General features: G+C 46.1%; 96 protein-coding genes, 1 tRNA gene, 1 other RNA gene and 1 riboswitch (2 of these 99 cut by a window edge). Of the genes, 25 read left to right on the top strand and 73 right to left on the bottom strand.

Annotation, left to right across the window (positions count from 1 at the left end; all coding sequences use genetic code 11):
- Positions 1-418, bottom strand: the 5' portion of a protein-coding gene (locus tag PAEAM_RS24995) for a GNAT family N-acetyltransferase (RefSeq protein ID WP_133120484.1). The gene continues 83 nt to the left of window position 1, outside the view; only the first 418 of its 501 coding nucleotides appear in the window; it begins with the start codon at positions 416-418; the stop codon falls past the left edge of the window.
- 220 nt (positions 419-638) lie between these two features.
- On the bottom strand, positions 639-1,112 hold the full coding sequence (locus tag PAEAM_RS24990) for an RbsD/FucU family protein (protein WP_036609525.1): 474 nt from the start codon (positions 1,110-1,112) through the stop codon (positions 639-641).
- Positions 1,113-1,343: 231 nt separating this feature from the next.
- On the opposite strand from PAEAM_RS24990, the gene PAEAM_RS24985 reads away from it, so the two are divergent.
- Complete coding sequence (locus PAEAM_RS24985; RefSeq protein ID WP_235200756.1) at positions 1,344-1,790, top strand: MarR family winged helix-turn-helix transcriptional regulator; 447 nt, start codon at positions 1,344-1,346, stop codon at positions 1,788-1,790.
- Positions 1,791-1,820: 30 nt separating this feature from the next.
- A complete protein-coding gene (locus PAEAM_RS24980) occupies positions 1,821-3,161 on the top strand; it encodes an MFS transporter (RefSeq protein ID WP_100529354.1) in 1,341 nt (446 codons plus the stop codon).
- A gap of 158 nt (positions 3,162-3,319) precedes the next feature.
- Here the strand turns inward: PAEAM_RS24980 and bcbE are convergent, their stop codons facing one another.
- The 4 genes from bcbE to yicI form a co-directional block, all read right to left on the bottom strand.
- Positions 3,320-4,621 carry a bacillibactin exporter BcbE gene (bcbE, locus tag PAEAM_RS24975; protein WP_100529353.1) on the bottom strand — a complete coding sequence of 434 codons (1,302 nt, stop codon included), beginning with the start codon at positions 4,619-4,621 and terminating at the stop codon, positions 3,320-3,322.
- Between the two features lie 82 nt (positions 4,622-4,703).
- A complete protein-coding gene (locus PAEAM_RS24970; RefSeq protein ID WP_100529352.1) occupies positions 4,704-7,655 on the bottom strand; it encodes a glycoside hydrolase family 3 C-terminal domain-containing protein in 2,952 nt (983 codons plus the stop codon).
- A 19-nt stretch (positions 7,656-7,674) separates the two neighbouring features.
- Positions 7,675-8,685, bottom strand: a complete 1,011-nt coding sequence (locus PAEAM_RS24965) for a phosphotransferase family protein (protein WP_100529351.1) — start codon at positions 8,683-8,685, stop codon at positions 7,675-7,677.
- A gap of 75 nt (positions 8,686-8,760) precedes the next feature.
- Positions 8,761-11,079, bottom strand: coding sequence for an alpha-xylosidase (yicI, locus tag PAEAM_RS24960; RefSeq protein ID WP_100529350.1), 2,319 nt, complete (start codon positions 11,077-11,079; stop codon positions 8,761-8,763).
- Between the two features lie 172 nt (positions 11,080-11,251).
- Between yicI and PAEAM_RS24955 the strand changes: the two genes are divergently transcribed.
- On the top strand, positions 11,252-12,172 hold the full coding sequence (locus PAEAM_RS24955) for an AraC family transcriptional regulator (protein ID WP_100529349.1): 921 nt from the start codon (positions 11,252-11,254) through the stop codon (positions 12,170-12,172).
- A gap of 176 nt (positions 12,173-12,348) precedes the next feature.
- Here PAEAM_RS24955 and PAEAM_RS24950 read toward each other — a convergent pair whose 3' ends face one another.
- The 20 genes from PAEAM_RS24950 to PAEAM_RS24855 form a co-directional block, all read right to left on the bottom strand.
- A complete protein-coding gene (locus PAEAM_RS24950) occupies positions 12,349-13,269 on the bottom strand; it encodes a hypothetical protein (RefSeq protein ID WP_100529348.1) in 921 nt (306 codons plus the stop codon).
- Between the two features lie 385 nt (positions 13,270-13,654).
- Entirely contained in the window at positions 13,655-15,514 is a 1,860-nt protein-coding gene (locus tag PAEAM_RS24945) for an adenine deaminase (protein ID WP_100529347.1), read from the bottom strand.
- Between the two features lie 310 nt (positions 15,515-15,824).
- Positions 15,825-18,200: an RNA polymerase recycling motor HelD gene (helD, locus tag PAEAM_RS24940; protein WP_100529346.1), complete on the bottom strand. Its 2,376-nt coding sequence runs from the start codon at positions 18,198-18,200 to the stop codon at positions 15,825-15,827.
- 244 nt (positions 18,201-18,444) lie between these two features.
- Positions 18,445-18,936: a pyridoxamine 5'-phosphate oxidase family protein gene (locus tag PAEAM_RS24935; RefSeq protein ID WP_243391462.1), complete on the bottom strand. Its 492-nt coding sequence runs from the start codon at positions 18,934-18,936 to the stop codon at positions 18,445-18,447.
- 105 nt (positions 18,937-19,041) lie between these two features.
- On the bottom strand, positions 19,042-20,109 hold the full coding sequence (locus PAEAM_RS24930) for an FUSC family protein (protein WP_017689291.1): 1,068 nt from the start codon (positions 20,107-20,109) through the stop codon (positions 19,042-19,044).
- 300 nt (positions 20,110-20,409) lie between these two features.
- Complete coding sequence (locus tag PAEAM_RS24925; RefSeq protein ID WP_100529345.1) at positions 20,410-21,132, bottom strand: HD domain-containing protein; 723 nt, start codon at positions 21,130-21,132, stop codon at positions 20,410-20,412.
- A 1-nt stretch (position 21,133) separates the two neighbouring features.
- Complete coding sequence (locus tag PAEAM_RS24920) at positions 21,134-22,573, bottom strand: NAD-dependent malic enzyme (RefSeq protein ID WP_100529344.1); 1,440 nt, start codon at positions 22,571-22,573, stop codon at positions 21,134-21,136.
- Positions 22,574-22,784: 211 nt separating this feature from the next.
- Positions 22,785-24,857 carry a beta-galactosidase gene (locus PAEAM_RS24915; RefSeq protein ID WP_100529343.1) on the bottom strand — a complete coding sequence of 691 codons (2,073 nt, stop codon included), beginning with the start codon at positions 24,855-24,857 and terminating at the stop codon, positions 22,785-22,787.
- A gap of 91 nt (positions 24,858-24,948) precedes the next feature.
- Positions 24,949-26,034, bottom strand: a complete 1,086-nt coding sequence (locus PAEAM_RS24910; RefSeq protein WP_083656916.1) for a glycoside hydrolase family 53 protein — start codon at positions 26,032-26,034, stop codon at positions 24,949-24,951.
- A gap of 32 nt (positions 26,035-26,066) precedes the next feature.
- Positions 26,067-26,945 carry a carbohydrate ABC transporter permease gene (locus tag PAEAM_RS24905; RefSeq protein WP_091032085.1) on the bottom strand — a complete coding sequence of 293 codons (879 nt, stop codon included), beginning with the start codon at positions 26,943-26,945 and terminating at the stop codon, positions 26,067-26,069.
- Positions 26,946-26,974: 29 nt separating this feature from the next.
- Positions 26,975-27,865: an ABC transporter permease gene (locus PAEAM_RS24900; protein ID WP_076326911.1), complete on the bottom strand. Its 891-nt coding sequence runs from the start codon at positions 27,863-27,865 to the stop codon at positions 26,975-26,977.
- A 190-nt stretch (positions 27,866-28,055) separates the two neighbouring features.
- Complete coding sequence (locus tag PAEAM_RS24895) at positions 28,056-29,747, bottom strand: type 2 periplasmic-binding domain-containing protein (protein WP_100529342.1); 1,692 nt, start codon at positions 29,745-29,747, stop codon at positions 28,056-28,058.
- A gap of 123 nt (positions 29,748-29,870) precedes the next feature.
- Positions 29,871-31,499, bottom strand: a complete 1,629-nt coding sequence (locus PAEAM_RS24890) for a response regulator (protein WP_100529341.1) — start codon at positions 31,497-31,499, stop codon at positions 29,871-29,873.
- Between the two features lie 73 nt (positions 31,500-31,572).
- Entirely contained in the window at positions 31,573-33,327 is a 1,755-nt protein-coding gene (locus PAEAM_RS24885; protein ID WP_100529340.1) for a sensor histidine kinase, read from the bottom strand.
- Between the two features lie 299 nt (positions 33,328-33,626).
- Positions 33,627-34,325, bottom strand: a complete 699-nt coding sequence (locus PAEAM_RS24880) for a hypothetical protein (RefSeq protein WP_076318457.1) — start codon at positions 34,323-34,325, stop codon at positions 33,627-33,629.
- 182 nt (positions 34,326-34,507) lie between these two features.
- Complete coding sequence (locus PAEAM_RS24875) at positions 34,508-36,037, bottom strand: ABC transporter substrate-binding protein (protein WP_100529339.1); 1,530 nt, start codon at positions 36,035-36,037, stop codon at positions 34,508-34,510.
- Between the two features lie 133 nt (positions 36,038-36,170).
- Entirely contained in the window at positions 36,171-37,079 is a 909-nt protein-coding gene (locus tag PAEAM_RS24870) for a carbohydrate ABC transporter permease (RefSeq protein ID WP_017689303.1), read from the bottom strand.
- A gap of 17 nt (positions 37,080-37,096) precedes the next feature.
- Complete coding sequence (locus PAEAM_RS24865) at positions 37,097-38,083, bottom strand: ABC transporter permease (RefSeq protein WP_036609563.1); 987 nt, start codon at positions 38,081-38,083, stop codon at positions 37,097-37,099.
- A 180-nt stretch (positions 38,084-38,263) separates the two neighbouring features.
- A complete protein-coding gene (locus tag PAEAM_RS24860; protein ID WP_165790052.1) occupies positions 38,264-39,877 on the bottom strand; it encodes a response regulator transcription factor in 1,614 nt (537 codons plus the stop codon).
- Positions 39,852-41,651: a sensor histidine kinase gene (locus PAEAM_RS24855; RefSeq protein WP_100529337.1), complete on the bottom strand. Its 1,800-nt coding sequence runs from the start codon at positions 41,649-41,651 to the stop codon at positions 39,852-39,854. The genes PAEAM_RS24860 and PAEAM_RS24855 overlap by 26 nt, the downstream gene beginning before the upstream one ends.
- A gap of 398 nt (positions 41,652-42,049) precedes the next feature.
- On the opposite strand from PAEAM_RS24855, the gene PAEAM_RS24850 reads away from it, so the two are divergent.
- Positions 42,050-43,492, top strand: a complete 1,443-nt coding sequence (locus PAEAM_RS24850; protein ID WP_100529336.1) for a hypothetical protein — start codon at positions 42,050-42,052, stop codon at positions 43,490-43,492.
- 223 nt (positions 43,493-43,715) lie between these two features.
- Here PAEAM_RS24850 and PAEAM_RS24845 read toward each other — a convergent pair whose 3' ends face one another.
- The 5 genes from PAEAM_RS24845 to PAEAM_RS24825 all read right to left on the bottom strand — a co-directional run bounded on the left by PAEAM_RS24845 (position 43,716) and on the right by PAEAM_RS24825 (position 48,666).
- Entirely contained in the window at positions 43,716-44,315 is a 600-nt protein-coding gene (locus tag PAEAM_RS24845; protein WP_100529335.1) for a DUF4269 domain-containing protein, read from the bottom strand.
- Between the two features lie 2 nt (positions 44,316-44,317).
- Positions 44,318-44,524, bottom strand: coding sequence for a YwbE family protein (locus PAEAM_RS24840; protein ID WP_026081155.1), 207 nt, complete (start codon positions 44,522-44,524; stop codon positions 44,318-44,320).
- Between the two features lie 214 nt (positions 44,525-44,738).
- Entirely contained in the window at positions 44,739-45,527 is a 789-nt protein-coding gene (locus PAEAM_RS24835; RefSeq protein WP_100529334.1) for a polysaccharide deacetylase family protein, read from the bottom strand.
- Between the two features lie 66 nt (positions 45,528-45,593).
- Entirely contained in the window at positions 45,594-46,532 is a 939-nt protein-coding gene (locus PAEAM_RS24830; protein ID WP_100529333.1) for an aldo/keto reductase, read from the bottom strand.
- Between the two features lie 109 nt (positions 46,533-46,641).
- A complete protein-coding gene (locus PAEAM_RS24825; protein WP_036609574.1) occupies positions 46,642-48,666 on the bottom strand; it encodes a Na+/H+ antiporter in 2,025 nt (674 codons plus the stop codon).
- A 214-nt stretch (positions 48,667-48,880) separates the two neighbouring features.
- Here PAEAM_RS24825 and PAEAM_RS24820 point away from each other — a divergent pair, with 214 nt between their 5' ends.
- Positions 48,881-49,180 carry a hypothetical protein gene (locus tag PAEAM_RS24820; protein WP_047842412.1) on the top strand — a complete coding sequence of 100 codons (300 nt, stop codon included), beginning with the start codon at positions 48,881-48,883 and terminating at the stop codon, positions 49,178-49,180.
- 98 nt (positions 49,181-49,278) lie between these two features.
- On the opposite strand, the gene PAEAM_RS24815 is transcribed toward PAEAM_RS24820, so the two are convergent.
- Positions 49,279-49,761, bottom strand: coding sequence for a MarR family winged helix-turn-helix transcriptional regulator (locus PAEAM_RS24815; protein ID WP_165790051.1), 483 nt, complete (start codon positions 49,759-49,761; stop codon positions 49,279-49,281).
- Positions 49,762-50,031: 270 nt separating this feature from the next.
- Between PAEAM_RS24815 and PAEAM_RS24810 the strand changes: the two genes are divergently transcribed.
- Positions 50,032-51,147 carry an FAD-dependent monooxygenase gene (locus tag PAEAM_RS24810; protein ID WP_100529331.1) on the top strand — a complete coding sequence of 372 codons (1,116 nt, stop codon included), beginning with the start codon at positions 50,032-50,034 and terminating at the stop codon, positions 51,145-51,147.
- Positions 51,148-51,264: 117 nt separating this feature from the next.
- Here PAEAM_RS24810 and PAEAM_RS24805 read toward each other — a convergent pair whose 3' ends face one another.
- The 9 genes from PAEAM_RS24805 to PAEAM_RS24765 form a co-directional block, all read right to left on the bottom strand.
- Complete coding sequence (locus PAEAM_RS24805) at positions 51,265-51,492, bottom strand: hypothetical protein (protein WP_047842410.1); 228 nt, start codon at positions 51,490-51,492, stop codon at positions 51,265-51,267.
- Between the two features lie 215 nt (positions 51,493-51,707).
- Positions 51,708-54,284: a beta-mannosidase gene (locus tag PAEAM_RS24800; protein ID WP_100529330.1), complete on the bottom strand. Its 2,577-nt coding sequence runs from the start codon at positions 54,282-54,284 to the stop codon at positions 51,708-51,710.
- A gap of 90 nt (positions 54,285-54,374) precedes the next feature.
- Entirely contained in the window at positions 54,375-55,961 is a 1,587-nt protein-coding gene (locus PAEAM_RS24795; protein ID WP_100529329.1) for a helix-turn-helix domain-containing protein, read from the bottom strand.
- The gene (locus PAEAM_RS24790) at positions 55,958-57,739 is read right to left on the bottom strand and encodes a cache domain-containing sensor histidine kinase (protein WP_100529328.1); all 1,782 of its coding nucleotides are present in this window, start codon (positions 57,737-57,739) and stop codon (positions 55,958-55,960) included. The genes PAEAM_RS24795 and PAEAM_RS24790 overlap by 4 nt, the downstream gene beginning before the upstream one ends.
- 30 nt (positions 57,740-57,769) lie before the next feature.
- Positions 57,770-58,624, bottom strand: a complete 855-nt coding sequence (locus PAEAM_RS24785; protein WP_165790059.1) for a carbohydrate ABC transporter permease — start codon at positions 58,622-58,624, stop codon at positions 57,770-57,772.
- Between the two features lie 36 nt (positions 58,625-58,660).
- Positions 58,661-59,542 (bottom strand): carbohydrate ABC transporter permease, encoded by an 882-nt coding sequence (locus tag PAEAM_RS24780; RefSeq protein WP_047842406.1) that lies wholly within the window; start codon positions 59,540-59,542, stop codon positions 58,661-58,663.
- A 101-nt stretch (positions 59,543-59,643) separates the two neighbouring features.
- Complete coding sequence (locus tag PAEAM_RS24775; RefSeq protein ID WP_036609593.1) at positions 59,644-60,957, bottom strand: extracellular solute-binding protein; 1,314 nt, start codon at positions 60,955-60,957, stop codon at positions 59,644-59,646.
- A gap of 257 nt (positions 60,958-61,214) precedes the next feature.
- On the bottom strand, positions 61,215-63,308 hold the full coding sequence (locus PAEAM_RS24770; protein ID WP_100529327.1) for an acyltransferase family protein: 2,094 nt from the start codon (positions 63,306-63,308) through the stop codon (positions 61,215-61,217).
- A 574-nt stretch (positions 63,309-63,882) separates the two neighbouring features.
- On the bottom strand, positions 63,883-64,443 hold the full coding sequence (locus PAEAM_RS24765; RefSeq protein WP_100529326.1) for a flavin reductase family protein: 561 nt from the start codon (positions 64,441-64,443) through the stop codon (positions 63,883-63,885).
- Positions 64,444-64,674: 231 nt separating this feature from the next.
- On the opposite strand from PAEAM_RS24765, the gene catA reads away from it, so the two are divergent.
- The gene (gene catA / locus PAEAM_RS24760) at positions 64,675-65,322 is read left to right on the top strand and encodes a type A chloramphenicol O-acetyltransferase (RefSeq protein ID WP_100529325.1); all 648 of its coding nucleotides are present in this window, start codon (positions 64,675-64,677) and stop codon (positions 65,320-65,322) included.
- A gap of 82 nt (positions 65,323-65,404) precedes the next feature.
- On the opposite strand, the gene PAEAM_RS24755 is transcribed toward catA, so the two are convergent.
- Positions 65,405-68,044 carry an adenosylcobalamin-dependent ribonucleoside-diphosphate reductase gene (locus PAEAM_RS24755; RefSeq protein ID WP_100529324.1) on the bottom strand — a complete coding sequence of 880 codons (2,640 nt, stop codon included), beginning with the start codon at positions 68,042-68,044 and terminating at the stop codon, positions 65,405-65,407.
- Positions 68,045-68,571: 527 nt separating this feature from the next.
- On the opposite strand from PAEAM_RS24755, the gene PAEAM_RS24750 reads away from it, so the two are divergent.
- From PAEAM_RS24750 to PAEAM_RS24740, 3 genes are all read left to right on the top strand, one after another.
- Positions 68,572-70,335 (top strand): DEAD/DEAH box helicase, encoded by a 1,764-nt coding sequence (locus PAEAM_RS24750; protein WP_100529323.1) that lies wholly within the window; start codon positions 68,572-68,574, stop codon positions 70,333-70,335.
- 3 nt (positions 70,336-70,338) lie between these two features.
- Positions 70,339-71,523: a YqhG family protein gene (locus PAEAM_RS24745; protein WP_243391461.1), complete on the top strand. Its 1,185-nt coding sequence runs from the start codon at positions 70,339-70,341 to the stop codon at positions 71,521-71,523.
- Positions 71,524-71,734: 211 nt separating this feature from the next.
- Entirely contained in the window at positions 71,735-72,685 is a 951-nt protein-coding gene (locus PAEAM_RS24740) for a hypothetical protein (RefSeq protein WP_100529322.1), read from the top strand.
- Positions 72,686-72,805: 120 nt separating this feature from the next.
- Here PAEAM_RS24740 and PAEAM_RS24735 read toward each other — a convergent pair whose 3' ends face one another.
- Complete coding sequence (locus tag PAEAM_RS24735) at positions 72,806-73,024, bottom strand: YqzE family protein (protein ID WP_036609606.1); 219 nt, start codon at positions 73,022-73,024, stop codon at positions 72,806-72,808.
- Positions 73,025-73,219: 195 nt separating this feature from the next.
- Here PAEAM_RS24735 and PAEAM_RS24730 point away from each other — a divergent pair, with 195 nt between their 5' ends.
- On the top strand, positions 73,220-73,963 hold the full coding sequence (locus tag PAEAM_RS24730) for an N-acetylmuramoyl-L-alanine amidase family protein (RefSeq protein WP_100529321.1): 744 nt from the start codon (positions 73,220-73,222) through the stop codon (positions 73,961-73,963).
- Here the strand turns inward: PAEAM_RS24730 and PAEAM_RS24725 are convergent.
- Positions 73,938-74,732, bottom strand: coding sequence for a divergent polysaccharide deacetylase family protein (locus tag PAEAM_RS24725; RefSeq protein WP_422395275.1), 795 nt, complete (start codon positions 74,730-74,732; stop codon positions 73,938-73,940). The two genes, PAEAM_RS24730 and PAEAM_RS24725, sit on opposite strands and share 26 nt — an antisense overlap.
- Before the next feature lie 450 nt (positions 74,733-75,182).
- Here PAEAM_RS24725 and xynC point away from each other — a divergent pair, with 450 nt between their 5' ends.
- The gene (gene xynC, locus PAEAM_RS24720) at positions 75,183-76,877 is read left to right on the top strand and encodes a glucuronoarabinoxylan endo-1,4-beta-xylanase XynC (RefSeq protein ID WP_373888049.1); all 1,695 of its coding nucleotides are present in this window, start codon (positions 75,183-75,185) and stop codon (positions 76,875-76,877) included.
- Positions 76,878-77,022: 145 nt separating this feature from the next.
- Here xynC and PAEAM_RS24715 read toward each other — a convergent pair.
- Together PAEAM_RS24715 and pelA are read right to left on the bottom strand one after the other, a co-directional pair.
- Positions 77,023-77,106 (bottom strand) — tRNA-Leu (locus tag PAEAM_RS24715).
- Positions 77,107-77,282: 176 nt separating this feature from the next.
- Positions 77,283-78,245 carry a pectate lyase gene (gene pelA / locus PAEAM_RS24710; RefSeq protein WP_165790050.1) on the bottom strand — a complete coding sequence of 321 codons (963 nt, stop codon included), beginning with the start codon at positions 78,243-78,245 and terminating at the stop codon, positions 77,283-77,285.
- A gap of 418 nt (positions 78,246-78,663) precedes the next feature.
- Positions 78,664-78,795, top strand: a riboswitch (cyclic di-AMP (ydaO/yuaA leader).
- A 5-nt stretch (positions 78,796-78,800) separates the two neighbouring features.
- Between pelA and PAEAM_RS24705 the strand changes: the two genes are divergently transcribed.
- Complete coding sequence (locus tag PAEAM_RS24705; RefSeq protein ID WP_036609611.1) at positions 78,801-79,265, top strand: C40 family peptidase; 465 nt, start codon at positions 78,801-78,803, stop codon at positions 79,263-79,265.
- A gap of 73 nt (positions 79,266-79,338) precedes the next feature.
- On the opposite strand, the gene PAEAM_RS24700 is transcribed toward PAEAM_RS24705, so the two are convergent.
- From PAEAM_RS24700 to PAEAM_RS24685, 4 genes are all read right to left on the bottom strand, one after another.
- A complete protein-coding gene (locus PAEAM_RS24700) occupies positions 79,339-79,668 on the bottom strand; it encodes a carboxymuconolactone decarboxylase family protein (protein WP_017689352.1) in 330 nt (109 codons plus the stop codon).
- A 141-nt stretch (positions 79,669-79,809) separates the two neighbouring features.
- On the bottom strand, positions 79,810-80,028 hold the full coding sequence (locus PAEAM_RS24695; RefSeq protein WP_036609613.1) for a hypothetical protein: 219 nt from the start codon (positions 80,026-80,028) through the stop codon (positions 79,810-79,812).
- Between the two features lie 119 nt (positions 80,029-80,147).
- On the bottom strand, positions 80,148-80,477 hold the full coding sequence (locus PAEAM_RS24690) for a hypothetical protein (RefSeq protein WP_036609615.1): 330 nt from the start codon (positions 80,475-80,477) through the stop codon (positions 80,148-80,150).
- A 97-nt stretch (positions 80,478-80,574) separates the two neighbouring features.
- Entirely contained in the window at positions 80,575-81,156 is a 582-nt protein-coding gene (locus tag PAEAM_RS24685) for a xanthine phosphoribosyltransferase (RefSeq protein ID WP_036609617.1), read from the bottom strand.
- A 204-nt stretch (positions 81,157-81,360) separates the two neighbouring features.
- Between PAEAM_RS24685 and PAEAM_RS24680 the strand changes: the two genes are divergently transcribed.
- The gene (locus PAEAM_RS24680) at positions 81,361-82,416 is read left to right on the top strand and encodes a YkvI family membrane protein (RefSeq protein WP_036609619.1); all 1,056 of its coding nucleotides are present in this window, start codon (positions 81,361-81,363) and stop codon (positions 82,414-82,416) included.
- Between the two features lie 134 nt (positions 82,417-82,550).
- Here PAEAM_RS24680 and PAEAM_RS24675 read toward each other — a convergent pair whose 3' ends face one another.
- The 6 genes from PAEAM_RS24675 to PAEAM_RS24650 all read right to left on the bottom strand — a co-directional run bounded on the left by PAEAM_RS24675 (position 82,551) and on the right by PAEAM_RS24650 (position 89,177).
- Entirely contained in the window at positions 82,551-83,681 is a 1,131-nt protein-coding gene (locus PAEAM_RS24675; RefSeq protein ID WP_100529318.1) for a glycosyltransferase family 4 protein, read from the bottom strand.
- Positions 83,682-83,874: 193 nt separating this feature from the next.
- Positions 83,875-84,423 carry a GNAT family N-acetyltransferase gene (locus tag PAEAM_RS24670; RefSeq protein ID WP_100529317.1) on the bottom strand — a complete coding sequence of 183 codons (549 nt, stop codon included), beginning with the start codon at positions 84,421-84,423 and terminating at the stop codon, positions 83,875-83,877.
- 106 nt (positions 84,424-84,529) lie between these two features.
- Positions 84,530-85,570: a hypothetical protein gene (locus PAEAM_RS24665; RefSeq protein ID WP_100529316.1), complete on the bottom strand. Its 1,041-nt coding sequence runs from the start codon at positions 85,568-85,570 to the stop codon at positions 84,530-84,532.
- A gap of 96 nt (positions 85,571-85,666) precedes the next feature.
- On the bottom strand, positions 85,667-86,470 hold the full coding sequence (locus PAEAM_RS24660; RefSeq protein ID WP_100529315.1) for a Cof-type HAD-IIB family hydrolase: 804 nt from the start codon (positions 86,468-86,470) through the stop codon (positions 85,667-85,669).
- 266 nt (positions 86,471-86,736) lie between these two features.
- Positions 86,737-87,483, bottom strand: coding sequence for a pseudouridine synthase (locus PAEAM_RS24655; protein ID WP_036670158.1), 747 nt, complete (start codon positions 87,481-87,483; stop codon positions 86,737-86,739).
- Complete coding sequence (locus PAEAM_RS24650; protein WP_100529314.1) at positions 87,480-89,177, bottom strand: RsmB/NOP family class I SAM-dependent RNA methyltransferase; 1,698 nt, start codon at positions 89,175-89,177, stop codon at positions 87,480-87,482. The genes PAEAM_RS24655 and PAEAM_RS24650 overlap by 4 nt, the downstream gene beginning before the upstream one ends.
- A 221-nt stretch (positions 89,178-89,398) precedes the next feature.
- On the opposite strand from PAEAM_RS24650, the gene PAEAM_RS24645 reads away from it, so the two are divergent.
- Positions 89,399-89,947: a thioredoxin family protein gene (locus PAEAM_RS24645; protein WP_100529313.1), complete on the top strand. Its 549-nt coding sequence runs from the start codon at positions 89,399-89,401 to the stop codon at positions 89,945-89,947.
- 218 nt (positions 89,948-90,165) lie between these two features.
- Here PAEAM_RS24645 and PAEAM_RS24640 read toward each other — a convergent pair whose 3' ends face one another.
- From PAEAM_RS24640 to PAEAM_RS24630, 3 genes are all read right to left on the bottom strand, one after another.
- Positions 90,166-90,648, bottom strand: coding sequence for a DUF309 domain-containing protein (locus PAEAM_RS24640; protein ID WP_100529312.1), 483 nt, complete (start codon positions 90,646-90,648; stop codon positions 90,166-90,168).
- Entirely contained in the window at positions 90,635-91,450 is an 816-nt protein-coding gene (yjbM, locus tag PAEAM_RS24635; protein ID WP_036609636.1) for a GTP diphosphokinase, read from the bottom strand. Before yjbM ends, PAEAM_RS24640 begins: the two co-directional genes overlap by 14 nt.
- 135 nt (positions 91,451-91,585) lie before the next feature.
- Positions 91,586-92,683, bottom strand: coding sequence for a quinone-dependent dihydroorotate dehydrogenase (locus PAEAM_RS24630; protein ID WP_017689366.1), 1,098 nt, complete (start codon positions 92,681-92,683; stop codon positions 91,586-91,588).
- Between the two features lie 255 nt (positions 92,684-92,938).
- Between PAEAM_RS24630 and PAEAM_RS31965 the strand changes: the two genes are divergently transcribed.
- Positions 92,939-93,076: a hypothetical protein gene (locus PAEAM_RS31965; protein WP_165790049.1), complete on the top strand. Its 138-nt coding sequence runs from the start codon at positions 92,939-92,941 to the stop codon at positions 93,074-93,076.
- Between the two features lie 42 nt (positions 93,077-93,118).
- Here the strand turns inward: PAEAM_RS31965 and PAEAM_RS24625 are convergent, their stop codons facing one another.
- The 3 genes from PAEAM_RS24625 to PAEAM_RS24615 form a co-directional block, all read right to left on the bottom strand.
- Positions 93,119-94,561 carry a L,D-transpeptidase family protein gene (locus tag PAEAM_RS24625; protein ID WP_100529311.1) on the bottom strand — a complete coding sequence of 481 codons (1,443 nt, stop codon included), beginning with the start codon at positions 94,559-94,561 and terminating at the stop codon, positions 93,119-93,121.
- Between the two features lie 218 nt (positions 94,562-94,779).
- Positions 94,780-95,022: a ferredoxin gene (locus tag PAEAM_RS24620; protein WP_017689369.1), complete on the bottom strand. Its 243-nt coding sequence runs from the start codon at positions 95,020-95,022 to the stop codon at positions 94,780-94,782.
- Positions 95,023-95,137: 115 nt separating this feature from the next.
- A complete protein-coding gene (locus tag PAEAM_RS24615) occupies positions 95,138-96,439 on the bottom strand; it encodes a DNA polymerase IV (RefSeq protein ID WP_100529310.1) in 1,302 nt (433 codons plus the stop codon).
- A gap of 533 nt (positions 96,440-96,972) precedes the next feature.
- Between PAEAM_RS24615 and cimA the strand changes: the two genes are divergently transcribed.
- Positions 96,973-98,592 carry a citramalate synthase gene (gene cimA / locus PAEAM_RS24610; RefSeq protein WP_100529309.1) on the top strand — a complete coding sequence of 540 codons (1,620 nt, stop codon included), beginning with the start codon at positions 96,973-96,975 and terminating at the stop codon, positions 98,590-98,592.
- An 82-nt stretch (positions 98,593-98,674) separates the two neighbouring features.
- On the opposite strand, the gene PAEAM_RS24605 is transcribed toward cimA, so the two are convergent.
- Positions 98,675-99,226, bottom strand: a complete 552-nt coding sequence (locus PAEAM_RS24605; RefSeq protein WP_100529308.1) for a TlpA family protein disulfide reductase — start codon at positions 99,224-99,226, stop codon at positions 98,675-98,677.
- Positions 99,227-99,452: 226 nt separating this feature from the next.
- Here PAEAM_RS24605 and PAEAM_RS24600 point away from each other — a divergent pair, with 226 nt between their 5' ends.
- Positions 99,453-99,944 carry a M67 family metallopeptidase gene (locus PAEAM_RS24600; RefSeq protein WP_100529307.1) on the top strand — a complete coding sequence of 164 codons (492 nt, stop codon included), beginning with the start codon at positions 99,453-99,455 and terminating at the stop codon, positions 99,942-99,944.
- Here the strand turns inward: PAEAM_RS24600 and PAEAM_RS24595 are convergent.
- From PAEAM_RS24595 to PAEAM_RS24585, 3 genes are read right to left on the bottom strand one after another with little or no spacing between them, the layout of a single operon-like run.
- On the bottom strand, positions 99,930-100,667 hold the full coding sequence (locus tag PAEAM_RS24595; protein WP_017689374.1) for an exonuclease domain-containing protein: 738 nt from the start codon (positions 100,665-100,667) through the stop codon (positions 99,930-99,932). The two genes, PAEAM_RS24600 and PAEAM_RS24595, sit on opposite strands and share 15 nt — an antisense overlap.
- The gene (locus tag PAEAM_RS24590; RefSeq protein ID WP_165790058.1) at positions 100,664-101,749 is read right to left on the bottom strand and encodes a DUF294 nucleotidyltransferase-like domain-containing protein; all 1,086 of its coding nucleotides are present in this window, start codon (positions 101,747-101,749) and stop codon (positions 100,664-100,666) included. Before PAEAM_RS24590 ends, PAEAM_RS24595 begins: the two co-directional genes overlap by 4 nt.
- Positions 101,750-101,790: 41 nt before the next feature.
- The gene (locus tag PAEAM_RS24585) at positions 101,791-103,191 is read right to left on the bottom strand and encodes an ammonium transporter (RefSeq protein WP_100529305.1); all 1,401 of its coding nucleotides are present in this window, start codon (positions 103,189-103,191) and stop codon (positions 101,791-101,793) included.
- A gap of 351 nt (positions 103,192-103,542) precedes the next feature.
- On the opposite strand from PAEAM_RS24585, the gene PAEAM_RS24580 reads away from it, so the two are divergent.
- Both PAEAM_RS24580 and PAEAM_RS24575 read left to right on the top strand, forming a co-directional pair.
- Complete coding sequence (locus PAEAM_RS24580; RefSeq protein ID WP_017689377.1) at positions 103,543-103,971, top strand: MerR family transcriptional regulator; 429 nt, start codon at positions 103,543-103,545, stop codon at positions 103,969-103,971.
- Between the two features lie 28 nt (positions 103,972-103,999).
- Entirely contained in the window at positions 104,000-104,680 is a 681-nt protein-coding gene (locus tag PAEAM_RS24575; RefSeq protein WP_036609646.1) for a zinc metallopeptidase, read from the top strand.
- 44 nt (positions 104,681-104,724) lie between these two features.
- Here the strand turns inward: PAEAM_RS24575 and gltC are convergent, their stop codons facing one another.
- Together gltC and PAEAM_RS24565 are read right to left on the bottom strand one after the other, a co-directional pair.
- On the bottom strand, positions 104,725-105,636 hold the full coding sequence (gene gltC / locus PAEAM_RS24570) for a glutamate biosynthesis transcriptional regulator GltC (RefSeq protein ID WP_036609648.1): 912 nt from the start codon (positions 105,634-105,636) through the stop codon (positions 104,725-104,727).
- Positions 105,637-105,705: 69 nt separating this feature from the next.
- Positions 105,706-106,332, bottom strand: coding sequence for a rhomboid family intramembrane serine protease (locus PAEAM_RS24565; protein ID WP_036609651.1), 627 nt, complete (start codon positions 106,330-106,332; stop codon positions 105,706-105,708).
- Positions 106,333-106,480: 148 nt separating this feature from the next.
- Between PAEAM_RS24565 and tpx the strand changes: the two genes are divergently transcribed.
- On the top strand, positions 106,481-106,999 hold the full coding sequence (gene tpx / locus PAEAM_RS24560) for a thiol peroxidase (RefSeq protein WP_036609653.1): 519 nt from the start codon (positions 106,481-106,483) through the stop codon (positions 106,997-106,999).
- Between the two features lie 72 nt (positions 107,000-107,071).
- On the opposite strand, the gene PAEAM_RS24555 is transcribed toward tpx, so the two are convergent.
- From PAEAM_RS24555 to cshA, 4 genes are all read right to left on the bottom strand, one after another.
- Positions 107,072-107,464 carry a DUF1499 domain-containing protein gene (locus PAEAM_RS24555; RefSeq protein ID WP_017689382.1) on the bottom strand — a complete coding sequence of 131 codons (393 nt, stop codon included), beginning with the start codon at positions 107,462-107,464 and terminating at the stop codon, positions 107,072-107,074.
- A gap of 182 nt (positions 107,465-107,646) precedes the next feature.
- Positions 107,647-107,838: non-coding RNA, 6S RNA (ssrS, locus tag PAEAM_RS24550), on the bottom strand.
- A 51-nt stretch (positions 107,839-107,889) separates the two neighbouring features.
- A complete protein-coding gene (locus PAEAM_RS24545; protein ID WP_036609655.1) occupies positions 107,890-108,702 on the bottom strand; it encodes a YesL family protein in 813 nt (270 codons plus the stop codon).
- Positions 108,703-108,920: 218 nt separating this feature from the next.
- Positions 108,921-110,522 carry a degradosome RNA helicase CshA gene (gene cshA / locus PAEAM_RS24540; protein WP_036609657.1) on the bottom strand — a complete coding sequence of 534 codons (1,602 nt, stop codon included), beginning with the start codon at positions 110,520-110,522 and terminating at the stop codon, positions 108,921-108,923.
- A gap of 305 nt (positions 110,523-110,827) precedes the next feature.
- On the opposite strand from cshA, the gene PAEAM_RS24535 reads away from it, so the two are divergent.
- The 4 genes from PAEAM_RS24535 (at position 110,828) to PAEAM_RS24520 (ending at position 114,915) form a co-directional block, all read left to right on the top strand.
- A complete protein-coding gene (locus tag PAEAM_RS24535; protein WP_036609659.1) occupies positions 110,828-111,649 on the top strand; it encodes a YitT family protein in 822 nt (273 codons plus the stop codon).
- A 174-nt stretch (positions 111,650-111,823) separates the two neighbouring features.
- A complete protein-coding gene (locus PAEAM_RS24530) occupies positions 111,824-112,012 on the top strand; it encodes a hypothetical protein (protein ID WP_029880762.1) in 189 nt (62 codons plus the stop codon).
- A gap of 163 nt (positions 112,013-112,175) precedes the next feature.
- Positions 112,176-113,357 carry a putative glycoside hydrolase gene (locus PAEAM_RS24525; RefSeq protein ID WP_100529304.1) on the top strand — a complete coding sequence of 394 codons (1,182 nt, stop codon included), beginning with the start codon at positions 112,176-112,178 and terminating at the stop codon, positions 113,355-113,357.
- Between the two features lie 205 nt (positions 113,358-113,562).
- The gene (locus PAEAM_RS24520; RefSeq protein ID WP_047844233.1) at positions 113,563-114,915 is read left to right on the top strand and encodes an MATE family efflux transporter; all 1,353 of its coding nucleotides are present in this window, start codon (positions 113,563-113,565) and stop codon (positions 114,913-114,915) included.
- A gap of 83 nt (positions 114,916-114,998) precedes the next feature.
- On the opposite strand, the gene pfkA is transcribed toward PAEAM_RS24520, so the two are convergent.
- Positions 114,999-115,343: the final stretch of a 6-phosphofructokinase gene (gene pfkA, locus PAEAM_RS24515; RefSeq protein WP_100529303.1), read on the bottom strand. 627 nt of this gene lie beyond the right edge of the window; only the last 345 of its 972 coding nucleotides appear in the window; the start codon falls outside the window, past its right edge — the gene reads right to left on this strand; its stop codon occupies positions 114,999-115,001.

Below are 115,343 nucleotides of genomic sequence, written 5' to 3'. Positions count from 1 at the left end.
TTAACTCAGTTGAGAGTGATATACGAAGAACTCCTCGCTCAGATGCCAATTGCTTGGCTGCTTGCAAGAGCTTCTTGGCAATGCCTTGCTGACGATAATCCGGATGCACATATAGATCATTAAGCACCCAGACAGGCCCCATCGATACCGAACTAAAACTGGGATATAGCTGAACGAATCCAGTACAAATTAAGCCTTTCGAGAGTGACATAACGTTACTTTCATCTGTCCCATGATCACTTTCCGCATCTGTTTCTGCTACCAAAATCACCGATTCATGGCCTTCCATTCGTTCTCTAATATACTGACGTGCTGCCTCAATATCAGCATTTTGGTTGTAGAACATCCTGTACTCATTGAACAAACGTCCCACTTCGTTACTATCAAGAAGACCCGCTTGTCTGATTCGGTGCTGCATTTCACTCAACTCCTCTGGGATGGAGAGCATCGTCTCCTCGTTTGTATTTCTTCAATTGTAAAACAGTCCTTTCCTTTTCCCCATTCATCATCTGCAATCAAAGTTTGTAGTATCTTGAGCAGTGAGATGACGTTCGTTCATGCGCGCTTGTTATATTTACTTCGTATTGGTAAAAATAAAAAGGCGACCAAAGCATCCACTGCTCCGTCGCCGTAATTATTCAGTTCGATTCAGCATTCTGCTGTTCCTGACCAGGATCAGCATCGGGGAAAATGACGCCTTTCTTCAAAATCAGATTGGCATATTGCGCTCGCTCACCAGTTGCAACAATCACATAGGCATTCGAAGCGCGTTTATAAAAATCAAATCGTTCTTCATGATCAAAAGCATCCGTAATGCCTTCGTATTCTTCAATCAACCGGCGGTAGTCTTCCCATATGATCGGGATCACCTGATCCCCTTTCACAACCTGCATGACAGCAGCGGGACGCTCAGCATAGGTATCCAGTGGATATAATTGCAGGATGGCATCCAGCAGTTCAACAACTCCCAGTGCATCACAACGTACTAGTCGCTTGGCATGACTGGCTGCGGGGAAATTACCATCCGCCAGAACCAACTCGTCTCCATGACCCATTTCGGACATAATTTTGAGTAACTCTGGAGGTATTATTGCGGGTATATTCTTTAGCATACACAGCTCTCCTTGTTCATCTCCAACATCAGTTAGAGCAAATTGGTTTTCTCCATTCTTCAAGCACGCTAGACATCGATTCTATAAAAGCGGTTTCATACCTATTCTAACAGTATTTTCGGATCATTGCACAGCGCACACGTAAGTTCGATATGAGAATATTTCATTTTGACAAAAATACTTGTTTGACATATAGTTGTTGTAACAACTAATTAATTGGGACATTTTATTATGGAAGCGAGGTCTAGCAATCACATGGACTATACACTGGAACAATCTGTTGGATTCATGCTGGGTTTCACACACCGTAAAGCAGTAGCTTTACTTGCGACGCGATTCAAACCTTATGATATTACGACAGAGCAATTTTCTGTTCTCTTTAATGTTGACCGCGGCGAAGGTGTTAATCAGAAGGAGCTCGCTGCACGTGTCTTCAAAGACCAACCCACCACTGCGCGGATTATTGATCTGCTTGAGAAAAAAGGCTGGGTAGAACGCCGGACCAGCGAACAGGATCGCAGAGCCTATCTGTTATATCTCACCACGGAAGGCAAAGCGTTAATTGATATCCTCGTTCCGATTGAAAGAGAAATGAATAAAGAACTTGCTGAAGGTATATCCGAAGACCAGATGGAAGCATTTAAACATACTCTTTCCCTCATTAACCGCAACTTGTAAGGAATCACAACTCAGGGGGAATACATCATCATGAAAGAACAATCTACACAAGTTAGACTATGGACCACCGATTTTATTCTGCTGATGCTGTGCAACTTCTTGTTGTTCTTGCAACTGCACATGATTGTCTCTCCGCTTCCGTCCTACGTTCAGGAGCGATTTCACGCCAATGCATTTGAAGTAAGTTTATTCACCTGTCTGTTTGCACTAAGTGCCATAGCAGCCCGTCTCTATTCCGCGAAAGCACTGGAGAAGGGTCTTCGTAACGCCATGATTTATATAGGCCTGTCCGTAGCCCTGCTGGCAACGCTCGGCTATTATTTTGCTGCCGGTATAGCTGTGCTCTTGTTGCTGAGAATGTTGTTTGGTATCGGGTTTGGTATGAGCAGTACCGCTTTTCCAACGATGGCCTCGGACATTGTGCCCGTCAAACGAATGGGTGAAGGTATGGGTTACTTTGGTCTATCGACTAGCCTGGCTATGTCTATGGGGCCAATCATTGGGGTCACTCTGCTCCAGGGTGCAGGTTTTGTAACCCTGATGTTATGTACTGCGGGTGTGCTCGCTGTGATCTATCCACTGAGTTATTCGCTGACACGCAAAAAAGCAGTCAGAACCGATAACAGTACAACCATCATGCCACAAGCCACAACAAGTGCCTCAGGGTCCAACCCAAAACAGAAGATACCTTTCAACCGCAAGCTGATTCTGCCCAGTGTGCTGAATTGCCTGTTATCCATCACCTATGGTGGGCTTGTCGGATTCATCGTTTTGTATGGTAAGGAAGCCAATCTGGCCAATCCTGCGCTGTTCTTTTTGTTCAATGCATTCGCCGTGTTATTGGTTAGACCATTTGCAGGACGGATCTATGACAATAAAGGTCCAAAAGCACTGCTCATTCCAGGGGCAATATTCGTTGCTGTCGGCCTCATTCTGCTCTCGTATGCAACCTCCATGTCCCTCCTGTTCATTGCTGCCTTTATCTACGGAATCGGTTATGGTTCCATGCAGTCGTCTCTGCAGACCTGGATGATTCAAGTTGTATCTCCTACTCAACGGGGTATGGCTAATGGTATGTTTTTGAACTCGCTGGATCTGGGTATTGCGACCGGTGCCCTTCTTCTTGGCGCCATTGCGGCCATAACCAGTTATACCGATATGTATCGATATTCCGTAATGTTTATGATTCTGTTCTTGCTTATATATCTGATTCAGGGAAAACGAAGCGGCAGCTTCTCCATTGAACCTCATGCTCTGCTCGCTCATACTCATATCACTGCAACGGAACCACCTCAAGATCAATCCAAGAATTCAGAATCTGGAGCCGGCAACACCGAAACTAGCCAGTCGAATAAAAGCAAACACGAATGATTGGTTAAGGTCATTCTGCTCATAGAAACGAGAAAAGCGTTTACACCGAGAAAGCAAATTGATCCGCTTTCTTAGGCGTAAACGCGTTTTTTTTGAACAGATCTGGATGTTAAACTTAAGACAGCATGGAAATGAACGCAGCATACAGCACCGTCTATCTAAAATGGACTTTTCTTGCGACCTATGGAAACATACCCTCTACTCGTCTCGATCACATCCATAGATGTTTCATCCTGTTTCTGCTTGCTTCCTGAAGTAGGTTGATCTCCCTTATCCGGCTTAACTGCAAATAAGGTGAGCAATCCGCCCACGGCGCCAGACGCAGCGAGCACACCAAAAAGCAGGAAATGATGAGAACCGATCAACAAAGAAACGACAGGTGGACCGAGAGATACCCCAATGAATCGCATGCTGCTGAACAGAGCCGTGATTGTGCCCCGCTGTTTTTTGTCCACGCCTTCTGTAATCAATGCATCCAGACATGGTAACGTTGCACCTATTCCGGCACTTCCCAATGTGAAAAGACCTACTACAACATAGATATTATCGAATAAACCTATAACGCCAAGGGATACCGTCAGAAGCGCAAGTCCTGCAAAGCCAAGCCATTTCATTCGCGTTTTGTTCTTGCCAATCCACTTCCCTGCCAGGAAAGAAGACAGACATAACGCTGCCAGCGGAATCGCAAGGACAAGTCCTTTAAGTACACCTTTCAGGGCAAATTCGCTCTCCAACGTCTCGGATAGATAATATAACACACCAAAGATGACAAACATGCAAATACCACCGATTGCAAACAACGCATACAACCAGCGTCCCTTTTCTTTTAATACGTCACGAATGGATGCCACAAATTCAGTAAAGGTGGGAGGCTTTTCTTTTTTCCGGGGAGTCTTCACTAGGAAAATAACAAGGACCAGCGAAAGCACACAAAGGATAGGAATAGCCATGAATGGCGCATACCAAAACCAGACTGCCAGCGCTGCACCGAGAATCGGACTTATGACTTTACCAAACGTATTCGAGGTCTCAATGATACCCAGGCTTTTGCTTACTTCATTCTCATCATTAAACATGTCCCCAACCAACGGGATAACAATAGGAAATGCGCCAGCAGCACCTATTCCCTGCAATAACCTGCCACCCAGAATGGTCCAGTAGGCTATGTTTCCGTTCAGCATCCATGCTGCCACACCAGCGACAGCACCTCCGACGGCTGCAATAACGAGGCTGGGAATGATAACTGCTTTTCTGCCAAAACGATCCGACAAGTACCCTGCAAGAGGAATAAGCAGGATGGCAACCACAGCGTAGACTGTAATGAGCATACTGACCTTAAATGCAGATACCTTCAACTCACGTTCAATCTGTGGCAGGATCGGTATTAGCATGGAATTACCCAAGGTCATAATCAAAGGGATGGAAGCAAGTGCGACAAGGTCCCACTTTTTATCGTTCATACCACAACCACCTTTACAGATTCTACACACAACAGCATTATTGTGCTTGTTTCGGAGGTTGATTATTCAGGACATGCTACAACTACAACAATCTAAAGTGCCGTAACGCTGCTCCACCTTTGAAAATAATATATAGCTCATTCACCTTATGTGACGCCTCAAGCGAACACTGGACCGTTGTCCACTTAATATCTTTCCCATTCACACTGCCTCCAGGTCCGGAAACTTCACACACACCGAGCAGTTCGCCCTCCAGTCCTCCGGAACGAATCTCCAGTCTGCTTTCTTCCCCGAAAGTTGCCACTCTAGCTTCAAATCCATGCAGTTCCTGAACAGCATTATGGTTAAATGATATCCAGGACGACTGACCCTTTCGATATAAAGGTTCCTCCGGAGTGATTGCCCGAACTGCCGAACGTCCTTCCAGACATTCATCCAGTAGAACACCTGCACAAGCATCGTAATTCTCCGCAAAGGTAAGCAAGTGCAGCGGACGATCCGGAATCGTCTCACCTTCAATTTCAATATCAGCCGACTGACGTATATCTGCGGAAGAACGCCCTGACAGGATGGCCCAGGTCGCTGTCTCCACGCAGTATCGAGCTCGGGTAACATCCCATAGCGCCAGCTTCTGAACAGGAACTTCGAAACTTATCGTAACACGTGTCCCTGCTTTGACTTGAACACGACGGAAAGCAAGCAGTTGCTTCTGAGCACGTTTCACTCGGGAGGTATATGAAGATCCATAGATCTGAACAACTTCATCACTGTCACGTTCACCCTTATTGTGTACCTCCACCTCAATCTTCAATTGATCTGTGGTGGTGGATTCCGCCGAAGCACTTCGACTTACACGAATCGCTTCGTATTCGAATTCGGAATACGTCAGGCCATGACCAAATGCATATTGAACCGGTCCTTCATGATACATATAGGTCATGCCATTCTGAATGATGTCATAATCCATCATGTCAGGAAGCTGTGATTCATCTTCATACCATGTCATGTTTAATCTGCCTGCCGGGGCATAATGACCTAACAGCACATCTGCAAGCGCGTTCCCCAATTCCTGACCTGCATGTGTCATATAAACGATTGCGCGGGCAATACCTTTCAACTCCTGCAAGGCAAATGGATAACTGCCCATAATGACAACCACTGTATTGGGATTGGCTTCACACACGGCTTTGACAAGCTCGACCTGACTCGGAGGAAGCAGCAAACTTGGGCGGTCAATTTCTTCTTTGCCGTTGATATATGGGCTGTTGCCAACAACAACGACAGATGCCTGACTGCCACGTGCAGCTTCTACGGCTTGTTGTATTCCGCTGGTCACAATATCAATATTGAATGCAGAAGGTATCTGTGTATTGCCTGGTGATTGACTTGCGTGTCCAGAGTCACCAACATCATTCGGATTTGTACCTGTAGCTGTAGTTTGTTCTCCTTGTGGCCGGAGTGGTGATACAGCAGATTGTCCCTGATATTCGCTCAGTCCAACAGGGATACCGTTCCACGTCCGCAAGGTGTTACTTCCATCCGTTAGAGGATCTATGCGAACAACTTCCTTTACAAACCAGCCACCAATCTCCGGTGCGTTTGCCTGATATATGCCTTGCTCGGTTAAGCTAACGTATCGATTATTGTTTACACTTCTCAGCGTATGACTTCCCCAACCCCAATCCTGATGTTCAAATTCGGCGGCTGTGGATGCACTGCCCTCCTTTACAGCGACGAGTGTACCTTCCGCACCCAAGGTTATAACCTGACCGTCTGTTGTCTTCAGCTGAATACGGTCATTCCCATCGACATAGGTCACGTCTGCTTCAGGTAGCCGATTGCGCAATCCATCGAGGACGGATACTCGATAAGGCAATGTGCCACTGTACCAATCGGTATAGACAACATCCGCAAGTGGCCCAATCACACTGATTTTCTGCAACGCTTCTGCCTGCAAGGGAAGTAATCCATCATTTTGGAGCAAAACAATCGATTCGGCAGCGGCACGATAACTAAGTTTGGCATGTTCCGGTGCACATAATACCGACTCGGGAATAGACGCATATGGATTGAGCCCGGACTGATCGAGTTGTCCAAGTCGCATTCGCACACCAAAGATGTTGCGGATCGCTCTGTCCAAATCAGCTATTTTCAACAGATTCTGGTCAAGAGCCTCCTCCAGAGCAGATACAACAAGATCAACTTCATCTGTAAGACAATCCACTCCTGCCTTCAACGCACCTGCTGCTGATTCGGCATGACTGGTATGATAACCATGATAATTCACCGTCTGTGACAGGTCTCCACCATCACATACAATGAAACCTGGCATCGCCCACTCACCCTTAACCACATCATTCACATATGGACTTTCAATGGCAGGTGTACCATTGATGGAATTGTAAGCTGTCATCATGGACAAGGCTCCACCTTCCACAAATGGTGTCTCAAATGCTTTTAGATAATATTCCCGCAGATTGCGCGGATCAATGCTGGATGAACAATTCAGCCGATCTTTCTCATTATTATTGGCAAAAAAGTGTTTCAATGTCGCAACCATTTTCAGATAAAAAGGATCATTCCCCTGCATACCTTTGACGAGAGCCGCCGACATTTCTCCCGTGAGGACCGGATCCTCGCCATATCCCTCTTCCGTTCTGCCCCAGCGTGGGTCACGTTCCAGATCAACCGTTGGTGCCCACAATGTTAACCCGTGAACCTCAGGATTACGGTGATGGTATGCCCTCGCTTCATCGCCAATGACTGAACCAATCTCCCGCATGAGCCTTGTATTCCAGGTACTGGATAGACCGAACGGTTGCGGAAATACCGTTGCCTCCCCTTTCCATGCAACCCCGTGGGCAGCTTCGCCCCCAACGTTGTAGGCTGGGATGCCCAGTCTTGGTACAGCTGCTTCGCGTGTAGGAATTAGTCTGATTTTCTCCTCAGTGGTCAATCGTGCAATCAGGTCATCCAACCTTTCCTCAAGTGAAAGTGATGCGTCCCACATCGGGTATTGATGATACTCCTTCATCCTTCATTCCCCCTGCGAATTAGTTAAGTCCAAGTTGCTTCCATTGCTCCAGTAAATCCAGCGTGCGCTGGTGATACTTCTGACCATCTTCAGGTTGATTGACCTGATGTTCATGAACGTAGGCATTAAAATACGAAGACAGTATTCGATAGGCAAGCCTGCGTGCCTGTCCTTCAGCGGATGAGTCCAATGGACGATCATATCCTTCATGAAAAGCCACCGATTCTGACGACAATATGGCTTCAAACTCCCTGTCGGCAAACATGGAACGATCTCCGTCAATGATGGCCGCAATGTTCAGCTCACCGTTTTCCTGATGAACAAGTACATTTGCTTCCCACAGGTCATTATGAACGAGTACCGGGCGGGTCACTTGATCAAATAAGTCTTTATTTTTGATGAAAATAGCAGCGATATCTTCTCCCACACCTGACATATAATCGGCTCGTGCCGCTTTAAGTGCTGTTTCTTCTGCAAAAGAGTGCAGCACCTCGGACCATTGATCCGAGCCTTTAATCGTCCCATCCCCCTGCGGCCAGCCAAACGATGTACCCTCGATCTGATGCATGATGGCGGTATAGGCGCCAAGCTGATGGTACAATCGCTCTTTGTTTATATCTGAAATTGATGCGTGATCCAGCTGCTTACTCGGGATAAACTCCATAAACATGTACGTTCTTGGGATGATTGATCCGCTGTCATCACAGGCGATAATGTTGGGAGCAGGAATGCCTGCGTTACGGTAATATTCATACACAATCGGTTCAGCCGCCATCATCGTGCGTTCAAAAGAAAAAAGTGGATCAGCCGCAGAACCAGCCTCCATCTCTCCCCGCTCTGGTGCCAAACGTAAAATCACATCCGTATAGGATGTATGTTCAAGGTGAATCCGATACGTTGTATTAAAAAGTCCACCTTGCAGGAGACCAAACTCCTTCACTTTGGTATCGCTTCCAAAATGAATTTCTACCAGTTGATGCAGCATCTCTGCTGATATCGTACAGTGCAAACCCGAATTCATTGTACTCATTTCATTCAATCTCCTATCATCGTAGACAAACAGACGGCACCTTTCGGCACCGTCCTTTTCTTTTACTATATCATTTTACAGTTGGATTGTAAGCGCGCTTGCGCCTGTTGCTGCTGTAACAACAACACCATTTGCACCAGACACTTGGGAACCACCTTCAACGCTGGATACACTCTCAATGCCGCGAAGTACCAAGCTCCATGGTTTGCCCGCACCTTCAGCACGAACATCCAGCACTGATCCATTACGTGTAACGTTAACTGTCAGCTCCTGTTCAGCTGCTTGGTTCACAACAACAGCTTGAGCCGTTTGACCATCAGCCAGTTCGAACAAGTGCAAGGACACATCATTTGCAAAGTCATAATCCGGTTTACTATCCACAGCACCGACAGCGATCAGGCTGTTTGGTTTAACCATCATTGGCAGTGTTTTGAAGTCATGGTTTTCACTGATCCAGCGTCCACCTTGTACTTTCGCTCCAGTCAGATAGTTCGTCCAAGTTCCTTCAGGCAGGTAGTAACGCACATCACCCTCTTTGTTGAAGATCGGAGCCACCAGAATTGAATCGCCAAACATATATTGCGTATCCAGGCTGTATGTTGTTGGGTCCTCTGGGAAATCCAGCAGCATAGCGCGCATCATCGGAATCCCTTTTACCGTTGACTCCACCGCAGAATTGTACAGGTACGGCATCAGGCTGATTTTGAGTTTGGTAAAGTCACGAACAACGTCCACGGATTCCTCATCAAACAACCAAGGCACACGATACGAAGTGCTTCCGTGCAGGCGACTGTGTGAAGATAACAGTCCGAATTGTACCCAACGTTTGTAGACATCAGGGCTCGCTGTGCTTTCAAAACCACTGATATCATGGCTCCAGAATCCGAAACCGGAAAGTCCGAGCGACAAGCCGCCCCGAAGGGATTCAGCCATGGATTCATACGTTGAAGAGCAGTCTCCGCCCCAGTGAACCGGGAATTGTTGACCACCTGCTGTTGCAGAGCGTGCAAACAAGGCAGCTTCGTTTTTGCCAATCTTCTCTTCGAGCAATTCAAATACAGCTTTGTTATAGAGCTGTGTATAATAGTTGTGCATTTTAACCGGATCAGAACCATCGAAGTACACAACATCTGTCGGAATTCTTTCACCAAAGTCAGTCTTGAAGGAATCTACACCTTGATCCAGCAGGACTTCCAGCTTACTCTTATACCAGTTCACAGCATCCGGATTCGTGAAGTCAACCAGAGCCATACCTGCTTGCCACATATCCCATTGCCATACGCTGCCATCGGCTGTTTTCACCAGATAACCGTTCTCCATACCTTCATCGAACAAGTAGGATTTTTCTGCAATATATGGATTGATCCAAGCACAGATTTTAAGGCCCTTCTCTTTTAGACGTGCAAGCATGCCTTCCGGATCCGGGAACATCGCTTCATCCCATACGAAATCAGACCATTGGTATTCCTTCATCCAGAAGCAGTCAAAATGGAATACAGAAAGTGGAAGATCACGTTCAGCCATACCATCTACGAAATGATTAACCGTTGCTTCATCATAATCCGTTGTGAATGACGTTGTCAGCCACAGACCAAAAGTCCATGCCGGTGGAAGCGCTGGTTTACCTGTTAATTTCGTATAATTATCAAGTACATCCTTAGGATTGTCACCGCCGATAATGAAGTACTCCAACGTCTCGCCTTCTACGCTGAACTGAACTTTAGATACATTCTCGGATGCAATCTCATACGATACGCGTTCCGGATGGTTTACAAATACGCCATATCCTTTATTGGACAAATAAAACGGAATGTTTTTATAGGACTGCTCACTGCTTGTACCGCCGTCCTCATTCCAGGTATCGACGATTTGGCCATTCTTAACAAACGGTGTGAAGCGCTCACCAAGTCCGTAAACGTATTCACCAATACCGAGATCAAGCTGCTCGCGGAAGTACGCTTCCTTGCTTGGACCTGTAATATAACCAGCCGCTCTTTGACCGCTACCAGTAATCCGTTTTCCTCCATATAGGAAGCTAATATCCCAACCGTTTGTTTTGTCGATTTGAACTTCCAGGTTGCCACTTTTCAAAACAGCACCTTGTTCATTTTTTGAGATCTCAACGTTGGCTTCTTGTGTGTTAAGCTCAAATACAGGCCCTTTTTTCACGCCGCCTTTATGATGATTCAAGGTTACACGAATAACGTTTGGCATAGGTGAGCTGTATGTTGCTTTAAGCAATGTACCATTCAACGTGTCACCTTTGGAACGAATATATTTAGTTGCCGCATATACGGTCACAGAATTATCTTTTTGCACAATATCACGAATGTCAGTCGGGTTTTGAATCTGGTACCCTTCACGAGTCATCCAGAATCCATCAGTAAATTTCATGTTTTGTTTCCCCCTTTGGTTATATTATAATAATATTGATATTAATAACGAATTTCTTCTCTTATTTTGACCAAATATATCACGATTTTGATAATAAACATCCGATTCTTGAACATCACCACCAATCTATGGAAACGATTACATTAATAATGATACAAAAGGAGAATCTGATATGGAACGTGAACGATTACGGGAAGACCGGATTCACGGCAATGCCATGTATCCCGTCAGTGTGTACCCGGATATTCAACAACTGAACGGGGATAGCATTCTGGATTGCCATTGGCATGATGAGATGGAGTTCACCATGGTGACCCAGGGCTGCGCCGTCTTTCAAATTGATATGAACACCATTGAGGTTCAAGCTGGAGAAGCCATTTTCATCAATCGAGGTGAGATTCATGCGGGGTATCTGAAGGGCGATGTGCCCTGCGTATTCTCTTCCATTGTATTTAATCCCGAACTGCTTGGCAGCCGTGCCTTCGATACGGTCCAAGAGAAATTCATCGGTCCACTGGTACGCAAAACGGTGATTCCCCCCAGTCATATCAAGGCAGATGAGAACTGGGGACAAGAAATTCTGGATCTCCTGAAACGCATATTTGCAGACCATGCTACCCGAACCGAAACGTGTGAAATGTCAACAAAAGCGTACCTGTACCTCATATTTGCCCGAATGTTCGAACATATGAGACCTGCTCCGCTCAAAGGCACTGTGGCTACAGGGAGTCATGACAAGGTAGAGCGCCTGAAATCCGTGCTCAGTTATATTCACAAACGGTATCCTGAACCATTAAAGCTGAAAGAACTGGCCGATGAGGCCAATATGAGTGAAGGACACTTCTGTCGTTTCTTCAAACAAATGGTGCAGAAAACACCTGTTGATTACATTAACTATTACCGTGTTCAGCAGGCCTGCGTTCAGCTTGAGAATACGGATCACAAAATTGTTGATATCGCCATGGATGTGGGTTTCGAGCATCTAAGCTACTTCATCACTACATTTAAAAAGCATAAAGCCACTACACCTTCACAGTATCGCAAAATGTTCTATGAGAACGTAGGAGTGGAGTCTGCCCTGGTACAGGTGTAAAAGGGTGTAAAAGAAGAAGGTGCTCACAGCTATTCAGCTGCAAGCACCTTCTTTATCTACTTTATCAACTTTCCTGGGAACGAGTGAGGTAACGATCTGATCTGAGCCACACTGGCTCAGTTAGAACTCATCTCATTCGCTGCTATCAGCCTTACGCTTTGAAGCTTAACAGTTTCTCACTTTTTCAGTGTCTTCCATGAAGTGTACTCATGTACGGAGAAACCGTTAAAGGACGCATGTACTGAAGCCATTTTTTCGACCAATTTTAATTGTGCTTCCATATAAGCAGATCCCTCTTCATAAAAAGTAATGAAGTCACCTTCCTTACTTTGCTTTGTTTCCACGGCGATTGAGATCGTCTTGCCAAGCAGAGCTGCTTCCGCAAGTTCATCCTTCGCTACACTATAGATTGCAGCAGCTGTATCGCGGTAAGCCATAATGGTGATGGAATCAAACTTGCGAATCATCCAACTGCTTACGGCCATCGTGGAACCCGGAATCTTGTAGTTATCAAGCCAGAAAGGCAGATCAGCCGCTACTGGCATCTTCATCCGTGAAGCTCGCTCAACAATGTACTCCACATTGCCTTGCCACTGGGTAATTACACTGGCTTGATTGATTTTCCATTGCGGGTGCACATGTGGTTCAATATCCAGATGAATACCAGCAAATTTCTCATTGGACAACGCCTGCGCCTGATATGCCTCGATCCAGTCCAGGAAAGATGCAATCTGTTCCCGACTTTCCGTCAATCCCCACGCTGATCTTCCATCCATGACGTCAACCGCAATGTTCTTGGCTCTCGCCTGGCGGATAAAGCTTTTATACTCAGGAATCTTTATATCCCGGTTCATCTGCAGATAGATCGTATTGATCTTGTTCGCTGTAGCGTAATTTAACACCTCTTGAGGATTACTTCGGATCTGGGTGGTATCCCACACCCAAGTCGCTCTCACCGGCACATCAAGCTCTCCATGAATCGTTGCATAACTGTCGACCGAACCATCCGCAATGGCTTTGGAAGAACAGGCTGTACTCGCACACAGGATCAAACAACTCAGTAATAAGATAAAACGGTAACCCCTTTTGCTTTTCATATTTGTACACTCCCTCTGAAGTTATCAGCTCTGACGTGCAAATCCGGATGAAATTGTGTCGTTTCATATTCATTTAATGGATACTTATTAGGTACGACGAATTTGGTTTGCTTTTATATGCAATATCATCTTTAAGACTTACGACGAAAGAATCATATAACTATATTTCGGGAATTCGTAGTTCTGTATGTATAGTTCAAAAGTCACAATTATTTATTATTTTCAAATTCAATCCTTATTCCAGCATGACTTCAGTCATTATTGCCATATGTACACCAAGCTCCAGAAGACCTAGAAAGCGTTTTCTCTCAAAACACACCAAAAAACCGCCCTAAGGCGGCTTTATATGGAACCCTATTTAATGATGTCTAGTCGACATTTCCGTTCATTCATTTCCCGATGGAGCTACCGGTGTATTGTCAACCACTTCATCGAAAAGAGACACCAGTTCAATACCTTCTGCCGAGATCCGCACAAGACCCTTGTCAGACAAACGTAATTCTGGAATCACAACCAGCGCGAGCAACGAAAGCGTCATGAACGCATTATTCAACGTACATCCTGCGGACTGTAAAGCTTCGCTGACTGCTGCCGATTGGGCTGCAACGACTTCAAAAGATTCAGTTGACATCAAACCTGCAATCCGCAGCGGGAATTCGGTTACCCCTGCTGCCGTTACCACGGCCACCCCGCCCTGCATACGAATGACGCGATTACCGGCTTCAGCCATTAGCGCATCATCATTACCGATAATCAACAGGTTGTGGCTGTCATGAGCAACCGTCATCGCAATCGCTGCAGGTGATGTGAAGCCGATGCCTCCTACAAGCGCTACCGCCCGATTCCCGGTTTGTTTGTGACGCTCCAATACCGCAATTTTACATACTTCCCCTGAAGTTGAAACCACAACCTTGCCGTTCTCTACGGTAACAGGCAGGTGTTTCTCCTTTGTATCCACATGGTTCTCTGTCACATGAATGATTTTGGCGCCAATCGTCCCCTCTGTAATCGGTGCAGCCAACTCCAGATCTTCTGGCTGAATATTAGCTTCTAACTTCACCGTGTTCAGCGCTTCCTCCGGGTACGTGAAGCTGTCCCAGACCGCCGTCATTTTCCCATTCTCCGCTACAACTTGCCCGGCAGCAATCGTCATGCCTACACGTACATCCGCCAACCGGCCGTCCAGCAGAATAATATCGGCTATATTGCCCGGAATAATCGCACCAATGTCGCGCGCAACACCAAAGCGCTCAGCCGTGTTAATGGTTGCCATCTGGAAAGCCGTAACCGGCTTCACCCCTTGAGAGATTGCTAGACGAACAACAAAATCCATATGTCCTTCTTTGAGCAGCGATTCAGAACTTCGGTCATCTGTCACCAGCATCATCCGGCGTGTATCCAGTCCAAGCTCAGTGCAGGCTTTGATCGTCTCAGCCACATCATGCCATGCCGAACCTTGGCGCATCTTCGCGTACATTCCGAGTCGCAGACGTTCAACCACATCTTCCTTGGTCACACATTCATGATCCCCTGTAACACCACTCGCTGCGTAGGCTGGCAGACGCCAGTCATCTGCTGCCCAGGTGAAATGACCGTCTGCCACTTTACCTGCTCGGAGCGTCGCCTGTATCTCACCGATCATCGTCTCATCCCCATAGACCACTCCAGGGAAGTTCATCACTTCACCAAGACCAATCATGTCCGGACCCCAGGAAAGAGCCTCAGCTACCTCTTCAGGTCCGATATAAGCACCTGTTGTCTCCAATCCTGGATGTGTGGAAGGGACACAGGAAGCCACCTGCATATAAGCAGCCATCGGTGTGGTCCGTGCTTCATCCAGCATCAGTCTCAGACCTTTCAGACCAAGCACGTTGGAGATCTCATGTGGGTCAAAGAAACCTCCGGTCGTGCCTGAAGGCAATACCGCTCTCGCAAACTCGGTTACTTTCATCTGTGTACTTTCGATATGGCAGTGTCCATCCAGCAGACCAGGAGCGATATACTTACCGTTTGCTTCAATAATCCGCGTATGTTCTCCGATAGTGTGGCTTACATCTTTACCGACATAAGCGATTCGAGCTCCCTGTACAGCTATGGACATCTCAGGCAAAATCTCACCCGATATCACGTTTACCAGCGTACCTCCCCGAATGACCAAAGTCGCTGGCAAATCTCCCCGTGCTGTAGCGACCAGATCCGGTACACAATCGGCCATAAGTGGCCGTTCAAAAGATGGTTTGTTCATTTTGTTGCCTCCTTTAATAAACGATCCAAAAAAAATATATTGTTACGATTATATGAGTCCGGACCTCATGTGTAAAGAAAAATCACATCCATTGTGCTTAAATACAAATTATGCAGACGTATTTATCCACGGGACCCAATCCTTACGAATTCACGTTAGTTATTTTTATCAATACGATCACCTATATGGCTGTAACCTCATCACGTATAATTCCCTCGCTAAGCTAGCTTCTTCCCGATATATGTATCATATACAGAAAAACTCCCGTTCCATTGAACGGAAGCCTTCTTCATGCATATGAAGTGTTATGTCAGTCCACTTGGGCAGTAGACACCTTGCCAAGATCATACTTTTCTTCCGACTGGGCGGTAATGAACGGACTCGGTGTGCCCACGCAGTAAACGTGCAGCAGATGCATCGCTCGTGTGCAAGCCGTATAGAACAACTTACGTTCATGCTCCTGAGCATACTGCTCCGCAGAGCCGTCATAGATCAGGACAGCATCGAATTCCACACCTTTGGCAAGATACGCCGGGATCACATGAACACCCTGTTCAAAAGCCAGCGTCGTTTTCTTGATTAACTTCGGTGCTGTGGGGAGCGCCTTACTCAATGCAGCATGTACGTCTCTGCTCTCTTCGGCGGTTTTGCAGATAACTGCAACCGATTCGTACCCTTCCTTAATCAAGTGCTTGAGGTCTGTTGTGATGACATTCATATGACGCTCTGAATCAGAAGAAACGATCACTTTAGGTTTCTCACCGCTGCGGTTAAATGGAATAATCTCTTCCCCACCAGGCACCATGCCACGTGTAAACTCCACGATCTCCCGGGTAGATCGATAACTTCTGGTCAGCTCAATGACTTCCGTGTTGTCTGGTCCGTACAGGTTAGTCAAGGGTCCTGTTCCACTAAGTACTGAAGAGTGGGCATAGATTGCCTGATTAAAGTCACCAAGTGCTGTTATTTTCGCCCGTGGGAACAATCTCTTCATAAATGCCAACTGAAACGCAGAATAATCCTGGGCTTCATCAATAATGACATGACGAATATTCGAGTTAATATGGAATCCAAGCATAAGCTCACGCAAGTACAAGTATGGCGTAATATCTTCATATGCCAACTCCTGAAGCTTCAATCTGCGTAAAGTCATCTTACAGATTTCATCCCATTGAGCAGGCAGCGCTTCATCACCCAGTAATCGTTCCATCTGAGCCTGATCGTTGAATAGATGTGCATATAATTGTCTTATATCAACGAATCGTAAGGACTTAATCCATTTTCGCAACGGTTTGAGTCGGTCACTGACCACCATACGTGCCAGAATCCCTCTTTCCTGCTCGAAGTCATTAAACGTATGGGTCTTTCCTTTTTGCTTGCGCTTCAACCGTTGATACGCACGTTGCAGATCCTCCGGCTCCATCAGATCAAGCTGCTGATCAACCCAAGGCGCATCCAGTTCACCTTTACCAAAGGCAGACAGTTCTTTCAGCATCCAGTCCCGTAACATCTCCAGTCGACTCACCAGCTTAACGGATGACTCGAAGCTGTAGAATTTCTCAGCCATAGCCTCTGACGTAACAATCGCTCGGCCCTGGAAGCGAACCGGCTTGAATTTCATGCCACCTGACAACATACTTTCCTTATAACGTGTAATCACCTTGAGGAACGTTTCGGACGACTTGAAGCGAATGCTGGACATGCGAACATCGTAATCGGGATCTTCCGTCCCCGTAAGTACATATTCAAGCTGAATAAACGGATCTTCCAGTTGATATTCACGACCCAAACGGCGCTCCAGATACTCCTGGAAGGTCGTTTGCAACATGTTTTCCTCCCCAAGCTCAGGCAGTACCGTGGAGACATAACTGTTGAACATTGGATTTGGTGAAAAAAGAACCATCTGATCCGCTTGCAGATGCTCGCGGTATTTATAAAGAAGATATGCCACACGCTGGAGCGCCGCGGATGTTTTGCCACTGCCGGCTGCGCCTTGCACAATGAGCATACGTGTCCGGTCATTACGGATAATCCGGTTTTGCTCCTTCTGAATGGTCGCTACAATACTCTTCATCTGTGCATCCGAAGTTCGACTGAGCACGGCCTGCAACAACTCATCACCAATCGTGACCCCTGTGTCAAACATAAACCGGATACGACCATCCCGAATGACAAACTGTCGCTTCATCTCTATATCACCGCTGATCTCCCCACTGGGTGTATGATACGTGATTGGACCCGGTGCTCCGTCATAATACAGATTGGAGATTGGCGCACGCCAGTCGTAGACCAGAAAAGATTCTTCCTTCTCATCCAGTAACGATGCAATGCCGAGATAAATGCGTTCTGCATTTGGATATCCATCTTCCTTAAAATCAATGCGCCCAAAATACGGTGAATGATGCAGTCGTTTCATTTTATCCAACGCAGCTGCTGTATTTAGATGGCTGCGCTCCCGATCGGACAATACCTGTGACTGCTGCCGCATGCTGGTTGAAGTCTCCCCAACATCATCCGCTTCGCTAAAGTTCATCGTGACTTCGTCCCAGAAGTCTTTTCTCATGCCAACCACTTCGTCACGGAAGGAACCAACTTCATCTTCCAGCGTTGTGATCTTGCGTTCAATCTGATCGGTCACGGTGTTGACCCGTTGTTGTTCCTCATTCCATTGCTGATCTGTACTCATATGTTAATAGCCCCTCTTTCCCCGGATTGTGTCCTCAAAATCCCATTTGACAAGCCCGAAAAGGCAATGGTATAATTATTAGAAAGTAAACATTTTAATTATATGTTAATTAGTTCTAATTTTCTGAAAACCATTTTTTATTGTACCAGTGACAACGTCCCGATGCAAGCGGAGGCGTTTTTTGTTGTTTTCTTCTTCATTATTACCCAATCACCGGGTCCTCAACTGACCTAGCTACTCCTGCCTACTTTCGTAATTCTTCAATTGTCTCTTTCCAGCGTGTAATTGCTCCAAGTTCATCCTTCAATTGAAAGGTTATTCCTGAAGTGATCTCCGCATATGGCGCGTGATCCACACGTACCTGAAGGACTTGTGCTTCAAAACGATCTCTCGGATGAACAGCCCCCCTAATCTCAGGTAACCGTTCTACTTCTATACGGATATGCAACAATCGATGTCCTTGAACCGCAATCAAGGTAGCCTTGCCTGTTTTGCTCATGTTCATACTGGTCTGTGTACCTTGCCATAGAGCCAGTCTAAGCTGATGCGGATTTATCGCAATCACTTCCCCCATACTAATCATCGCCTGATGCGGCCACTGATCCTCAGATACAGTTAGCAGTTGCATGGCTTCATGCTGTTTATGCTCCAGATTCGTCCCACTCAACCATTCCATTAGTTCAGCGTCCAATTCCTCTATAATCATGTCTCTATCCCTCAGTTCGTTAATATTCATTCATGCCCTTCAGCCCTATGTATGACAAAACAACCCGGACACGATTGTCCGGGCTATGTTGTAACTACATTGTATATGATCGCCAAGCAGGTGTGCAATTCGTTATCAAGGCCACTTAAGCCAATTCAAAATTTTGTCCTGTGATTCTTTGTCTTCACTGGCGCTATGCACATGTTCGGCTAGTCGATTCAGACGTTCCAACTGATATCCGTAATCATAAATGGCAGCTGCCACGATGGACAATCGTAACATCCCTTCCTTGTCGATATCAAACTGGGTGATCGCCTGCTCCATGAAACGGTCATTATCCAATACAAACTGTGCGGCCTCTTCCCCATTAGGTTTCAGCTTATCCTCGAACTTGAGCAGTGCATGCTCATGGAATTTGATAACCAGTTCAAGATGTGAGTCAAAAAACTGATCCATGGCCGTTGTCCGCGGTGCCTGGAAATAGTGGCGTTCCACCGAATCCAGCACCTCATACCCTTTTTGCAAACTCAGCAGCATTTGTTTGTAGACCACCATCTGACGAGTTTCGCTGAATTTCGAACGTTTCATCTTTTTCTGTTCCTCTTCGAACAAGTTATACTTGTCGGACAAAGACTTAATGGAACCGCCCAGGTTACTTTTCTCCTCCCGGAATACAACTTCCTTGATCTCGTCCGAGATCGAAGTTCGCAGAAGCAACGACATACCACTGAATACACTATGGATCTGCTTCACGAACTGAACCTTCGGTTTCGGAGGAAATACCGTAATGTTGATGAGAAACGCCGATACAATACCAACCAGTGTCAACAGAAAACGATTGAGTGCAAAATGCCAGTCACCCGATGCTTCCATAATGGATACAACCGTGACCAGTGTAAGGCCAACCGTCTCACCCATATTTAATTTAAGACAGATCATGATGACAAGTACAATAATTAATCCAACGGCGATTGGCTCATTGGACAACACCATGCCCCCCACCAGGGCGACAATAGCTCCCAGCGTGGTCGTTTGCAATTGATCCAGGAAGTATTTCCAGGAACGATAGATGGAAGGCTGCATGGCGAATATAGCCGCGATTGCGGCAGGCACGGGAGATTGCGGGTTCAAGAACAGGCTGCTTAGGTACAAGGCAAGCGTGACCGCGATCCCCGTCTTAAGTACACGCGCACCAAACGACATGGTGATGACCCCTCCTCTTTACCGAACCTGAAGTTTTACATTTGATAATCATGTTCATTATTACCCCATATTTCTTTTTTTGCCTGAATTCATTCAGGAGAACGATTTATTGTACCATGTAAGGTCTTCCGTTGCCATGTCATAAGTCAGAGGTATTGTGAAATTGATTCCTTTATGTATGTTAATACACATTATTAACCCAAAAAGAAGCAAATCTTCAAAATGGATTTTCGCCACTTCAAAGATTCGCCTCTGTTACTTATGATACCTCTGTGGAATGCTCATGCTTATTATGCCTGCCTAACGGTCCGTGCCCTCCCATTCTCTTTTGAACTGGTCCACAAACTGCACCATATAATCATGACGCTGTTCCGCCAACTCCTTGCCATAGGAGGTATTCATCAGATCCTTGAGCTTGAACAACTTCTCGTAAAAGTGATTTATCGTTGTGCTGCGCCCATTGCGATATTCCTCACGGGTCATCTGCTCCCGTGGGGGAAGGGATGGATCGTACATCTCGCGCCCTCTGGCACCTGAAAAGGCAAAGGTTCGCGCGATCCCAATCGCACCCAATGCATCCAGTCGATCCGCATCCTGTACAACCTGTGCTTCGAGCGAGCTGACTGCAGGACGCTGTCCTCCCGCATATGAGATGGTGCTAATAATACCCACAACCTTAATACGTATATCCGGGTCAAGAGGCTGGGTATCCAGCCAGTCATTCAGTTTGGCCATCCCGACTTCCAAGCTCTCATTCAGCTTCTCATCCGGTACATCATGTAATAATGCAGCCAGTTCGCAGACAAATGGATCTGCACCCATACGGTGAGCGAGTTCAACCGCAAGTGCGGTTACCCGTTCAATGTGCGGCCAGTCATGACCATCACTATGCTTGGATGAGTCCCCTTGAACAAAGGATCGGGCGGCGCGCAGAACAGCCTCTCCTGCCGTTATTCCATCTATATTATGCATGTGCCCTAATTCTTGCAGATTCCCACCAGGTTGAAGAGGGTTCTCTGACATCTTACGATTCCCCGCCTTCACGGGCCTGTTCACGAGGAATACGTCGAGCTACACCCGTCTTAATAGCTGCTTCAATTACGCGACTGCGCATCGATTTGACTACTTTATCATTGAACACACTCGGAATAATGTAATAACGTGTACGCTCTTCGTCCGTAATGGCCGAAGCAATCGCTTGCGCGGCTGCCAGCTTCATTTCTTCATTAATTTCGGTGGCTCGGCAATCCAAAACTGCCCTGAAGATGCCCGGGAAACATAACACATTGTTAATCTGATTCGGATAATCGGATCGTCCTGTTGCCATTACAGCCACAATGTCTTCCACCACGGCAGGCATAATCTCAGGCACCGGGTTTGCCATTGCAAACACGATTGGATCTTCTGCCATGGTCTGTACATCTTCGCGAGTTAACAGATTCCCGCGGGATAGGCCAATGAACACATCGGCTCCACGAATGACATCACGCAGCGAACCAGTCTCCAGTTCGGGATTAGTACGAGCTGCATAATCACTCCAGACTTCATTCTCATAGGTTTGTGTCCGTACAATTGCACCCTCACGATCGACACCTATAAGCCGGCTGGCCCCCGCGGACAATAATATATTGCTGCACGCTACACCTGCTGCACCGATGCCACAGACCACAATCTTAACATCTTCAATGGACTTGCCCACCAGTTTGAGCGCATTGATCAGACCAGCATATAACACAACCGCTGTGCCATGCTGGTCATCATGAAATACAGGAATGTCCAATTCCTCATTCAGACGACGTTCAATTTCGAAACAACGCGGTGACGAGATATCCTCCAGATTAATGCCGCCAAAACCAGGTGATATCGCTCTCACAGTACGTATGATTTCCTCGGTATCCTGTGTGTCCAGGCAGATTGGGAAAGCATCCACACCAGCAAACTGTTTGAATAACATCGCTTTACCTTCCATGACAGGCATCGCTGCACGGGGACCAATGTTGCCCAGTCCAAGTACCGCACTGCCATCAGATACGACGGCTACTGTATTCCGTTTAATTGTCAATGAGAAGGCTTTGCCGGGTTCTTCTGAAATGGCTGAACAGACACGAGCCACATCCGGAGTGTACACACGTGACAGATCTTCCCGGTTTTGAATCGGGGTCTTTGGTGTTACTTCGATCTTACCGCCCAGATGAAGCAGGAACGTCCGATCCGATACATTAATAATGGACACACCTTTGAGCTGGCGCACCCCTTCTATAATTTTACTGTTATCTTGTGCATCTGTAACTGCGACCGTCAAGTCGCGCACGCTTACATCCTGATTGGTGGAAATCACGTCGATGGCAATGATGTCTCCCCCTGCTTCCGAGATGGCCGAAGCCACTTCGCCAAACTTGATATCCTTAGTTGTCATTTCCAGTCGAATAATAATGCTGTTACCATCCAGATTCCTTTGATTCATTTCCATTCCTCCCAGACTGAAAGTCTTGAGTTACATGTTACGTGTTTGTCTTCGCTGCGCGGACACGTTTATCCTTTATCTTGTCCAGAAAAAGTCGTTCAACAGCCAAATGCATAAAATAAAAAAGATGCCCTGAACACCAATGCAGGCGTTCAGGGCACTCTTTTTCTAATTACTAACTTCATTTATTTAGTAACATATAGAATCTACATTATTTCCGGGCAGCCGGTCTGCGCAGAACACAAATGTCATATGGCTTCAAGCTGAGACTTGCTTTCACAGCATCACCACTGAGCAGATCGGTATAGGACTGTCCATCTAGTTCAACCAGCTTCTCATCTGGCGTGTAGTTCTGTACAAACACATAATCTGCTGTACCATCTGTACGCGTATGTGCCGTTGTTCCGGCAGGCAGCTCAGTTTCAAGTCCACGCTCAATGTTCAGGTCAGCGATTAGCTTCGCATAGAAATCATCATAGAATGGTGCTTTCAGACGTGTCGCTACGTAATATGCTTTTCCTGAACCCAACTGGTTAACCGTCAATGCAGGGCGTCCAGCATAGAAGTCAGAACGGTACGTAGCCAGGGACTTCGCGCCTTCCAGATGAATCAGATCACACAGTTCAATTGCATCATACGCTGTATTGAGCTGAAGCTCATTGCCCTTCTCCGGAATGATTCCGTTCAGATCACGATCATGCAATCCGTCAATTTCCTCGGACCAGATGCCAAGTGTCTTACGCAGCGGGCCTGGGAATCCACCCAGGAAACACAGATCGTTTTCGTTAACAATACCAGACCAGTAAGTTGCTACAAACGTACCACCTTGTTCTACAAACTTTTCAATACGTTCCCCGACACCTTCACGTACCAGATAGAGCATTGGCGCAATCAGCAGCTTGTACTTGGACAGATCTGCATCCATATCAATAACGTCTACAGCGACTCCCTTTTTCCAAAACGCTTCGTAATGCTCTTCCACGGTCTGCTCATACTTCACACCGATATTACGCGGACCCTGGGAATCATTAACGGCCCAGCGGTTTTCCCAATCAAATATAATTGCAACTTCTGCCGGAACCGCTGTTCCTACAATCGCTTCCATACCTTCAAGAGCCGTTCCAACGTCGGTAACATCTTGGAACACTCGAGTGTGTTCCGTTCCTACGTGGTCTACTACCGCACCATGAAGTTTCTCACTGGACCCCCGGCTTTTTCTCCATTGGAAGTACTGAACACTATCGGAGCCATGTGCCACAGCCTGGAGAGAAGAGAGCAGATGCATGCCAGGTTTTTTCAGCTTGCTGACATCTTGCCAATTCGTCGAACTTGGAGTACTCTCCATCAGCAAGAACGGCTGACCGCCTTTGATGGAACGAACGATATCATGCATCATTGCGATCCGGGATGCCTGTTTCGCGTCGTCATCTGCATCATGCCAAGTCGGATAACTGTCCCAAGAGAGGAAATCCAGAATATCGGCGAACTTCCAATAGTTCAGACCGCCATAGAATTCCATCAAGTTAGTTGTGACTGGCAGATCAGGATTCTGAGCTTTCAATGGTTTTGTTTCATGCACGATAAAATCAGCTGTCTGATCCGTAACGAAACGACGCCAATCCAGATTCATTGCGTGTACCTGTGTCTCACCGTGTGGAGCCGGAGATTCCACTTGACTCCAGTCTGTAACCGTATGGCTCCAGAATGTGGTCCACCACGAATGATTCAGTTCATCGAGTGTTTTATACTTCTTCTGAACCCAACCACGGAATGCTTCCTGACAATAATCACAATGACAGTCTCCGCCGAACTCGTTCGAGATATGCCAGCCGATTACAGCCGGATGATCCGAATAACGTTCTGCCAGTTTTGTGTTGATCGCAGTAACCTTCTCACGGTATACCGGGGAAGTATAACAATGGTTGTGACGGAAACCATGCAGATTGCGGACACGCTTCTCGGATACACGGAGCACTTCCGGGTACTTCGCGGACATCCAAGCAGGTCTGGCACCACTTGGTGTAGCGAGGAATGCATAGATACCGTTTGCTACAAAACGATCCAACACCTGATCCAGCCATTCAAACGTGTATACGCCCTCTTCCGGCTCAAGGGATACCCACGAGAAGATACCAATGGACATCACGTTACACTTGGCAAGCTTCATCAAGCGAATATCTTCTTCCAGAACTTCAGGATAGCGGAGCCATTGCTCCGGGTTATAGTCTGCGCCATGCAACATGTGCGGGGCTTTGGAACTTACAGGTGGAAATTTGTATGTCATAAGGACAACTCCCTTGCTTTAATTACTGTTTTTTTAGTTTATATACGATAACGATAACAACGACTTCACAGACGATACGTATTACGCTAGATTACACGTATGTCACAACATCTGATTCTTCAACAGTAGCAAGTGCTGTAAACGATTCCAACTTGCGACCTTTAAAATCAAACATGGTGAGGTTGCCCCAGTTATTCGGATGTCCGACGGACCATTCTTCTTTACTTGGTATCCAGGCAGGTTCCCAATAATAGAATCCGTGCCCCAAACCACCAGGAACTTCGCGAATAATCTGCAATAGATCCTTCAGATATTTGGTCTGTCCCTCTACACTTGCAGGGTATCCTGGTAACAACATATCTTCCTGATTCAAAATCCATTCAATGCCTTCCGGCTGCTCCAGCGTCCAGGGATAAGCGGTTTCAACTACATTGATAGGTTTGCCATAACGCTCAGCCAGATCATGAAGATTGTCACGTAACGCATCGAGTGTTCCATGCCACCAAGGGTAATACGAGAGACCAATGATATCAAACTCCACACCCAGTGCTTCAAAGCGATCGTAAAACTTGCGGCTCTCGGCGTTATCTCCACCACGATCAATATGTATCATAATCTGAATATCCGCGTCAACGGATTTGACCGCAGCAATCCCATACTTCACAAGGCCTGCAAAACGCTCCCACTGTTCATCCGTATCATGCTCTTCTCCACCCACACGTCCCTCATTCCATAACATGCCTGGTGTAATCTCGTTGCCCACCTGCACCATGTCCGGAAGCGCATCGTGTTCCTTCAACGTTCTCAGAACGTCAGCCGTATACATGCATACCGCACGTTGAAGCTCTTCATAGGACAGATTCTCCCATGCTTTCGGCTTCCATTGATTGGCTGGATCAGCCCAGCGATCAGAATAATGGAAATCAAGCAAAAATTTCAATCCCTGTTCCTTGATCCGTTTGGCTATCTCCACCGTCCGCTCCAGATTGCAGAATCCACCAACAGGATCATTCCAGATTCGAAGTCGTATCGCGTTAGCGTCATTAATCTTCAGGATGGATAGCAAGTCTTGTTCCTTGCCATCCACATCACTATAACTCCCGCCATGCTGTTCGATTTCATCCATAAAGGACACATCCATTCCCAGAATGAATGTCTTTTCCGTCAAGTTGCTCACTGTATCAACCTCCATTAATTTGGGGTACAGGCTCAGCCTTTAACTGAGCCCAACGTCATACCTTTAACAAAGAAACGTTGCAGGAAAGGATACACAATCAAGATTGGTGCACTTCCGATGAAGATCTGAGCCGCCCTTACCGTAGTTTGAGAGAGAGCTTCCATTTCTTTTGGATTCATGCTCATGCTACTCATATCACGTCCGATAATGACCGTTTGCATAAATGTAGCAAGTGGGTAATCCTTGGCGTTATTCATGTAGAGCAATCCATCAAACCAGGAATTCCAGTGAAACACCATACTGAACAATGCAATTGTTGCAATGGACGGCATCGAAATGGGAAGGAAGATACTGAACAATGTTCTGAAATGATTAGCTCCATCCATCAGCGCCGCTTCCTCCAGCTCTTTTGGAATACCGCGGAAGAAGTTCAGCATCAGAATGACAAGGAATGTGTTAACTGCTCCTGGGAGTACCAGTACCCAGAAGGAATCCATCAACCCGATCTTCTGGATAACCATGTAGAATGGCACCAGTCCCCCGTTGAAAATCATACTGAATACAAAAATCCAGGAGTAGATCGTTCTGCCTTTGAATTCACTATTCTCTTTGGACAACGGATACGCTGCCAGGAACGTAATCAGCAAGGTAATAGCTGTACCAATCACTGTACGTAGAAGTGAAATCCAGAGTGAGTTCAAGAAAATTGGATTGTTCATCGTTTTTTTGTAAGCCTCAAGTGAAAAACCTACGGGCCAGAGATTGACCAGATTGGCATCGGCAGCTGCCTTTGTACTAAAGGATACAGCCAGTACATGAACCATCGGTATGATACACATAATGGCGATCAAAATCAGAAAGCAGGTGTTGACTATATTAAACACGCGATAAGGCAATGATTTATGATACATCGTGGTCCCTTCTTTCTCTGTTCATTCGTTTAGAATATGCGATATCCAGCGTATTTTTTGGCTAAGCTGTACGATACAAGAATCAAGATCATACTAATGACCGATTTAAATAATCCGATCGCGGTTGCAAAGCCCATCTCACCATTCTGCATTGCGGAACGATATACGAATGTATCAATGATGTCACCCGTTTGATATACGAGCGGGTTATACAAGTTGAATATCTGGTCAAATCCGGCATTCAGTACGTTACCAAGCGCCAGTGTTCCTACAACCATCAGCATCGGCACAAGCGAAGGGATTGTAATGTGCAGTGTCTGTTTCCAGCGTCCTGCTCCGTCAATTTCAGCTGCTTCGTACAATGCTGGATTAATTCCGGCAAGGGCAGCCAGAAAGACAATCATGTTATAGCCAAATTCTTTCCACACATCTGTCAGAATGACCGTAGATCGGAACCAACTGTTGTCTCCCAGGAAGAAATATGGCCCGAGTCCAAAGGTTCCCAGAACCCGGTTAACCAAGCCGCCTGTTGACAACAGATCTATCAAAATCCCGCCCAGAATGACCCAGGACAAGAAGTGAGGTAAATATACGAGTGTTTGAATCGTTCGCTGTATAGCCATCTTGCGAACCTCATTCAAAAGAATGGCAAAAACAAATGGAACAAATAAATTGAAAATCAGTTTAAGTACAGCAATAATCAATGTGTTCCAGATGACCTGTAAGCTGTCTTCACGTTCAAACAAATATCTAAAGTTGTCCAGTCCAACCCATTCAGAACCGCTAATCCCAAGCCATGGCTTGTAGTTCTGGAATGCCATAACGATCCCGCCCATAGGCACATAACTGAAGATGATCAGAAAGATAATGGCTGGCAACAGCATAACGTGGAATGGCCAAGTGCGTTTCAAAGTTCTCATGATTGCTCCCCCTGTATTTCTTCCTACTCAAGTACTCCCTGAGTGGCTTATAATGCGATTATATCAACCTTTTACGGGGTCCAAACAGCACATAAAAGCAATATAAATGGCACAAATTCAACCACTTTGCCTCAGCTTGAATAAACAAAAAAAAGCGCACAGACGAGTACCGTCTGTGCGCAGTTAAAAACTATTTTTTCACACCGTCATACCATTCGTTGACCTCTTGAGTGATCTGGTCACCGCCACCGGATTTCCACGTTTGTACAAAAGTATCAAACGCATCCGCTGGATTTTTGCCATAGATAATTTCGTTAAATGCTTGATTCTCGATTTTGTTCAGATAGTCCAGCTTCGATTTCATCGTCTGCGTTGTTGGACCTGTGAACATGTTTTTGAAGGAAATTTCTTCTTGGCTCAGCAATACTTTTGCAGCAGCGGGGGTTTCCTTACCATAGTTCACGGCAACATCTTTTTCGAGCTTGGTTTCAGGCTCTTTGCCATCTACCAGATTCATCAGAGCTTTCATCTGAGCGTCCGGAATACGAGCGCCATCACGCACGAGCAAATAACGCACAACGTTTACATACCCGCCATCAATTTCTTCAATCGGCATTTGTTTACCATTTCCATCCAATTGATAGTCATAGCCTGCAAATAGACCGTTATCATACTCACTTCCTGGTTGCGGATCTGCGTAATTATCATAAAGGTAGTTTTGGTAAGTAAAGAATGCTTCCGGATTTTTCATATCTTTCTTGATCAATGTTACACCATTTACAAAATGTGTACCATGACGCATCGCTTTGCCTTCAGGGCCAGTTGGAATTTCAATCGGTTTCCAAACCGCACCTGGGACATTTTTTACCGTATCCTTCAGCGGCCATCCACTCATCCAGTACGGACCCGGGATAATGCCGGCTGTGCCTGCAACTGCTGGCTCTGCCGTTTTGTTTTCATCCCACAACGCTGCTTCCTGCGGGATATAACCTTTTGTGAGCCATTCGCTCAATTTGGTCAAACCTGGCTTCATACCTGGATTGATAGAACCATACTCCAGCTTGCCATCCGCAGCCAGATTCCATTGTTGAGGTAAGGTGCCATATGCACCAAAGATCCAGGATACATCTCCCATCCATGTATTCATGGATGTTTTGAAACCAACGCTGAGCGGAGTGACTTTATCTGGAGCCAAGCCGTCCGGGTTATTGTTTTTGAATGCTTCCATCACTGCTTCCAGTTCGTCGATGGTTTTTGGTGCCTTCATGTTCAGCTTGTCCAACCAGTCCTGACGAATCCAGAGAAGGTAGTCATTGTTGTAGGCATAGTCCAGAACAGGGACACCCATTCTTTTGCCATCACGACTGTACGGGTTCCATACATTAGGGTCCTGCTCCATTGCTTTTTTCCATGTGTCGGAAGCGTATTTGTCGAACAGTGGTCCCACTTCCTGATACATACCGGAGTCAATTAAATCTTGAGCAACTAAATTATCCGGCTGCCCTATTGTCACAATATCCGGCATTTCTTGGCCGGAGGACATAGCGAGACGAAGCTTGGTCGCAAATGCACTGTTCGTATCTGTCACGGACCACAAGGATTTGATTTCAATTCCGAATTGATCTTTGGCCCACTTGGTTGCCACGTTATTTTCCATGGATTCGCCATTTTTAAATTTCAGCTCTGGATCGATTCCCCATGCTGTAGTAATAGTAACTGCCGGATCATATTTCTCTTTGTATTCGTTTTGGGTTCCAGATGTACTTGGTGTTGCACTATCTCCGCCCCCACTGCCTCCTGAACATCCTGCAAGAACGACAGTTAGACTCAGCGTTGTAGCGAGAAGCGTCAAGAATCTCTTTTTCGTTGATTGCGCTCTCATGTTGTTCCCCCTTAAATCGTTTTGGTTACCCTTTCATTATAGGCTGACCAGGCCTTTGAGCCTATGATACGAAATCAAGATTTCTGCACCTTTGCCAACCTATATTCTGGAATGTTGTTGAAATTATGCCTGATCTCGAAATTCATTTGGTGTCATACCATAATGTTTTTTGAACATTTTGCTGAAATATTGCGGATTTTGATAGCCAAGTTCACTCGTAATCTCGTATATTTTTTTATTACTATTCTTAAGCAGATACAGAGCACGCTCCATGCGCATACGAATCATATAGTCCCCAAGACCTTCCCCTGTCTCTGCCTTGTAAATTTTCGATAGATATACAGGGTGTAAATATACCTTGTCCGCAATCATCTTCACCGACAGATCCTGTCCTGTATCTCTTGTTACCAGCTCCTGAACCTGCTTGATTACATGCCTGCGGCTCTGCACACCTTCCTGATCGGACAACTCTTCCTGAAGCTTCGCCAGCATCTCGGTAGCCCAACGCCGCAGCTTCTCGGGGGATTGAATCAACTGATGAGCAAGGAGCAGATCGAATCCCGCATGATCAATCTCATGCACCAGATGCCCCTGTTTATGGGCGATATACATAAATGCATTAGTTACCGACAGATACATCTCATACACATGTTCTCTGGACAATCGTACCTGTTCTGCCGCGTCAAAGACCGTGCTCAGCTTACGCGCTGCCGCTTCCCATTGCTTGGTCTCAAGCAATTGCGGAAGTACAGGCGGTTTGTACAGCTCTTCGAGCGCCTGCGTTGCATCATTCTCCGGTCTTTTGCTGAGTGCCTGATCCATGTCCATATATATAATCTTGTGTTCTTCTGGTCCTGAAAGGACAAGCGAACCCAGACTTTTTCGATAAGCTGCTGTCAACTCATTAAAGGGAAATGACGGTGTAACTACCATGGACAGATCTCCCTGTAAATATCGAATGACGTGCTCACGGAAAGTTTCAGCTGAGATTCTCAACGTCTCCAAGTCCATCTGCGGAGCTTCGATCTGATCTTGATTCTGCAAGAACATAACCAGACACTCATGGGGTCCGCGACCAAACCACACGTTAAATTGCTCTCCAAGTACTTCCTCTGCAATATTACCTACCGCAAAATCCATCAGATCCAGAGACTGCTGGTCCATCGATGAGAAGCGTCCTGTAAGGCGAATCAGCATCATCACAGCCGATTGTTCCGGATCGATATGAATCTCATATTGTTGCAGTTGTTCCCGAAGTGCCCGCGCCGTGATCTCACGCCCCAGCAGCAGATCATGCATGAGATTTTCCCGTAAAATTTTATAGTCAGACTTCCGACTGTATAAAAGCCGGTGATATTTATCGAATTCATCCCACTCATCGCGAAGAGACGTAATGGCTGCCGACACCGATCCCATAAACTCATCATCGTTTACGGGTTTCAGGATATAATCCGCTGCCTGCAATTGAATGGCTTTTTTAGCATAATCAAAATCGCTGTGACCGGTCAGTAAAATACAGCGAATATGAGACCAGCGCTTGCTTACCTCTGCAATGAGATCCAGTCCTGACATGCCAGGCATGCGAATATCCGTCACCACGATATCTACTGCATTTTCCTCCATAATCTCCAACGCTTCCTTACCAGATGCGGCACGCAGCACGGTCGTTACTCCAAGCTCTCCCCAGGGGATCGTAAGTTCCAGACTTTCTGTTACGTATGTCTCATCATCTACCAGTAATATATCAATCAAGTGATTCACTCCCTATTTCGTTCATTCTGCAAATGGATTCCATCGTTCATCTTGCGCTACACATTCCAAGTGCTTATCCTTCATTCTCCAGAAGAAACTCCTGTTCGGCAGGCCATGACAGTGTAACGCGTAATCCACCAAGTTCCGATTCCGTTACATCCAGCCCTGCCTGCTCCCCATATCGAAGCTGGAGTCTCTGATTCACATTCCACAGGCCACAGCCCATCTCCTGATCCATCGTTCCCCTGAGCTTATTCAGAAGCGCCTCACGTGCCTCCTGCGTCATGCCTTGCCCATCATCTTCAACGACAAGAACCATGACACCGCCCTGTTTTTCCCCGGATACTCTTATTTCTCCAGCCTCCGCGTCCGCTTCGATACCGTGAATTACCGCATTCTCCACTAGTGGTTGCACGATGAGTGGCGGTACCTCTTGTCTTAACATCTCATCAGACAGATCAATCTTGTAATGAATGCGGTCCATACGCATCCGTTGGATCTCCAGATAACAGCTGACAAATTCAATCTCTTCTGTCAACGGTACCACGTCCCGCTCCTGTCTTGTCGTATACCGATAATAGCGCGATAGATTATGTGACATCGCTACAACAGCGTCCATACGCTTGAGTTTCGCCATACTTGTAATGAAGGAGAAACAATTATAGAAAAAGTGCGGGTTAATCTGCGATTGCAGCTGCTTCAACCGAGCTTCACGTACATGAATCTGTTCCAGGTAAACGTGTTCAAATAACTGCTGGATCTGCTCCACCATCAAGTTGAAACGTTCGGACAGGAAACTGAATTCATTGCGGCCCTTTGGCTTAATCCTCACGGAATAATCCTCCTGCTTCAACCGCTGGAACCCGCGAATGAGTTGTTTCACTGGTACCTGCACCTGAACATAGAACAAATACGCCACACCAAAACTCATTAACAACAAACAAATCATGGAAGAATAGAACAGCATATTGGATTGATGAATGGGCTTCAGAATATCTGATAGCGGCATATAGTCCACCAAATACCAGCCTGTTGTACTGGATTTCACCGTGTTGACCATGTAAGGCTCGTTCCCGATTACTACTGTACGATTATCAACGTCCTGAAGTTTATGGATGGACAGTTCTTCCATCAACTGATTCGTTAATGAACGATCTGAAGTCCGGTTATAGATAACACCCGATTCTTCACGGAAATAGAAGGGGTCATGCCTGCCATCGTCTTTGAATTTGTCGAGCATATCCCGGATGTTGTCACTATCAAACTCCAGTTTAATAATCGTTTCTGCATTATTAGCCGGGTCTTTAATACCGTATGGAGATACCGTAATCCAGCTAAACATGAACCGATCATCTTCCCCATCCTGAATTTTGCGTACATCCCAGCCGGAAATAATATTTTCCCTTAGCGCTTCTTTATCGTAAGAACGTGCGTCCCTTTCGGAAACCACCCTGCCCAGCGAAGGAGAATACAGATATAATTTCGTGGCCCAATTGGATGAGCTTTCCTGAATACTCAGCTTATTCTGAATACGTTTGACCAGGGTGATCGCATCCAGATCAAAGTAGTTACTGTCCGCATAGATTCGCCGGAAGCTGCCAATATCAGGATCATGTATGAGCAGATTCGGCCATGAGGATAACAGTTCGATGTGTGTGTTCACTTGATTTTGGAAAAATTCAAGCTGGTTACTATTCGATCGATTCAACTCATCTCTGAGAACAGCTGTTGTTTTGTGATTGGAGTACCAGTACAAAAGCACTACAGGAATCAGCATAATCAGAATAAGAATGACCATTTTGGAAAACAGGTTTGTCCGATATGACATCTTTTCATCTCACCTTGTCTTAATTTGTCGTGACATTAATTGTAATGATGTAAGCGCTAAAGACAAACAATTTTTTTGAGACAAACCGATTCATTATCTAGCGTAAGCGTTACCAATTCAAGGGGAAAGGAGATAAAACCAATATTTCTGCACTAAATGCAACTTCCACGCACAAAAAGAGCCAGCGATTAGCCAGCTCTCTATCTAATTTCAGTATATATCTTTAATCGTTCTATTCAACTCAAACTTTATTCCACTTCTGTTTATGTAATTATTCTTTTTTTCTATGAAAATATCAACTATGGAATATCATAATCAAATACCGTATTCGCTCCATCCACGCCTACATCCAGCACAATATCCATAAGTTTCCCATTGACGAACAGAGGGGATTCCGCTTTCCCGTAAAACTCCAACTTACCTGTAAACGTTCCATGGCGTTCAATCTCAACATGTACGGGCCTTAATTGGACAGACTGCAAGGCTTCCAATAGGGGATCGTCCTTTAACTTATAACTACGTGCGAGATCAGGCAATAACACGGCGGATACGGAATCTCTGCCGTAATTTTTGAGTGTCAGATCACAGGTTGCTCGGGTCTCACCCGTTTTCAGCACGTTAAAGGTACAAGAACTTGCATTCTGTACATAGGATACCGCATTAATGCCTGAAGCTCCCCACTTGGCTACATACATGAATTTATCCGTCATGTACGAATAACTGAGAACGATAGCGATAACTACGATCCATAACCCTTTTGCAAGAGCGGGGAATGATTTCCCGATTTCTTTGCGAGTAAGGTAAAATCCACACGCGAATATCCCCAATCCGAGGAAAAGTGTGATATGAACTCCACTCAAGTAAGATGTAGTATACGGTGATATACCTATTGCTGACAGCATGGTATCTCCAACAGAAAAACCAAGATGATGGTTACATGTAAAGATAATAGCAAATAGCAATAACGCCCCTGAGAACACAAGTCTGGTTCTCGACACACGAACACCCCCTAATCAACCACCTTATTATATCATATTTTTCCTATTTATGATTAACAATCCAAATCAAAAAAACAACAATAAAAAGAACGTCTTCGGTTGTTCACCGAAAACGTCCTCCATTTTCACCGCTGACAAGAGCTTGTAATAACACAGGTCTCTCTGTCATGGCTGACGATCATTTATTGCTTAGCCAAGAATGCATCGAGTTGTTCCTGTTTGGCTGCAATAATTTTATCAATTCCCGCTGCTTTCAATTTCTCCAGATATTTCGGAATCATCTCATTTGGATCAACTGCGCCGGATGTCATACCCGGCTTGAACTGTTTGTTCACGTTGTTGACCGCAGCAATTTCATTTTTGACAGATCGGCTGTTGAACGTAAAGCCCAGTGCTGGCGACTTCACACCTTTGGCGTTAAACTCTTTGAACTTCTCCCATTTCTGTGGATCTTCATTATCCCAGAGGAAGTTCAGGAATTGGTTACCCAGTTGCCATTGTGCACCTGGATTGTAGGTACGACTGTTGGCATCTACGCCATCAGGGAGAGCAATGATATTATCCTGTCCGTCTTTTTTCACATAATGTGTACCTTCAATTCCGAAGTTTAACAAGTTGTTAATTTCCTTGTCGGAATGCAGCAGGTTAATGACCTGCATCGCTTTCTCCGGTTGCTCGGAAGAACGGGAGATTGCAAGCATCGCTCCAGACGCATCACCCGTCGTGATTGTCGGCTGTGTCATCTCAATCTGAGTCAGTGGGAAACCCACATACCCTTCTTCTTCTTTATCCTTGCCTGGCTTCATGCCATCCGTCCAGAGAAACGCTTTTCCAGCCTTCGCCTGGTCTTTCGGGAACACATTGGACGTAGCAGCATCACTGTTGATATATCCCGCTTGATACCACTTGCGAGCGAGTTCAGCCGCTTCTTTGAATTCTGGGGTCTCCACTTCATTCAGCACCGTTGTTCCGCCTGCTGTTTTGGAGATAACTCCAGGTACGGAAGCATCACCGAGATAATCCCAATCCAGATTCTCTAACAGCCCGTTACCATTGGTATTGGACATATAGAATGGTGTGATGGCTGGCTCGTTTTCCTTGATTGTTTTGAGAAGTGGCTCCAGATCAGCCCATGTCTTTACAGCTGTCAGGTCCAGTTTATACTTGTCAGCCAGATCTTTACGTACCAACACACCACGTGTGGCAGCGAGTTCCTTATTCGTAGGAACGCCGTAATTCACGCCGTCCACCTGGGAACCTTCCAGAAAGGCAGGGTCCAGGTTTTTCTTAATATCCTGACCATGTGCATCAAGCAGATCATTCAAGGGCAAGAATGCGCCTTTAGCTACATTCACCGTGTAGTTCTGCCAAGCTGCTGTGAAGATAATGTCTGATTTTTCACCTGAGGAAATCATGAGATTCAGCTTGTTATCCCACTGTCCCCAGTCAATTGCATTGATCTTAAGCGTAGCCCCGATCTTTGGTTCCATCTTTTTGTTAATCTCGGCTTCCACCAGAGCGACATCCTTCTGTGGTGTCCCTGGGTAGAACAGTGTCACTTCATAGGGTTTGCCCCCACCTTCACTTGCTCCTCCGCCTTCTGCGCCAGGTGTTGTTGTTCCACCCTTGTCTGATGAGCAAGCTGCCAGCACCAGGCTCAGCGCCATAACCGTTGCCATCATGCGTGACCATACCTTTAATGATCTAACCAATTGAACCCCTCCTGTCATGTGTTGAACCATACAACCGAATTCCCCAATTCACAATTAAACCGATAACTACTTCTGTATATGCCCTTTCAGTCCATCTTCATTTACCTTGCCCACTCCGCTAACCGGTTCAGAGTTATCCCTTCACAGCGCCAACCGTAAGACCTTTGATGAAATAACGCTGGAAGAACGGATATGCCAGTACAATTGGACCAATACCGACCACAGCCATCGCCATTTGCAGAGTTTTGTTAGGCAGATTCAGCAATCCACCCTGCGACGAAATCTGTGAAGAGACGTTGGAGTTGGTTGTTAAATATTGAATATCGAGCAACGTCCGGTACATAAGGTACTGAAGGCTGATCGTCCGGTTATCTGATATAAAAATCATACTAAGGTACCAGTCATTCCAGTAATTCAATGTACTGAACAACGCGACGGTTGCCATTACGGGAAGAGAGAGCGGAAGCACGATACGTGCAAACGTTCTCAATTCTCCCGCACCATCAATCCGAGCCGATTCCAGAATAGACACCGGAATGGAGTTCGCGAAGAATGTACGCATGACCAGTACAAAGAATGGGGATAGCAGTAGCGGCATAATGAGTGCCAGTAGGGAGTTTTTCAGATCCAGTACGTTGACATAGACCAGGTACCAAGGTACCAGCCCCCCATTGAACAACATTGTGAAGAAGATGAAAAAGGCGAACCAGCCCCGGTAAGGCAGATCTCTCCGTGAGAGCGGATACGCATACAATGCGGTCAGCGCAACACTTGTAATGGTACCTACAACGGTAACGATAAAGGATATACCATACGAGTGAATGATCTGATCCATATCTCTGAACAGAAACTCATAAGCCGTCAGGCTGAATTTCTCTGGAATAAGCTTATATCCATTGGCAATTACTGTTGTCTCGTCCGAAAATGAGATGGCGAAGACAAGCAGGATCGGCACGATACAGGCAATGGCATAGAATAGAAACATCGCATGAATAACGGATGCGGAACGCTTCGATACGGCTAGTGGATCACGTGATTTCACAGCTGACTTGCCTCCTCTCAAAATAATGCATTATCTTTATCTATTCGCCTTACGATGGTATTGGATACAAGAACCAGCACAAATCCAACGATTGCTTGGTATAGACCAGCTGCTGATGACATCCCGATATCTCCACCGATAAGGAACGTACGATATACGTAGGTATCCAGTACATTCGTTACAGGGAACAGCGCTCCCGATTCCAATGGAACCTGATAGAACAGACTGAAGTCTGCATAGAATATACGGCCAATTTGCAATAACGTCATAATGACGATTAATGGGACGAGAAACGGAATGGTGATGAAGCGTATCTGATGCCATTTGGTTGCGCCATCGAGCACAGCTGCTTCATAATATTCTTCATCGATACCCACGACAGCTGCCAGATAAATGACGGCATAATATCCAATATTTTTCCATGTGTTCACCAGTGGCAAAATATACGGCCAATACTTCGGCTCTGAATACCAGTCGATCGGCTGACCGCCGAACATCTGCAGAACCGTTGAGTTCATGAAGCCTGAATCCTTGCCCAGGAAAGCCAGTACCAGATAACTGACCACAATCATGGACAGGAAATACGGTAATAACATAAGTGATTGATATAACTTGGACATTGCCTTGTTCTTCACTTCATTGAGCAGAATAGCAAGCCCGACACCTACTAAGAGATTCAGTGCAATGAACACCGTGTTATACGCGAGTGTATTTCGGGTAATTTCCCATGCATCACTGGTTGAGAACAAATATTTAAAATTGTCCCATCCACTCCATGGGCTACCCCAAATACCATCAGCATAGTTTACATTTTTGAATGCGATCAGAACGCCGAACATCGGCATATAGTTGTTCACCAGTAGAAACAGGACACCTGGCAAGAACATGAGATACAGCACCTTGAATTTGCCAAGATTGTGCCACACAGACTTGCGCTTTCGGACTGTTTCTCCCGATATTTCCGATATCCGTACTCCCTTACCCGCCTGGGGTTGTGTCTTCATAACTTGTTCTCCCTCACTCCTCTTGAATTCTTCCTCAGGATGAAGCTCCGTTGCGGCTCCTGTGGTTCAAGTATACGGCGGGGCGAGTAAGACCTCTATCTGCTGTGGTGACCTGTTGACTTATCAAATTATGACTTTAGTACCAAAAAAAACAAAAGACGCAGCATGCTGCGCCCTGAACTATACGGTACGTGACTGTTTTCGAAACTCCTGTGGCGTTATACCCGTGCACTTTTTGAACATTTTGGTGAAATGCGAGTAATTGTAGTACCCCACCTTGCCAGCGATATCCGTCACTTTGACGGTGGACTGGGACAACAATGTCTTCGCTTTGGCTACTCTGCCCTGCAGAATAAACTCAGATAGGGACATCCCCTTCTCTTTCCGAAACAGACGTGATAGATAAGCGGGATTGAATCCGGCAAAAGCTGCAAGCTCCTCTCGCATAAGTTCTTCACCAATATGAGTTTCAATATAAACGCACAACTGATCCACAATGGTCATGGGGCTATGATCGTCCGGGTACAACACCGGGATAACACGATCAATCAGATCAGCCGTCCACTGTTTCAACTGCGGCAACGACCTTGTCACCATACTCTCTTCCGGCTCCCGTTCACCCGGATAAAGACTGCGTATTGACACGTTTTTCTGATGAAGCAGCGGATAGACCACATGCAGCATGGCATGATAGTAGAGATGCAGCATTTCAGGAGACAAACCCTCCTGTGCAGCAAGCAACTCAAAAATCTCATCCACACGTTCTCGCAAATCCCCTACTTTACCTGTCTCAAAAAGAATGGATAATTCCGAAAACCATGGAATAGGCAAAAAGCGATCTTCCTGATCTCTTCCCCGCTCATCATAGACAAATACTTCTTCAAGCTCCTTAATATTGCGCCGCTCCATATCCATCAGTTCATTTAACATGCCTTGCAGCTCAGTTACAGCAACCGGGGCACCAACATAACAGGACAAACGACAGTAGAAATACGTACCACATTCCTGAATATACCCCTGACAACGTTGTGCCACTTCGCTCGCACTCGGAATGATGCCATCTTGCTCATAAGCAAGCACAATATTTAACCCACTTTGATCCTGAAACACCTCACCGGGCTTGTCGCCAAGCAGCATCTCTTTGGCTGCATTACGAAGGGCATATTCCAATACCTCTTCGTCACGCAAATCAAAATCACGCACCCATTCCTCTACCGAGATTACAATGGGTAACACACGAGCCTGCGGATCAATCTCGGCACCATACAGTTCTGCGAGCTCTTGCAAACGTTGTTCGGTTAACGTGATACGCTGAGAGATGGCATCTTTCCAGAAGCGTTCCGTCAGTAGCGGTTTATGGGTTTTCCAGCGTTTGTATACGGTCTCATAAACTTCGTTGGTACGGGTACGCTGCTCTCCATCCTTGATCTTCTCCACCGCTTGGGTTATTACCTTAATCAATTGATCCGCTGGAGCCGGCTTCAACACATAATCAAAGCTGTTTAGCTTAATGGCTGTCTGAGCATAATCGAATAAAGCATGCCCTGTCAGGAAAATGGTCATTATACCTGGATCATGTTTTAACACCCAACTTTGCAGGTCAAGCCCTGTTTCACCAGGCATCTCGATATCACAGATCATGATATCAATAGCATTAGCCTTTAAAATCTTTCTTGCCTCTTCGGCATCACCAGCACTGTATACCTGGTCAATGCCTGCTGCTTGCCAATCGACTCCTTCCACCATTGCTTGTAATGCATACACTTCATCATCCACGATCAACAGGTTCCGCATAGGCTCCCCCTTCTTCCTCTTCGGTCTGAGCGGGTAAATCAATGATGACTTTGGCGCCATGATCCACCTCATTGCCAAACTGCAAACTGGCTTGATCACCATACTTCACTAAAAGCCGATGAGCCACGTTCCATATACCGATATGCTGTCCACTCGGATCTTCAGCGTATTGTCCATGTTGCAGACGCCCCAACAATTCCTCTTCAAATCCAACACCATTGTCCACAATCATCAGTTGAAGCACCGTCCCATCGACCTGACCGGATGACTTCTCACCGAGGCGCGCCACGATCCGAATGACAAATGCTTGTGTCCGGCGCTGAAATCCATGAATAATGGCATTCTCCACAAAAGGCTGAATGGTTAATGGCGGAATCACATAATGTCCCAGATTCGGCTCAACATCCAGTTCAAAATCGAATCTGCTTGGAAACCTCAGCTTTTGAATTTCTAAGTAATGACGAATGTGCTCGAGCTCTTCATCCAGACGAATAACACGTTTGCCTGCACGCAGACTGAATCGAAAATAATCGGCCAGATGACCAGCCATCTGCTGCACCAACTCATGTTTTTGCAAGGAAGCCAGACTATGAATAATATTGAGTGAATTCAGGTAAAAGTGAGGATTGATCTGCATCTGCAGTTGTTTGAACTCTGCCTCCCGCGTCCGCAACTGTTCCTCATACACATCAATCTTCAGATGCCTGATCTCACTGGTCATTTGATTGAAACTTCGTGTCATAAATTCAAGCTCCGACGAAGATGGCGGGTCCAGCTTCACATCGAGATCTCCACGGCTGACCCTTCTCATGCCTCGGATTAACGCATTCATCGGGCGGAATAACAGATGCCGCAAAAAGATCAGTGCAGTAACCAGAATTACTGCCGCACCAATGGGAAGCAGACGAATGATCTGCTGGAAAAACGGGAGGTTACGCATCATGTCTTCCTCAGGCAGCAGCACGATATAATTCATCTGGGACATGGCCGAGGCAGTACCCAACATCAAATATTGACGTGCTTCTCCCTTGTTCACAACTTCAGAGATCACCTGATACGGATTCTTCAGGCCGGGAAGATGCGCTGCAGCCAGCTGAATCTGTGCAGTATTCAATGTGGAATCCGAGAGTGCCCCACCGTCTGTTCCAACAATGACTGCACCTCCCCGATCTCCGGATTCAGTGAATTGTTGTGTATGATTCAGTGCATTCATATCAACAAGTGCACCTGCATAGAACTGCTGGTTGATTCGCACCGTTTTCACCAGCGCATTCCACGTCCCGCCACGCACGATGCTCCATTCCGGCTTCTGGATATCCCCTTCCAATTGCTGCATCTGGACTGGCATACTCTCCTGCACAACCGACTTTTTGACATCATAATTGCCTGAAGTCGCGAGCAGCAGATCATCATTCACAGCATCATATAGAAAAAAAGAATCGATTAGATTATAAAAACCGATATCTGTCATGAATTTGTTCATAATCCGTTGCTTTGCAATGATATAATCACCGCTGCCGTATTTCAGAAAAAACAGAGAGATAATATCCGGGTCCCGCTCGCCCAGACTATATAAATACCGATTCGTCTCCTGTAACACACGTTCATTCTGCTCCACACTCTTGGCGAGATGATTCATATTGGTGAGGGATACTTTGTCACGTACAACTTTCATGGCGTAGACGTTGTTGTAATAAAGCAGCATGAATAATGGCAGCATGATCAATGTAAGACCCACTATAAACTTAAAACGAAGTGAACGGATCAAATTCATGGATTATGGATTCCCGCCCTTTTAGAGGTAGTTCAAAAAGTCCGCTGTACTGAAAACCAGACTTTTTGAACGCACACTTTATTTCAACATAGTTTTTCTATTTTCTTCCTTATGATGGCATGTTTATTGTAATCACCCCTGCTTGCCATTGTCTATGGGGTCCCGTGACCTTCACATATCAATTCTGGTGACTTCCATCCGCTCCAATTTCAAGAGTAACAAGCTTCATGTAGTAATAAATTCTCCAGTTGTAAAAAAAATCCTTCATTATTACTCAGAAGCTTCTCCCTAAAAATAAATGCTGCGGCAAGCCCCGGACTCCACGAACGCCCGATCTTGACATGCATACGATATATCACTCCTCGGGTTAGTCACCAGGATGTAGGGAGGCCTGTTCGATGAATATTCAACTCACTGCGTTACACTATGTCTATCTGGCATTTATCGTCTTGATTATTGCGGTAATGATCCGGCGCAGGGACACCACGATCATCTGTGTTGCGGGTATTATGACCATTGGACTTCTGGCAACCGAAACCTTAAGCGGGTCAGTTGCAGGGATCTTCAGCAGTTTTATCTATGCAACAAAAGAATTGTTAAGTACAATCTTCATCATCTCGATTATTGTCGCGATGAGCCGTGTTCTGATCAGAACAGGCATTAATGAGGTCATGGTAACACCCGTCACAAGGTTTATCCGTTCTCCTCAGGTCGCTTATTGGGGTATCGGATTGATCATGATGGTAGTATCACTATTTTTCTGGCCATCCCCGGCCGTAGCACTCGTTGGTGCAGTACTGCTTCCTGTAGCCGTGCGTGTAGGCCTTCCTCCGATTGGAGCTGCTATTGCCATGAACCTGTTTGGACATGGGATAGCACTTTCGGGAGATTACATTATTCAGGGGGCTCCCAAACTTACGGCCGATGCAGCGGGTCTACCAGTCACTTCCGTCATGACGGCCAGCATTCCTTTGGTCATTGTCATGGGCACCGTATCTACACTTACAGCCTTCTGGATGCTGCGCAAAGAGATGAAATCAGGTTCACCTGTTCATTCCCCAAACGTTACATCAGGTACCCTGAGCTCGGAACCTTCTTCCTCATCAGAAGCTGTGTCCACCTCCTTACCCACTGATCAGCCTGTTCAACGTCAAGTCATGTCACCCCGTTTGCAAAAGGCGTTCGCTCTGCTTATCCCTCTGTTATTCGCAGTTGATGTGATTCTGATGTTTGTGTTGAAATTGCAAGGTGGCGACGCAACAGCTCTGATTGGCGGAACCGCTGTGGTTATACTGATCGCTGTCACCCTTGCCGCACATCGACATGCGGGACCAGAGGAAACGACCAACTATTTAATAGAAGGATTTCAGTTTGGTTTCAAGGTGTTTGGACCGGTTATTCCTATAGCCGCATTTTTTTATCTGGGAGATGCTGCGATTACGGAGTTGTTCATCAACCCTCTTCCTGAAGGTTCACACGGGATTGTGAATGATCTCGGAGTCGCACTTGCTGGGCTGGTGCCATTAAATGATACGGTGGGCGCCATTACAATGACGGTGACCGGAGCAGTGACCGGAATGGATGGTTCGGGGTTCTCGGGGATATCCCTAGTTGGCTCGATTGCGTCCATGTTTGCAGGTTCGGCAGATTCCGCACCTGTACTGACAGCATTAGGTCAGGTTGCAGCTATATGGGTAGGTGGTGGAACCTTGATTCCATGGGCATTGATTCCTGCTGCTGCAATCTGCGGAGTCAATCCTTTTGAACTGGCAAGACGCAACCTGAAGCCTGTACTGCTGGGACTCACGGTAACAACAATTGTAGCCATCTTTCTGATCTGACCAAAGGCTATTTACACTGACACTACGATGACAGAAGCACCTTCCAATCGCTGTTATTCCCAGATTTTTTTGATCCCCTTTCTCAAGGTGAAATCCGGTAATAGCGTATGCTTCCGATGCAGCTTTCTTTCAGAAAGCTTTTAGGCGACCGCTTCGCTTTTTCAGGTTTTTTCTGTCCTCTCCGTTATCGTGTAAATGATTAGTTCATCTCAAATAGACATTTTTAAAAAGACGTGCGTAAACGCGCCCAGTTCCAGAGATCTTCACGTTTCATCTCTGCCAGATGCAGTATGTCCACATATGGATCTCCCTGTAGTCCAAGTACAGAAGCAAAAGCAGGCTCCGTCTTCCACCCTGCCTGTTTCAGTCTGCGGATCTCACGGTGTCCCGCGTCTCCCCACAGTTGCAACAATCTCCACTCTACGATCATATGTAGGTATGCATTCTGCCTGTAAACTGGAACGGATTGGGCAAAAATCTCCACAGGCCAATGTCCCACTTGCAAATTACAAGTCATATAAGGACGTTGGTCTGGAAGATCCCCACCACGTACACATTGAAATTCAGCAACGGCTCCGATTCGATTGTATACCTCGGCTTCAAACACATCCAGATCCTCTGCATAACACAGCAGATCCAGATCACTGCCCGGAATATCAATATCAATTGGCACCGTTCCTGCTGGATATGGGTGATAGTCAGCTAATATATCGAGCAATCCACTGCTCTGTAACACATGATAGGCGTCCTGCTGACGTGTATTACCCGAAGCCAGATGTGCCATTACTTCTGCCGTATTACTCATCTCCCCGTCTTGGGCCACAGTTAGTTCGAGCCTCCTGTAATGACCTGTTTCACACGTCCCACTTGACCACTCGTCAGTCGTACTTTGATTCCGTGTGGATGCGTAGGTGACTTGGTTAACAGATCCTTCACAATGCCACGTGTCAGCTTACCTGTAGCTTGATCCTGCTTCAGCACAATGTCCACTTCCAGACCTGGCTTAATATTTACACGTTGTTGTCCATTCATTATGTTCACTCTCCTCTATGTCGTAATTCATATCTTGTATACTATATAACCCTTAAACTCAAAGCTCCATCTATTGTAGACGTTTTGGTTTCAAAACAAAAGGGACACGGCAATAACCTCCTAAGGCTGGTTCCATGGTTAATATGAAGACCAAGATAAAGAAACCGCAGGTCTCTTCATCTGAGACCTACGGTTTCTAATTGGATTACCATGTTCAGGGCTTTACGTTCTTCACCGAAGAAGAAGGTGAAGTCCCATCCTTCGCGGCTTCGCGTGCCTTTACAGCAAGTAGCTCAGACACCGTAACGAATTGGTACCCCTGCTGCTGTAACTTCGGCAGGATCGTTTTGAGTGCTGCTACCGTATGCGACTTGCCTTCCACCTTATCGTGAAAAAGTACAATATCCCCATTACGTGCGTTCTTCAACACTTTGTTAACGATAGCCGATACACCTGGAGAAGCCCAGTCCCGTGTATCCTGATGCCAAGACCAGAGTACAATGGTATACCCTTTTTGTTTGGCAGCCTGGATGACCATGTCATTGTAATAGCCGCCCGGTGGCCTGAACAACAGGGGACGCTCCGCGCCAGCTTTAATGATGGAACTTTCCGCTTCGTTCATATCCTTCATGTACTTGTCCGCACGTGTTGATCGAACTGCATACGTGTGCGCATACGTATGGTTGGCGATTTCATGCCCTTCGAGCTGTTCCTGCTTAATCAGTTTAGGAAATTTATCTGCCCATTTGCCAAGTACAAAAAAAGTTCCTTTAGCATGATACTGCTGTAACAAAGCCAGGATCTGCGGAGTCTGAATCGGATCTGGTCCATCATCAAAGGTAAGGGCGATGAGTTTATCCTGCGTGGGAACCTCCCACACGATTTCTCCTCGTTCCTCATAATACTGACGGTTCTTCTGTACAGGCTTTGCATAGGCAGAACTGCTACCTAGCAAAATAATTAGCGTGAACATTCCGATGACTCGGGCTGCCTTCAGGTTCATGTGGTGTCCTCACTTTGTCTTCATACGTAAACTCCCTGTTAGCATTTCCCGATTCACCCGAACTCATTAACGAAAGATCTGATCCACGACTGCAATTTCCTCAGCAGTTAATTCCACATTTAATGTTTGCAGATTGTTAATGACCTGCTCTGGTCGCTTGGCACCCGGAATCAATGCATCAATAGAAGGCTGAGTCAGGTACCAGGCCAGAACCAGATGAGCGACCTCAACATCCTTGGATTGTGCTATGCTGCGCAGTTGTTCAACTTTATCGAGATTTTCAATGAAAGCTTCACCTGTAAACAGCGGGTTCTTTGCCCGTCCATCCTGAAAGGTTGTATCACGATTATATTTCCCGCCCAGCAGTCCCGCTGCCAGAGGGAAGTAAGGAACAAAAGAAATGTTATGCTCAGCCGTATACGGCAACAGCTCTTTCTCCGCATCTCTTTTGAACAGATTATATTCAGATTGCAGTACGTCTACATGCCCGTCCTTGTTGGCTTCACGCAACTGATCAATGGAGAAATTAGATACGCCAATGGCACGAATTTTGCCAGCGTCTTTTAATTGTTTTAACGTATCTACCGCTTCATCCTTAGGCGTATGTTCATCCGGAAAGTGGATGTAGAACAGATCAATGTAATCGGTTTGCAGACGTTTCAACGCCTCATCCACGGCTGTTTTCAGAAAAGCAGGTGAGTTATCTATGACAATCTTGCCATCCACAAATTTATGAGCTGCCTTGGTTGCAATGATGGTATTCTGCCGCTGACCAGTTTCCTTCAGTACTTCACCAATCAGTCGTTCGGAATGCTCCGGTCCATAGATGTACGCCGTATCCACAAAGTTAATACCTTGTTTCAAAGCTGTACGAACCACTTCCTTACCCGTCTCATCATTCAGCATGTCCGGATAGATATTATGTCCGCCTACTGCATTCGCACCCAGTCCAATGGGATTCACGATCAGATCCGTCTTGCCCAACCGAATTTGTTGTTCTGCCATGTCTCATCTCTCCTTCACTGATCGAATAAGTACAATTTAGTTGTAACGTCTTTCTTGTCCCATATTATATCAAACCATTTAGCATATTTAAAATATCGGATTTATCGGATTAGGTGTTTTTCAGCGCAGTTGCTTCCACGTCGTTAATAAACCGGCGCAGCTTGGCAGCCACATCACGGGTGATTTCGCCGTTTTCATACAGTTGTTGCACTGTATTACGCTGTTCCTGAATCGCCACCATCTGCAACTCCAATTTCTCCTGATTAAATGGATCTTCCGTTTTACCTTGGTTCCAGGTGCGCAATTTGGCAATTACACGCTCATACTTGGCAATGACCGACAGTGCGACTACTCGATTCCCATCGTTCATATGGGCACGAATAGCCTTAATTGCCGCTTCAGAGGTGCGCAGCTTCACCTGACGGAACAGTTCTGCATTTTCAAGCATAAATGGTTGATTCGGCTTCTGGGACCGGTTGGTGAAGAGATGTCCTAACACACGACCGATTTCGCTGATCGAGGTCATGAACTGAGTGTTTGCGCGATTCGCCAGCATCATTTCCTTGCGATCCAGCCAGCTGTCACATTTGAAGGCCGCATCAGAAGCAATTGCATTTTCGTCTAACATTACTTCAACTTCTTTACGCTCCGCCCGGGTGGCAATCAGGTTAATAGCCGTTTCTTGTTTCTGAATATCTTTGCGTTTATCGGCGGTAAGCTGACCTGCGGCCTGTCTGATGTACTTGGACAAGTCGGAGACAACCGCGAGTGCCGCAGCTTTGTTCTCATCGTTCATTTCGGATTTGACAGCTCGTATTGCCGCATTCAGCATAATGTCATGTGCTTTTCGTTCTGACTTCTGCGGTGTTTCTTCTGTAGATTTCCCATCGTCCTTGGCCAGAACTGGAAGAAACACGCTCGCTGCAATCAGGGAGAAGAGGATAACTCCTGCCGCGAGGAAAATAATCAGATCCCGTTCAGGGAAAGGTGATCCATCCTGAAGCACATAAGGAATGGAGAACGCACCCGCCAATGTTACAGCCCCCCGCACTCCAGAGAGGGAAATGATCGTAATATCCTTGAATCTGGGCCTGCCAATAGAGGATTTGGTACGCAACAATTCATTCCCTTGCCAGAACAGATAGATCCAGAGAAAACGCAGAACCAGCAGTAGCACCGAGATCAAGCCCACATATCCCAACACCTGCAGATTATTAAACGAAACATTTTCAAAGATGGTACTCAACACATCCGGTACCTGTACACCCAAAATAACAAACACCAGACCATTAAGTATAAATAAAATGACTGACCATGTGCTCGCAGATACCACCTGCATTTTCAACTGAACCGATTCAGCGCGGTCACGCTCAATGGCGTGGATAATACCGCCTGCCACTACCGCAAGAATACCTGATACCCCAATTTCTTCACTCACCAGATAGATGATAAATGGCGTCAGGATTTGCAGCAACATGTGAATGGTCACATCTTCCATGCCCAATCTACGGATCCATACCCCTAGCCTGATTAACAGAAAAGATAACAATGCCCCGACAAGAAGTCCGCCAATCGCAATCAGAATAAAACTGAAGGTTGCATTCGCCAGGGAAAATACACCTGTAACTGTGGCTGCAATTGCGAATTTGAAGGCAACGAGTCCAGATGCATCATTCATTAATGCTTCACCCTCAAGAAGCCTATGTATGCCTTTAGGCAAATGTACCCGGCCCGCCATGGCGCCAACGGCCACAGCATCTGTCGGGGACAGTATGGCTGCAAGAGCAAAAGCAGCAGGTAACGGAATCGAAGGAATCAGCCAGTGAATGGCATATCCCGCCACGACCACCGTCACGAATACAAGCCCTAGTGCAAGCAGAAGTATCGGTGCACGCAGATTCCATAATTCATTCCTTGGCGTTCGCTTACCATCGTTGTATAACAAAGGAGCGATGAACAGTACAAAGAACAATTCCGGATTCAACGGCAGGTGAACACCTGCGGGAAGCAAAGCTATAGCTACACCAAGCACGATTTGAATGAGCGGAATGGGAATAAAGGGTACAAACCGGTTTAAAATATTGGATAAACCAATCAGGACCAGTAATACAAGTACGGCAATAAATATTTCCATGATGACAATCCCTTTCCGCTATAGAAGTGGTGAAACCTTTGTTGTATAGGTTTATTTTAACATAATCCAACCTTTATTATAAAAATGTTGTCATATTCATATACCCAATCAACTCGCCTCAGACCAGTCTGAATGAAAGATTTCTGATGGATTCTGTATATAAGATGTTACAATATGCTCAGGACAATACCCGTTTGGAAAGGAACTTGCATCTATGGCATTTGGAATTAAACGACAGGAGCTTGCTGCGTGGAAGGAACAAGTGGCTCGTGGTGAGATTGCGTACCTCACTCACTTCTGGATTGACAACCGATTTCCCGGTATCACCAGTGTCACCAAAGTTGGCTGTGCAGATCTGGAACGTCTCGAACGTTGGTGCAACGATCATGGGCTGGACCCGCGATACATTCATCGGCGGCAGCCCTTTCCCCACTTTGACCTGATGGGCAGCAAGCAAAAAGAAATTTTGATCCAAGAAGGCATGACAGATCATGTGGTTCGCTTTCATTTGTAAACCAACTCAAAAACGCCAGTCTTCAAGGTTCATCCCCCCGCAATTAGGGACGAACTCATGAGGACTGACGTCTTCAAGGAATCAAGTCATATTATGGACTACCGGTGGATCTGCTCAAACGACTTCATGTTCTCCAGCAGTTTCAGTTCAATTTTCTTCAGCATGCCAAACATCTGCTGTTGCTCCTCTTCGGAAAGTGCTTGCAACAATTCCCACGTCATTCGGCCGCGATTCGCATTAAGTGTCTTGGCAAGCTTCGCGCCTTCATCCGTTAAGGACAGCCACACAATTCTCCGGTCTTCTTCACTGCGCACCCGCTGGATCAACCCTTCCGTCTCCAGTTGATTCAGTACAATGGTGGTTGCGCCGGAAGACAAACTGAGTTGTCTAGCCACATCAACCGCCATGCAGCGTTTTTCACGTAAAATCATGCCCAATATATGACTTTTTGTCGGATTCAGTTTACAGTTGGTTTCGGTCTTCTGCTGCTGATCCAATACTTTATTTTTATATCTGAAGAAGGCCTCCAACAATTGATCCACATTTGCCAATTGAGAGTTTCGCTCCGTATCCGGGCTCATAAACGTTCCTCCGCCTTTCATCATAACCTACCTTATATTGTAACATATTTACACTATGATGTTTGTGAAAAATGCGCTTGTATCCGACACCCTATCGTTGACTGCAAGACTCTTGTTTTATTTTGGGTTTCGCCTATTGCATTATGGCAACGGGTTTGTTTATAATAACCTATATCTTTAAAGTTACTTTTAGTTACTTAATGATTTTAATAAATCTGTTGTTATAAAGTAAATAAAGCGTCACCATTATAATGCAAGGGACTTATGCACATGAATCAGAATACACAATCACAACTCAAAACGGACGTTTGCATCGTCGGCGCGGGACCTGGCGGTGCTTTGCTTTCTTATTTACTGAATCAAAAAGGAATCTCCACGATGCTCATTGAGCGGCAGCCCCACCTGCACAAGTCGTTTCGCGGGGAGTTGCTTAATGTGGATGGCGAAGCCATTTTGAATAAACACGCCCTCTATTCCCTCATTCAGGAACGAGGAGCGCTGCTCTTGGAACAGATTCAGTATTGGGAAAATGGGCAGATTATTCATACGGTATCACCGGGCAATGGAGAATCTCATGTTGGTATTCATGTACCCCAAGATCATCTCCTGGAAGCCATCGTGTCGAATGCTCAGCAGCACAGTTCATATGAACAAGTACTATTCAATACGATTATGACCGGTTTGTTACGAGACAAGAACGGCCAGGTCGTGGGTATTAACATTCGGCAGAAGGGTGTTCCTGCCTCCATTGAAGCATCTGTAATTGTGGGTGCTGATGGCAGATACTCTGCTGTACGCAAACATTCCGGTATGACCCCGGAGATTCGTAAGCATGGGTATGATCTGCTCTGGGCACGCATTCCGGCACCCGTAGGTTGGGAACCCGCTGTTCGAATGGCCAGCATGGATGGTCAACAGCTCGCACTGTTCTCACAGTTCGGCGGTTATGTTCAGATTGGATGGAACATTCCCGCAGGAGCTTACTCCAAGCTGCGAGAGCAGCCGATTGCTCCTTTTGTAGATAAACTTGTATCTGCTTTTCCTTGCCTGTCTGATTCTGTAGCTGCCAACATTCAGAGCTGGAGTGATTTTGTTCTGTTATCTGTCGAAAGCAGCTATTGCCCGTCGTGGGCACAGGACAATGTTGTACTCATCGGTGATGCCGCTCATACCATGACACCAACCGGTGCGTTTGGACTTAATGCCGCGCTCGAAGATGCGGATGTGCTCTCCGAATTACTTGTCCAAATGGCTGCAGATCAATTCAGTTCCACTGCACAACTTCAGGAACTTCAGACGATTCGCGGGGCAAAGGTACAGCAACAACTTGCTCGGCAAATGGAGATGGAATCCTCTTTCCAACAGCGTTATGAATCCTTTCTCTAAACCCAGTAAATACGAGTAAAATGTCTATATGCCCAAACAGCCGATCACTTCCTCATAGAGAAGAATCGGCTCTTTGGTTTGTTGGTTTATCTTTTTTATGTAATTCCGTATCCTTCTTCATTTTCGTTTGCGTGGAGCAAACGTGTCTTCTCTGGGTGCTTCTTGTACAGTATCCACGTCCTTCGGATAGGATGAGATGTTATCTTTTTCATATACTGCTTTCTCCAGATTGCTTAAGCGGCGCAATACTTGTTTGCTTTTACGTACGATATATACAATACCAATAATCAGCAGGATCAACATCAGAATGAATATAACCATCTCCGGATAAAAGACAAATGACATGAATCCACCTCCTTTGAAAACGATTTCTCTATATCATTCTAACCTTAATGATTCAAGATGTGAACCCGATTGGAAGTTTCGCTTGTGGAATAAGGACTAAACCACCTGACACAACGACAGGAACTCACCCTGCTGCAAAAGTAAAAAAGGTGGCATCCCTGATCAGGATTACCACCTTGAACCTCGAATAAGATTCGAAGTCTGTGATTATTATTTTATCCTTCTCTGCCGTTCATGGCACTAACTCGAAGTTCTGTCAGTGGCAGGGACGTTTGCTCTGGGTGCAGTAGTCTCACTGTTCGGCTCTCACCGGGGAGCAGATCGAAATAATTGTCACTGAATCGGACACGCCCAAGGGGAAGCTCCAGCTTCACCAATCGTGCAATCGCACCACTGGCCGTAACCGTAACAGACTGCTCCTCCTCGTTCACATGTACGCTCAATTGCGACTCTGGCAACTTCACATCCTTAGGATCACGCAAGAAGTATCGATTACTCGGTGCCGCAAATCCTTCGGATACCAACTCAACCATTACTTCCTCCGCGCGTCTACCCTGTAACACCTGTACTTCAGTTAATTCAGCAATACACCGTGAGGATTGGGATGTTACCTCAACAGCATGTGAGCTGGAGTAGATCTTCTCTCCATTCAATGCATAGACATTGAGTCGAAGCTCCCCTTTCAAGACGTCACGTGTATCGTTCACAACCCACATCGCAAGCGGCTCCCCCGGCTCATGCTCCAGTGACAACAGGACAGGATGAAAGAATATTTTCCCATAATAAAAGGATGCCTTCGGCAGCAGTTCATAATCAATCATGGACCAGCTTGTTCCTGGCCAACTATCATTCAATTGCCATACAAGCGCTCCGCTGTTGCGGTGATTGATGCGCCGAAAATGTTCAATTCCATATCGTAGCCCTTCTGCTTGAGTAAGCATGGAGTAGTTCATATACTCTTCTATATCTTGCGGAATCCCTGTGTAACCCTCCATTAGCAGAATACCTTTCTGGTGGTTGGTATCTTTGTTACGATAGGCCATCTCCGGACTGCCCCAGTAAAACTGACCTGCGGGCATATTTTTCTCTAGTGTGTAACGATTGGCCGAGGCATGCATACCAAATTCACTGCTGAACAACGCATGATCCTTTTTATAATTTTTGAACGTTACACCTTCAATACTGTAGTCCAGCAGCGGTGGCTCTCCATGCTTCCTTGGATAGACCGAACCATGCCATACCTGCCAGTTGTGGCGATCCCCCACATCCGGGTCATTCGCATCCTGACCGTTGCTGTCTCCGAACGGCGAAGAAGGCCAGTACGGACGAGACAGATCCAATCGCTCTAGCACTTCAGGGATTAGCTCATGATAGATCTGTTCACCGTAGAACGGGCTGGTAATATCTCCACTTGCAGACTTCATATCATAGAGCCAATCTATTTCATTATTCCCACACCAGAGGGCAAGCGAGGCACGGTTACGCAGACGTAAGACATTGTTTTCTACCTCTTGCCGTACATTATCCATGAAATCACGATTGAAATCCGGGAACAGTGCATTCGCGAATGCAAAATCCTGCCACACCAACACCCCTTGCCGATCACACTCATCGTAGAAGACATCCTTCTCATATATACCACCAGCCCAGACACGCAGCATGTTCATATGCCCTTCCACCGACAGCTCGACAAGCTCACGATACCGAGAGTTGGGGATGGCGCCAATCAGATGATCAGCCGGGATCCAGTTGGCACCCTTGGCATATACTTTGACTCCGTTCAGGATAAAAGTAAATGCATCTTCACCCCGTTCATTGTGAAGAGCCAGCTCAATCGTTCGTAACCCATAAGGCTCGCTATAACGATCCACCTCAACGCCATCGGCGAATAATGTAACCTCCAGCGTATACAGATACGGCTCACCCAGATCATGAGTCCACCATAACTGAGGTGACGTAACGTTTAATGTGGTATCTGCTATACCACCCTCTACGGGTAGTTCAGTGACACCTGCCACCTCGTGTCCACTGCGATCCAACAGACGAACATTACAGGTCGCAACCACAGCCTGCTCACATTTCTGTCTGTTACGGTAAGACAAGACCGACTTCACATCCGCTGTGACATGTAAGACGGCCAACTCTGAACTGACTGATTCCGTACGAGCATACATATTGTCCAGCTTGGCGATTGTTCGTTTTTCCAGCCTTACCGTACCCCAGATCCCCACCGTAACCATGCGTGGACCCCAGTCCCAGCCAAAGTTCATCGCTGCTTTGCGCAACCATGGCCGTTCCTTCGTATATGAGGACCAGTCAAAGGTTTCTTTGTCCTGGTGATGCAGGTGAAGCGGATCAAACTTGACAGCAATCGCATTCCAACCGCTGCGTACCAGAGACGTTACATCAAATGCATGTGACATAAGCATATTGGCCGTTTTCCCGACTTCATGGCCGTTGACATATACCGTTGCAAACGTATCCAATCCTTCGAACACCAATTCAAAGTGCTCCTCCGTCTCTGCATCTCTTACCAGATTGAAGGTTGTGCGGTACCACCATTCCTTTTGTTCAATCCAGCGACTTTTGGCATCATTATGTCCGTAATAGGGCGGATCAATGATACTGCGCTCAACCAATGCAGCATGTACATCGCCAGGCACTTCAGCCCCGATCCAGAAACGGTCATCCAGTGCAGCAGCTGCCACATCCATTGCCCGCTTCTCTCCAACTTCAAAATGCTGTATCATCCATTGTCCCGATAAATCCTGACTTGAACTATAGGTCTTCATCAGTATGCCCTCACTCTCCAATAACCCTGAGTAATACCATATCGAAAACGTTTGCAGAAAGGTAAAACATGTTTCCTAATCTGCTCATTTCTAACTTCCCGAAGGCTTGAACAACAACGCCTCTTCGCGATACTCACTCGGGGTCTTGCCCGTATGTTTTTTGAACAGTCTGCTAAAATATTTCACGTCCTCGTAGCCGCTGATTGCAGCGACTTCACTGACCTTCGCTGGAGACACCGCCAGCATATCCATCGCTCTTCGTATACGCATATCGGTGACAAAATCTCCGAAGGTCACACCCATTTCTTTTTTAAACAGTTCACTGAGGTGACCCGGATGCAAATGAACATGTCCAGCTACCTGCTGCAGATTAATATCCTGCGCCAATGAAGATTCAATATAACCAATAGCCTTCTGCACATGGGCAGCCTGTCCCTGACCCATTCGGCTATGATAGACATGCATCAGACCATACAGATGATGAAACAGCATATCCCCGAGCTCCGCAGCCTCGCCATCCGGTTCCGGCAACCAAGGCTCCAGCCTTGCGGGTTCTTCACGCCCTGTGGCTCGCATTGTGCGAGTCAGCCAGCGATGACCTGCAATGACGGCCGAGTGCAGACAAGCATTGAACGAATCTGGTGTGACCTCCGGTTCTGTAATCAGATTAGCCACAAGTTCCCGCGTCCAAGTCGTTAACGTGACTGAATCATTATCCAGCAATATTGTACCAAGTCTGGTCTCCTCTTTGTGCGTAAGTACAGTTTTACCACCTCGGCGATCCTGAACGTGCTCATAATGCCATACTTTATCATCCATCAAACCCCGATATCGGAAGGCAGCTGAAGCAGTTCTGTAGCTTTCGTGCAGATCTGCATATCCACGCATAGGCAGACCTATCGCTGCGCGCACGGTGCACTTCAGTAATTGCTCCATCCGACGTAGTGCACTCTCCAGCCTGTACGTATATTCATGTTCCACAGGCGGCCATGCAACTACACAAATAATTTGCTGTTTCTCTACATGAGCAATGGCACCAGGTAACATATCCTCCAGGGTATTCTGCACCGCAAATCGTAATAGCGCATCCGAGGATCGATCCCAACCCTCTGCTCGAAGAATAATGACTTGTCTGAGAATCTGTTCATCATCAAGGCCAACAACCCCTGCCTCTTTTCCAGCATCAGATCGCAAGAATGAAGGAAAATGGCCCGAAGCGGTGTCACCATCAATGATCCACCCGGCAAATAACCGCTCCCGATTCTCCCGCATAAGCTGTCCCTCTCTGGACTTCTCTGCCCAACGTTCCGTGATTCGCTGTTTGGCCTGTAATACGGTTTTGATGATCTCTTCCGGCTTGCTTGTTTTGAGCAGATAATCTGTAACGCCTTGGCGAATCGCCTGTTGGGCATAAGAAAAGTCATCGTATCCAGACAAAATAATGACCTCCAGCTCAGGTAGTAATCGCAGGCCCTCTTCTGCCAGTTCCAGCCCTGATCTGCCTGTCATCCGAATATCCGTCATCAGGATATTCGGACGTTCCTCAGCCATGCGTGTTAACGCCTCCTCTGCCGAGGCAGCAGGTTGAAGAAGTTCAATTCCGAGTTCATGCCAAGCGATAACGCTGGCAAGCCCTGTACGGATAATCACTTCATCATCAACAATTAATAGTCTCATGGTAAACCCTCCAAGATTGGAATGGAAAACGAAATCCGGGTACCTCCCCCAACCCTGCTGTCTACTTCAAGCTGTGCATCCGCTCCATAATGGAGCAGCAGTCTCTCATTCACATTGCAGAGCCCATAACCGCCTTGGTTCAGCTGTTTTTCCGGCTGTTTTCCCTTCCATTCCCTAATGCTTATCCTTAATTGCTCCAGTCTGTCCGGCTCCATGCCTACACCATCATCCAGCACCAGCACATTTATCTGTTCATTATCCGGGTCCTTGCGAATCATTATGGTGATGGTACCCACGCCTGCTTTGGGCTGAATGCCATGAATCATGGCGTTCTCAACAAGCGGTTGCAGCAATAGCTTCAGCATCATTCGCTTCTCAAGTGCTGGATCTACGATATAATGCAACACAAATTGATCAGGGAAACGAATCGACTGCACACGCACATAATGGCGAATATGAGCAATTTCCTGTTCCACAGGGCAGTAATCCTGACCATTATTCAAGCTGATACGTAGAAAATCACTCAGGCCCTCAACCATATCCGCAATTCTCTTCTCTTCAGACATTAAGGCAATCCAGTGAATGGAAGAGAGCGTGTTATAGAGAAAGTGCGGGTTAATCTGCGCCTGAAGCACTCGAAGATCTGCCTCTTTTTTGCGAGCTTCACCTCGAATAACCTCTTCCTTCAATAACTGAATATGTGCACCGAGCAGATTGTAACTCTCCCCAAGCCTGCCAATCTCGTCATCACTTTCAGACCGGAACAGCGGAAGAGGACGCTCCGGATCAATTCGGGACAGATGTCTGGTAAGCACACGAAGCGGCCTCGTCACACGCCGCACCGTAAACCAGACCAAGGCAGCACTTATCGCAGCAGACATGGCAACGGCGCAACCGGTCAGAATAAGAATGTACCGATTCTCGGACTTGTACTGGTCGTAAGGGACTGTTCCAACCAACGTCCACCCCGTCAATTCTTCCGGATAATAGAGCAATGTCCGTTTATCTTCACCACTGCCATATGTGGTTGTTCCGCTACCGCCATCCTGAATTAACGTTGTGACACCTTGTTCAGCCTGCTCCAGTTTAAGTCCAAGCCGGGATTTGTCCATCGAAGACAGAATCTCTCCAGAACTGCCGATGAGCTCCAGTCTGCCTTGCCCTCTGCCTAATCCCAGAGCGGCCCATCCTTTGGATATGGCCTTCTCATCCAGACTAATGGCTAACCAGCCGATCGGTCGATAATCATGGATACTGCGAATCGGCCGAACCAATGTGATCACATTTTGAATACCCGCGTAATTCTGCACCGGGTATACCCCCGTCCATTGTTTGACTGCTTCACCGCTTGGAACAGAGGGATACGAAAGGTTGGATTCATTGGATTCATACCAGGTAGCGGTTGACAATGTGGCATCGAATCGGCTTGGATATATGGCGATGTTCGCAATATATTTCTTGGAAGCCGCCAGATTGGTCATCCTTCCCAGGATATCCACCCGGTCCAGCTCATGATCTTCATTGTGGCTAAGATACTGCTGGATGTCCCGTTCTCCAATCAGGAAAATGGAGAGATTCTCGGCATCCTGCAACATATAACGAAGATTTGCTTCCACCTGTTTCAGCGTATCCATGCCGGACAGTTTTGTTTTTTGCTCTGTAATGCGGGAAGAGATCAGAAAGGCGAACAGACCCAACGCCAGCAATGGCACAATCATTGAAGCCGTCACGACGACCGATAGCTTCCTTTGTAACGAAGATGTGAGCCAGCGTGCCAAACGTTTCTCCTCCTCTGGATGCGCTTTCGCTTATCCTTTGACAGCTCCGGCTGTCATGCCTTTCATAACTTGTTCCTGGAATACGAGATACAAGATAATGGTTGGAATAACCGATAGGGTCATGGCAGCAAGCGTTAATCCGTAATCCGTCTGATATCCATCCGCAAAGTTCGCAATGGCCAGCGGTAACGTTTTCAATCCGGTTTTGTTGATGAATACAAGCGCAAAAGAAAAGTCATTCCACGCATGCAAGAAACTCAGGATCGTAACCGTAGACAACGCAGGTACGGACATGGGTAACATGATCCGGGTAAACAGCCCCCAAAGTCCTGTTCCATCAATAAAAGCTGCCTCTTCAATATCACGTGGAACACTTGTCAGATAAGCCGTAAGCACAAAAATGGCCGTAGGCAATGCAAAAGCCGTATAAGGTAATATTAAGGCCCAGTACGTATTTAGCAAGGACATCTGTTTCATTAAAATAAATAAGGGGACAAGCGTACTATGGATCGGAATGAGCATACCAACAACAAAGAAGGTCATGATCAACCCTTTCCAGCGAAACTGGAAACGAGCCAGGATGAATGAAGCCAGCGCTGCAATAAACAGCGTCAGAATAAGTGAACCCACCGATACGATTAGTGAATTGCCAAAAGCAGTCCCTAGCCTGGAGCTTTCCCATGCATTGCTGAAATTGGCAACATTCCAGTTTTCCGGCAGACCAAAGGGCCTGCTATAGAAATCTTCATTTGTTTTGAATGCACTAATCACGAGCCAGTAGAACGGATACAATGTTAAAATACCATAGACCGTTAGCAGCGTCCAAACAATTCCGCTACGTAAGCGACGAATCGGATGGCCCGAGCTGCTTCGAGGTGATGGCATGGATACAGGTGTCACGCGCATGATAGCTCCTCCTCTCTATTGATTCTCTTTTCGTTTGCGACTAGTTAGCCACTGGCTTGTTCCGATCAGCAGCAGGGAGATCAGTACGATGGTTGTGGAGATCGCACTACCAAAACCATATCGGTATGTTGTAAAGGTTGAATTGTACATATACGTTGCAAGCAGTTCCGTCGCATGTGCCGGACCACCCTTGGTCATGATGTAGACCAGATCAAATGATTTCAGACTACCCGAAATACATAGAATGATCGCTACCTGAACCGTACCCCAGATTATGGGCAAAGAGACCGACACCAGTTTCCGGATTCCTGAAGCACCGTCTATTTTGGCAGCATCATGAATCTCGCCTGGAATATTCTGTAGTGCCGAGATAAAGATAATCAGATACAACCCGACAAAGCTCCAGAGCAGCGGCGGTACCAATGAGAAAATGGCAATCTTGTCATCGGAAAGCCATTGTAGCTTCCAACTTTCCAGCCCCAGAGCGTCCAGCAGAAAGTTCAATATCCCGATCTGCGGATGATAGATATACTGCCAGATCATACCGATAACGACAGTGGATAACACCATCGGCAGAAATACGGCTGAGCGCAGAAACCGCTGTAATGGATTGCTTTTGTGTAATATGACCGCCAACATCAACGCTAACGGAATTTGTCCAAACACCGATGCCAACACAAAAATAACGTTATTTTTCAGTGCCCGCCAAAACACAGGATCATGCCAGATCTCTACGTAATTATCCACACCAATATATTTGGATGCGCCGATGCCGGACCAGTTGAAGAAACCGTAGTATGCCGACCACACGACCGGTACAAATACAAACAATGCATAAATGATGACTGCCGGGGCCAGCCCCAGCATAATAAAACGCCGACTTCGCAGTGCGTTCATCTGTTCACTTCCCTTCCATAAATGCCTTTACCAACTTGCAACTGACTATCTCATCCATACTTAAAACCCCTCCCCTGCCGGGAAGGGGTTTTAACGAATGGTTACTGACTAACTGCATTGGCTTGAGCCGCCTGAATTTTAGCCGCAATGTCTTCGGCCTTGCCGCCCATAAGCAACTCTTGCAATGCATTATTAATAACCTCAACCGTTGCCGATCCCAGCTTGGAATCGTATACTGGCGTGATCTTCACTTCCTGCATCAGATCATATAATTCAACGAACAATGGATGTGCTTTGGTTTTGTCCAGATCAATCTTGTAACTCACCAATGTGCTGCTATCCAATGTGGCCTTCTGACCATCAGGTCCTGCCAGCGCGTAGAACAGCTCCATCGCTGCCTCTTTTTGCGCACCGCTCAGCTTTTTACTTACACCCAACCCGGTTCCTACTACACCGGATGTTGTTCTTGGTTCACCCTGACCTCCGTCCACTGGAGGAAGAATCGTGATATGTGTGTTGTTCAACACCTCTTCAGGTGCATTGTTCACCAGATTTGCCAAGGCCCATCCGCCGTTCATGACCATCGCTGCCTTACCTTGGAAATAAAGCTGCATCATCTGTGTCTCATCGATACTGTTGAATCCATCTTGGAATGCTTTGGTGTTGCCAAGCTCCTGCATCTTGTTCAAGGCTTCAATAAATTGTGGATCGGTAAAGCTAGCACCCTCTTGTGCTGCCGCTTTCAGGAACCAGTCTGTGCCGGTAATCCGATCAGCCAGTGTACTGAATATCGTTGATTGAGCTACCCAGTTGGCCTTGTTGCCAAGTGCCATGGGAATGACTTTATTTTGATTAAAAGTAGCAATCGCTTGTTCCAGTTCCGCCCATGTCTCAGGTACTTTTACGTTGTACTGTTTGAAAAGAGCTTCATTGTAATAAATGAAGGAACTTGGCGCCAGATTCATCGGCACGGAGTAGATATTCCCGTCCACAGTGTATCCATCCAGTGCATTCGGGATAAAGTTGTCTTTCCACTCCGGCTTTGCGTCCAGCTCTGCATTAATGGGCTGTAACAGATCCCCTTTTACAAATTCCTTCGTCATGGCATCCGGCCACATCACGAACAGGTCTGGCATCTCGTTGGCAGCGGCCACTGTACGAAGCCGGGTTTTGAGACCATCTGTTGGCAAGCCTTCATCTACAACTTCAATATCTGGATGCGCCGCGCGAAAATCTTCAATAATTTTGCGCATCGCAACCGCTTTTGCATCCTGTCCGGTCCAGTTGTGCCAGAGTGTGACGGTTACTTTGTCATTCCCACTGCCTCCTTCTGAAGTGTCCCCGCCAGCACAGCCAGCCAGAATAATGGAGAACAATGTTATTGCCAGGAAACCCGAAAGCCATTTTTTCAACATCTCTATAATCCCCCTCGGCGATTTGAATACACTTATTGTAAATGTTAACGCTATCATACCGTAAGGTGACGATCCACGGATGCAGGGGTGAAAAATATCGGTTCCCCTGTTTGGAATTTACTTTGCTGGCTTATTGTTTATAACAACAAGAAAGAGCCCTCACAATGAGAGCTCTTTCTTGTTGTAGCCGTCGGTAGCTTCACCCCAGGCTATATATAATGAATAAGTGCTAAATCGTATTAAATATGGATTGCGTATTATTGGATACTGTTCTTCACCAGTTCTGCAAAAGCTTCGGAACCTTGCGTAGTGAGATGTACGCCATCTTTTTCAAAATATTCGTCATGTCCCTCACTTGCACTGTTCCAGTCAATCAACGAGACATTGCTGTATTTGGATGCTGCCTCATTCAACGCCCTGTTCACCGTTCGTTCCCACGGACGAGGTACGCGCACAGTAACCAGATATACCTGATCCTCATCTTTCAGATAATCAAGCACAGCATTCAAGTTTTTGGAGTTAAAGGAACCATTCGTCCCGAGCTCCAGCACCACTTTGCTGCCCATTTGGTTGTTTTGCTTCAGACCTTCCAATACATCGCCTGCCTGCCACATCTGACGACCGACATGTCCGTCCACATACACTCCTGATATACTTTGCTCCAGATACGGTTTTGCATCCAAAATCACCGAATCTCCAATGACGGTATAATGAACCTTGCCATCCTGGGCAGGAGGAGCCGTTTCTTCATTGTCCTGAGATGAATCAGGTGCATCATCCGTATGATCCGTATTATCGGATTGATTCGCTCCGGCGTCATCCGGTGTATCATTCTCGTTCGTCACGGAGTCATCAGCCGGCTTATCTTCAGACTGACCGTCCTTGCCAGCATTCACTGAATTGTCTTGGTCGTCAGGTTTTGAGTCTGGAGCAGGCTCTCCTGTTGGCTTCTCATTTTTCCCCGGATCATCTTTCGTTCCTGCTTCCGGTTTATGGGTATGAGCATCGTTCTTTTGGCCAGAGCCTGACGTTCCTGTAATAGCTGGCAACACATCCTGTCCCTGTTCCTCCGCTACGGAATTCTCTCCATTTAATGTGTTGGACATCGATACCGAATGGGAGTCGGAGTTCGCTGCATGTGAGACCATCATCTGAGATACCGTATAGGACAACAGCAGAATCGTCATCAACAGACCTGCCCGCTTCCACCATACGTTACGTATACCGATTGATGACCGCCCTCTTCCCCATAATCGGGACCAAGAATCACGGAATCCATTGTACCGAATCGGATTTTCAATATATTTAAGGGACAATGAGGCCAGTACAACCGTTGCAGCAACCTGTAAAATGATGCGTACAGGATGTGCTCCTCCCGTATTCACCGCGGGATTGGTTAAAATAATGACAGGATAATGCCACAGATATAATCCGTAGGATCGCTCTCCGATCCAACGTAATGGCTTGGCGCCAATGATACGTGCCAGTAGAGACGATGGGTGAGCCAACACCGCTACCAGCAACGTTGTTGCGATAGCCTGAAGCACCATGCCCCCTTGATACAGAAACGGATCGTATTCACTGCTGTTCAGCATCATGTAGATTAACAAAGCGAGCGCAGCAAGTCCCGACACATCGAGCACAAGCCGGTTCATGCCAGACAGAGAGTTCGATAGCTTGCGACTAGGCCATACCACGGCAAGCGCAGCACCAGCAAGCAGTGCAAATGCCCGCGTGTCTGTTCCATAATATACACGGCTCGGGTCCAGATCCGGATTATACATGATGGCCATTGCGCCAGCAGATAATTCAGCTGCGACAACAATGAAGACGACCAGCCATCCCTTTCTTTTGAACACTACGATTGCTGCGATCAGTAGAAGAGGCCATATGAGATAAAATTGCTCTTCCACAGCCAGCGACCAGAAATGTCCAAACGGTGATGGAGGGCCAAAACTTTCGAAATAGGAAACGTTGTGAAAGATATACCACCAATTGCTTATGTATAATACACCCGAAACGATATCACCACGAAGCGCAGCAAGCCGGGATGGGTCTGTACAGGCCAACCAGATCATCACCACAGCTGTCATGGTCAGCATGCCTGGAAGCAAACGCCTTACCCGTCTTACCCAGAAATCACCGAGTGAAATGCGTCCATGTTCCTGCCACTGTGACACGAGAATATCTGTAATTAAATATCCCGAGAGAACAAAGAATATACCTACACCGAGCAGTCCGCCCGGAATAAAATCCAAATTCAGATGATACGCGATTACTGCAAGTACAGCGATGGCTCGCAAGCCGTCAAGTCCGTTCATATGTCTCTTACGATTTAACGATTGTGACATGCATGCCCCTCCTTGTTACTGTGAGTCAACAACATCGGTGTTGGGGGCATAAAGGAACTCCTGATCGTTCTGGTTGTCATTAACATACGTATTGCACCTTCCATCTTTCATTTACAACATAAGAAAAGCTTCTGTTCGAAGCACTATCTGATGATGCGACATTCTGTGTGAATTCTATCATCTTAAAGAAGACGAGTTGCCTGTCCATTAAGTTTAATTATTAAAATATTCTTTATATTCATTCGTAAGTTCACGTTTAGCATTATACGCCCGAAATAAGCCTCATACTTTACAGGGATAGTTACAAACGATTAAACCGATGTAACCTTTCCTGCCAGCTCATATAGCTGTAAAATCATACTCTAATTTTGTCGTTAAATATAGTACTTTTCATCGAGTGGCTAAAATTACCTGTCCCGCTTGCGCAAACCAGCATACCCACGCACACATCGATTGAAACAATTGAATTCATAACAAAAGGCTGCCGACTTGCTCAGCAGCCAATATCCATTATAAACCTATGTCAGACCGGATTGAAAGTTTTGCTCATAATTGCTTCTTCTTGCCTAGGACCCTAGAGGTGGAACGGGTGAATCTTTTCTTCTGTCCTCGCATCCATGATCCGGTATGTTGAACGCCCTGTGTACATTGGGATTTGCAACTTCTCCAGATCAACCATTCCATTCTCCAGAAAGTACTTCTGATCCTGATATCGCTGCAACACTTCGCCTGCAATCCATTCATGGTCACCATATGTCGTAATCTCCATAACCTTGCATTCATAAGCAAAATAAGCATCTGTCAAAATGGGTACACTTACCTTGATTCCTTCCTCATACGGAATGCCGAATCTTGTGAATTTATCCGTATCTCTTCCACTGAACGTTCCTGCAGCTTGAATCCACTCCGATCGATGACCTGGCAGGAAATGAACACCGAATACGCCACTCTTCTCAATGAGTTCATAGGAGTATGTTTCCTTACGAAGGGAGATGCCGTATACGCCTGGTGATGATCCGATGTATGTATGCCATCCGGACGCCATCACATTCTGGACTCCCTCATGACGTGAAGTCACCACCGCTACCATTCCAGGATAAGAATAAAATATAGGTTCTTCTATCGGCTGACGCATCTAATCCCCTCTCTTCTTCGTTATAAAGACAACTTTAATTATAAAGGAAAGAAACAGGTTGAAAAAGCGTTTTGCAGACGATTTCGCTATAAACGACATATTCACTATCATGGTATACTGAAATGGTCAATTTCTAAAAATACGATACTGGGAATGTGATAGGATATGGTCAAATCAGTCAAATATACCTCCTAAATAAATCCATTATTCAAATTTAGGAGGTTATAACTTATGTTTAATTTAATCGTGTTAGATCAGTGGGATCGAAAGCCATACTTTGACCACTACTTGAATCAGGTCAGATGTACCTACAGCATAACTGCTAATCTGGATATCACTCTATTGATCAACGAACTGAAGCTTAAAGGATTGAAGTTCTATCCCGCTCTTATTCACATGATCTCTACGGTTGTCAATGCACACAGGGAATTTCGAACTTGTTTTGACGCCGAGGGCAGATTGGGCTACTGGGACGAAATGTCTCCGAGTTATACAATTTTTCATGAGGACAACAAAAGTTTCTCAACGATCTGGACAGCATTCCATGAAGATTTCGAGACGTTCCACATTCGTTATCTGGAAGATATGAAGAATTACAAAGATCACAAACAATTTGTTGCCAAACCCAATGAACCGCCAAATACTTTTCCCGTTTCCAGTATTCCTTGGGTGAACTTTACCGGATTTAATCTGAATATTTACAATGAGGGAACCTACTTGTTGCCTATTTTCACGATGGGGAAATATGTTCAACAGAACGATAAAGTATATCTTCCCTTATCCGTTCAGTTACATCACGCCGTGTGCGACGGCTACCATGCTGGTGTTGTATTTAATGAATTGCAATCACTTGCAGATCGATGCCAAGATTGGTGTTAGTTATCTAAATGACAAAAAGGCATTCCTGACTTCGTAATGGAGTCAGGAGTGCCTTTCTTTTTCTCTTTTTTTCAAAAGATATTTAATTGCATTTACTGTACCCACAGTTGCTGCATGTTTTGCAACCTTCCACATTCATCAGGGATGCCGAGCCGCATGAAGGACATAAATCTCTCGATTCGATAAAGGTTTTCTGATCCTCTACTTTTGGATACGTGCTCTCCACTTGATTCTGTTTTTGTAATGCTCCAGGTTCGTTCTCCTGCACATCGCTCTGTACATGACTTTCCAATGCTTTGGCGACTGCATCAGCAATCGATTCAACCCTATTGGCTCCGAAGCCAATCGCTCCCGAACCACCGATTCCCTTGAGATGTTTGATCAACAGTTCAACCTTTTGCCCATGATCTCCGTATCGAAGGAACAGAGAGCATACTCGACCGAGTGCCTCAGCCATGGCAAACACATCCGATCCCGCTTTGCCCACGTTCAGGAAGATCTCACCCGGGGTTCCCTCCAGATCATTGATCGTAATGTAAGCCATACCAAATGGCGTATTGATTTTGTATGTCGCACCGCGCAGTACTTGAGGACGGCTTCTGTATTGTTTATCCAGTACTGTAGAAGAGGACGGGGCTTGATCAGAAGAATGCGTTCTAACACCAACCTGGCTATTGGAAGTTCCATCACTTGCCTGTACTTCAGCATTATTCGGGTTTTCTATAGCAGATACGACTGTCTTCTCTTCAGCTTCCGCCGTGTTCTGATCTTCACCTTGGGTCTCTTCCTTCTTCGACGTGGACAACACCTGCACATCCCTGCTGCCGTCGCGGTATATCGTTACTCCCTTGCAACCAAGGTCGAAGGCCAGTTCGTACAGCTCAGCCGTATCCTCCACTGTAAAATCAGCCGGACAGTTGGCCGTCTTCGAGATCGAACTATCCACCCATTGCTGAATCGTTGCCTGCACCCGTATGTGATTCTCAGCCGACAAATCCATCGCCGTCACATAATAGTCTGGTAAAGCTTCACCAGGATGTTCATCCAGCCAATCTTGTGCGATCGGTACGAACTGTTCATCATAACCTAGACGGCTTTGACGGAAATACTTGAAGGCGAAATACGGCTCAATACCTGTTGATGTGCCCACCATCGTACCTGTACTTCCCGTTGGCGCTTGTGTGATCAGTGTGACATTTCGAATGCCCTGTTTACGGATGGCCTCTCCCACTTCAGGGTACGTCGCAACCATGTTTTTCATGAATCCACTCTGTAAATACGGTTCAGCTTCAAAAGCTGGGAAAGCTCCCTTCTCTGCTGCAATCTCTGCCGATGCCAGATAGGCCTCCTTCGCCATGAATCCATACAGTCTATCCAGAAAAACAAGAGATTCAGGACTGCCGTATCGAATACGCAGCTTAATCATCAGCTCTGCCAGTCCCATGGTGCCAAGCCCAACCCGGCGTTCACGCTGCTGATTCAGTCTATTTTCCTCAAAATGATATGGTGTTGCATCGATGACATTGTCCAAAAATCTAGTCGAGATACGAGTGGTTTCCGCCAGTTCATCCCATGCCACATCATGATTTGTTTCATCGTAGAATTTGGACAGATTAATGGCAGACAGATTACATACACCCCAGGCAGGCAGACCCTGTTCTGCGCAAGGATTAGTACAGATAATCGGATTGAAGTACCAGCTGTTGGACATCTGGTTGTAGTACTCCATGAATACCACACCGGGCTCTGCCGATTTCCAGGCTGATTCAATAATGGTATGCCAGATTTCGCGCGCCTTCAGTGTACGATAGTGCACCACCGAATGACCTGCGGCTTTCCATTGCTGCATATCCCCGTTCCACTCGATGTCGTAGTCCGGATCGTTCGTATCGGGGAAAACCAAGTCCCAATCTCCGTCCTGCTTGACAGCCTCCATAAATGCGTTGCTCACACATACAGACAGATTGGCATTGGTCACCTGCCCCATCGTTTGTTTCACGGTAATAAAATCAAGCACATCTGGATGCCAGTCATTCATCATCAGCATGAGCGCACCCCGGCGGCTTCCGCCCTGTTCAATCAGTCCAGTCGTATAACTGAACAATCCGCCCCACGATACGGAACCGCTGGATGATCCGTTGACACCTTTCACCACCGCTCGGCGAGGACGCAAAGAGGACAAATTAATGCCAACACCTCCCCCACGTGCCATAATCTCCGTCATCTCGGTCAAAGTCTTCATGATGCCACCCCGACTGTCTTGCGGAGACGGAATGACATAACAATTGAAGAGTGTCAACTCATCGCTTGCCCCCGCACCCGCAGCAATTCGGCCTCCGGGTACTAACTTCCAATCTTCCAACACAGAGCGGAACTTGGACTCCCACGTTGCCCGCTGATCGGCTGTGGATTCGACAGAAGCCATCGCTTTGGCAAGACGGTCCCACATCTCTTCCGGTGTTTTTTCTATGTTGAGTGTCAATTTCTCCACACTTGTCTCAATCATCTCTCCCCTTCGAGTCCTTACCTGTACAAGCTGACCCTTACGTTCTATGATTTCGCCCACTTCCTTGGTTGGGAACTTCGGATCATCCTTCGTTAATACCAATACCACATCTCCAACCTTGGCATGATTCGAATCAGCGTCCTTCCAGGCGTATCGGTCCAGAAATATTTTTTCGCTAAGTCCTTCTAATTGGTACGATCGTTGGTTCGATTTCATCGCTACGTTCAACCTCCCCGGAATAAATCTCCATTTTCACTATAAAAGTAAATTATGATGAAACACCACATATAGTGATATAAAACCAGTATATTACACCATATATTGATTTTCCACATGACTTTTATCACAGACCTTATTTTGTAGACTCCCCTGTTCGGACAAACTTCTTCACACACCCTCATACGCATGAATACGACATCAGTGAATTTTTTGGCACAGAAAAAACATGTGCCTTTACTAAATTTCTGGGTTCAATATAAGTTAAACTAATCATTTGCACGTCAACGGAGAGGACAGAAAAAACCTGAAAAAGCGAAGCGTTCGCCTTTATCCCCGGATTTCCCCCTCCAGAAAAGGGAATCAAAGAAATCTGGGGATAACAGCGATTGGAAGGTTGTTCTGTCATCGTAGTGTTCGTGCAAATAAAATGTAGTTCAACTTATATAGTTATGAACTGACTCTCATTCGTCCATACTATTACCTACGAATAAAACGTCATCACGTATGGCAGGGGAGGAAACACCATGAACCGGAAAAACCCGCACCACATGAATCAACCTGTAGCCGAGCTGCCCGTTCCGTTGGAATTTGATCGGACCTGGATTAATCAATTGGAATCACGACTGGATAAAGGGGGGCCTTGGGGGGATTACCGACTCTTTCAACTCGGCATTCAAGCCGAAGAGACCAACCTTATTCCCAATTTTGACGAGATCCAATGTCTCAAGCATCTACAAGGCCTTACCCCACTCCCTCACCAGATGGACACTGCACGCAGAGTATTATTTGAAATGTCAGGCCGGGCCATTCTCGCCGATGAGGTGGGTCTGGGCAAAACCATTGAAGCCGGTCTCATTCTGAAAGAATATATGGTTCGGGGTCTCGTATCCAAGGTACTCATTCTCGTGCCAGCCTCTCTTGTGTTGCAATGGGTACGGGAGTTGAATTCAAAATTTGGCATCCCTGCTATTGCCCAGAAAAAGGCCTATTCCTGGCAGAATGAAGTGGTTGTTGCTTCCATGGATACAGCCAAACGTGACCCGCATAAAGATATGCTGCTGAATACTGATTACGACATGATTATTATTGACGAGGCTCATAAGCTCAAAAACAAGAAAACAACCAACTATCAATTCATGCTGAAATTGCGCAAAAAGTATTGTCTGCTGCTTACAGCTACACCTGTTCAGAACGATATGAGTGAATTGTTCAATCTGATCAACCTGCTGAAGCCCGGTCAACTGGGTCGTCAGGGTGACTTTGCGGCCAACTTTGTTGTAGACAAACGGGTTCCGAAAAATCAGGAACAGCTTAAGAACGAGTTATCCAAAGTCATGATTCGTAACCGCCGCGGCGAAGGCCCCGTTCAATTTACCAAACGGAATGTCTCCAACGTGAATCTGCAACTATCGCCTGAAGAACAAGCGCTTTATGATGGCGTGACTTCCTTTGTTAAAGACCAGTACCAGGAAGCTGGCGGCAACCTAAGTAGCATGCTCTCCCTTGTTACATTGCAGCGTGAAGTGTGCAGCAGTCGAGATGCTGTATTCGTGACGCTTGTTAATCTGTCGAAGAAACTTCCGCTGGACTCTCCCCTTCGGGACAAGATTTGGGAACTCGTTGCCCATATTAAAGCGATCAAGGAGAATACCAAAGCGGAGAAAACGATGGAACTGGTTCGGAACATGAATGAAAAAGTAATTATCTTCACCGAATACCGGGCCACACAGGAGTATCTGCTAAACTATTTCCGCAACAATGGGCTTACGGCTGTACCCTATCGGGGTGGCATGAATCGAGGCAAAAAAGACTGGATGATGGATCTCTTCCGCGGGCGTGTGCAGGCCATGATTGCAACCGAAGCGGGTGGTGAAGGCATTAATCTGCAATTTTGCCATCATATGATCAACTTTGATCTGCCTTGGAACCCTATGCGGGTTGAGCAGCGGATCGGTCGGGTACACCGGCTGGGACAGCAAAATGACGTGAACATCTTCAATTTATCCACGACGGGAACCATTGAGGAACATATTCTGAATCTGCTGCATGAGAAGATCAATATGTTTGAGATGGTGATCGGCGGGCTGGATGTCATTCTGGAACGGCTGGAGAAGAAGGAGTCTATTGAGAAAAGTTTGTACAAAATCATGCTGGAATCACAAACTGATGAAGATATTCGCCGTAAAATGGATTCACTTGGACAATCGCTGAGCTCCATTCAACGTGAGGTTGACGATGAAGGCCCTGCCGTATCCGGGTTGTTAGATCTTCGCAAAGGAGGTAGCTAACTCATGACCATGTCTCCCCATGAAGTGCAGGCTTATGTTCTCACCTATCTGGAAGCACTGGATTGTCAGATTATGGAGCGTTCCCCTGCCCATGTTACAGTCAAACTCTCGCCTGAGGCGGACAAAGCGTTGACCAATCGCCCCTATTATTGGGGGTTCGTGGAACGAACCGGAGCACCCGCTGAGACGATGTCCTTTACATTTATATTTGATCCTGACAGTTATCAGCAGGCCATTGAAGCAGCAGAAGCCAAAGCTGCGCAAGCATCACCTCCTGCTGTTCCTAACCCTGATGGCGTAACCAACGGCAGTCCTCAAGGCGAGCCACCAAAAGAAACTATTCTAGGCCGTTACTTCGGTATTACGCCATCACTGCCACAGCTGGGGCCAGGACGAATATTGCGTGAAGAAGTGGTGTATGGCAGTCGCAGACTGCAGCAGATTTTCGGGGCTGCCCGTGAAGGCGGTGCCTTCGTGAACCTGTTCGAACAGGCTGCCAAACGGCAATTGCGGGCTACAGCGCCAGCCGTATATGAGCCTTGGCTTGGTGTCTGTTTCAAGGTGGAATTCGCCTGTGATTTGAAACGGGAGGAATTACATTTTCTCGGCATCTCCCTTCGCTCGGGTGAAATTATAGAAAAATTCGGCACGAAGCTGAACCGACGTGACCTCAGTCCGAGGCTTGCGGAGAACATGCATGTACAGACAGCTAAAGTTTCGTTATTTGATGCCGGAGCTGCTCTGGAATCTCATTTGACGAACCGCTTGCTGGAACTCGATTATAGCTGGGCAGAGAAAGCCCAAGAGCGGCTTGATCTGGAGCTGGACGTGTTGGACACCTACTATGAGGCGGTACTCCGAGAAGATATGCCTGAGGTAGAATTACCAGGTAACATAACCTCAGACACGGAGAATGTCCCTTCTAACCGCACGCCACCTGTACCACTGATAAAAGTTGTGGATATAACTAACGCTAAACCCATTGGAGCAGATGTAGAACTGGCGGCAGAGGCAGCAGTACCGATCGACTCCGAGACAGATGCCGAAGAAGAGAAAGCAAAACAGGCGGTAATCGATCGCGAAGCTATGAAACTGCAGTATGAGACACGCCGGACCGAGATGATCTGGCAATATGAACCCAAAGTGAAAGTGACTGCCATTAGCAGCGGCATGTTTCACTTAAGATAGACGAAGACACTACTTTTCCTGCAAATGCTGGCAAAAGTAGTGTTTATTCATGATCAGCCGCCCGACAGGTTGCGGCAACCTTTGCATAGCCTGTCCCCTAGAATGAAACTAGGACCCGCTCAGGTAACGGATAAATGAAAAAGTAGGTGTAAATTTGAAACGATTCTTTCATACGTGTTGGAACAACGCTCGGAAAACAACCTGTATAACCTTGGGCTTGCTCAGTTGTCTTGCCCTATTCTCTTTTTGGTCGATAGCCAATGCAGAGGAACAAAAAACCTCTTCGCTATCCCCCGCATCATCAACAGAGTATAGTCCCAAACATCATGCCATTCAGAATGAAAAGCTAGCTCCCGCTGCTGTGCAACGGTTTGCAGAGCAACAAGCTGTTACACTTGGTACAGCTAACGGCGAAGTGCATTGGAAGAACGCCGACCTGGATTTCTACCCTCTGGGGCCGGGTTTACATAGCTGGCTCGTACAAGCTGAGTTTGAAGGCAAACCGATCGGATATATGATTATTACGGCCACAGAGCAGGGTCAGTTGATGCTTAGTGAATATGGTCATGGAGAACAGTCACCATACAACAATGAACTTCTTGGACAAACCTTAGATCGACAACATGTGAACCTTGAGGCATTACTTGCTGGAGGAGGAGAGCTTCATCTTGGTTATGCTCTTCCCCTGCTGGCTTATTGGAAAGTGGAGCAACCTAATCATCCTGCACTTTATATTGATGCTACGAACGGAGATGTACTGCCGTCAGAGTTCCTGAACCTGCTGGAGGCTGATTCCAAACAGAACTCTGCCAGCATAACTGATTTATCCACAACGCCATCTTTATCAGTCGATCCACTTCATCTGCGACCCGTCTTCAATCCGGCTGACAATCTGTTGTGGATTACCTCCAAACCTGTTGCTGCCGACCGGGCACAAGATGTGATACAACACGGGGAGAATCAAGAGATTGTTTTCTCAGCGGGTGATCGTAACGTTGTATACGGCGGTCCTCTACCTGTTAGCGGTTATCAGCTGTGGCATACAGATCAGGTAGCAGAGTCTATTCTATATGTAGCGCTAGGTGGAAAATCATCCATTCAACGCTTTGTCCCTTTAAGCACATTGCAGCAAGATGGCTTTTTTTACATCGTATATCCTTAATCATCAGCAAATTCTCAAGATACATTCAGATAACCTGTAAAACAACAAATAAGACGCCTTCCCATTTTATTAAGGGATTGCGTCTTTTGGTTTACCATTAGTGAAATAGGTAAGGGATAGTCACCCTTTTCCCGAAGAACTTCGTTTATGAGACTGTGTATCGAATTCTTTTTCCTTTTTCCCCACCCACAGGGATACAGCAAAAGGGATCATACCAAACCACTTCATCGCCCACGGCTCTTTCCTTTTGGTGCGACCTTTCCGCTCATCCTTCGGCGTATCGATATAATGTACTACACGTTGCGTAATGTATTTTACCAACTCATCACTTTTGGCCATAACCTCTGCCTCCTTCGCTCCTGCACTTTCACGGAGCTTACGATAGTTCTATTGTGTGCAGGATGTGCAATGGTTAAACATTTTTTTATTGAAAGGAGTATGAAAACCCTCAAAATGCACAGTCTAATGCCAAAGGTATCCATACAGTCTGTAATCTGCATCCGGTACCTATTTCATGAAGGAGTGTGTATTCCCATGTATAAGCTGCTGACCGCTTCGGTGGCCTTGCTCATTAGCTTCCATTGTCTTCCCATGCTGCCCCATGTCGCTTATGGAAAAGCAGCCCCGTCCCAGAACAGTCCATCCATGTTGCCAGTGACCGATGGAGATGCTTATCGCTCAAGTCATCATGCCTTTGCAGCACCCGTTATCCTGCTCGACGTAGGCCATGGGGGTATTGACGGTGGTACGTCAGCCCAAGGTGTGCTGGAAAAAGATATCAACCTGGCGATTAGCCAAAAGGTCTATCTCCTGCTTCGCAGCAAAGGTTATGCCGTTATCATCAATCGGCTTGGTGATTATGCACTTAGTGATGAGAACCGCTGGCTGAACAGCCGCTCCCGTCATACCAGAGATCTTGCCCAACGTAAAAGCCTTAGCGAAGAAGTAAGTACAGATATCGTGGTCAGCATTCATGCGAACTGGAGTCCCCGATCGAATGCACACGGCCCGGTGGTATTGCACCAGAAAGAAGGCAGGAGTTATTTGCTGGCCCAATCCATTCAGGACGCCATGAACGAGTTATACGAAACGGAGCACGGGGTCGTATGGGGCAAGCCCTTTTATATATTGAATTACGTGAAGCAACCTGCCGTCATCGTCGAAACCGGATTTTTGAGCAATGCGGCAGATCGAACCAGAATGAGTGACCCCACTGAGCAAAAACGAATCGCCCAGTCCATTGCCAATGGCATTATTTATTATCTGTCGGTAGTGTAGGAGCAGAATGCCATTGCCACACATCTCGAACCAGATCACCGATTCCTACAAATTGAACCTGATTTTGCAGACGGGAGACAGATTCACGAATTACTGCGGATGTGTTCATCCCCGAATGACCGACATGACCAATGACAACACAGATATCCTTGTCGATCGCACGCTGAGCAGCCAGATCCAGTTGCTTGCGAATGTGTTGCTTGGAATTTTGATCATCCAGGAAAATGTCATTACCTACAGGTGGCATATTTTTGGATACGGCCAGTTCCCCCACCACAGAGCGAAAGTTCGTACGGCTGTCTACAAAGAAGAGGCCCCGCTCCTTGCATACATCGAGCACAATGGACATGATGCGTTTGTCCGAAGTAATTTTGGAACCCATATGATTGTTCATGCCAATGGCGTGGGGCACATCATCAATCGCTTTCTCCACGCGTGAGCGGACTTCTTCATCTGTTAGATTGGATGTGATTGCACCCGGGCCCAGCCATTCAGGTCGTCCTTTCTTGGGTTCCATGGGCATATGCACAATCACATCCATCCCCTTTTCATGTGCAGCTATCGCATCTTTCTTCGTTGTTGGCAAAAAAGGCATGACCGCTACCGTTAGTTTAACTGGCATCGCCAGGATCTCTGCCGTACCCTTCATGTCATTACCAACATCATCGATGATAATCGCTAACCGTTTGTGATTCGATGTGGACTCTGAAGCTGCCGCTGTAGGCCCTCCTGCCGATATGCCTGCGTAAAACACAATCAATAATGCCATGATTCCTGCAATGAATCGATAATTCTTTCTCTGTACCTTCATCATGATTCCCTCCCCGTAACTTCTGTGATCTCATTGTTTGATAATGAAGGGAGGAATATGTAAGCCAAAGCCTTCCTTAATGATCATATCCCCGCCATTGAAGACCTCTATCTCAAGCGAATCCCCCATCATTCCAGTTTTCCCTTTTGCATTCAGACAAGAACTGTCATTGGATAGTTAGAAAATAGAGATTAATTAGAAAAAATACTGTAATTTGTCAGGTTTTCAGTTTAGGAATTTTTTAGTAGAATCAACAAATGAAAGAGGTTCTATGCTTCATTTCTATCCTATGATTTATGGAAGGAGGTTTTGAAAGGGTTTACATAAAATAAATGCCAGACAATCCGCTATTCTTGTTTGTTATTCCTGGTTGCGGTTTCTCTATGTAACTTACTATTATCGAGGAGGATGAAAGTAGTGAAATTCAAACTAAAAAAGACGATTAATGTTCTTTTGGCCTGTTTAACAGCCCTGCCTTTGATGTTAACCCCGACAAATGTGTCAGCAGCCAGCGATGCCAACATTAATTTGTCCTCGGAAAAACAGCTAATCAAGGGCTTTGGGGGCATTAACCTTCCTGCCTGGATTGGTGATCTGACTCCCGCTCAACGTGAAACTGCTTTTGGTAATGATCAGAATCAGTTAGGTTTCTCAATTCTCAGAATCTACGTTGATCCAGATTCCAATAACTGGTATCGTGAAGTTGCCACAGCCAAACGGGCTATCGAAAAGGGTGCTATTGTATTTGCATCCCCATGGAATCCTCCAAGCAGCATGGTTGAAACATTTAACCGCAATGGGGACACAAATGCCAAACGTCTGAAATACGACAAATATACCGCATATGCGCAACATCTGAACGACTTTGTAACCTACATGAAAAATAACGGCGTAGATCTATATGCCATTTCTGTGCAAAACGAACCGGATTATGCTCATGACTGGACTTGGTGGACTCCACAAGAGATCCTTCGATTCATGAAAGAAAATGCCGGGTCAATTCAAGGTACCAAAGTCATGGCGCCTGAATCCTTCCAGTACTTAAAGAACATATCCGACCCAATCCTGAATGATCCGCAGGCACTTGCCAACATGGACATTCTGGGAGCACATACGTATGGAACCCAGATTTCGAATTTTGCCTACCCTCTCTTTAAGCAAAAAGGAGCCGGTAAAGAACTGTGGATGACTGAGGTGTATGTTCCAAACAGTGACAACAACTCAGCAGACCGCTGGCCTGAAGCATTAGACGTTTCCTATCACATGCACAATGCCATGGTAGAAGGTGATTTCCAAGCCTACGTGTGGTGGTACATCCGCAGACAGTATGGTCCGATGAAAGAGGACGGTACCATAAGCAAACGCGGGTATAATATGGCTCATTTCTCTAAATTCGTGCGTCCAGGCTTCCTAAGAGTCGATGCAACGAAAAATCCGGATACAAACACATTTGTCTCAGCCTATAAAGGTGATAACAAAGTAGTCGTCGTGGCAATTAACCGTGGAACTTCAGCCACAAGCCAAAAATTCGTTCTGCAGAATGGTAATGCCTCTACTGTGTCCTCATGGATTACGGACAGCAGTCGAAACCTGGCAAGCGGAACCTCGCTTAACGTATCCAATGGAGCCTTCACGGCACAGCTCCCGCCTCAGAGCGTAACAACGTTTGTTGCCAACGTTACTGGCGGAAATAGCGGCGGGAATACAGGCAGTGGCACTACGTATGAAGCCGAGACCGGAACGTCACTTACGGAAGCTGCCATTGAAACAATCTACCCCGGTTACACTGGCTCCGGGTATGTTAACTTCAATGCGATGACTGGTTCGGCCATTCAATGGAACGGCATTAATAACACAACAACAGGTACCAAAAACGTAAAGTTTCGTTATGCGCTGGAAAGCGGCACTCGGAACCTCGACATTTTTGTGAACGGAACCAAAGTCATTAGCAACGAGCCCTTTCCGGCTACGGGAAGCTGGTCCACTTGGGTTGAAAAAACAATACAGGTCCCCATGAACACGGGGACCAATACATTGAAAGTGGTTACCACCGGATCGGAAGGACCGAATATTGACAGCGTTAATGTTACCGCAGCACAATAAACGTTCCGTATGGCTGATGGAAGACATTTGCTGTACGTGCAGCTAAGCACTAACCTCTTGAATACTCATCACTAAAGTTAGTGTTATATCAAAAAATGCAAAAAAAGACTCCTTAAGCGTTAGCTTAAGGAGTCTTTTTATTAGATGCGGTCGAGAGGACTCGAACCTCCACGGGGGTTAGCCCACACGGACCTGAACCGTGCGCGTCTGCCAATTCCGCCACGACCGCATATTGTATCTCCGTCATCAATATCGGCGACAAGAAATAATATATCATGCGTAATCTATCATGTCAACACTGAAAATAATAACAATAAAGCCCGAATCAGACGTCCATGTCGATTCGGGCTTTACCTTTAACTGCTGCTAATAGTTTGGTTCATTAAAACGGAAGCATACTACAAATTACAGCTTGGAAGGCCAGTTGCCATACCATGCATAACCGCCTCTTCTTTCTTTATCAATATCACTTAATTTGTATTTAACTACCCCGTCACGACCAATAAAGATTGGTTTATCCGTTCCGATCTCATAGAAGCGTGCCCAAATTGGTGCAGCTTTGGAATCAGCGATAATTTTACTATCTCCATTAGCTCTTTCATACTTGTAACCCGTAATTTTCACTTTGTTAAACCAAGCCTCCGCTCCTTTAATGGATGCGGTAATTTTAGCGTTAGCAGGTCTGGTTTTCAGAAATTTAACAATCGTTACACTCTCTCCAGCTGTCAGTGATGGCACTTCGTAGATTCTTGCGCTCGCTGGTTTAAGAGAGCTGGAATCATGTTGTTGTCCCCATGCTGTCAGCTTACCACCTGAAACGACCTGTGTATTCAGAATCGCCTCCACACCTTTGGCAACTGAATTTTTACTGCGGTTAGCAAGTGTGCTGTCGATAAATGAGAAATCACCTTTGCGTGCTGCTACTTCATCCAGCATGATCATTACATTAATCATGGCATCATCATTGTAAGTGATGTGCTTGTGGTATCCGGAGCTTTGGTAAACTTGTGGCCACCCGCCGTTTGAATACTGCATGTTGATCAAAAAGTTAATTCCTTTGATTGCAGCTGTGGAGTAACGCGGATCATTTGTCTTTTTAAATTCCTTCGCCAATCTTCTAATTTCTGAGTATGTAGCCTTGTTGTCTATCGTGGACTTTGCCCACTCTCCACTTGTCTGTTTATAATCTTTTCTCCAACCTCCATCCGGTAGCTGGTTCTTCAAAATATCAGAAATACTCGCTGTAGTACCCGATGCATCCGCAGCAGATACCGTCCCTACAGGGAGAATTGCCATTCCAACTGCTGAGAACACCATCATACATGCCAGGACAAAAGTAATTATTTTCTTCGCTTTCAAATGTAACACTCTCCTATGTTCGTTTTTATAAATCTTCCACTTCTACTTTACCTATGATATAGGCTTCGAACCCCCTTTATTTGTATTTATCGCATAATAAAATCAATTTTAATCCAATATGTGGATTGGATAATCAGATAATATGCAAAAAATCGATTTTTGTCAATATATGCAACTTAATGAATATAATCTCTCTAATTCTACATAACGGAATAGTTCTTTTAACTCATGACAAACCTATCTATTTATCCAAATACGTCTTAAACGAATCAATAATGACGTTTTTGTCATGAATGATACCCAAACTTGATCCCTTCTTTCATATAAAAACCTTAATTCCGCTAACATTGAGGTATTACGAAGGGTTTTAAATGGGTTTGACAATTACGCATTTATGCAATATAGTTTCAAATAGTTACAAAAACTTAATTATTCATTGCCGAGTTTCATGTTTGAAAACGGGGGAACCAATTTGGGTGAATTATTCTTATACATAGGAAATATAGGGAACCTTCTACCGAACCCTTAGCTAACTCCGTAGGCATCGAAGGGAGAACATTGATTTTGAAAAAACTGATTATCTCCATTTTTGGAGCAGCTGTATTATTTACATCCGGGGCAACAAGCACAGAGGCAAGCAGTATCAACTCCGTAGTGAACAACATGACAGGTATTCCTTACAAATGGGGTGGCACAACTGTAGCCGGCTTCGACTGTTCTGGTTTTATGAGATATCTTTTCAACAAATACAGCATTGAATTACCACGTACTTCGCAGCAGCAAGCCAAAGCAGGTACTCCCGTATCCAAGAGCAATGTTCGGACAGGTGATCTGGTGTTCTTTAATACAACAGGCAAAGGCATTTCACATACAGGTGTATATATCGGCGGCGGACAATTCGCTCATGCCTCCAGCAGTAAAGGTGTAAGCATCACGAAGTTATCGAATCCATACTTCAATGATCGTTATGTAACAGCACGTCGGGTAACTGGACAGTTTATGTATGATAAAATGTTAGGTAAAATGTGATTCACATACAAAAAGGCATCGGTTATTAACCGGATGCCTTTTTTGCACTTAAAAATGTATGTTGCATTGCTTACTAATGCAGAGCCTTCTGCACTCGCATCGCACCCTGAGACAGGGCATGTCCTCCACCAACAGCTCCAGCCACGGCTACGGTCTCCATAATCTCCTGATCTGTTGCGCCCTTAGCACGGGCTTCTTCTACATGGTAGAAGGTACATACCTCATTGTTGGCGAATAATCCAATGCCAAGCGCAATTAGCTGTTTTGTCTTCGCATCAATCACACCAGGTTGGAAACATTCTCCGGTAAACTCATGATACGACTTCACCACACCTGGCAGCACATCGCTTAATGCTCCAATCTGATCCTTGTAGGCATGAACTTTATCATTCATCAATGTCATGGCTTGTAGCACACCCTCTCGGCTATAGTTACAGATCTTCCTCACTGTACCTATCTTCTCTCCCGAGTGAGCCAATTATGCCAAGAAATCATGGTAATTCCAAACATTTAAAGCTCATGGCCCTGCCATAATTATCAGCTGTTACTCACTAAGTGGACTCTGGCGCGGCTCGCTGAACAGCTGATAGCTGTAACCTCGGTCCAGCTTAACGACACGTCGATTCTGACGACGGATAAGTACCTGCTCGCCATCCCAGGCAACCACAATGCCCTTCACGTCGTTCGATTCCAGCTCGTCCCGTACGACTCTAACTTTCTCACCTGACAGACGCAGGGCGTCCAATTCTGTATCACTAATCATCTTCATGGCTCCTATATTTCAAATTTATTTACAAAAAGAGACCTAAATGAAAAGTCATTTAGGTCTCACGTGACTGTATTGGACTGTCATGTCATTCGAAATTATGTCCCGACTGAAAGTTACCGCTGCGCGTGCTCTTTGCTGTCGTTCTTCTCGAACCAAAAATCAAGCACTTTGGCGGACATCACACGTTCTTCAAGGTACTCCACTTGATGCGGTGTAAATTGTTCTTTCCAAGAGAAGGACAACTCTTCGCACAAGCCTACAATCGTCAGTAATTCTGACCAGGCAACATAGCGTTTGTACCAGAAAAATTGAGGATGTTCAATCATATAGGGATAAAGGTCATCGAATTCCGTATGTTTACAATCCAGGGCACGTTCAAAATGAACTTTCGATTCCGCCAGCTTATCATTAAAAAATTGTTCTGTTGCCGGTTGGTTCCCCATGGTGTTGCCTCCTCTCCCTAACATAACCCCATTATAAATGAAATCGGCGGTCATGCAAAGGCATAGTTCAAAAAATAGGCCCTATTCCTTTAAAATGTCACATTTCGTTATCGTCAAATTGTACCGTACCATCATTCAGGGAACGAATGCGTACCAAGGCTTCCACCGGAATACCCTGTTCACGAATCGTGCGTGCCCCCGCCTGAAAACTTTTCTCGACCACAACGCCGAATCCGACGAGTTCCGCACCGGAACGCTCGATAATTTTGATGACGCCACGAGCGGCATCTCCATTGGCAATAATATCATCAATGAACAAAATGCGGTCATTCTCATGAATGAACTCGCGGGATACCATAATGTCAGTTACAATTCCTTTGGTAAAGGACGGTACACGTTCACAGTAAGCATCAGGATCAGCCAGAAGTGTTTTTTTGCGACGGGCGAATACAAGTGGCACCCCCAGTTCATAGGCTGCGGCAAACGCAACCGGAATCCCTGAGGATTCTACCGTGATTACCCGAGTTACTCCACTTTCACGAAAACGGGCAGCGAACTCACGTCCCATCTCCATCGTTAATGCAGGATCAATTTGGTGGTTCAACAGACCATCCAGCTTTAATACTTGATCCGAGATAACCACACCTTCTTGTAAAATTCGTTGTTTCAATAATTCCATGATTTGACCTCCCAAGCCTATCCTATGAGGTAAAAGTATCATATATCTATCTATAAGTTCAAGCGAAATTGCCTTGACGCTGTCCTTGGGACGCATTTCAAGCCAAAGCTCATTATCGATTGTCATGACTTTCGTGGGTCAAGCATACCTTGTACCATGGTACCCGCATGTCCAAACTATACAGGGGCCTGAGAGGGGAAACACATGAAACAGGCATTTCGGGTGCTGCAGATCGCATTTACATACATTGGAACGGTTGTTGGAGCCGGCTTCGCTACAGGGCAGGAAATTTTGCAGTTTTTTACCCAGTATGGCAAATGGGCCACCATCACCATAGGCTTATCCACCATGCTCTTTGTCTGGTTAGGTACCAAAATGATGCTGATCGCTCACGATACCGGGTCCCGCTCTTATGAGGATCTGAACAAACATTTATTCGGCCATAAGGCGGGCAAATGGATCACCTGGGTGACCCTTCTCATTCTCATTGGCGTGAACAGTGTCATGCTTGCCGGAGCAGGCTCCGTTTTTGTCGAACATCTGGGTTTGCATTATCAGACAGGTCTGATCGTCACACTTGTAGGGACATATCTGCTTCTCGGTCGGGGCATTCAAGCCATCCTACAAATGAATAGCATCGTTGTGCCCATGATGCTCCTGTTATCTCTGCTCATGATCACAAGTACCATCCATCATCCAGGTGCTTCCCGATTCATCACACTGACGACAGACTCAAACCCTATTCAAGTGTGGCTGTCTCCACTGTTGTATACTTCATTCAATCTGGTGTTGGCTCAAGCTGTTCTTGTGCCTGTAGGTAACCAGATTCGTAGCCGGAATGTGCTGAAGTGGGGTGGAGTATTGGGTGGAATTGGCGTTGGTTTCATGCTGATGGCAGCTCATTTTGCCATGTCAGCTCAGATGCCCGGCATCATCCAATTCGAAATCCCGATGGGCAGCATTGCCTTTCAACTTGGATGGGCAGTGCAATCTGTATATGTATCCCTTATTTTCATGGAAATATTCACTACCTTTGTAGCCGATATCTATGGAATGACCTTGCAACTGAGACAACATATACGTGTCCATCCCCGTTTCATTACATTAACCATTATGCTATTGTGTTACTCACTCAGCCAGTTTGGATTCAGTTCCCTGCTGTCCATCCTTTACCCCATCTTTGGAACAATGGCATTAATCTGGGCTGCCAAATTGGTACTGAACCGCTGGGGCACCTTTCGTAAACGCAACAATATATAAATCTCACGGTCCATGTATTTCATGAATATGAGCATCCGTTTGCCTTCTAACCACAATTCACCGCGGGACTCTTTCCTTAAACATGACAAAAGGCCGCTGTTTATCACAGCGGCTCGCACTTTTTGCTCTACGTTTTAGGCTTGGCTAGGAAACTGTAGATACATCTTTTTCAGCTCATTGACTGATCTGCCGAGCGAGTAATGTGTCTTGGCTTTTTCACACGCTGAACGGGCAAGTTCATAACGATAAGCCGGGTCCAGCATCACCTTTTCAAGCGCTTCAGCCAATGCAGAAGGATCTTCTGCCGGTACAAGCAACCCATTGCTACCGTTCTCGATCTGTTCCGGTATACCACCTACATCCGTACCCACAAGGGCAAGACAACTCAGCGCCGCTTCAGCGAAGACGGAACCAAATGCTTCTGCCCGTGAAGGAAGTACAAAAATATCAAAGAATGGCATGAATTCCTCAGGGTGCAGCGTGTAACCATAGAAAATGGTCTCATTATAGATCCCCAATCGTTGCGCCAATTCTTCCAGATCAGGACGAATCGGTCCATCTCCAATAATATGTAACACATAATCATGACCTCGACCCTTCAGTTCCGCACAAGCTTTGAAAAGAATATCCAACCCTTTTGCCGGAACAAGCCGACATACCGTGACCAGCTGTGGTATCGCATTATCATGAGGGATCGGCTTAAAGCGCTTCTCATCAAATCCATTGGGAATCACACCGATGACATCAGGTTCCTTCACGTAGGGAGCCAGATAACGGCGGAACGAATCCGACACCGTCAAAAGGCGCTCTGCCTGGTGTTCCAGCTCACCATATATCGCAAGCAGGAATCGATGCTCCGGTCCATCCGTTTCAATGCGTCCATTAAGGATTAATTCTCGTTCATAACTGGAGTGTATCGTCTGAATGAGAGGTGTATCCGGGAAAACCGTTCTCATCGCAAGTCCTGCAATTGGGTGGTGGGCATGGATCAGATCATAGGGCTTCTGAATACGCAGTTTGGTCCACCAAAGATAATCACGATAAGTTTGAATATATTTTTGGACAACAGGACTATCCTGATATTCCGTCCAGTCAAACGTTTCGAACTGAACTTCCTCTCTGCCCTTGTTGCGAATTCGCTTTGGCAACGAGAACAGATCCATTTCCCACCTCGGGGTTGTAAATCTCTCTTGCATATACGGAATCATAGAGGATACACCTCCGGGCTGCTCCGGAGGAAAGAAAAGCGCCTGCAGCAATTTCACCGTTAGTTTCCCCCTTTCTAACTTACGTACTAATCTACTATCCATTATGACATAGGGAAGCCGGAACATCTATATTACGATAACTCGTATATACAACATATTCATGAAACGTTCCCCTCAGAAGCAAAAGCTCTAATTCAGCAGCCCATCGCTTGCGGTTGTCGTCAACATATTCATAGGATAGTCAGAATTCTCAGCTCAGTGGCTCCACGGGCTTCTCATATGTACTGTAACCATCGGTCTCTCCCAAAAAAGTATACCCGTTCCGCGCGTAAAAGGCGTTCAACGTAGCATTGCTCGCTCCGCAATCTAACCGAAGATTATGTTTGCCTTCAAAATGTATCCCGCTGCTGGACCATTGCAAAATGGAACGTCCTAAACCGCTCTGAGCATATTTTCTTCGAATCGCTAACCGATGCAGATAAATTGCGCCATCCTCGGCATGAGCTTTTGAACCCCAAAGATGAATATCCCAAGGACTTGGCTGAACCAAAAGGATGACCATCCCCGCTACGTCCGCCCCTTTTTTGAATACAAACACATCCCCACGGCGAATCGCCCCTGCCGTATCATGTGAATCTTCACCTTTAAGCAAAGCGTTCCATTGGGAAGAACCTTGGCTCTGTAACCATTCGGCTGTCTCCACCAGCAGCGACATCACATCCTCCGTATCTTCCAGCTTCGCCTGAACCGCTTGAAAACCATCGTTAATATATTCGCTACTGATCCTGAATGAGTGCATCATTGTTCTCCTCCGCTTCCTGATCTCTTTTAAACTAATGGTACTATACCGGGAAATGGATTTTTCGTCAAAACGAGAACAAAAAAAGGTAAAAGGCGGTTGCCCTTTACCCATCTATTCTGGCTTCATCAATAATCTGATTTCGATACAACATCGTCAGGTGCAAGGTGTCAAACTCCATTTCCTTGTCCAACTCCTGCATCAACACTTCGACCAGGCTCTTTCGCTGAATGCTGGTACCAGGAACCTCGTATTCAATGTATCCCGTCAGATCGGAATGAGAAGTGTCTATAGTTGCTGTTCCCACAGGCAATCCACCTCGCTCCTGAAGAAACAACTCATATACCCGGAACTCCCGATCCTTACGCTTCAGCATGACATAACATGTTTCTTCAGCAGCTTCCAACTCATCCAGATCCGATTCATCGGTATCCTCAAATTCCTCGGAGAAATCGCGATGTACCCACTCTAACGTTTCGAGTTCGTTGCCCTGATGCCACATGCGGATTGTAATCGTATCGATGATATCTTCATCCAGCTCTCTGACCAGTAACTCTGCCGCAGCTTCCAATTGATTCTCTTCCGGCTCGTCATACCAGTGTATTTCACCTTGTACATCAGCGCCATATTGTTTTAAGGAAGCTTCTGCTAGTTCCTGCCCTTCGACATCATTGAAAATATACGTCGATATGCTGCGTCCTGCGCTTACCATTTCCATCTCCAGAACCTGATCCCGATCTTCATATGTAAACGATTCGGCTTGTGAAACAGGGATTACCTTACTTCCACTGCTGTCTATATCGTCATAGCTGCCTTCGTCATGATTCATCTCTTCAGACGGCCACACTGTCTCTGACTCAGGCTTATGCAAAACCGAATGTAATGAGCCACAACTAACCAGCACTTCATAATACGCAGCTTCCAGCGCATCTGCAAGAGATCGGACATAGGCATGCACTTTTTCCACAATAAATTCCTCTGTATCATCTGGCAGAGACTCCTGCTCGATCTGAAGACTACCAGATAAACGATCTCCTTCTCTGTACACAAGGAAAAGTGAGCCTGCATATTGACCATTGACCATCACGTCCTGTACTTCTCCACCTGATGTCCGCAGGTCTGCAACCAATTCCACATCATATTTCATCACGTGTCCTCCTCCATTCCTAACGTTATTCTCTTAGGATGCCCCGAGGACGGTAGATTATGAGGAAAGTGTGCATTTTAAGTATAGGATGTAGGGTTAGACGGATAACACATATTTTTGGATTGCGTGTGCCACACCCTGCTCGTTATTGGAGCGTGTAACCTCGTCCGCAGCAGCTTTCACCTCGTCCGGTGAGTTATCCATGGCAATGCCTTTTCCCGCAAAAGTCAGCATCGTAATATCATTGAAGTAGTTACCAATCGCCATAATCTCCGAAGGCATGATTCCTTTCGATTCGGCAAGCCTTTTCAGTGCAGCGCCTTTGGACGCTTCGGGATGCATCAGATCAATAAAAAAGTCACCACTCCGTGTCATATAATAAGGCAGATTCCAAGTAGACCATTCCTGAAGTACTGCATCCATCTGTTCAATCGGACCAAATGCAGTGAACTTCGCCAGCGGTTCTGTCATGTCAACCCACTTGGGTAACTTCAGTGGCTCGGCCATAAAGTTGTAATACATCTCACGCACCTGCAACCCCAAACCTTCCGGTTGATCCACATACAGACCAAATGCCGTATTGATGTCAAAATGTACTCCATTGGTTCGACAGTAGGATATGATCGGCTCCAGTCCTTGTCCATCTAATGCAAAATGATGAACTACCTCACGGGTATCGACTTGCGCGGTAACGGCGCCGTTATGCGTAATCACATATCCATCCAGTCCCATCTGCTCCATAAAAGGAATTGTGTTGGCAGGACCTCTACCTGAACACAGGACAATCTCTGCTCCCTGACGGGAAGCTTGGATCAAGGTCTCCTGAGTCCATTCGGTAAGTTCATGATGATCATTCAGTAGTGTTCCATCTACATCAAGTGCAATTAATTTATAAGTCATCTGGCTTCATCCTCATCTGTTAGTAGTCGCACCCACCCAAACCCTCCCTTCCGAGGGAGGGCCCCAGAGGGCTCTGCCCTCTGGACTCCCGTCTTGCTCACCGGTGTTAGGTCGGGTCTTGCTATGTCACGGTTGTCGTAGGAACGCTTGTTGCCGGGCACACCGCTGGTCAGCGGCGGTCCCGCCCAAGCTTAACCGGGACCATTACGGGCAGGGCTTCGCTCTCTGCCCGGCTCCCTGCTCCGCTTCGCGAAGGTCGGGAGCTTTTACTTCCGCAGAAGGCTCAACTCATCTGCGGTTAGTTCACGATAGCTTCCGATAGCAAGATCGGAAGCTAGTTCCAGCTCACCCATGGCTACGCGTTTCAGATAGACCACACGCTTGCCTACCGCCTGAAACATACGTTTCACTTGGTGAAACTTCCCTTCGTGAATAATAAGCGAGATCGACGAGATCGTACCTTCTTCCGTCTCTTCCTGACCAAGTATAGTCAGTTCGGCCGGCAGCGTCTCGTATCCGTCATCCAATTGAATGCCCGCCTTGAAACGTTGCACATCCGCTTCATCCACGTTTCCCAGCACACGGGCTTCATAGGTTTTGGGCACATGCTTGCGTGGAGATAACAGATCATGGGCAAGTGGACCGTCATTCGTAAGAATGAGCAGTCCCTCCGTATCCTTATCCAGTCGTCCCACAGGAAAAGGATTGAACACCCGATCCTCTTTGCGCAGCAGATCCAGTACCGTCTTATCTCTGTTGTCCTCGGTAGCAGACACGACACCCGGAGGTTTATGCAGCATCAGATAGATCATCTCCCGATACACAATCCGCTCTCCATCGGCTTCAATGACGTTGACCTCGGGGTTCACCTGTACCCCGCTGTCTTTCACCGCTTTGCCGTCCACGTGGATTCTGCCTTGTTTCACCATCTTTTTAAGTTCACTTCGTGTTCCCACACCCATATGGCTTAATATTTTGTCCAGACGCAACGTTTGTTTTCCTTTTCCACTCATACCGATGTCCACCTCCAACCTGCCGGATATTCATTCTTCAGTACACCATCCAGCCATTTTCCCCAGCCAGCGGCATAACCATCTACACATACAAGAACATACCCTTTGGCAAACGTATCCGCCTTGAGCACCACTCGTTCTTCTTCAATATTTAACGTTTCACCCTTGAGGTATCTCACGGCTTCGCCATCAGCGGATGACAGATTTACGCTTCGCCGTGCTTCAGATGTATTCAAAGCACACGCAAGCGGGTGGGACGGAACAAATCGTCCATTCTTAATCGTGCCCATAAACCAGCCTGGACGAATGACTTTCAGTCCCTCCAACCGAGCTGCACCAACTGATGATTGATACACCCGATCTCCGTAACATACCGTCTCTCCAGTTAACTCAATCTCCAATTGTTCTTTCATAAACTGACTGTATATCGCAACCGGATCAATACTTGCCGGATCAGCTCCGCGTCCCTGACCCCGTTCCGATTTACGTCCACCGTGATCTTTACCTTTTTTACTCTGTCTACCCGAATTCTTGCCGCCACCAGCCTGTCTGTCATGGGACTCTCGGGATTCGATTCGCAATAAACGTTCCTTTTTACGATCAGCCTTGGTCATAGCAATTGAAGAAGCAGCAATAGAGTGATCCTTGTTCCCCTCTGCTTCAATCCTGGACACATCCACGACCTGTCCATACTCCATTGCTCCTTCTTTAACTACTCCAGGTTGATCTGTTTCTATTTCTTGCCCTGCACGATGCTGCAACACAGCGACATAATGCCCCTCTCCTTCCAAAAGGTGAGGCCACAATCTTGCGGTGCCACGCGTTTGATCCAGTACAGCTTCCGTCTCCTCTGCCTTCTCTGGCATCATCTTACGTACCCATTCCGGACGTCCTGGAGCAAATCCTTTTTCTTCAGGAATGTCCCTGACAACGAAATCATGGTTTACATTCAGAAACTCCGCAATCATTGCTTCGTTTTCCTCCGGCGCAAAGGTACATGTCGAGTACACGATAGTTCCGCCCGGGGCCAACAACCGTGCCGCAGTCTCCAAGATATCTCGCTGCATGAGCACACATTTTTCCACCGAATGATGTTCCCATGATTTCACCATGTCCTCATCCTTGCGGAACATGCCTTCACCTGAGCAAGGCGCATCTATTAATACTTTGTCAAAATAATGAGGAAATGCATTTGCGATCCGCTCTGGCGACTCATTCAAAACAACCGCGTTACGCACCCCGTACAGTTCCACGTTCTTGGCCAGCGCTTTGGTGCGTTCAGCATGGATATCGTTCGTCACAAGTACACCCTTGCCTTGCAGCTTTGCAGCAATCTGTGTTGTTTTTCCTCCCGGAGCAGCACACAGATCAAGCACGCGATCTCCAGGCTCCACCTGCAATAATTCAACTGGAGCCATTGCACTTGGTTCCTGTATATAATACAGGCCTGCATGATAATAAGGGTGCAGCCCCGGTTTAACACCATGAGGTACATAGAATCCTGTCTCACACCACGGAATAGGTCTTAGATCAAACGGAGCAATCTCATCGAATTGTTCCATCGATATTTTTAGCGTATTCACTCTCAGTCCCGCATGAGGAGACTGTTCATAAGATTTCATGAATTGTTCAAACTCATCACCCAGCAAACTTTTCATTCGCTCAGCAAATATCAAAGGTAACTTTACACCCATATTCCCACTCATCCTGTCTTGGTAAGATTGCAATATCGTTTTATTTTATCATATCCAAGCTTTGCTTTCCTATCATATCGTATCTATTCCACTACAGCGTGTAATGTAGTATAATGGCAAGTAGATTGATTCCTGAGCAAAAATTCGGGTGTTTATGCATATTATCCCAACCTTTATTTTTGCCCAAACTATATTTCGATATGATCGATGGGGGATGTCCAATGAAATCCAAGAAGAAAAAGAAAAGTGCTGCGATCCTTATTTTCCTGGGTATTTTAATCATTATGATTGCAGCACTGGTTGTCGTAGACCAGCAATCCAAGAAACAGATGGATTCAGTGGAAAATGCTTATGGCATCGCTGCTTCCAAGCTTAATCCAGCTACACGGGAGCTACTTAGTGATCCCAACTATCAACAAATTATTGTACCCACTGATCTCAAAGCCAAAATCGATAACAAAGACAGCTTTTTTGTTTATTTCTTTGCTTCCGACTGCTCGCACTGCCGTGCCACAACACCTCAGTTGATGCCACTGGTTGACAGTGAAGGTATTGAGCTTCCACAGTTCAATCTGCGTGAATTCGAAGCAGGATGGACCGATTACAATATCGAGTTCACACCTACACTCGTCTATTATGAGGCTGGTGTCGAGAAAGACCGTATGGTTGGCGGACTGCAAGAGAATGGCAGTGACCAGGGCTACACACTGGAAGATTACAAACAATTTTTCCAAAAATATAAAGGCAGCGCTACTCCTTCGGCAAGCTAACTGATAGATCCGTTTCCACAAGTATCTACAATCAGGCACTTGTATCACCAGACACTGTTCTGTTGAAGGACAGGCTGCGCCACCTGCAATCATCTGAATATGAGGCAACATTCAAAAACACCCCGATCGTTCCCTTTACAGGAATCGTCGGGGTGTTTCATATACATGGAACTTCATATCCATGGGATGCTCATTTGAATGTTAACGCTAATTACGGTTCAACTTTTACTCTGATCCATCGCCTTCATCTTCTCTTCGTATATTCGCCCTCTGGTAGGACTCCGGCGCTGCGGAATATTAGGTTTTAGCTCAAGCGATCTTCTAGACATCTCTTGTTCTAAGACCTCATCAACAATTCGTATGGACAAATCCCTATAAGTCACAGACTGAGCGTCAGGCTCAGATAGTTGCTTCACGATTTCCTGTACATCCCGTACCAAAGCCCCTAGGTCAATGCCCAGAATCGTAGCAGGATAAGGTTCCAGAAGATCAAGTGAACTCTGTAACATCATCGTTCCTCCGCGGAGATTGCCATTCCTGAAGTGGTATAAACCAACTGCAATTTGTAACAATCCCTTATAGAGAGAATCCCGGTTCCGTTCAAGCCACAATTCTTCCAGCACCTCATGGCACTCGAAATAATCCTGATCCCGATTGAAGTAGATTAAGTAGTCAACGTACAGTGGCTCATAGATGCTCATCCGGGTTTTCGCCCTTTCTGGCGTTGTTCAGAAGTTTCTTCACGTCATCCAGCAAGTCTTTGAGCCCTTCCATATCATGCCGTTCCCAGTAATCGTTAAATCGCTTCTGTGCTTCAATTGCTTCACTGACAAGGTGGTAGAAGTATAATTGATGAATGATATTCAATGTTCTTGACACGATATTGGAATCATCCTCAAATGCCTTCTGCGCCTCCAAAATTTGTAGACGAATTGCAGACATCTCGTTGTCCAGTATAAACGCGGCCTCAGCCGTTTTTTTCAGCCTGGTTCTCATCTCATCAGGTAACCCTTCCCGAAACTTGTAACTCAGCGAATGTTCAATGGTAGCCCAGAAGTTCATGGCAAGCGTCCGGATCTGTATCTCGGCCAAAACTTTCTTTTGTCCCAGAGCCGTCTGAACGGGATACTCAATAATCATATGGAAGCTTCGGTAGCCGCTCTCTTTGAAATTCGTAATGTAATCTTTCTCAATGAGTACCGTGAGATCCTTACGGCCTCGAATATACTCGGCAACCCGACGGATATCATCCACGAACTGGCACATAATGCGGATACCTGCAATATCCTCAATGCCTGTTTCCACGTCATCAAGCGACACATTCAGTCGTCTGGATTTCTCCAGAATACTGGATATTTTTTTGACACGACCGGTAACGAATTCAATCGGGGCATACTCTTCCCGTTTCTTCAGTTCCGCTCGCATTGTCTTAAACTTGACTTTCAATTCCTCTACCGCTTGTTCATAAGGAAGTAAAAATGTACCCCAGTCTCTACCGTCCATGCTTATGCCTCCTGTCTCTATAGCGTCCCCTGTTCTATTCCATTATACATGATGTTTGGTGGGGGGGAGAGTCCCGAACCATTTTACGCTCTTCCCATGCTTCTATATTTTCATTCCGGGGATTCACATTCCTTCTTAACGATGCTCCGCACCAACCGCTTCAGAGATATGACGATAACCGTCCTTGCGCAGCAACTCACGCAGTCCAGCATGAATGCGCCGATTCACCTCAGGTCCTTCATAGATCAATGCTGTATATATTTCGACCAAGCTTGCTCCGGCTTTAATTTTCTCGTATGCATCCTCACTTGTGAAAATGCCACCTGAACCGATAATCGGAAGTTTGCCTTCGGTCTGGCGATAGATCTGGCGAATAATCTCCGTTGAACGGTCACGTAGAGGTTTACCGCTCAGACCGCCTGTTTCCTTCGCATGTTGGTGGGAAAGTCCTGTACGACTGATGGTTGTGTTCGTTGCAATAATACCAGCAACACCGCTGTCTGCAATTGTGCGAACCATATATTCAAGTTCCTGATCATTCACATCCGGTGCAATTTTCACCAGAACGGATTTGGTCGCTCCGCCCGCTCGTGCATGCTGCACGTTCATCTCGTTCATAACCGCAGCGAGCAGTTCCTTCAATTCATTCCCATGTTGCAGATTACGCAAATCCGGTGTATTTGGTGAACTGATATTAACCACGAACAGATCAGCATAATCGTATAGTGCCTGAATGCACTTCGAATAGTCCAGGTGAGCTTCCTCATTAGACGTTGCCTTATTCTTGCCGATGTTAACAGCCACTGGAATACGCCGATCCTGTAGACGTGCCAATTCACCTGCCATGGCTTCCGCACCAAGATTGTTGAAGCCCATTCGGTTCACCAACGCCTCATCTGGAGGCAAACGGAACAGCCGTGGTTGATCGTTACCTGGTTGTGCAAGTGGTGTCACGGTTCCCACTTCCATGAATCCAAATCCGATGGAAGAAAAGCCCGTTACGGCCTGCCCGTTTTTGTCCAGACCCGCAGCCAGACCAACAGGTGTAGGGAAATGACACCCAAACATGTCAACAGCCAGATCAGACGTTTCACGAACGCCGTACATCACACGCAGTCCGGAAGGAACCGGACGGATGCTACCGACGCCACTAAGGCCGCCAATAATCAGATGATGGGCCTGTTCAGGGTCCATTTTGAACAACAAAGGTTTAGCAAGACTTCTGTATAACAAATCACTCACTCCGTTCTGGTCCGGTACGCCAAAAAGCCGTTGTCCGTCTTTTCATATGTAAAAAAACACTCTACTCACAAGTTTATCTGTTTCTTATTAAAAAGGAAAGTAGTTTGCGCATAGACAGCACAAATCGAATAATACAAAATGCTCACAAGAAATCCACCCGCCCACTGGAAATGACGAGTTGAATTCTTTACAATGAGAGCATGGTTACTCTACACCAGTTCTATTCCAAATAAGGAGGAATAACTCATGGCTCCCAAACGTAAACCACCTGCATTACAGCAAAAGAAAGAAGAAGTGAATCGCAAAGCCATTGCATGGACAGCAGCCAGTGTAGGCGGCTTGATCATCATCATTGGTGCTCTTATCATTATTGCCAACCTGTAGATGATTCAGGCTGAATCCATCTGATTCTACATATCAAACAGATCAATTCAGCCAGTGATACGTTTTGTTCGGATTATTTTGCTTTGGAACAAGCGTATGCTGATAACGCTGCTTTGCTTCTGGAACAAGCGTCAGATCTGGCAGTACATCTTCTCCAATGCGTACCGGAGTGCCTTGCGGAGCAAGAGCGAATAACTCTTCTACATCTCCTGTAAGCATTCTCACACATCCAAGGGACTCATCCAGTCCGATACTGTCTGGCTCGTTGGTCCCGTGGATGGCATAATTCGTATTCGAGAGTTGCATACCTCTGCTTCCGAACTCACCGTTCGAGCGTCCATTCGGATTGACCACTTTATCTGTAATGACAAATGATCCCTCCGGTGTTCGATCACCGCCAAGTCCCACATCATACATACGAATAATGGTATCCCCACTGATTAATGCAAGTTTATGTCTATCCTTATCAATGACAATCTCCAGCGGTTCCTGCAAAAAAGGCTGACCTCCCAGCGTATCTGCAAAAGCGGCATTTCTGCCTTGAGACAAATTCGAAGATGTTGAACCATTCTCTTTACCACTCGAATCGTTCTTTCCTTCCTGTACCTTTCCTTGATGCAAAGCTAGCAGCTTCGGAAACATCTCGGTCATCCCTGACGCAGTCTCTCCCAGGATATTGTTCGGAAATGGCTGAGCCATTTGCGTTACACTCTTGGGCCAAGCGTCATTTTTTTTGCGATAGGCAACGATTGCACTTGATAATGATGCAGCTGCTTCCTGCTTGGCGGTCCACGCCAAGGCCATCTTTTTGATTTTCGGTGTAATTTCAGGAGGTTCACAGTTACATTGCTTGGCATCATAACTCTGTGCAGTTAATTTCCCGTTTGTATTGGTTTGTACTATGTATTTCACAGGCATATTTCGCTTCCATAAAGACCAGTCATCTGAGGTTTGCATACCCAGTACAGCAGAGGTCTCTACTTTTGGGCCAGACCCGGACCAGGCAGCTGCGAGCGCAGCCTCGCCATGATTACCTCCACCAAATGCCGCAGCAGTGAACACATTGCTTGGCGCAATGGATGCAGTTCCAACCTGTTTATCCGCTTCTACAGGCGCTTCGATGTCATCTGTGGATTCCAGTGCTGCTGACAGTGCGTCGGCCGCTTCCCGACTGAAACCCGGAGCGTCCGCAGGTGGCAGACCTGCCAGCACAAGCAGCATGAGCAACGTAAGCCACATTTTGCGTCTACGTTGTTTTCTCTCCTTTTGCTCAGACATCTCCACCAGTTTCTCCTGATAGTCTACCCAGATGTCCGCAGGAGCTTTACTGCGTTCAAATGCCTCATAAACCTCGCCCGCTTGCTGAAAACAATAATTGGCTTTGGCCTCCTGTCCTTCGCCCAAATACTCCTTTCCAAGCAAGTACCAAGCCATTTTGTTGTCGGGATGTTTCTTGACATATGTTCTTAGATGAGTATTTTGCATCCGATCCTCCACTATTTCGCCTTTTTCCGTATATCATTATATATCGGCATAACCAAGCGTTGAATCCATAGGACTTGAGTACCCGGCGAAAAAAAGGGGGTTCGACAATGTTCGTCCTTGATCCATAGTCAGATAAACACAGTTAAATGAATGCAAAAAAAGCACCTTCCCTTGTCGTTAAGACAAAAGAAAGTGCTCTATGTTCATGTGAGAAATACTTAGCCTTCTTTATTGAAAGGCTCGTCCGCTACTTTGATTGAATCTGTAGGGCAGCCATCGCATGCATCCTGCATATCGTCAAACAAGTCGTCCGGAATAGCTTTGACACCATGGTTAGCATCGCCGTCAAAGATAACTTCAGCCAAACCTTCATCATCATAATCGTAGATGTCTGGAGCCGTTGCTCCACAAGCGCCACATGCGATGCATGTGTCTTTCTCAACCCAAGTATATTTACTCATTACATTCTCTCCTCCTAAAATTCAAAACGTACAGTGTTTTTATCTAGAAACATATTAATACAAAGTAAGGATAATTACAAACATTTTGCAACCACAAGTCTCTATTATCCCTTATTTAATCAAGACTTTGCAAGTTATCTTTTTGCAGGGAAGTACCGCGCACTTTATGATTACGAAGCAGCACGGAAGGATCGTCTCCAAGCATGCCCGCGGTCACAACAGCATTCTCACCAAATTTATCACGTAACTGATCCATAATCCGAATCAGATTGTCCTTCTTGGGCTTCTGCTCATATTCGAACAAGTCCATCTGCACAGCGGATTCTTCTCTTGGAATCAGGTTCTGAAGTGTCACACCCAGCATGCGTACAGGCTTGCCACTACCCCAATGCTTCTCAAATAGTTTACAGGCCTCACGGTAAATGACCGTTGCATCCTCCGTAGGAACTTCCATTAGACGTGATCGGGTAATTGTCTTCATATCCGGGGTCCGGATTGTAATCTGAATCCCCTGACTGAACATTTCGTGCTTGCGCAACCTTCTGGCTACCTGGTCACTTATATTGAGGAACACCCGATGAATCTCATTCATATCCGATACATCCGCCGGTAAAGTGGTTGTATGCCCAATGGATTTATTGGCCTCCCGTTCCGCGTGAACTGCGGAATGGTTAATGCCATTCGCGGAATTTTTGAGCCATGCTCCATTAACTCCAAATAGTTCGGTCAACATGTTCTCATCCGACTTGGCCAATTGACCAATCGTTTCAATGCCCAGTTTTTTCAACTTTTCGGCCGTTTTTTTGCCAATGCCAAACATCTCGTTGCATGGTCTGTGCCAAAGAATCCGGGGTACATCCCTCATGCGTAAAATGGAGATACCGTTCGGTTTTTTCAGATCCGAAGCCATTTTCGCCAGTAATTTGTTGGGCGCAATGCCTATGGAACATGGCAGCCCCAATTCATCCTTGATTCTCCGCTGAATGCTCTCCGCAATCTCCATTGGATTCCCGAATTGCCTTGAACCTGTAATATCAAGATAACATTCATCAATGGATGTCGCCTCAAGTTGAGGCGTATAGCTATACGCAATCTGCATGAAGGCTCTTGAATATTGACGATATAAATGAAAATCAGGACGTATCACAATGAGATCAGGGCACTTTTTCATGGCTTGGTGCACAACCATACCTGTTGAGATGCCTCGATTACGAGCGGCATATGAGCAGGTTACAATTACACCCTTTCGCAGTTCACTGCTACCCGCAACGGCCGTTGCTTTTCCTCTATATAAATCTGGTTCCTCGGCTTCATGTACAGAGCAGTAGAAAGCATTCATATCGACATGCAGAATCACCCGTCCGGCTGCAGGGTAATATTGATCCACATTTGCTGGAGGATTGCCGTCTGAAGACATCATGAACCCCCGCCCTTTCTTGCACACTAATTAATGAAAACTAAATTACTTTCTTCTATAGTATATCAAACCCGTTATGTTAATTCAGTCACGAGCATTTATTTTCTGCGAGATCTGATCAGAGACCGAATAATTAACCAGCCTACACTCACAAAAAATATCAAAGTGATCAGAGCAATAATCGTATTTTCCCATACAAAACTCAAAATTAACCCTCCTTTTCTTCCATATATTACAATTAAAACTCAATAATAGATTATAACATACATCCGGATTATGATTAACATCCTTCTTTTTTCTCTAAAATACGTTAATTGTTACATGATACTGCGATTTCTATGTAGCATTTGGCTATAATGGTGCTATAATAATTAATTATACAAATTGACGACTTTAGGACAAATCAGCGCATTGAGTTTAACACAGTGTAGCGTTGCCGAATCGAAGGATTCGTCCACTAACGTACTTAACAGATTTTCCCAACTTACAATCCAAACTTTTAAAAGAGCGCTTTATCTCAAAGGAGGATCTTCATGTCAAAGGCCATTTCCATCTTCGATACGACTTTACGTGACGGCACACAAGGGGAGGGTGTCAGCTTATCGGCAGACGACAAACTCAAAATTGCCAAGAAGCTTGATGACCTGGGTGTCCATTATATTGAAGGCGGAATTCCCGGCAGCAATACCAAGGACATTGAGTTTTTCAAAAGAGTCAAGGAATTAAACCTGAACGCAAAGGTTGTTGCTTTTGGCAGTACCCGCCGTAAAGGCAGTGTTGCTAGTGAAGACGCCAACCTGAAGCGCATGATCGAATCTGGTGCTCAGGCTGCAACCCTGGTCGGTAAATCATGGGACTTCCATGTGCACACCGCTTTGCAGACTACATTGGAAGAAAACTTGTCCATGATCTATGATTCCATCGCCTATCTGAAACAGAATGGAATGGAAGTGATCTTTGATGCAGAACACTTCTTTGACGGATTCAAACATAACCCGGAGTATGCTCAAGCGGTCTTGACCAAGGCCCACGAAGCTGGAGCGGACTGGCTCGTTATGTGTGATACCAATGGCGGGACGATGCCAAACGAGGTGCACGAGATCGTATCCACATTGCATAGAAGCCTGCCTCATGCACATCTCGGCATCCATACACATAATGATTGTGAACTGGCTGTGGCCAACACACTCAGCGCTGTACAAGCCGGAGCCCGTCAGGTGCAAGGAACGATGAACGGTTATGGAGAGCGTTGCGGTAACGCCAATCTCGCATCCATTATCCCGAACCTGCAACTGAAACTTGGTTATGAATGTGTTACTGAAGATTCCATGAGACAACTTACAAACGTGGCTCGTTATGTTAGCGAGATTGCCAATGTGAATATGCCGATTAATCAGCCTTATGTCGGCAATGCTGCTTTTGCTCACAAAGGTGGGATTCACGTCTCTGCCATCCTGCGGGATTCACGTACCTATGAACACATCGTGCCTGAACTGGTTGGTAACAAACAACGTGTGCTGGTCTCTGAACTTGCCGGACAAAGTAACATTGTATCCAAAGCCCAGGAACTGGGGCTTGAGTTCGATCCAAGCAGTGCCAATTCACGTCAGATTATTGAGAAAATCAAAGACCTGGAGCATCAGGGTTACCAGTTCGAAGGTGCAGATGCTTCTCTTGAATTGTTAATTCGTGAAGCGAACGGTGATATGAAAGAATTGTTCACGTTTGAATCATTCAAAATGCTTGTAGAGAAAACGGCGGGCAAATCCGTTGTTTCTGAAGCTTTTGTCAAGGTGAATATCGCTGGAACAAGCGCTTATACCGCTGCTGAGGGCAATGGTCCGGTTAACGCACTCGATAACGCCCTTCGGAAAGCGCTGGTGCAATATTTCCCTTCACTTGCCAACATGCATCTGTCGGACTACAAAGTGCGTGTTCTGGATGAGAAGGATGCTACAGCTGCCAAAGTTCGTGTATTGATCGAATCCAAAAATACGGAAAACACATGGAACACTGTTGGTGTATCCGAGAACGTAATTGAAGCAAGTTGGGAAGCGCTCGTTCACAGTTTCCGCTATGCTTTGCTTCAAGAAAAATTACAGGATGAGCCGGGCACACTCCCTATTCCTGCTCATGGGATAAGCAACCACTAATAACGCTTATTTCCCGGAAAATATAAAGAAGCCTCTGTACCCATGATTCATGGATGCAAAGGCTTCTTTGTTTACATGAAAATTAATTCGCAATTAACTTTTTAATCTTACGTTCCAACTCTTTCTCAGGTAATATGCCCAGAACAATCTCCTGTATAACTCCTCTGGAGTCAATCAGAACATTCGTTGGAAAAGCCACCCCATTGTATTGAGCATACACAGTCCCCTTCTCATCCAAAGGAATGGGGAATGTCAGTTGGTACTCATCCACAAAAGCTTTGGCATCCTTGAGTTTATCGTATGACGTTACATTAACCCCATACATGTCAAGCTTATCCTTGTATTTCGCAGCCATTCTGTTCAGCTCTGGAGCTTCCTGCTTACACGGCTCACACCAGGATGCCCAGAAACTGACAAACGTGGCCTTATCTTTGGCACCGCCCACACTGTACGTCTTTCCATCCATTGCTGTCAGAGAAAAAGCAGGTGCCAGAAGACCCGCACGTGGTCCCGTCTCTGTAGGCATCGGTTCTTCCTGCTTAAAGACGGCTGCAATGCCGTCACCCGCATTCTGGGCCAGTGCAATACCAACCAGCAAGACAACACCAAGGAGTATGTATATATTTCGTTTCATAACCCGCCACCCTTTTATATAATTAGCATATTGAAACTGAAACCGTAATTTCTGCACATGCTAAGTGTTTATCACGCTCTATCATAGTTCACCAGAACATGATTCCCAAATGTTCTCTTTATTATTGTACCCTTTTCCTTTAAAATTTTACAATCCGCATCACAGAAAATAAAATGAAAAAGGACTCCTGCCGTAGCAGGAGCCAAAGAGAGAGGGGTGAATACAAATGGCAGCACTTCACGGGCAGCAAAACGCCTTCTACATCCCTTCTTCCGTAGAACAAGAGATGTCAAAGCACATGTTCCTTTCGCTGCCACAAGAAGCCTGCGGGGTTATGCTGGGTGAAACCGCAGCGGGCGGTATACGAATCAGTCGGTTTCAGCCCATTCGTAACGTAGCACCTGACCCGCTGCACCATTTTACTCTGGACGATGCCGAATGGATTCGGTGCGTATTCTCCGAGCCCAAGCTCATTGGTATCTTCCATTCTCATCCCAAGACCAGGCCTGTTCCTTCCTTAGAGGACTTGCAAGCTCTTCCGGCCTTCGCCGGTTTGCTTCAGATGTACCTCATCGGCTCACCCGACCTTACAAGCGGGTCGCGATCTCATATGCATCTGAACGGTTATCTGATTGAATCTTTGAAGGAATCGCAGGATCCGGCACAACACGTTGTGCCTTCATACAATCTGCTTCCCGTTCCGTTATGCGTGACTTAGCTGGGTATACAGATCACCCAAAGTCTCCACATTTTTACGAGTCATGTCCTCCAAGTAGCAGGACCATAACTGTGCAGTCATTTTTGAATCTTCCAGTGCATGGTGACGTCCATAGATCGGAATCCCTCTAGATTCCAGCAATTCATCCAGACCATACCCCGGCCTGCTTGGTTCAAGCCAGCGGGCCAACATCATCGTATCGATTAAACGATGCGTCAGCCTTACCTTTGAAGTCCGCCACAGAGCTGCATTCAGAAAGGCTCGGTCATGCGCACTTGCGTGTGCAATCAGAACATTTCCACCTACAAAAGACATGAAATCATGCAACCCTTCCAGCAAAGTTGGTGCGTCCAACGTCATCTCCTGTGTAATACCTGTAAGTTCAGTAATATGTTCCGGAACTGCGGTCTTGGACTGCACCACCGTATAAAACTGTTCTCCTTCCAGTACCACACCTCCATGTATACGGACCGCACCAAATGAGATAATCTCATCCCCGTGCTGGGGCGAAAATCCCGTCGTTTCCAGATCAAATACAACTGCGTCCAGCTCATTTAGAGGTGTATGCAGAACCTCAGGTCTGCGCTGTTCTCTCATCATAGAGCGGATAAACGCCATGTGTTGCGCCGTAGGGGCTCCCATAATGGAAGCGATGGCGGAAGGAACCCCTCCCTGACGCAGCGAATTCCAGAATCCTGTATTGCCCCTTGCCGGCTCTCTCATGGACGTCTCCTTTCTGCAAAACGCAACTGTCTTTGCAAAGCACGATGCACTCGTCGTACCAACCCGAGCGTATCCCTGAGCTCATAATGAATTTGCTTTTGTTTCATCTGTTTCTCATCCAGGAACCCACTGCTATGTTGCAAATCCCCTTGGATGACAACCGGTGTACTTCTGCGAAATTTCAAAGCGGTTAAGAAGGCCCGCTGGCATGCATCCAGTAATGTAAATGGAACAGCTTCAAGTGAAGTCAGTCTCTCCATTCTTTTTAGCGTCGATGACTCCTTGATCCCATGTTGCAAAGCCAAATAACGAGCACTGTTCACCAGCGGAATGTACAAGCCATACTTGACATCAAATCCGCCTGCATGTTCACCAAATCGTTCTGTGACCACACGTCCAAGTACATTTAATGTAGCTTTATGTTTAACCGTATTGCGAAGAACTGCATCCGAAAGTTCAGGAATCAGTCTGAACTGTTCATAAAAACTCGTGATCCATTCCTCCGCCAGACTTTGCTCACCTGCAACAAAACGCATGTCTGAAGCAATAATCAGATTACGAACGGGCTCCCAATTCAGATCCGAGCTCCAATCTGCTAATTGTTGTTTCCATGACGCCAGCGTTTTTCTCCAGAGTGGCTCAGAGCACATGACTTTACCTTCGCACTTGGCGTAACCAAGCTCTTCTAACACATCCGTCATTCGCTGTCCGAGCTGAGCAAAATATTCCTCTTTACCTTCATGCGGAGTATCGCTAATGATCATGCCATTATCCTGATCACTCCATAACGTTGCTTCTTCCCTGCCGGAACTGCCAAATACGATAAAGGCATAGGGGACGGGAGGTTGGCCGAAGCCTTCCTCAACCATCCCCTGAATGCATAACTCTACTGCTTTCCGTGCAATCCGGTCATGCAGTTCATTTACCGTTTGGTACCACTCGATCGGCGACAAGGAAGCGGACAACAATTCCGAGAGCTCGTTCTGTAAAATTACACGTGCCTGGCGCAGTTCTTGAGAAGACACCGCACCATCGATTCCCTGATAAGACCAGGAATAGTTTGTATACGAGATGGGTTCCATCATGTCCAGCCTCCTTGAAGCATGATTCAGCATCATTCACCTCAGGAGCTGAACGTACCACCATTGGATTTAGAATCTACATTTTTCATTTGTTCAGGGTATCCGTAAGTACCGTGCTCACTGATATCCAGACCCATTGTTTCTTCTTCTTCAGTAACACGGATGCCCATGATCGCTTTCATACCGCCCAGAATAATGAAGGACATTACCAGTACGAAGGCAAAAGCACCTACCAGACCGAGAAGCTGTACGCCCAATTGGTGGAATCCACCGCCATAGAATAGACCCGCTTGACCTACACCCGCATGCTCAGCAAGTTCTGGTGTAGCGAACAAACCTGTGGAGATTGCTCCCCACATACCAGCAACACCGTGTACGGAGAAAGCGTAGATTGGATCGTCAATTCCTTTACGATCGAAGTACTGTGCTGTGAAGAATGTGATAACACCAGCCAAAGCACCGATAACCAAAGCTGCCCAAGGTTCAACGAATGCACATGCTCCTGTAATCGCAACGAGTGCCGCAAGCACACCGTTTAACATGCTAGGAATATCAGACTTCCCAAGTACTGCCCATGAGATCAACAGCGCAGCAACACCACCGGCTGCAGCAGCTACGTTAGTAGTTAATGCAACATAACCGAAGAATCCATCTCCCATGGCAGACAATGTACTACCTGGGTTGAATCCGAACCAACCGATCCAGAGGATAATAACCCCGAGTACGGAATACACTTGGTTGTGACCTGGAATGATGTTAGGTTTGCCGTCTTTGTTATATTTACCAATACGTGGTTTCAACAAGATCGTCGCTACCAATGCTGCAGTCGCACCAGTCAAGTGAACAACCGTCGATCCTGCAAAGTCTTGCATACCCAGCTCAGCCAACCAGCCGCCGCCCCATACCCAGTGAGCAACAACCGGATACATGATAATGGTATAAAGTGTACCGAATACAATATATACGCTCATTTTTGCACGTTCAGCCATACCACCGCAGGCAATGGCCAGAGATACCGCCGCAAAAGCGAGGTGGAAAACGAATTTAATAGTCAGTGGAACATCGGAGAAAGCCAGTGATTCGAAGGAAGCAGCCATCTTGTCACCGCTCAGGAAAAATCCTGTTGTTCCAAAGAAGCTGTTACCATTACCGAAACCAAGACCGAAACCCAAAGCCCAGAAGGCAATAACTGAAATTCCCAATGTCAGGATGGTCTTACCCGCAATGTGTCCTGCATTCTTCATTCGTGTTGAACCCGCTTCAAGTAAAGCAAATCCCCCTTGCATCAAGAACACGAGTACAACAGCCAGAAACGTAAAGGCTGAGTTCAAACCACTTTGAAGTTCAATGTTAGTCGGACCCTCCGCAGCCGCAAATGCGCTAACCGGAAAAGCGAACAAAGTAAGCATTACTAACATGGAAACCAACCATTTCTTTCTCATATACCCCACTCCCTCTTATGTTAAGTTTCTTCACATAACGTGAAACTCTTAATGTCATTATAAGCAGAAGAGAGGAAAGTTGACAAGAGTATTTTTATCAAAACTGAAAATTATTTCTGGGAATAAAGTCATACGTCTTTTTCTTGCACTTAAGTACATAATCACATTCTATGAGTACATAGATATAGAAATGCAGCATGCTGATTGTCAAAGCATAACGTTTGACTGTACGGTTAAAGATCATGTATCATACTTATTAGTAAGAAAATTGGGCGTAGTCTAGAAATTCACAAGTGGAAACTACAATTCCCTACATTTGAACTTGCAAGCGAGGTGAATATCATTGGGGATATGAAACTTTTTCGGATTGGCGAACTTGCCAAGACCGCTGGTGTTAGTGAACGGACGATTGATTATTACACAAAGCTTGGACTAATCGCTCCCGAAGAACGTACACAAAAAAATTATCGTCTCTATAGTAATGAAACTTTAACGAGGCTTGAACGTATTGTACAGATGAAACAAGAGAAGTATAGTCTCGACGAGATTAAACAATCTCTTGAGAAGTGGCGTCTGGTTAGTACAGAAGAACAAGTTGCCAGCAAATTGACAACATTGGAACTTCACGTACAACAACTTGAGCGAGAGGTTAACGAACTCAAACCGCTACTTGGAGAGATGAAACCTGTACAAGCACGTAAAATGATGGCAGGACTCCTCACCAAAAGTGCCGGTACAATGGAGGCACTAAAAATCTTGCTTGAGAACACCATGATGTAGCTTATTCATAGAAAGCGGAGGAATGAATATGAGTTTTAATAACGGTATGTTCGTTTTGATCATTATCGCCTTTTTGCTCTCTTTATGGGCGCAATTTCGCGTTAAAGGTACGTTTAGACGTTGGTCGGAGGTACCGAACCAGAACGGAATGACTGGTTACGATGCCGCTCGCCAGATGCTTGATGCTAACGGCCTGCATGATGTTCCAATTGAACCTGTACGCGGTACACTCTCTGATCACTATGATCCGATCAATCGGGTTGTACGTTTATCAGAACCAGTATATTATGAAAACTCAATCTCAGCTGTTTCGGTAGCGTGTCACGAAGTTGGCCACGCCATTCAGCATAAAGAAAGTTATCCGATGCTGGCACTGCGTCACCGGATCTTCCCAATTGTGAACTTTGCATCCGGATTAGCTCCATTCCTGTTAATTGCAGGATTCATCTTCAATGCCATGAACCTTGTAGGTATCGGTATCATCTTCTTCTCCGTAACTGTAGCATTCCAACTCATCACTTTACCGGTTGAGTTCAATGCAAGTAATCGCGCTAGAGAGATTATGGTATCCGAAGGGTACATCCGTAATGAAGAAGAAAAAGGTGTTGCAAAAGTTCTGAATGCCGCAGCCTTGACTTACGTTGCTGCAGCGTTGATTTCACTGCTTGAGTTGATTCGTTACATCGGAATCTTCAACAGCCGCGATTAATTGGATACTTAATACAACAAAAACAACAAAACAATACCCCACCGTTAATCGGATGGGGTATTGTTTTGTTGTAAACCGAAATAATCAAGCAAGAATGAACGAAAGGACTGAGCAACCAGCGGCAGTTTATCATGCGCACGATGAATTAACCCGATAGTTCGCGTTACTTTTGGATGGGAGATAGCCACATGTGCCGGTTGCAACGGATTCGTCTGGAATAACGCCATCTCAGGTAGCAGACTGACCCCCATGCCCGCAGCGACCAATCCGCGGATGGTGTCGGTCTCTTCCCCTTCAAAAGCGATCTTGGGTGTAAAACCAGCTTCCAGACAAGCATGCCATACAATAGGACGAAGAGAATAACCTTTGCTGAATAATACAAATTTATCATCCTTGAGCTGTTCAAGCGCAATTGTCTCTTCACCAGCTAACGGGTGATTAGGAGGAAGGATCGCATGTAATTCTTCCGTGAGTACAATATCGCCATCTACTTGATCATGCTTTTCTGGAAAAGGAGAAATGAATGCCAAGTCTACCTCTCCGGATAACACATCACGAATCAGCGTAGGGAACATCCCCTGCTTGAATCTGAATTTCACGTTGGGGTAGCGCTGACGGAAAGCAGCCACCACGGAAGGAATGAGATGAATCCCCAGGCTATGCGGAAACCCAATTCGAATCTCTCCATGCTCCGGGTCCAGAAACTCATGAACTTCACCAACTGCCTTGTCCAAATCTTTTAATATACCTTCAATTCGTTTGCAAAAAAGCTGCCCCACTGCAGTCAACTGCAGGTTTCGTCCCTTTTGCATAAAAAGGTCCACGCCCAGTTCTTCTTCCAGCTGATGAATCTGACGACTCACCGCCGACTGTGCCACATGCAACTCTTCAGCAGCCTGTGTTACATGTTCCTTCTGTGCCACTTTCAAAAAGTAATGCAACTGTCTTAATTCCACTCGCCTGATCGCTCCAATCTGTTATACCCTACTTATCCTTGACTGTATTCCATCTTGAGAACGTTCTGACTACCGCTTTAAGCTGCGGGGTTTCCACAATCTGATCAACAGTCCGTAAATAAAGAATCCACCCAACAATCCACCAAGGTGAGCCATCCAGTTGATGCCTGACATGGCGAAGGAGAATATGATCCCGAACAAAAGCAATGTGTACATCGTTTTGCGCGAAGCCTCGTCCATCATCGTTCGCTGGAACAGCGCTACATACAGGAATGCACCATAGACGGCATAGATCGCTCCTGAAGCACCTACCGAGATGGTAATACTCCCAACCGAGTTGTACCACGCAACAGCAAGAATATTACCCAATACACCGCCACCCAGGTACAATACACCATACCTTACCGACCCGAGCAACCGCTCCATCGGTGGAGCAAATACGATTAACGCAAAGCTGTTAAACAATAAATGACTGAAGCCCGCATGCAGGAACATCGATGTAATGTAACGCCACCATTCATGTGCGAACAGTTCATGATTCGTAAGTGCCCCGAATTTCAGCAGCACCATATTGTTCGTTGATCCACCGTTCACCGTTAACACAATAAACATGACTACATTGGCAATTAAAAAAAGCGACGTCAAAGGGAAATACTTCAAATAACCTTTCCAGTTCTCATAGCGAATAAATATCATAAATTTCTTCTTTCACTCCACCCTGTTCAGATCGGACTTACATCTCTGATCCATCGTAATGGTACATGTCCGAATTGGACAATGCCTTTCATAAAAGATTATAATGGATTTTGGCACGGATCACCAATTTATAAGGAGGAACATTATTATGACACAAGAACGTACAGGCGCAGCCACATTTAAAGGCAACCCTATTACATTGATCGGACCCGAACTGAAAGTCGGCGATCAAGCACCTGATTTTACACTGAGCAAGAACCTGGTTGAGGACGCTTCCCTGAAAGACTTCGCAGGCAAAATCAAATTAATCAGCGTTGTTCCTTCCCTGGATACTGGCGTATGCGATGCGCAAACTCGTCGTTTCAACGTGGAAGCTGGAGAACTCGGAGACAATGTTGTTGTCTTGACAGTAAGCGTTGACCTTCCGTTTGCTCAGGCTCGTTGGTGTGGAGCAGCTGGTGTTGACCGCGTAGTTACATTGTCAGACTACAAAACACGTTCTTTCGGTGAAGACTACGGCGTTCTGATCAAAGAATTCCAACTCGACATGCGCTCCATTTTTGTTTTGGATGCCGAAGACCGGATTACATATGTGGAGTATTTGCCTGAAATGACAGACTCCCCTAACTTCGAACAAGCGATTGCTGCTGTAAAAGCTTTGCTGTAGAAGTTATCATACGTTCAGAACAAAAGCGAGGAAGGTTAACCTTCACTCGCTTTTTGTTATTTATCATCTATTTCAATCATTTGCTTTATACTTGCTTAGCTTTTTATCCAGTACAGAGAATAAGTTCATAATCGTGCGATAATTGGAACCCAAGTCTCCAAGTGAACCACGTGAAGCTGAATACATATCCACCGCACTGCGAACAGGACTTACTGAGATAATGGAAACTGTAATATCCATCGTCCGTCCAAAGGTAGTCCGCTTCTCCAGAATAACTTCTCCAACAGAAGGCACTTCATGCAGCACTTTATAACCCGGAATCTTTTTGAGTGTCGAAGAGACCTCTTCCCAGGCTCTGTCTTTGGATAAGTTATAATACCGTGTTTTTAATTTGGGATCCTTGGCTCGATCGCTGGTCCCCTCCATGCTGCGGATGATACCGACGAGCGTTCTCTTTAAGGTCAAGACCCTTCCTCCTTTGATTGTAACCGTTCCATTTATGTATCTTAGTGTAACATTGTTCAAGTAGTAACAAAAGGGCAAGCATCATATTTATCATAAAACCAATCAAAAACATTCATCACAACTTAAAAACACCCTGAAATTCCTTTTGTAGAGGAAAAGTCAGGGTGCTGTACATGAAGATTTAGGAACCCGCCTATGCCGTCCGGCTACATTGTCTTATGAACCTGCTTGGCAGGTGGGTGACCGCAAAAATGCTTTTTGAAGTCCCCATGTCGTATAGACAGGGCTTTTCAGCAACATTCTGTGTTGATCTCCCGAAGACATCATCATTGGTTCAAAACAACGAATAACCGAAACGTACATCGCAGGATGTACAATTATTATATCCCTAACTGTGTAAAAAGTAAATGGCGATTCATCATGTTTTATTTTTGCAATGTAATGTTTTTGTCGTCTGATGGCTCAGGTGTTTCACCATTCTCTGCTGATTGTTCAGCCAGCGCAGCAGCTTCCTCTTCTTCCTTCTTGAGTTGCATCTTCTCCATCTGCTCCTGCATCTTGTTGAAGGTTGCGTAGAAGTTAAAGAAAGCAAACCAGGCAATGATGCTGATAATGAAGAAAACAAACAAGACCGGATAACGGAAACCGATGTAGAACAGCAATCCACTTCCCAGCAATGTGGAAAATACACGGAATGGTCTGATCAACGTAAGCAATACCGCGTTTTTGATAATGAGTCCGATGGACATATGATAATGTACAACCATCGAGAAAAAGTTAAAGAGTGATACAAATAACAAGAGAAGCAGTACTAACATGATGATTCCCACGAGCTGCATATTGCGGAACTGCGTCATGTACACTGTATAATCCAGATACATAATTGCGAACAGCAGTGTGTAAAAAATACCCCCAATTAAACTTTGCTTGTAGTTTTCCTTGTAACCTACAAAGAAAGTACGGAAGATCGGTACATCCGTATCGCCCATATTCCATTTACGAACAACCGTAAACAGCGCCGAAGTCGCCGGGAACAGTGTAAGCGGTGCCACAATAGCTATAGCCCAGTTCATTTGCAATGATTCGTTTGCGAGGTTCTGCTGCATCACGAGCAGTTTCATAATCAAGAAAAACAAGAACGGAGACGAACAAATAGCCCACAACAGATTGGTTGCGGCCAGTCTCGTAATCCACTCTGTAAGCCGGTAGATCCCACCCATAGCTCCTTTAAATTCCAAACATTTCTCCTCCTCTGCAGCCTTGCGAATTACCTGAAGTCTAATATTAATATACCTTATTATAGATAGGAAAAGCCAGTACTTCCCGAAAAGAGATCGTCATTATCCTTAGCTAGCGCTTCTGGCCGCTTATGATAGTAAAATAAAATGATGCAGTCACTTTGAAAATAAAAAAATGGAGCAGTTGCCCGCTCCATTTTTCAGATCATACGTTTATATTACTCGAAAGAAGAATCTTTCGCTGGACGACGTCCTTCGTTACTGCTTGGACGCGGTTTGCGGTCACGGTTGTAACCACCTTCTCTGCTTCCACCGCCAGTGCCAGTGCTGCTGCCGCTGTTACGATCACGGTTGTAACCGCCACGTCCGCCGCCACTGCTGTTGCGATCGCGGTTGTAACCACCACCACTGCCGCCGCTACCACTTGTGCGGTTACCGCTGTAACCCGATGGTTTACGTCCGCCAGAGCGAACATCAGGTTTACGACGTTTTGCACGGATTGGATCTTCAGGAGTCAGATCAACTTGAGCATCTTTCTTGTCACCTGTCAGGAGCTTCAGTGCAGCCGACAACAGTTGAACAGAATCATATTGCTCAAGCATTTGAATCGCAATACCTTTGTATTCGTTCAGTTCGCCTGATTGTACGATTTCCAGCAAGCGCTCTGCCGTCAAACGTTGTTTACCTTCAACCGCTTCTGCCATTGTTGGCAGTGGTTTACGTGGAATACGGTGACGTGTTACACGCTCGATGAAGTGCAAGTGATCAATCTCACGCGGTGTAACGAAGGACCAAGCAGCACCCTCTTTACCCGCACGACCTGTACGACCGATACGGTGAACATAGCTCTCCGGATCTTGCGGAAGGTCAAAGTTAACAACGTGAGTTACACCAGATACGTCGAGACCACGTGCAGCCACGTCTGTTGCAACGAGTACGTCAATGCTGCCGTCACGGAACTTACGCATTACCGCATCACGTTGATTCTGGGACAAGTCACCATGAAGACCGTCTGCAGAATATCCACGTTTTTGCAAAGCTTCAGCCAATTCGTCAACACGACGTTTTGTACGTCCGAATACGATCGCCAGTTCAGGAGATTCCATATCCAACAAACGGCTCAATGCTTCGAATTTTTGACGCTCAGGTACTTCGATATAGGATTGGTCAATCAATGGTGCACTAACATGTTTCGGAATCACAGAAATGTGTTCAGGATTGTTCAAGAATTGTTGTGCCAATTTTTGAATGTTAGGAGGCATTGTTGCTGAGAACAGCATAGTTTGGCGCTCGTCTGGAACTTGTTTCAGGATGGATTGGATATCCTCCATGAAACCCATGTCGAGCATTTCATCTGCTTCATCCAGTACAACAGTTTGTACATCATCTAGTTTGATTGTTTTGCGGTTGATGTGGTCAAGGAGACGTCCAGGTGTACCAATGATGATCTGTGGTTTTCTTTTCAGTGCACGGATTTGACGCACGATATCTTGTCCGCCGTAGATTGGCAGGGAGCGAAGACCTTTGAAGCGAGTGAGTTTTTCGATCTCTTCAGCAACTTGAATTGCAAGTTCACGTGTAGGTGCCATAATAAGGGCGCGGATTTTCTCGTCACTTTTTGAGATTTTGCTGATCAACGGAATACCGAATGCAGCTGTTTTACCCGTACCTGTTTGAGCTTGACCAATCAAATCTCTGCCTTCGAGTGCCAAAGGAATCGCTTTGGATTGGATCGGTGTTGCTTCTTCAAACCCGAGCTCAGTGATGGCTTGCAGCACCAGTGGTTCAAGATTGAAATCTGTAAAGTTTAAATTTGTCAAAATTATTCATGCTCCTTTTATATGGTGGACATGGTGGACAATCCACTTTGTTGTCTGTATTCTTAAGTAGCGTTAATATTTATAGGGTATCCCAACGGGACGAATTATTTTCACTAACGAATATAATTCCATGAATGGGTCCCCAACATAAGACTAAAACTACATACATGTGTTTGAAACATTTCAAAATTTTATTGCTCCATTTAGGAAAAGTTTCCTACTCAAGAATATCCACAAATTATTATATCACAAAACAATTCAAGATTACCAGCAATCTGGTTTTAAATATAAATGAGGTGATTAAATTGCCCAAAATAATTTGGCACTCTTTAGTGATCATTTTGGGTGCTGCAGCTATTGCCTGCGGCTTCAACTGGTTTTTGGTCCCCCATCAGCTTTTAAGCGGCGGGGTGTCCGGTATTTCAATGCTTCTGGGTTATTTTACAACGTTGAATCTTAGTATAATGTATTTTGTTCTTAACATTCCCCTGCTCATTGCAGGTTGGTTTATTCTTGGACGACGCTTCATTACATTAAGTATTCTTTCGGTAGCAGCCACTTCCTGGTTCATTGCGCTTCTGCCTGTTTTTGCTGTGGCTACAGACCCTTTACTTAGTTCTGTATTTGGCGGTGTGCTTATTGGAATGGGTACTGGCGTTTCCTTCCGAGTCGGCGGCTCCACAGGAGGACTCGACATTGTTGGGTCCATTTTCACGCGTAAACGAGACTTTCCGATTGGTACAGTGATGGCCGGTATGAACGGTACGATCATTATGCTTGCAGGATACCTGAGTGACAATTGGAATACAGCCTTGGCCTCGATGGTATCCATCTACATTACAGGCAAAGTGCTTGATCTGATCCATATCAGTCACGTCAAAGTAACACTGTACATTATTACAAACGAAACCGAAGCCATGTTAAAAAAATTACTTGTTCGGCCTCGTGGAGTTACCAAAATTAAGACTCAGGGAGCATACACGGATATTGAGAAGGACATGCTCATGACCGTTACCACCCGCTACGAGTTGGTTGAAATTAAACGTATTATCAAGGATACAGATCCAAACGCTTTTGTTAACATTGTGGAAACGGTTGGTGTTATGGGTTCATTTCGCAGAAGTTGAGACACCTGTACGGTTAACAATTCACAACATTGTGGTATAATAACGGTGTACGGCTCCTAAATATGTTGTATAGCAGGTTCAACCCTTCAATTTCACAGGCCATATGCTTTCCCGAATCGCGCCGAATGACTTACCATTTTGGAATTCGAGTAGGAAAGGGTGATTATTGTGGATATGGAAACGGTAAAACTGTTTGAGATTGTCAACAGATGGTGCCCGGAAATGCTCCCTTTCTTGAAACCGAATGAACTCGACTCACTGATTGTCCTCCGGGATGGGCTGGGCATCCTGGAACAGGGAGACGCAATGGAAATCATTCAGTACAGTATTTGTGAGCATCAAAATGAGATTTACATTCAATAATTTTTTTCAGATTGATCACGCCGCTTCTTGCAGGGGATTTCCTCAGCAGGAAGCGGTTTTCATTTTTTCCATGTGTTTCATTACTTGATTAATATGGTTAAAAGCCCAGAGGCTTTAATGTATAATTCATACATGGAATGCACACATAAGGGAGTGGAAATGAATGAACATGTTTTGGGCTTTAATGGCTATGGCCTTTGGAAGCTTTGGTGGTGCCCCCGCAGTGGCGGACCAGGGAAATCCTCAATTCCAATCGTTAACCAACAGTTTTAACACCGCAATTATCCAATCTCAAAAAGATCAGGTTGTTATTGATGCCGATAACCCACCTGCCAAAATTGATCCTCAACCTGATGCACCTGTGGTCAAAGGTATTTATGTAACGGCCTACAGCGCAGGCGGCGCACGTATGAAAGAATTGTTGGAACTGACAGACAGTACAGAACTGAATGCCATGGTCATTGATATCAAAGACGATCTCGGATACATAACTTATCCCACAGAAAACAAAGCGCTTCAGAAAATGGGTAAATCCCAACCTTTTATTCGGGATATCGATGCCTTGATGAAACGATTGCAAAAACATGAGGTCTACCCGATTGCACGTGTCGTTGTATTCAAAGATACGATTCTTGCCAAGAAAAATCCGGAGCTCTCCTTCCGTAACAAGGATGGATCTGTATGGGCAAATGGCAAAGGCGACAGCTTTGTGAATCCGTACAGCAAGGAAGTATGGGACTATAACATTGAGATTGCAAAGGAAGCAGCCAAGCTTGGATTTAAAGAGATTCAATTTGACTACGTTCGTTTCCCGGAAGGTTTCGAAACTCGAGCCGATGTACTGAAATATACCAAATCTGACAAGTCACGCGTGGATGTTGTGGCTGAATTCGTGCAATATGCACGCAAGGAGTTGGCCCCGCTAGGTGTTCGTGTCTCGGTTGATATTTTTGGTTATGCCGCTTCTGTACCTGCGGCTGAGGGCATTGGACAGGATTTTGTTAAGATATCCGAAAACGTGGACGTCATCTCACCGATGGTATACCCTAGTCACTATTCTACTGGCTGGTATGGGGTCAAGGACCCTGACAAAGATCCTTACACAACCATCAAGGGTTCAATGGAAGATACACACAAGAAACTAGACCCTACCAAAGAACTCAAACCCGTCATTCGTCCGTGGATTCAGGACTTCACAGCAAGCTGGCTGGGCAGTGGGCATTATATCAAGTATGGCAAGAAACAAGTGGAAGACCAGATTAGAGCGATGAAAGACATGGATGTGCATGAATATCTGCTCTGGAATGCGTCCAACCGTTATACATCAGGTGTACAATATAAGTAATCCGCACTCTTTCATACTTCTCATTTCATCCAACCTCGTTCTGCTTGAAGCGGAGCGAGGTTTTTTGGTGTTCATTTTTCTCTGTACACCCCTACTCTGCTTTCTGTCCCTATTCAAATTGATCAAAATCCACTACAATAAATAGCTGTCCAGATATGACACTTGGATGACATCTCTTCAGAATAGCGAGGCACTGCCAGTGAACATGAACACAACAAGTTTTTCCCAAAAAGTGAAGCAATTCCTGATTATATTTTTGCCCATCTTCACCACTCAAATCGCCCTCTCTGCCATGTCGTTCTTCGACACGAATATGTCAGGCAAGTTTTCTCCGGCCGACCTTGCAGGAGTTGCAATCGGCACAAGTCTGTGGATGCCAGTTCAAACTGGACTAAGCGGGATTCTGATCGGTATTACACCTGTCGTTTCCCATCTGTTAGGTTCCAAGCGTAATGATCAGATCGGGTATAACGTCATCCAGGCGCTGTATCTCGGGATTGCAGTCAGTCTCGTCGTTATCGGAGCCGGGGCGTTGTTACTTGGCCCTATACTGAACGGAATGCCTCTGGAGCCCAGGGTTGCCCAAGTCGCCTTCTATTTTTTGTGCGCACTCGCTTTTGGCATTATTCCGCTCTTCGGATATACAGTGCTGCGCAGCTTCATGGATGCACTTGGCCAGACACGGACTACGATGTTCATTACGTTGGTTTCCCTGCCCGTTAACATCTTTCTAAATTATCTGCTGATATTCGGCCGCTGGGGCTTTCCACAATTGGGCGGTGTTGGTGCTGGTGTTGCTACAGCATGTACATACTGGCTGATCTTTCTTATTAGTCTCTTTTTTGTCCATCGGGTCGAACCTTTCGCCCAGTATGGCATTTTCCGTCAATGGACCCGTGTCTCATTCTCCAAATGGAAAGAGTTACTCAAGATTGGAGTGCCCATCGGATTTGCGACTTTTTTCGAAACGTCCATCTTCGCTGCTGTGACTTTAATGATGAGCCGTTTCGATACCACAACAATTGCTGCACACCAGGCGGCGCTGAATTTCGCTTCTACGCTCTACATGCTGCCTGTGAGCATATGTATGGCTCTTACGATCCTTGTGGGCTATGAGGCAGGTGCGGGGCGTCTGAGAGATGCCAGACAATACAGTCTGCTTGGAATTGGTGGAGCCATCGTGCTCTCACTGCTGACAGCGATCGTGTTAATTGTGTTCGGCGAACAGATTGCAGGCGTGTATTCAAACGATCGAGAGGTCATTGCACTTACGCAGCATTTCCTCATCTACGCCATTTTCTTTCAGATCTCAGATGCGATTGCTACACCGACCCAAGGAGCATTGCGTGGCTACAAAGATGTTAATCCGGCACTAATCATTACGTTCATAGCGTATTGGATCATTGGCTTGCCTGTAGGTTATCTAACTGCTACGTATACTTCACTCGGTGCCTTCGGATACTGGATTGGACTCATTGCCGGCCTTGCTGTAGGAGCAACAGCGCTTCTCTGGAGACTCTTCCTGGTACAAAAACAAGCCGCACTCCGCAAGGCGTAACATTGATATACTCACTCCGTGAAACAACAAAAAGAGCACAATCCACGTTAAAACGGGATTGTGCTCTTTGCGTATGAATCGAATTATTGGGACAAACGTTGTGCAAGCTCGTAAGTCACCATATCGAAATCTTTTTTTGTGTTAACCACTTTATCAATATCTGTCAGGGTAAGTTCACCCTTGGTAATGCCACAACCTTTGTCTGTCTCGCCTGCAATCAGACTGCGAACAGCGAAGTCGCCAAGACGGCTTGCCAGGTTACGGTCGAAAGGTGTTGGCGTACCCCCACGCTGAATGTGACCTAGAACGGTTACACGTGGCTCATACGTTGGGCAACGTTCCATCAGTTCTTTTGCTACATCCTCACCTTTGCCTACGCCTTCTGCAACGATGATAATACTGTGACGTTTGCCGTGTGCAAAGTTAGC

It is taken from the genome of Paenibacillus sp. GM1FR, from assembly GCF_002803315.1.
In the GTDB taxonomy this organism is placed as follows: Bacteria; Bacillota; Bacilli; order Paenibacillales; family Paenibacillaceae; genus Paenibacillus; species Paenibacillus amylolyticus.
The sequence above is the reverse complement of the archived record's forward strand: the minus strand, read 5'-3'. Positions and strand labels throughout refer to the sequence as shown.

What these genes read in the sequence shown, in the direction of transcription:
- PAEAM_RS24895 (WP_100529342.1), bottom strand. Translation starts at nt 29,747, where the DNA reads ATGAGAGCGCAATCAACGAAAAAGAGATTCTTGACGCTTCTCGCTACA.
- PAEAM_RS24665 (WP_100529316.1), bottom strand. Translation starts at nt 85,570, where the DNA reads ATGAAATATGATGTGGAATTGGTTGCAGACCTGCGGACATCAGGTGGA.
- catA (WP_100529325.1), top strand. Translation starts at nt 64,675, where the DNA reads ATGTTTAATTTAATCGTGTTAGATCAGTGGGATCGAAAGCCATACTTT.
- PAEAM_RS24825 (WP_036609574.1), bottom strand. Translation starts at nt 48,666, where the DNA reads ATGGAAATATTTATTGCCGTACTTGTATTACTGGTCCTGATTGGTTTA.
- PAEAM_RS24900 (WP_076326911.1), bottom strand. Translation starts at nt 27,865, where the DNA reads ATGAGAACTTTGAAACGCACTTGGCCATTCCACGTTATGCTGTTGCCA.
- PAEAM_RS24670 (WP_100529317.1), bottom strand. Translation starts at nt 84,423, where the DNA reads ATGCACTCATTCAGGATCAGTAGCGAATATATTAACGATGGTTTTCAA.
- PAEAM_RS24920 (WP_100529344.1), bottom strand. Translation starts at nt 22,573, where the DNA reads ATGAATCAAAGGAATCTGGATGGTAACAGCATTATTATTCGACTGGAA.
- PAEAM_RS24685 (WP_036609617.1), bottom strand. Translation starts at nt 81,156, where the DNA reads ATGGAATTATTGAAACAACGAATTTTACAAGAAGGTGTGGTTATCTCG.
- PAEAM_RS24650 (WP_100529314.1), bottom strand. Translation starts at nt 89,177, where the DNA reads ATGGGTGTAAAGTTACCTTTGATATTTGCTGAGCGAATGAAAAGTTTG.
- cimA (WP_100529309.1), top strand. Translation starts at nt 96,973, where the DNA reads ATGTCAAAGGCCATTTCCATCTTCGATACGACTTTACGTGACGGCACA.
- PAEAM_RS24835 (WP_100529334.1), bottom strand. Translation starts at nt 45,527, where the DNA reads ATGAACCTGAAGGCAGCCCGAGTCATCGGAATGTTCACGCTAATTATT.
- PAEAM_RS24860 (WP_165790052.1), bottom strand. Translation starts at nt 39,877, where the DNA reads ATGCGGAACCTGTTGATCGTGGATGATGAAGTGTATGCATTACAAGCA.
- PAEAM_RS24525 (WP_100529304.1), top strand. Translation starts at nt 112,176, where the DNA reads ATGAACATGTTTTGGGCTTTAATGGCTATGGCCTTTGGAAGCTTTGGT.
- PAEAM_RS24950 (WP_100529348.1), bottom strand. Translation starts at nt 13,269, where the DNA reads ATGAAAAGCAAAAGGGGTTACCGTTTTATCTTATTACTGAGTTGTTTG.
- PAEAM_RS24590 (WP_165790058.1), bottom strand. Translation starts at nt 101,749, where the DNA reads ATGGAACCCATCTCGTATACAAACTATTCCTGGTCTTATCAGGGAATC.
- PAEAM_RS24855 (WP_100529337.1), bottom strand. Translation starts at nt 41,651, where the DNA reads ATGAATTTGATCCGTTCACTTCGTTTTAAGTTTATAGTGGGTCTTACA.
- PAEAM_RS24655 (WP_036670158.1), bottom strand. Translation starts at nt 87,483, where the DNA reads ATGAGTGGAAAAGGAAAACAAACGTTGCGTCTGGACAAAATATTAAGC.
- PAEAM_RS24605 (WP_100529308.1), bottom strand. Translation starts at nt 99,226, where the DNA reads ATGAAACGAAATATATACATACTCCTTGGTGTTGTCTTGCTGGTTGGT.
- PAEAM_RS24775 (WP_036609593.1), bottom strand. Translation starts at nt 60,957, where the DNA reads ATGTTGAAAAAATGGCTTTCGGGTTTCCTGGCAATAACATTGTTCTCC.
- PAEAM_RS24595 (WP_017689374.1), bottom strand. Translation starts at nt 100,667, where the DNA reads ATGAGAGAGCCGGCAAGGGGCAATACAGGATTCTGGAATTCGCTGCGT.
- PAEAM_RS24885 (WP_100529340.1), bottom strand. Translation starts at nt 33,327, where the DNA reads ATGTCATATCGGACAAACCTGTTTTCCAAAATGGTCATTCTTATTCTG.
- PAEAM_RS24585 (WP_100529305.1), bottom strand. Translation starts at nt 103,191, where the DNA reads ATGAGAAAGAAATGGTTGGTTTCCATGTTAGTAATGCTTACTTTGTTC.
- PAEAM_RS24915 (WP_100529343.1), bottom strand. Translation starts at nt 24,857, where the DNA reads ATGACATACAAATTTCCACCTGTAAGTTCCAAAGCCCCGCACATGTTG.
- PAEAM_RS24580 (WP_017689377.1), top strand. Translation starts at nt 103,543, where the DNA reads ATGAAACTTTTTCGGATTGGCGAACTTGCCAAGACCGCTGGTGTTAGT.
- PAEAM_RS24620 (WP_017689369.1), bottom strand. Translation starts at nt 95,022, where the DNA reads ATGAGTAAATATACTTGGGTTGAGAAAGACACATGCATCGCATGTGGC.
- bcbE (WP_100529353.1), bottom strand. Translation starts at nt 4,621, where the DNA reads ATGAACGATAAAAAGTGGGACCTTGTCGCACTTGCTTCCATCCCTTTG.
- PAEAM_RS24990 (WP_036609525.1), bottom strand. Translation starts at nt 1,112, where the DNA reads ATGCTAAAGAATATACCCGCAATAATACCTCCAGAGTTACTCAAAATT.
- PAEAM_RS24765 (WP_100529326.1), bottom strand. Translation starts at nt 64,443, where the DNA reads ATGCGTCAGCCGATAGAAGAACCTATATTTTATTCTTATCCTGGAATG.
- PAEAM_RS24935 (WP_243391462.1), bottom strand. Translation starts at nt 18,936, where the DNA reads ATGAATATTAACGAACTGAGGGATAGAGACATGATTATAGAGGAATTG.
- PAEAM_RS24730 (WP_100529321.1), top strand. Translation starts at nt 73,220, where the DNA reads ATGTATAAGCTGCTGACCGCTTCGGTGGCCTTGCTCATTAGCTTCCAT.
- PAEAM_RS24965 (WP_100529351.1), bottom strand. Translation starts at nt 8,685, where the DNA reads ATGAGTACAATGAATTCGGGTTTGCACTGTACGATATCAGCAGAGATG.
- PAEAM_RS24800 (WP_100529330.1), bottom strand. Translation starts at nt 54,284, where the DNA reads ATGAAGACCTATAGTTCAAGTCAGGATTTATCGGGACAATGGATGATA.
- PAEAM_RS24785 (WP_165790059.1), bottom strand. Translation starts at nt 58,624, where the DNA reads ATGCCATCACCTCGAAGCAGCTCGGGCCATCCGATTCGTCGCTTACGT.
- PAEAM_RS24615 (WP_100529310.1), bottom strand. Translation starts at nt 96,439, where the DNA reads ATGTCTTCAGACGGCAATCCTCCAGCAAATGTGGATCAATATTACCCT.
- tpx (WP_036609653.1), top strand. Translation starts at nt 106,481, where the DNA reads ATGACACAAGAACGTACAGGCGCAGCCACATTTAAAGGCAACCCTATT.
- PAEAM_RS24695 (WP_036609613.1), bottom strand. Translation starts at nt 80,028, where the DNA reads ATGATTAGTGATACAGAATTGGACGCCCTGCGTCTGTCAGGTGAGAAA.
- PAEAM_RS24805 (WP_047842410.1), bottom strand. Translation starts at nt 51,492, where the DNA reads ATGTCATTTGTCTTTTATCCGGAGATGGTTATATTCATTCTGATGTTG.
- PAEAM_RS24820 (WP_047842412.1), top strand. Translation starts at nt 48,881, where the DNA reads ATGGCATTTGGAATTAAACGACAGGAGCTTGCTGCGTGGAAGGAACAA.
- PAEAM_RS24795 (WP_100529329.1), bottom strand. Translation starts at nt 55,961, where the DNA reads ATGAGACTATTAATTGTTGATGATGAAGTGATTATCCGTACAGGGCTT.
- PAEAM_RS24925 (WP_100529345.1), bottom strand. Translation starts at nt 21,132, where the DNA reads ATGTCAGAGAACCCTCTTCAACCTGGTGGGAATCTGCAAGAATTAGGG.
- PAEAM_RS24985 (WP_235200756.1), top strand. Translation starts at nt 1,344, where the DNA reads ATGGAAGCGAGGTCTAGCAATCACATGGACTATACACTGGAACAATCT.
- PAEAM_RS24530 (WP_029880762.1), top strand. Translation starts at nt 111,824, where the DNA reads ATGGAAACGGTAAAACTGTTTGAGATTGTCAACAGATGGTGCCCGGAA.
- PAEAM_RS24930 (WP_017689291.1), bottom strand. Translation starts at nt 20,109, where the DNA reads ATGTCGTTTGGTGCGCGTGTACTTAAGACGGGGATCGCGGTCACGCTT.
- xynC (WP_373888049.1), top strand. Translation starts at nt 75,183, where the DNA reads ATGAAAGTAGTGAAATTCAAACTAAAAAAGACGATTAATGTTCTTTTG.
- helD (WP_100529346.1), bottom strand. Translation starts at nt 18,200, where the DNA reads ATGAGTACAGATCAGCAATGGAATGAGGAACAACAACGGGTCAACACC.
- PAEAM_RS24970 (WP_100529352.1), bottom strand. Translation starts at nt 7,655, where the DNA reads ATGAAGGAGTATCATCAATACCCGATGTGGGACGCATCACTTTCACTT.
- PAEAM_RS24565 (WP_036609651.1), bottom strand. Translation starts at nt 106,332, where the DNA reads ATGATATTTATTCGCTATGAGAACTGGAAAGGTTATTTGAAGTATTTC.
- PAEAM_RS31965 (WP_165790049.1), top strand. Translation starts at nt 92,939, where the DNA reads ATGGCTCCCAAACGTAAACCACCTGCATTACAGCAAAAGAAAGAAGAA.
- yjbM (WP_036609636.1), bottom strand. Translation starts at nt 91,450, where the DNA reads ATGGACGGTAGAGACTGGGGTACATTTTTACTTCCTTATGAACAAGCG.
- PAEAM_RS24680 (WP_036609619.1), top strand. Translation starts at nt 81,361, where the DNA reads ATGAAACAGGCATTTCGGGTGCTGCAGATCGCATTTACATACATTGGA.
- PAEAM_RS24690 (WP_036609615.1), bottom strand. Translation starts at nt 80,477, where the DNA reads ATGGGGAACCAACCGGCAACAGAACAATTTTTTAATGATAAGCTGGCG.
- PAEAM_RS24815 (WP_165790051.1), bottom strand. Translation starts at nt 49,761, where the DNA reads ATGAGCCCGGATACGGAGCGAAACTCTCAATTGGCAAATGTGGATCAA.
- PAEAM_RS24770 (WP_100529327.1), bottom strand. Translation starts at nt 63,308, where the DNA reads ATGTCACAATCGTTAAATCGTAAGAGACATATGAACGGACTTGACGGC.
- PAEAM_RS24600 (WP_100529307.1), top strand. Translation starts at nt 99,453, where the DNA reads ATGGCAGCACTTCACGGGCAGCAAAACGCCTTCTACATCCCTTCTTCC.
- PAEAM_RS24840 (WP_026081155.1), bottom strand. Translation starts at nt 44,524, where the DNA reads ATGAATGGACAACAACGTGTAAATATTAAGCCAGGTCTGGAAGTGGAC.
- PAEAM_RS24750 (WP_100529323.1), top strand. Translation starts at nt 68,572, where the DNA reads ATGAACCGGAAAAACCCGCACCACATGAATCAACCTGTAGCCGAGCTG.
- PAEAM_RS24980 (WP_100529354.1), top strand. Translation starts at nt 1,821, where the DNA reads ATGAAAGAACAATCTACACAAGTTAGACTATGGACCACCGATTTTATT.
- PAEAM_RS24945 (WP_100529347.1), bottom strand. Translation starts at nt 15,514, where the DNA reads ATGAACAAACCATCTTTTGAACGGCCACTTATGGCCGATTGTGTACCG.
- yicI (WP_100529350.1), bottom strand. Translation starts at nt 11,079, where the DNA reads ATGAAATTTACTGATGGATTCTGGATGACTCGTGAAGGGTACCAGATT.
- PAEAM_RS24645 (WP_100529313.1), top strand. Translation starts at nt 89,399, where the DNA reads ATGAAATCCAAGAAGAAAAAGAAAAGTGCTGCGATCCTTATTTTCCTG.
- PAEAM_RS24700 (WP_017689352.1), bottom strand. Translation starts at nt 79,668, where the DNA reads ATGACATTGATGAATGATAAAGTTCATGCCTACAAGGATCAGATTGGA.
- PAEAM_RS24725 (WP_422395275.1), bottom strand. Translation starts at nt 74,732, where the DNA reads ATGGCATTATTGATTGTGTTTTACGCAGGCATATCGGCAGGAGGGCCT.
- PAEAM_RS24850 (WP_100529336.1), top strand. Translation starts at nt 42,050, where the DNA reads ATGAATATTCAACTCACTGCGTTACACTATGTCTATCTGGCATTTATC.
- PAEAM_RS24575 (WP_036609646.1), top strand. Translation starts at nt 104,000, where the DNA reads ATGAGTTTTAATAACGGTATGTTCGTTTTGATCATTATCGCCTTTTTG.
- PAEAM_RS24640 (WP_100529312.1), bottom strand. Translation starts at nt 90,648, where the DNA reads ATGAGCATCTATGAGCCACTGTACGTTGACTACTTAATCTACTTCAAT.
- PAEAM_RS24955 (WP_100529349.1), top strand. Translation starts at nt 11,252, where the DNA reads ATGGAACGTGAACGATTACGGGAAGACCGGATTCACGGCAATGCCATG.
- PAEAM_RS24735 (WP_036609606.1), bottom strand. Translation starts at nt 73,024, where the DNA reads ATGGCCAAAAGTGATGAGTTGGTAAAATACATTACGCAACGTGTAGTA.
- PAEAM_RS24520 (WP_047844233.1), top strand. Translation starts at nt 113,563, where the DNA reads ATGAACACAACAAGTTTTTCCCAAAAAGTGAAGCAATTCCTGATTATA.
- PAEAM_RS24830 (WP_100529333.1), bottom strand. Translation starts at nt 46,532, where the DNA reads ATGGCAGAACAACAAATTCGGTTGGGCAAGACGGATCTGATCGTGAAT.
- PAEAM_RS24660 (WP_100529315.1), bottom strand. Translation starts at nt 86,470, where the DNA reads ATGACTTATAAATTAATTGCACTTGATGTAGATGGAACACTACTGAAT.
- PAEAM_RS24755 (WP_100529324.1), bottom strand. Translation starts at nt 68,044, where the DNA reads ATGAAATCGAACCAACGATCGTACCAATTAGAAGGACTTAGCGAAAAA.
- PAEAM_RS24810 (WP_100529331.1), top strand. Translation starts at nt 50,032, where the DNA reads ATGAATCAGAATACACAATCACAACTCAAAACGGACGTTTGCATCGTC.
- PAEAM_RS24625 (WP_100529311.1), bottom strand. Translation starts at nt 94,561, where the DNA reads ATGCAAAATACTCATCTAAGAACATATGTCAAGAAACATCCCGACAAC.
- PAEAM_RS24865 (WP_036609563.1), bottom strand. Translation starts at nt 38,083, where the DNA reads ATGAAGACACAACCCCAGGCGGGTAAGGGAGTACGGATATCGGAAATA.
- PAEAM_RS24905 (WP_091032085.1), bottom strand. Translation starts at nt 26,945, where the DNA reads ATGTATCATAAATCATTGCCTTATCGCGTGTTTAATATAGTCAACACC.
- PAEAM_RS24745 (WP_243391461.1), top strand. Translation starts at nt 70,339, where the DNA reads ATGACCATGTCTCCCCATGAAGTGCAGGCTTATGTTCTCACCTATCTG.
- PAEAM_RS24780 (WP_047842406.1), bottom strand. Translation starts at nt 59,542, where the DNA reads ATGAACGCACTGCGAAGTCGGCGTTTTATTATGCTGGGGCTGGCCCCG.